This is a genomic window from Chryseobacterium carnipullorum (assembly GCF_900142785.1).
Classification (GTDB): Bacteria; Bacteroidota; Bacteroidia; order Flavobacteriales; family Weeksellaceae; genus Chryseobacterium; species Chryseobacterium carnipullorum.
Genome location: NZ_FRCD01000001.1, coordinates 172,711 through 288,053 on the forward strand (window position 1 = coordinate 172,711; position 115,343 = coordinate 288,053).

General features: G+C 37.7%; 107 protein-coding genes and 4 tRNA genes (2 of these 111 only partly in view). 70 read left to right on the plus strand and 41 right to left on the minus strand.

All coding sequences use genetic code 11. The annotated features are described in order from the left end of the window. From BUC06_RS00785 to BUC06_RS00810, 6 genes are all read left to right on the plus strand, one after another. A protein-coding gene (locus tag BUC06_RS00785; RefSeq protein ID WP_073328445.1) for a thymidine kinase crosses the window boundary here: on the plus strand, positions 1–436 show its 3' portion. Its footprint begins 155 nt before the window's first position; 436 of the gene's 591 nt are visible here — the last part of the coding sequence; the start codon falls outside the window, past its left edge; the stop codon is at positions 434–436. 307 nt (positions 437–743) lie between these two features. Continuing rightward, on the plus strand, positions 744–3,191 hold the full coding sequence (locus tag BUC06_RS00790; RefSeq protein WP_073328447.1) for a bifunctional UDP-N-acetylmuramoyl-tripeptide:D-alanyl-D-alanine ligase/alanine racemase: 2,448 nt from the start codon (positions 744–746) through the stop codon (positions 3,189–3,191). Positions 3,192–3,193: 2 nt separating this feature from the next. Further along, positions 3,194–5,350, plus strand: a complete 2,157-nt coding sequence (locus BUC06_RS00795; protein WP_073328450.1) for a patatin-like phospholipase family protein — start codon at positions 3,194–3,196, stop codon at positions 5,348–5,350. 4 nt (positions 5,351–5,354) lie between these two features. Then, complete coding sequence (gene ybeY, locus BUC06_RS00800) at positions 5,355–5,777, plus strand: rRNA maturation RNase YbeY (RefSeq protein ID WP_073328452.1); 423 nt, start codon at positions 5,355–5,357, stop codon at positions 5,775–5,777. Positions 5,778–5,924: 147 nt separating this feature from the next. Beyond that, positions 5,925–7,787: a tRNA uridine-5-carboxymethylaminomethyl(34) synthesis enzyme MnmG gene (mnmG, locus tag BUC06_RS00805; protein WP_073328454.1), complete on the plus strand. Its 1,863-nt coding sequence runs from the start codon at positions 5,925–5,927 to the stop codon at positions 7,785–7,787. A gap of 114 nt (positions 7,788–7,901) precedes the next feature. Continuing rightward, positions 7,902–8,723 (plus strand): class I SAM-dependent methyltransferase, encoded by an 822-nt coding sequence (locus BUC06_RS00810; RefSeq protein WP_073328457.1) that lies wholly within the window; start codon positions 7,902–7,904, stop codon positions 8,721–8,723. Between the two features lie 553 nt (positions 8,724–9,276). Here BUC06_RS00810 and BUC06_RS00815 read toward each other — a convergent pair. Then, positions 9,277–10,467 (minus strand): phosphoglycerate kinase, encoded by a 1,191-nt coding sequence (locus tag BUC06_RS00815; RefSeq protein WP_073328459.1) that lies wholly within the window; start codon positions 10,465–10,467, stop codon positions 9,277–9,279. A gap of 554 nt (positions 10,468–11,021) precedes the next feature. Between BUC06_RS00815 and rpiB the strand changes: the two genes are divergently transcribed. The 9 genes from rpiB to tsaB all read left to right on the plus strand — a co-directional run bounded on the left by rpiB (position 11,022) and on the right by tsaB (position 19,785). Then, positions 11,022–11,456 carry a ribose 5-phosphate isomerase B gene (rpiB, locus tag BUC06_RS00820; RefSeq protein WP_073328462.1) on the plus strand — a complete coding sequence of 145 codons (435 nt, stop codon included), beginning with the start codon at positions 11,022–11,024 and terminating at the stop codon, positions 11,454–11,456. Positions 11,457–11,708: 252 nt separating this feature from the next. Beyond that, positions 11,709–12,518: a hypothetical protein gene (locus BUC06_RS00825; protein ID WP_139263248.1), complete on the plus strand. Its 810-nt coding sequence runs from the start codon at positions 11,709–11,711 to the stop codon at positions 12,516–12,518. A 7-nt stretch (positions 12,519–12,525) separates the two neighbouring features. Further along, complete coding sequence (gene rnr, locus BUC06_RS00830) at positions 12,526–14,679, plus strand: ribonuclease R (RefSeq protein ID WP_073328468.1); 2,154 nt, start codon at positions 12,526–12,528, stop codon at positions 14,677–14,679. A 15-nt stretch (positions 14,680–14,694) separates the two neighbouring features. Further along, on the plus strand, positions 14,695–16,098 hold the full coding sequence (locus tag BUC06_RS00835; protein WP_073328470.1) for a pyridoxal phosphate-dependent decarboxylase family protein: 1,404 nt from the start codon (positions 14,695–14,697) through the stop codon (positions 16,096–16,098). Positions 16,099–16,122: 24 nt separating this feature from the next. Next, complete coding sequence (locus BUC06_RS00840; RefSeq protein ID WP_073328473.1) at positions 16,123–16,809, plus strand: LysE family translocator; 687 nt, start codon at positions 16,123–16,125, stop codon at positions 16,807–16,809. Next, positions 16,806–17,735 (plus strand): S66 peptidase family protein, encoded by a 930-nt coding sequence (locus BUC06_RS00845; RefSeq protein WP_073328476.1) that lies wholly within the window; start codon positions 16,806–16,808, stop codon positions 17,733–17,735. Before BUC06_RS00840 ends, BUC06_RS00845 begins: the two co-directional genes overlap by 4 nt. A gap of 52 nt (positions 17,736–17,787) precedes the next feature. Then, positions 17,788–18,159, plus strand: coding sequence for a YraN family protein (locus BUC06_RS00850; protein WP_073328478.1), 372 nt, complete (start codon positions 17,788–17,790; stop codon positions 18,157–18,159). Between the two features lie 40 nt (positions 18,160–18,199). Next, positions 18,200–19,018: an SDR family NAD(P)-dependent oxidoreductase gene (locus tag BUC06_RS00855; RefSeq protein WP_455423367.1), complete on the plus strand. Its 819-nt coding sequence runs from the start codon at positions 18,200–18,202 to the stop codon at positions 19,016–19,018. Between the two features lie 86 nt (positions 19,019–19,104). Continuing rightward, positions 19,105–19,785: a tRNA (adenosine(37)-N6)-threonylcarbamoyltransferase complex dimerization subunit type 1 TsaB gene (tsaB, locus tag BUC06_RS00860; protein WP_073328483.1), complete on the plus strand. Its 681-nt coding sequence runs from the start codon at positions 19,105–19,107 to the stop codon at positions 19,783–19,785. A 17-nt stretch (positions 19,786–19,802) separates the two neighbouring features. Here tsaB and porW read toward each other — a convergent pair whose 3' ends face one another. The 4 genes from porW to BUC06_RS00880 all read right to left on the minus strand — a co-directional run bounded on the left by porW (position 19,803) and on the right by BUC06_RS00880 (position 24,280). Then, positions 19,803–22,373 (minus strand): type IX secretion system periplasmic lipoprotein PorW/SprE, encoded by a 2,571-nt coding sequence (gene porW / locus BUC06_RS00865; protein WP_073328486.1) that lies wholly within the window; start codon positions 22,371–22,373, stop codon positions 19,803–19,805. 85 nt (positions 22,374–22,458) lie between these two features. After that, the gene (locus BUC06_RS00870) at positions 22,459–23,013 is read right to left on the minus strand and encodes a Maf family protein (protein WP_073328488.1); all 555 of its coding nucleotides are present in this window, start codon (positions 23,011–23,013) and stop codon (positions 22,459–22,461) included. Positions 23,014–23,022: 9 nt separating this feature from the next. Beyond that, positions 23,023–23,541 (minus strand): KdsC family phosphatase, encoded by a 519-nt coding sequence (locus BUC06_RS00875; RefSeq protein WP_073328491.1) that lies wholly within the window; start codon positions 23,539–23,541, stop codon positions 23,023–23,025. Then, entirely contained in the window at positions 23,531–24,280 is a 750-nt protein-coding gene (locus BUC06_RS00880) for a Rossmann-like and DUF2520 domain-containing protein (protein WP_073328494.1), read from the minus strand. The genes BUC06_RS00875 and BUC06_RS00880 overlap by 11 nt, the downstream gene beginning before the upstream one ends. A 189-nt stretch (positions 24,281–24,469) precedes the next feature. Here BUC06_RS00880 and BUC06_RS00885 point away from each other — a divergent pair, with 189 nt between their 5' ends. The 6 genes from BUC06_RS00885 to lepA all read left to right on the plus strand — a co-directional run bounded on the left by BUC06_RS00885 (position 24,470) and on the right by lepA (position 30,167). Further along, positions 24,470–25,021: an RNA polymerase sigma factor gene (locus BUC06_RS00885; RefSeq protein WP_073328497.1), complete on the plus strand. Its 552-nt coding sequence runs from the start codon at positions 24,470–24,472 to the stop codon at positions 25,019–25,021. Positions 25,022–25,039: 18 nt separating this feature from the next. Beyond that, complete coding sequence (locus tag BUC06_RS00890) at positions 25,040–25,573, plus strand: hypothetical protein (protein WP_073328499.1); 534 nt, start codon at positions 25,040–25,042, stop codon at positions 25,571–25,573. Positions 25,574–25,578: 5 nt separating this feature from the next. Continuing rightward, positions 25,579–26,100, plus strand: a complete 522-nt coding sequence (locus tag BUC06_RS00895) for a hypothetical protein (protein ID WP_073328502.1) — start codon at positions 25,579–25,581, stop codon at positions 26,098–26,100. 97 nt (positions 26,101–26,197) lie between these two features. Further along, positions 26,198–27,214 (plus strand): hypothetical protein, encoded by a 1,017-nt coding sequence (locus tag BUC06_RS00900; protein WP_073328504.1) that lies wholly within the window; start codon positions 26,198–26,200, stop codon positions 27,212–27,214. An 80-nt stretch (positions 27,215–27,294) separates the two neighbouring features. Continuing rightward, the gene (locus BUC06_RS00905; RefSeq protein ID WP_139263250.1) at positions 27,295–28,299 is read left to right on the plus strand and encodes a hypothetical protein; all 1,005 of its coding nucleotides are present in this window, start codon (positions 27,295–27,297) and stop codon (positions 28,297–28,299) included. 71 nt (positions 28,300–28,370) lie between these two features. After that, a complete protein-coding gene (lepA, locus tag BUC06_RS00910; protein WP_073328509.1) occupies positions 28,371–30,167 on the plus strand; it encodes a translation elongation factor 4 in 1,797 nt (598 codons plus the stop codon). A gap of 41 nt (positions 30,168–30,208) precedes the next feature. Here lepA and BUC06_RS00915 read toward each other — a convergent pair whose 3' ends face one another. Further along, a complete protein-coding gene (locus BUC06_RS00915) occupies positions 30,209–30,418 on the minus strand; it encodes a hypothetical protein (RefSeq protein ID WP_034724485.1) in 210 nt (69 codons plus the stop codon). A gap of 98 nt (positions 30,419–30,516) precedes the next feature. Then, positions 30,517–31,149 carry a DUF1579 domain-containing protein gene (locus BUC06_RS00920; protein WP_073328512.1) on the minus strand — a complete coding sequence of 211 codons (633 nt, stop codon included), beginning with the start codon at positions 31,147–31,149 and terminating at the stop codon, positions 30,517–30,519. A gap of 121 nt (positions 31,150–31,270) precedes the next feature. On the opposite strand from BUC06_RS00920, the gene BUC06_RS00925 reads away from it, so the two are divergent. The 20 genes from BUC06_RS00925 (at position 31,271) to BUC06_RS01025 (ending at position 45,506) form a co-directional block, all read left to right on the plus strand. After that, positions 31,271–31,948 (plus strand): NUDIX hydrolase, encoded by a 678-nt coding sequence (locus BUC06_RS00925; RefSeq protein ID WP_073328514.1) that lies wholly within the window; start codon positions 31,271–31,273, stop codon positions 31,946–31,948. A gap of 267 nt (positions 31,949–32,215) precedes the next feature. Further along, a complete protein-coding gene (locus BUC06_RS00930) occupies positions 32,216–32,758 on the plus strand; it encodes an NADAR family protein (protein WP_073328517.1) in 543 nt (180 codons plus the stop codon). A gap of 29 nt (positions 32,759–32,787) precedes the next feature. Further along, on the plus strand, positions 32,788–33,336 hold the full coding sequence (locus tag BUC06_RS00935; protein ID WP_073328520.1) for a prolyl hydroxylase family protein: 549 nt from the start codon (positions 32,788–32,790) through the stop codon (positions 33,334–33,336). Positions 33,337–33,406: 70 nt separating this feature from the next. Continuing rightward, positions 33,407–33,742: a hypothetical protein gene (locus tag BUC06_RS00940; protein ID WP_073328522.1), complete on the plus strand. Its 336-nt coding sequence runs from the start codon at positions 33,407–33,409 to the stop codon at positions 33,740–33,742. Between the two features lie 3 nt (positions 33,743–33,745). Next, positions 33,746–34,597 (plus strand): hypothetical protein, encoded by an 852-nt coding sequence (locus BUC06_RS00945; RefSeq protein WP_073328525.1) that lies wholly within the window; start codon positions 33,746–33,748, stop codon positions 34,595–34,597. A 3-nt stretch (positions 34,598–34,600) separates the two neighbouring features. Further along, on the plus strand, positions 34,601–35,671 hold the full coding sequence (locus BUC06_RS00950; RefSeq protein WP_073328527.1) for an adenylosuccinate synthetase: 1,071 nt from the start codon (positions 34,601–34,603) through the stop codon (positions 35,669–35,671). Between the two features lie 52 nt (positions 35,672–35,723). Beyond that, positions 35,724–36,320 (plus strand): DUF4291 domain-containing protein, encoded by a 597-nt coding sequence (locus BUC06_RS00955; RefSeq protein WP_073329101.1) that lies wholly within the window; start codon positions 35,724–35,726, stop codon positions 36,318–36,320. A 12-nt stretch (positions 36,321–36,332) separates the two neighbouring features. Continuing rightward, on the plus strand, positions 36,333–36,749 hold the full coding sequence (locus tag BUC06_RS00960; protein WP_073328530.1) for an ADP-ribosylation/crystallin J1: 417 nt from the start codon (positions 36,333–36,335) through the stop codon (positions 36,747–36,749). After that, a complete protein-coding gene (locus BUC06_RS00965) occupies positions 36,746–37,219 on the plus strand; it encodes a macro domain-containing protein (RefSeq protein WP_073328531.1) in 474 nt (157 codons plus the stop codon). Before BUC06_RS00960 ends, BUC06_RS00965 begins: the two co-directional genes overlap by 4 nt. Before the next feature lie 17 nt (positions 37,220–37,236). Continuing rightward, a complete protein-coding gene (locus BUC06_RS00970) occupies positions 37,237–38,049 on the plus strand; it encodes a TIGR02452 family protein (RefSeq protein WP_073328534.1) in 813 nt (270 codons plus the stop codon). Next, positions 38,049–38,690, plus strand: a complete 642-nt coding sequence (locus BUC06_RS00975) for a DUF4291 domain-containing protein (RefSeq protein WP_073328537.1) — start codon at positions 38,049–38,051, stop codon at positions 38,688–38,690. Before BUC06_RS00970 ends, BUC06_RS00975 begins: the two co-directional genes overlap by 1 nt. A 6-nt stretch (positions 38,691–38,696) precedes the next feature. Beyond that, a complete protein-coding gene (locus BUC06_RS00980) occupies positions 38,697–39,203 on the plus strand; it encodes an O-acetyl-ADP-ribose deacetylase (RefSeq protein ID WP_073328539.1) in 507 nt (168 codons plus the stop codon). 4 nt (positions 39,204–39,207) lie between these two features. Beyond that, positions 39,208–39,894: an SIR2 family NAD-dependent protein deacylase gene (locus BUC06_RS00985; RefSeq protein ID WP_073328542.1), complete on the plus strand. Its 687-nt coding sequence runs from the start codon at positions 39,208–39,210 to the stop codon at positions 39,892–39,894. Next, positions 39,894–40,835 (plus strand): ADP-ribosylglycohydrolase family protein, encoded by a 942-nt coding sequence (locus tag BUC06_RS00990; RefSeq protein ID WP_073328545.1) that lies wholly within the window; start codon positions 39,894–39,896, stop codon positions 40,833–40,835. The genes BUC06_RS00985 and BUC06_RS00990 overlap by 1 nt, the downstream gene beginning before the upstream one ends. Beyond that, positions 40,832–41,359, plus strand: coding sequence for a hypothetical protein (locus BUC06_RS00995; RefSeq protein WP_073328547.1), 528 nt, complete (start codon positions 40,832–40,834; stop codon positions 41,357–41,359). Before BUC06_RS00990 ends, BUC06_RS00995 begins: the two co-directional genes overlap by 4 nt. A 2-nt stretch (positions 41,360–41,361) precedes the next feature. Continuing rightward, positions 41,362–41,904 (plus strand): RNA 2'-phosphotransferase, encoded by a 543-nt coding sequence (locus BUC06_RS01000; protein ID WP_073328550.1) that lies wholly within the window; start codon positions 41,362–41,364, stop codon positions 41,902–41,904. Between the two features lies 1 nt (position 41,905). Next, a complete protein-coding gene (locus BUC06_RS01005; protein ID WP_073329104.1) occupies positions 41,906–42,664 on the plus strand; it encodes a metallophosphoesterase in 759 nt (252 codons plus the stop codon). A 294-nt stretch (positions 42,665–42,958) separates the two neighbouring features. Then, positions 42,959–44,683, plus strand: coding sequence for a M14 family metallopeptidase (locus BUC06_RS01015; protein ID WP_073328555.1), 1,725 nt, complete (start codon positions 42,959–42,961; stop codon positions 44,681–44,683). Between the two features lie 141 nt (positions 44,684–44,824). Continuing rightward, positions 44,825–45,106, plus strand: coding sequence for a hypothetical protein (locus BUC06_RS01020; protein ID WP_073328557.1), 282 nt, complete (start codon positions 44,825–44,827; stop codon positions 45,104–45,106). Then, positions 45,096–45,506, plus strand: a complete 411-nt coding sequence (locus tag BUC06_RS01025; RefSeq protein ID WP_073328560.1) for a hypothetical protein — start codon at positions 45,096–45,098, stop codon at positions 45,504–45,506. The genes BUC06_RS01020 and BUC06_RS01025 overlap by 11 nt, the downstream gene beginning before the upstream one ends. Before the next feature lie 33 nt (positions 45,507–45,539). Here the strand turns inward: BUC06_RS01025 and BUC06_RS01030 are convergent, their stop codons facing one another. Next, positions 45,540–46,421, minus strand: coding sequence for a cupin-like domain-containing protein (locus tag BUC06_RS01030; protein WP_073328563.1), 882 nt, complete (start codon positions 46,419–46,421; stop codon positions 45,540–45,542). A 496-nt stretch (positions 46,422–46,917) separates the two neighbouring features. On the opposite strand from BUC06_RS01030, the gene BUC06_RS01035 reads away from it, so the two are divergent. Then, positions 46,918–49,593: a carboxypeptidase-like regulatory domain-containing protein gene (locus BUC06_RS01035; protein ID WP_073328565.1), complete on the plus strand. Its 2,676-nt coding sequence runs from the start codon at positions 46,918–46,920 to the stop codon at positions 49,591–49,593. 74 nt (positions 49,594–49,667) lie between these two features. Here the strand turns inward: BUC06_RS01035 and BUC06_RS01040 are convergent, their stop codons facing one another. After that, positions 49,668–50,165 (minus strand): DinB family protein, encoded by a 498-nt coding sequence (locus tag BUC06_RS01040; RefSeq protein ID WP_073328568.1) that lies wholly within the window; start codon positions 50,163–50,165, stop codon positions 49,668–49,670. 244 nt (positions 50,166–50,409) lie between these two features. Between BUC06_RS01040 and BUC06_RS01045 the strand changes: the two genes are divergently transcribed. From BUC06_RS01045 to BUC06_RS01080, 8 genes are all read left to right on the plus strand, one after another. After that, positions 50,410–51,327: a GLPGLI family protein gene (locus BUC06_RS01045; RefSeq protein WP_073328570.1), complete on the plus strand. Its 918-nt coding sequence runs from the start codon at positions 50,410–50,412 to the stop codon at positions 51,325–51,327. Between the two features lie 143 nt (positions 51,328–51,470). Next, positions 51,471–51,716, plus strand: coding sequence for a FeoA family protein (locus tag BUC06_RS01050; RefSeq protein ID WP_073328573.1), 246 nt, complete (start codon positions 51,471–51,473; stop codon positions 51,714–51,716). Further along, positions 51,716–53,749, plus strand: a complete 2,034-nt coding sequence (gene feoB, locus BUC06_RS01055; protein WP_073328575.1) for a ferrous iron transport protein B — start codon at positions 51,716–51,718, stop codon at positions 53,747–53,749. Before BUC06_RS01050 ends, feoB begins: the two co-directional genes overlap by 1 nt. A 220-nt stretch (positions 53,750–53,969) precedes the next feature. Further along, on the plus strand, positions 53,970–54,998 hold the full coding sequence (locus BUC06_RS01060) for a DUF4421 family protein (RefSeq protein ID WP_139263252.1): 1,029 nt from the start codon (positions 53,970–53,972) through the stop codon (positions 54,996–54,998). 63 nt (positions 54,999–55,061) lie between these two features. Continuing rightward, positions 55,062–56,444, plus strand: coding sequence for a phosphoglucosamine mutase (gene glmM, locus BUC06_RS01065; RefSeq protein ID WP_073328581.1), 1,383 nt, complete (start codon positions 55,062–55,064; stop codon positions 56,442–56,444). Between the two features lie 53 nt (positions 56,445–56,497). Beyond that, positions 56,498–57,094, plus strand: coding sequence for a Crp/Fnr family transcriptional regulator (locus tag BUC06_RS01070; RefSeq protein WP_073328583.1), 597 nt, complete (start codon positions 56,498–56,500; stop codon positions 57,092–57,094). Positions 57,095–57,251: 157 nt separating this feature from the next. Beyond that, positions 57,252–58,223, plus strand: a complete 972-nt coding sequence (locus BUC06_RS01075; RefSeq protein ID WP_073328585.1) for a quinone oxidoreductase family protein — start codon at positions 57,252–57,254, stop codon at positions 58,221–58,223. 208 nt (positions 58,224–58,431) lie between these two features. Next, the gene (locus tag BUC06_RS01080; RefSeq protein ID WP_073329105.1) at positions 58,432–59,814 is read left to right on the plus strand and encodes a tetratricopeptide repeat protein; all 1,383 of its coding nucleotides are present in this window, start codon (positions 58,432–58,434) and stop codon (positions 59,812–59,814) included. Positions 59,815–59,948: 134 nt separating this feature from the next. Here BUC06_RS01080 and BUC06_RS01085 read toward each other — a convergent pair whose 3' ends face one another. From BUC06_RS01085 to BUC06_RS01095, 3 genes are read right to left on the minus strand one after another with little or no spacing between them, the layout of a single operon-like run. After that, positions 59,949–60,839 carry a DMT family transporter gene (locus tag BUC06_RS01085; RefSeq protein WP_073328588.1) on the minus strand — a complete coding sequence of 297 codons (891 nt, stop codon included), beginning with the start codon at positions 60,837–60,839 and terminating at the stop codon, positions 59,949–59,951. After that, a complete protein-coding gene (gene aat, locus BUC06_RS01090; RefSeq protein ID WP_073328590.1) occupies positions 60,826–61,479 on the minus strand; it encodes a leucyl/phenylalanyl-tRNA--protein transferase in 654 nt (217 codons plus the stop codon). Before aat ends, BUC06_RS01085 begins: the two co-directional genes overlap by 14 nt. Positions 61,480–61,538: 59 nt before the next feature. Continuing rightward, positions 61,539–61,916: a DUF3127 domain-containing protein gene (locus tag BUC06_RS01095; RefSeq protein WP_034739828.1), complete on the minus strand. Its 378-nt coding sequence runs from the start codon at positions 61,914–61,916 to the stop codon at positions 61,539–61,541. Between the two features lie 172 nt (positions 61,917–62,088). On the opposite strand from BUC06_RS01095, the gene BUC06_RS01100 reads away from it, so the two are divergent. From BUC06_RS01100 to BUC06_RS01110, 3 genes are all read left to right on the plus strand, one after another. Further along, positions 62,089–62,170 (plus strand) — tRNA-Leu (locus BUC06_RS01100). 4 nt (positions 62,171–62,174) lie between these two features. Further along, positions 62,175–62,250 (plus strand) — tRNA-Gly (locus BUC06_RS01105). Between the two features lie 5 nt (positions 62,251–62,255). After that, positions 62,256–62,339, plus strand: a tRNA-Leu gene (locus tag BUC06_RS01110). 410 nt (positions 62,340–62,749) lie between these two features. On the opposite strand, the gene BUC06_RS23320 is transcribed toward BUC06_RS01110, so the two are convergent. Beyond that, the gene (locus BUC06_RS23320) at positions 62,750–68,248 is read right to left on the minus strand and encodes a T9SS type A sorting domain-containing protein (protein ID WP_083563882.1); all 5,499 of its coding nucleotides are present in this window, start codon (positions 68,246–68,248) and stop codon (positions 62,750–62,752) included. 737 nt (positions 68,249–68,985) lie between these two features. Between BUC06_RS23320 and BUC06_RS01120 the strand changes: the two genes are divergently transcribed. The 4 genes from BUC06_RS01120 to BUC06_RS01135 all read left to right on the plus strand — a co-directional run bounded on the left by BUC06_RS01120 (position 68,986) and on the right by BUC06_RS01135 (position 71,549). After that, positions 68,986–69,067: transfer RNA gene (locus BUC06_RS01120), tRNA-Leu, on the plus strand. A gap of 159 nt (positions 69,068–69,226) precedes the next feature. Continuing rightward, on the plus strand, positions 69,227–69,592 hold the full coding sequence (locus BUC06_RS01125; protein WP_073328593.1) for a hypothetical protein: 366 nt from the start codon (positions 69,227–69,229) through the stop codon (positions 69,590–69,592). Positions 69,593–69,632: 40 nt separating this feature from the next. Further along, entirely contained in the window at positions 69,633–71,048 is a 1,416-nt protein-coding gene (locus tag BUC06_RS01130) for an aminotransferase-like domain-containing protein (protein WP_073328596.1), read from the plus strand. A 15-nt stretch (positions 71,049–71,063) separates the two neighbouring features. Then, positions 71,064–71,549: a GNAT family N-acetyltransferase gene (locus tag BUC06_RS01135; protein ID WP_073328598.1), complete on the plus strand. Its 486-nt coding sequence runs from the start codon at positions 71,064–71,066 to the stop codon at positions 71,547–71,549. 78 nt (positions 71,550–71,627) lie between these two features. On the opposite strand, the gene BUC06_RS01140 is transcribed toward BUC06_RS01135, so the two are convergent. The 6 genes from BUC06_RS01140 to BUC06_RS01165 form a co-directional block, all read right to left on the minus strand. Next, positions 71,628–73,481, minus strand: a complete 1,854-nt coding sequence (locus tag BUC06_RS01140) for a LamG-like jellyroll fold domain-containing protein (protein ID WP_073328601.1) — start codon at positions 73,479–73,481, stop codon at positions 71,628–71,630. A gap of 249 nt (positions 73,482–73,730) precedes the next feature. Continuing rightward, on the minus strand, positions 73,731–74,399 hold the full coding sequence (locus tag BUC06_RS01145) for an HAD-IA family hydrolase (RefSeq protein ID WP_073328604.1): 669 nt from the start codon (positions 74,397–74,399) through the stop codon (positions 73,731–73,733). Positions 74,400–74,405: 6 nt separating this feature from the next. Continuing rightward, a complete protein-coding gene (locus tag BUC06_RS01150; protein WP_073328607.1) occupies positions 74,406–75,560 on the minus strand; it encodes a TIGR03364 family FAD-dependent oxidoreductase in 1,155 nt (384 codons plus the stop codon). Positions 75,561–75,562: 2 nt separating this feature from the next. Then, entirely contained in the window at positions 75,563–76,870 is a 1,308-nt protein-coding gene (locus BUC06_RS01155) for a DUF5690 family protein (RefSeq protein WP_073328609.1), read from the minus strand. A gap of 10 nt (positions 76,871–76,880) precedes the next feature. Next, a complete protein-coding gene (locus BUC06_RS01160) occupies positions 76,881–79,706 on the minus strand; it encodes a TonB-dependent receptor (protein ID WP_073328612.1) in 2,826 nt (941 codons plus the stop codon). A 606-nt stretch (positions 79,707–80,312) separates the two neighbouring features. Then, on the minus strand, positions 80,313–80,882 hold the full coding sequence (locus BUC06_RS01165; RefSeq protein ID WP_083563885.1) for a helix-turn-helix domain-containing protein: 570 nt from the start codon (positions 80,880–80,882) through the stop codon (positions 80,313–80,315). 153 nt (positions 80,883–81,035) lie between these two features. Between BUC06_RS01165 and BUC06_RS01170 the strand changes: the two genes are divergently transcribed. The 10 genes from BUC06_RS01170 (at position 81,036) to BUC06_RS01215 (ending at position 90,702) form a co-directional block, all read left to right on the plus strand. Further along, complete coding sequence (locus BUC06_RS01170; RefSeq protein WP_073328616.1) at positions 81,036–81,743, plus strand: response regulator transcription factor; 708 nt, start codon at positions 81,036–81,038, stop codon at positions 81,741–81,743. A 3-nt stretch (positions 81,744–81,746) separates the two neighbouring features. Beyond that, the gene (locus BUC06_RS01175) at positions 81,747–83,147 is read left to right on the plus strand and encodes a HAMP domain-containing sensor histidine kinase (protein ID WP_073328618.1); all 1,401 of its coding nucleotides are present in this window, start codon (positions 81,747–81,749) and stop codon (positions 83,145–83,147) included. 393 nt (positions 83,148–83,540) lie between these two features. After that, on the plus strand, positions 83,541–84,035 hold the full coding sequence (locus tag BUC06_RS01180) for a hypothetical protein (protein WP_073328621.1): 495 nt from the start codon (positions 83,541–83,543) through the stop codon (positions 84,033–84,035). Positions 84,036–84,068: 33 nt separating this feature from the next. Next, positions 84,069–84,896, plus strand: a complete 828-nt coding sequence (locus BUC06_RS01185; protein WP_073328623.1) for a YoaK family protein — start codon at positions 84,069–84,071, stop codon at positions 84,894–84,896. A gap of 441 nt (positions 84,897–85,337) precedes the next feature. After that, positions 85,338–87,134: a DNA mismatch repair endonuclease MutL gene (gene mutL, locus BUC06_RS01190; protein ID WP_073328626.1), complete on the plus strand. Its 1,797-nt coding sequence runs from the start codon at positions 85,338–85,340 to the stop codon at positions 87,132–87,134. Positions 87,135–87,136: 2 nt separating this feature from the next. Beyond that, on the plus strand, positions 87,137–87,865 hold the full coding sequence (locus BUC06_RS01195; RefSeq protein WP_073328628.1) for a rhomboid family intramembrane serine protease: 729 nt from the start codon (positions 87,137–87,139) through the stop codon (positions 87,863–87,865). Positions 87,866–87,871: 6 nt separating this feature from the next. Continuing rightward, entirely contained in the window at positions 87,872–88,861 is a 990-nt protein-coding gene (locus BUC06_RS01200) for an endonuclease/exonuclease/phosphatase family protein (RefSeq protein ID WP_073328631.1), read from the plus strand. A gap of 78 nt (positions 88,862–88,939) precedes the next feature. After that, positions 88,940–89,914: an endonuclease/exonuclease/phosphatase family protein gene (locus tag BUC06_RS01205; protein WP_073328633.1), complete on the plus strand. Its 975-nt coding sequence runs from the start codon at positions 88,940–88,942 to the stop codon at positions 89,912–89,914. A gap of 4 nt (positions 89,915–89,918) precedes the next feature. Further along, a complete protein-coding gene (locus tag BUC06_RS01210; protein WP_073328636.1) occupies positions 89,919–90,281 on the plus strand; it encodes a hypothetical protein in 363 nt (120 codons plus the stop codon). A 40-nt stretch (positions 90,282–90,321) separates the two neighbouring features. Then, positions 90,322–90,702: a hypothetical protein gene (locus BUC06_RS01215; RefSeq protein ID WP_073328638.1), complete on the plus strand. Its 381-nt coding sequence runs from the start codon at positions 90,322–90,324 to the stop codon at positions 90,700–90,702. A 116-nt stretch (positions 90,703–90,818) separates the two neighbouring features. On the opposite strand, the gene BUC06_RS01220 is transcribed toward BUC06_RS01215, so the two are convergent. The 17 genes from BUC06_RS01220 to mraZ all read right to left on the minus strand — a co-directional run bounded on the left by BUC06_RS01220 (position 90,819) and on the right by mraZ (position 110,771). Then, the gene (locus BUC06_RS01220; RefSeq protein ID WP_073328641.1) at positions 90,819–92,333 is read right to left on the minus strand and encodes a GH3 auxin-responsive promoter family protein; all 1,515 of its coding nucleotides are present in this window, start codon (positions 92,331–92,333) and stop codon (positions 90,819–90,821) included. Positions 92,334–92,438: 105 nt separating this feature from the next. Next, positions 92,439–92,849 (minus strand): BrxA/BrxB family bacilliredoxin, encoded by a 411-nt coding sequence (locus BUC06_RS01225; RefSeq protein ID WP_073328644.1) that lies wholly within the window; start codon positions 92,847–92,849, stop codon positions 92,439–92,441. A gap of 394 nt (positions 92,850–93,243) precedes the next feature. After that, complete coding sequence (locus tag BUC06_RS01230; RefSeq protein ID WP_073328646.1) at positions 93,244–93,690, minus strand: GatB/YqeY domain-containing protein; 447 nt, start codon at positions 93,688–93,690, stop codon at positions 93,244–93,246. A 90-nt stretch (positions 93,691–93,780) separates the two neighbouring features. Further along, on the minus strand, positions 93,781–95,703 hold the full coding sequence (gene ftsZ, locus BUC06_RS01235) for a cell division protein FtsZ (protein WP_073328648.1): 1,923 nt from the start codon (positions 95,701–95,703) through the stop codon (positions 93,781–93,783). Positions 95,704–95,824: 121 nt separating this feature from the next. Next, positions 95,825–97,210: a cell division protein FtsA gene (gene ftsA / locus BUC06_RS01240; RefSeq protein WP_073328650.1), complete on the minus strand. Its 1,386-nt coding sequence runs from the start codon at positions 97,208–97,210 to the stop codon at positions 95,825–95,827. 114 nt (positions 97,211–97,324) lie between these two features. Further along, positions 97,325–98,290 carry a cell division protein FtsQ/DivIB gene (locus tag BUC06_RS01245; RefSeq protein ID WP_073328652.1) on the minus strand — a complete coding sequence of 322 codons (966 nt, stop codon included), beginning with the start codon at positions 98,288–98,290 and terminating at the stop codon, positions 97,325–97,327. An 84-nt stretch (positions 98,291–98,374) separates the two neighbouring features. Then, the gene (murC, locus tag BUC06_RS01250) at positions 98,375–99,748 is read right to left on the minus strand and encodes a UDP-N-acetylmuramate--L-alanine ligase (protein WP_073328655.1); all 1,374 of its coding nucleotides are present in this window, start codon (positions 99,746–99,748) and stop codon (positions 98,375–98,377) included. Positions 99,749–99,809: 61 nt separating this feature from the next. Continuing rightward, the gene (murG, locus tag BUC06_RS01255) at positions 99,810–100,919 is read right to left on the minus strand and encodes an undecaprenyldiphospho-muramoylpentapeptide beta-N-acetylglucosaminyltransferase (RefSeq protein ID WP_073328657.1); all 1,110 of its coding nucleotides are present in this window, start codon (positions 100,917–100,919) and stop codon (positions 99,810–99,812) included. Between the two features lie 67 nt (positions 100,920–100,986). Beyond that, entirely contained in the window at positions 100,987–102,225 is a 1,239-nt protein-coding gene (locus BUC06_RS01260) for an FtsW/RodA/SpoVE family cell cycle protein (RefSeq protein ID WP_073328660.1), read from the minus strand. A gap of 70 nt (positions 102,226–102,295) precedes the next feature. After that, the gene (murD, locus tag BUC06_RS01265; RefSeq protein WP_073328662.1) at positions 102,296–103,621 is read right to left on the minus strand and encodes a UDP-N-acetylmuramoyl-L-alanine--D-glutamate ligase; all 1,326 of its coding nucleotides are present in this window, start codon (positions 103,619–103,621) and stop codon (positions 102,296–102,298) included. 84 nt (positions 103,622–103,705) lie between these two features. Then, positions 103,706–104,947, minus strand: coding sequence for a phospho-N-acetylmuramoyl-pentapeptide-transferase (mraY, locus tag BUC06_RS01270; RefSeq protein WP_073328665.1), 1,242 nt, complete (start codon positions 104,945–104,947; stop codon positions 103,706–103,708). Between the two features lie 40 nt (positions 104,948–104,987). Continuing rightward, on the minus strand, positions 104,988–105,368 hold the full coding sequence (locus tag BUC06_RS01275; protein ID WP_228423597.1) for a four helix bundle protein: 381 nt from the start codon (positions 105,366–105,368) through the stop codon (positions 104,988–104,990). A 47-nt stretch (positions 105,369–105,415) separates the two neighbouring features. Continuing rightward, on the minus strand, positions 105,416–106,876 hold the full coding sequence (locus tag BUC06_RS01280; RefSeq protein WP_073328667.1) for a UDP-N-acetylmuramoyl-L-alanyl-D-glutamate--2,6-diaminopimelate ligase: 1,461 nt from the start codon (positions 106,874–106,876) through the stop codon (positions 105,416–105,418). Between the two features lie 65 nt (positions 106,877–106,941). After that, complete coding sequence (locus BUC06_RS01285; RefSeq protein ID WP_073328670.1) at positions 106,942–108,933, minus strand: penicillin-binding transpeptidase domain-containing protein; 1,992 nt, start codon at positions 108,931–108,933, stop codon at positions 106,942–106,944. Next, entirely contained in the window at positions 108,917–109,282 is a 366-nt protein-coding gene (locus tag BUC06_RS01290) for an FtsL-like putative cell division protein (protein WP_034701184.1), read from the minus strand. The genes BUC06_RS01285 and BUC06_RS01290 overlap by 17 nt, the downstream gene beginning before the upstream one ends. Positions 109,283–109,375: 93 nt before the next feature. Beyond that, positions 109,376–110,269, minus strand: a complete 894-nt coding sequence (rsmH, locus tag BUC06_RS01295) for a 16S rRNA (cytosine(1402)-N(4))-methyltransferase RsmH (RefSeq protein WP_073328672.1) — start codon at positions 110,267–110,269, stop codon at positions 109,376–109,378. A gap of 43 nt (positions 110,270–110,312) precedes the next feature. Continuing rightward, positions 110,313–110,771 (minus strand): division/cell wall cluster transcriptional repressor MraZ, encoded by a 459-nt coding sequence (gene mraZ / locus BUC06_RS01300; protein ID WP_073328675.1) that lies wholly within the window; start codon positions 110,769–110,771, stop codon positions 110,313–110,315. A 272-nt stretch (positions 110,772–111,043) separates the two neighbouring features. Between mraZ and BUC06_RS01305 the strand changes: the two genes are divergently transcribed. The 3 genes from BUC06_RS01305 (at position 111,044) to BUC06_RS01315 (ending at position 112,934) form a co-directional block, all read left to right on the plus strand. Next, positions 111,044–111,805 (plus strand): alpha/beta fold hydrolase, encoded by a 762-nt coding sequence (locus tag BUC06_RS01305; RefSeq protein ID WP_073328678.1) that lies wholly within the window; start codon positions 111,044–111,046, stop codon positions 111,803–111,805. A 65-nt stretch (positions 111,806–111,870) separates the two neighbouring features. Next, on the plus strand, positions 111,871–112,494 hold the full coding sequence (gene yihA / locus BUC06_RS01310; protein WP_073328680.1) for a ribosome biogenesis GTP-binding protein YihA/YsxC: 624 nt from the start codon (positions 111,871–111,873) through the stop codon (positions 112,492–112,494). After that, positions 112,494–112,934, plus strand: coding sequence for a GNAT family N-acetyltransferase (locus BUC06_RS01315; protein WP_073328683.1), 441 nt, complete (start codon positions 112,494–112,496; stop codon positions 112,932–112,934). Before yihA ends, BUC06_RS01315 begins: the two co-directional genes overlap by 1 nt. A gap of 65 nt (positions 112,935–112,999) precedes the next feature. Here BUC06_RS01315 and BUC06_RS01320 read toward each other — a convergent pair whose 3' ends face one another. The 5 genes in view from BUC06_RS01320 to BUC06_RS01340 are tightly spaced (at most 44 nt apart) and all read right to left on the minus strand, a layout consistent with a single transcriptional unit that may run on beyond the window. After that, the gene (locus BUC06_RS01320; RefSeq protein ID WP_073328685.1) at positions 113,000–113,383 is read right to left on the minus strand and encodes a DUF6232 family protein; all 384 of its coding nucleotides are present in this window, start codon (positions 113,381–113,383) and stop codon (positions 113,000–113,002) included. A gap of 13 nt (positions 113,384–113,396) precedes the next feature. After that, positions 113,397–113,693, minus strand: a complete 297-nt coding sequence (locus BUC06_RS01325) for a hypothetical protein (protein WP_073328688.1) — start codon at positions 113,691–113,693, stop codon at positions 113,397–113,399. Between the two features lie 44 nt (positions 113,694–113,737). Continuing rightward, a complete protein-coding gene (locus BUC06_RS01330) occupies positions 113,738–114,805 on the minus strand; it encodes a type I restriction endonuclease (RefSeq protein ID WP_073328691.1) in 1,068 nt (355 codons plus the stop codon). A gap of 11 nt (positions 114,806–114,816) precedes the next feature. Beyond that, positions 114,817–115,149 (minus strand): YegP family protein, encoded by a 333-nt coding sequence (locus BUC06_RS01335; RefSeq protein WP_073329113.1) that lies wholly within the window; start codon positions 115,147–115,149, stop codon positions 114,817–114,819. Between the two features lie 9 nt (positions 115,150–115,158). Beyond that, positions 115,159–115,343, minus strand: partial view of a hypothetical protein gene (locus BUC06_RS01340; protein WP_073328693.1) — the 3' portion only. 22 nt of this gene lie beyond the right edge of the window; 185 of the gene's 207 nt are visible here — the last part of the coding sequence; its start codon lies beyond the right edge, outside the window — the gene reads right to left on this strand; the stop codon is at positions 115,159–115,161.

Genomic DNA, 115,343 nt, shown 5'->3' on the forward strand with positions numbered 1-115,343 from the left:
GGATACACGATATTCTGACGAGGACGTTGTTTCTCATAATCAGAATAAAATACGGAGTACAGCAGTAGATAATCCCAATGAAATTCTTTTGCTGGCTTCTAACTGTGATGTGGTAGGAATAGATGAAGCACAATTCTTTGATGAAAGCATTGTAGATATCGCCAACCAGCTTGCCAACAGCGGTACGAGAGTCGTTGTGGCAGGACTTGATATGGATTTCCTGGGACGTCCCTTCGGTCCGATGCCTAACTTAATGGCTACCGCAGAATATGTAACGAAAGTGCATGCTATTTGCAAGAGAACGGGTAATCTCGCGAACTACTCTCTGAGAACTTCCCAGGGAAATGACCTCGTAGAGCTAGGTGAAACAGAAAGTTACGAAGCAGTAAGCCGACGTGTTTTTATTGACGAAGTACTTTTAAGAAAAAATAAATAATAAGGCCGTTAAATAGCGGTTGATAATAGCAAAGACGCAGAATTATTTCTAATACACGACCATTTTAAGATCCCAGAAAATCAACCGTTTTTCGCAGGCAGGGATTTTATCTTCGATAAGATCACTTACACCTTAAGAAGGTATCTGTTATTAATTATTTTACGTCTTTACGATTGTCCAAAAAAATAAATTAACTTGTAAAGGTAAATAACAAAATTTTGAAAATAAATATGATTTAAAAACATCATATTTATTTTTTTCAAAAAGTTTACCATTATAAGCTCAAAATAAAGCAGAAGGGGTATCAATGAACTATACAGTAAAACAAATTGCAGAGATCACCAATGCACAAATCATTGGAGACAAAGATTTAGTGGTCAGAAATATAGCGTTCGACAGCAGAATTATCTATTCAACAAAAAATACGGCATTTGTAGCGATCAATACGCATAAAAATTCCGGTGAAAAATTTATTGAATCGGCAATAGACCGTGGTATCGGCGTGATCATTTCTGAGCATCAGTATCCGCAGTTTGAAAATATTACATGGATTATTGTTGACAATTCGGTAGACTTTCTTCAGAAACTGTCCCGATACCATTTCGAGAATGCTCATATTAAAACTATAGGAATTACCGGAAGTAACGGAAAAACCATTTTAAAAGAATGGCTTTATCAATGTCTGTGGAATGAGTTTCCGACTGTAAAAAGTCCGAAGAGCTTTAATTCCCAGATAGGTCTTCCGCTTTCTCTGCTACAAATTAACAGCTCACACGAACTTGGCATTTTTGAAGTAGGAATTTCAAAGCCTCACGAGATGGAAAAACTGGAAAATATTTTTCATCCCCAGATCGGGCTGCTTACCCATATCGGAAATGCCCATGCGGCCAATTTTACATCTGAAGAGGAACTTATTGATGAAAAGATCATGCTTTTTAGAGGTTCTGAAGTCATTATTTACAATGGCGACAATGAATTGGTTGACAAAAAGATACACAAATTATATTCAAGCAAAAAATTAATTTCTTACGGGCTTAAAAAGAATAATCAGGTGTTCACTAAAGAACCAGTTTCTAAGGATGAAAAAATTACGGTGGTTTATTTTGACGAAGAAATCTCCTTCCCTGTTCATCAGAGGGATGAAGCTACGTTGACGAATGCTTTGGCTTTGATCACTGTTTTAAAGGAAGTCAATATTGATAATCAAAAGATCGTCGAAAAACTCAATTCTTTAAAGGCTGTCGAAATGCGACTGGAAGCTATTGAAGGAATTAAAAATAATATCATCATCAATGATTCTTTTAATCTTGATCTGGACTCACTGAAAACAGCACTTCAGTTTTTGAATGAATATAACAAATCTAAAAAATCTTTGGTTTTAACAGATATTGTAGGCGTTAATTCCAATTCTCAAGAACTTTATGAAGAAGTTTCAGAGCTTGTGAATGATCAGAAGTTTGATTCTGTATTTCTCATTGGTGATGAAATATCGAAGTTCAGTGATTTATTTAAATCTAAAACTTTTACTTTCTTAGACACCAAGGAATTAATTGACAGTAAACATCTTACCGAAATTGAAAACCAGATCATCCTATTAAAAGGAGCGAGAAAATTTGAGATTGAAAAACTTAAAGATATCCTTGAACTCAGAAAACATGATACTGTTCTGGAGATCAATCTGAATGCTATTCTACATAATATCAACTATCACAAATCCCTGCTGAAACCGGGAACAAAAATGATGGCCATGGTAAAAGCAAATGCTTATGGATTGGGCAGCTATGAAATCTCCGAATTTCTGCAGCACCATCATATTGATTATCTGGGTGTTGCTTATGCCGATGAAGGCATAGAGCTCCGCAAAAAAGGGATTACCACTCCTATAATTGTGATGAATCCCGAACAGCACAGCTACGAAGCGATCATTGAATATAACCTGGAACCTGAGATCTACAGTTTCAGAGTATTGGAATTGTTTTATGATGCTGTACAGAAATCAGGCTACGATAAAAAATACCCTATTCATATCAAGCTGGAGACCGGAATGCACCGTCTTGGTTTTAAAGATTTTGAACTGGATGAGTTAAGTGAGACTTTAAGCCATAAAAATGTAAAGGTTCAAAGCATGTTTAGCCATTTATCATCTTCTGATATGCCTGAAGAAAGGGAATTTACCCTCAGACAGTTTGAAGTTTTTGAAAAGAATTCCAGTTATCTAATTGAGAAGCTGGGTTACACTCCTCTTCGGCATATCCTTAATTCTTCGGGAATCACAAGTTATACAGACCATCAGTATGACATGGTAAGAATAGGAATCGGAATGATTGGTGAATCACCATGTAGTGAAATACAGAAACAACTTCAGTCTGTAGTAAGTTTTAAAACCGTAATTTCACAGATATCAACTGTTGATACAGGAGAATCTGTAGGTTACAGCCGAAAATATAAAGCTGATCATTCCGCCAGGATTGCTACTATTCCTGTGGGTTATGCAGATGGAATCCCAAGACTGATTGGCAACCAGATAGGCAATGTAGGGGTCAGTAAAATCCTTACTCCAATTGTAGGAAATATTTGTATGGATATGATGATGATCAATGTAGATCAAATCCCCAATGTAAAAGAAGGTGATACGGTCACCATCTTTAATGCAAAACCAAGTTTAAAAGAATTCGCAGGCTACTGCAAAACAATAACCTATGAAGTGTTAACGTCCATATCACCCCGGGTGAAACGGATTTATATAAAAGACTAGTTATGAGAAAACTCCTGATCCTTCTCTTCGTATTTCAACTCCTGATGATCCATTCACAAGTGAAAAAGGATCTGGTCATACCAAAAAATCCAAGAATAGGCCTTTCCCTCGCCGGTGGCGGAGCTAAAGGTTTTTCCCATGTAGGAGTGCTGAAAGTATTAGATTCATTGGGAGTAAAAGTAGATTATATTTCCGGGACCAGTATGGGTGCCATTGTAGGAGGCTTGTACGCTTCAGGATATTCCGGAAAAGAAATAGAGAAGATCATATTGGATACGGATTTCTATTCTTTGATCATGGATCCGAAATCCAGACAGGAATCTTCTTTTTTTAATAAATCCGTTGATAAATATCTTTTATCCATTCCATTAAAAAACGGGAAAATATCTCTTCCCTCCTCTATAAGTTCCGGACAAAGAAATGTCTACCTTCTCAAAGAACTTTTCAAAAATGTTTCCAATATTGATGATTTTTCCAAACTGCCGATTCCTTTTATGTGCGTCGCCACCAATCTGGAAAGCGGCAATATGGAGATCTTTGAAAAAGGTGATCTTGTACAGTCTATTATGGCCAGTTCGGCCTTCCCTTCTCTGATGGATCCGGTAAAGATTGGGGACAGTATCTATATAGACGGAGCAATGACCGTCAATTATCCTTCAAAGCCTTTAAAGGACAAAGGAATCGATATCGTGATTGGGGTGGACCTAAATCAGGATTTATCCACAAGAGACGATTTAAACAACATTATATCCATTCTTAATCAGGTTATTGATTTCGGAATTAAAAGGGATACCAGAAAGCAATATAAGTATACAGACATCAATATCAAACCGAATCTTAAGGGCATGACCGCTACCAGCTACGATGATAAGAAGAAAATTCTTGACAGTGGCTATGTGGAGGGCATGAAATACACTGATATCCTCGACCAGCTTCCGAAACGATCATTTGACCGCCTTAGAGAGCGCGTAAATCCCATCTATTCCAATGTATATAAGATTGACAGTATTTCCTTAGATGGAGGCAAAATATATGGCAAAAACTACGTTCTGGGTAAAATGGGGCTCCGTCTTCCTTCTATGCAGACGTATGGCAGTATCAATAAGAAAATTGATAAACTCGTAGCAACCAATAATTACAGATTTATCAACTATGACATCATCCCTGAAAATGACGCCAATTATCTTAAACTCTACGTTACAGAAGATGAAGCCCGTCACTTTTTGAAAGTAGGACTGCATTATGATGAAGTTTTTAAAACAGGACTTCTTCTGAATTATTCGGGGAAACGTCTTTTATTCAAAAATTCAAATCTATCTTTAGATGTCGTTGTAGGTGATAAACCGAGATATTATCTGAATTATTTTATTGACAATGGATATATCCCTGGATTTGGGATCTACTCTTCCGGAATGAGTTTTGACCTGAAAAATGTAGATAATAATATAGCAGATAAATGGGAATGGTTCAGAAATGAAGCCTATATCCAGTCTGTATGGAAGGATAAATTTGCTGTTGGAGGCGGGATCAGCCATGATTACTTTGGTGCCGAAATAAACGGGGAACATGAGAGGTACATGCGTTTTCTAAACCCTTATGTATTCTTAAAAAGCGATACTCAAAATGAGAAGGACTTCCCTTCCAGAGGTATTTACATCGGTGCAGAAGGTAAAGTAATCGATCTTTTGAAGTCTGAAGTAGACAAAAGAATTATCCAGGTAAAAGCAGATATCAGGATCAATATTCCACTTTCCAAGCAGTTCTCCTACCGTCTTAATCTTTACGGAGGAATTACGATTGGCGATAATCTTCCTGAATTCTACCAATACAGACTGGGTGGCATTTTTGAACAGAATCTCATCAATTTCAAGAGTTTTGGAGGTTTCTATTTTGCACAGCTAAAATCTAATAATGTTGTTCTTATCTCCAACGACCTTCAGTTTAAATTTAATAAAAGCTATTTCTTAAGCGGTAACTTTAGCTTTGCCAATCTTTCGGATGACATCAATTTTGAAGATGCAGTTAAAGTAAACTATAGCTCAGTAGGGCTTACCGCAGGCTATAAATCGCCTTTCGGGCAGATTAAAATCAATTTTAGCCACTCACTTAAAAACAATCAAAAAGGCATATTCAGTGTTATTTTAGGACACTGGTTTTAATACAATGATACAATTCTTTTACGAAAACTTACAGGAATCTGTCAGTACAGATTATCAAAAATGGCTGGAAGATATTATACTTTCAGAAGGGAAAAAAATAGGCGAAATCAATTATATTTTCTGCGATGACGAATATCTGCTTAAGATCAATCAGGATTATCTACAGCATGATTATTATACCGATATCATCACTTTCGATTATGTAAAAGGCAAAACAATAAGCGGAGAGATTTTCGTATCTTTGCAGCGGATTTCGGACAACGCTTCTACTCTATCCAGAGATTATGAAGAAGAACTAAAAAGGGTCTTGGCTCATGGCATTCTTCACCTCTCAGGATATAAGGATAAGACAGAAGAAGAAGAGAAAGAAATGCGGAGAATGGAAGATCTTTACCTGGCTAAATTCAGAGATTTAAATCCTGGATAAATTAAAGAATCACTTAAAGGATAATCCGTAAAGTGCTAAAAGCTAGATATAATTACAACTCACTTAGAGTGCATTCTCTAAAAATGTTTCACGTGAAACATTCATAGAAAATATTAAAATTTAAAGCTTTAAATAAGCAATATAAAAATGATTTCAGATACATATGACGTAATCGTAGTAGGTGCCGGACACGCAGGTTGCGAAGCTGCAGCAGCGGCCGCTAACCTGGGTTCAAAGACCCTACTTGTTACAATGAATATGCAGACCATCGGACAGATGAGCTGCAACCCAGCCATGGGAGGAATCGCAAAAGGACAGATCGTAAGAGAGATTGATGCTATGGGAGGATACTCCGGAATTATAGCAGACAAATCAGCGATTCAGTTCAAAATGCTGAACCTTTCCAAGGGTCCTGCGATGTGGTCTCCAAGAACTCAAAATGACAGAATGCTTTTTGCTGAAGAGTGGAGATTGGCATTAGAAAATACACCCAATCTTGATTTCTTTCAGGATATGGTGAAACAGCTGATTGTAGAAAATAATAAGGTAACCGGAGTTATTACTTCTTTGGGAATTGAGATAAAAAGTAAATCTGTTGTTTTAACCAATGGAACATTTCTTAATGGATTAATTCATGTTGGAGATAAACAATTAGGCGGAGGAAGAATGGGTGAACCCAGAGCATTCGGAATTACCGAACAATTGGTAAGTTTAGGTTTCGAGGCCGGAAGAATGAAAACAGGAACTCCTCCCCGGGTAGACGGAAGAAGTCTGGATTATTCCAAAATGGAAGAACAGAAAGGAGATGAAAATCCTCAGAAGTTCAGCTATACGGACACTCCGAAATTAACAAAACAGTTAAGCTGTCATATTGTTTATACCAATGAAACGGTACACGATATTTTACGCGAAGGTTTCGACAGAAGCCCAATGTTTAATGGAACAATTCAAAGTTTAGGACCAAGGTATTGTCCGAGTATTGAAGACAAGATCAACCGTTTTGCAGAAAGAACAAGACATCAGCTTTTCGTAGAACCGGAAGGATGGAGAACGGTTGAGATCTATGTCAACGGATTCAGTTCTTCTCTTCCTGAAGATGTACAGATCAAAGCTATGAAACATATTCCTGGTTTTGAAAATGTAAAAGTATTCCGTCCCGGATATGCTATTGAGTATGATTACTTCCCTCCTACCCAATTAAAACATACCTTAGAAACCAAACTGATCGACAATTTATATTTTGCTGGCCAGATCAACGGAACCACAGGATATGAAGAAGCCGCAGGACAAGGCTTAATGGCCGGAATCAATGCACACAACAAAGTACACGGTAAAGAAGATTTTATCCTTAACAGAGATGAAGCGTACATCGGTGTATTAATTGACGACCTGATTACAAAAGGAACAGAGGAGCCTTACAGAATGTTTACTTCGCGTGCAGAATACAGATTATTACTCAGACAAGATAACGCAGATATCCGATTAACGGAAAAAGCGTATCATTTAGGTCTGGCAAAAGAAGAACGTTTAAGAAAAGTAGAAACGAAAGTATCTAAGAGTCAGGAACTTGAAACCTTTTTACGAGAAACTTCTTTAAAGCCGGGTATCATCAATCCTATTCTGGAAACTATTGAAAGTAACCCTGTAGATCAGGCCTACAGAGCTTCACAATTCCTTACACGACCTAATATTACTTTAGACAAGCTTGACGCAATAGATTCTATCAGAGAATTCTCTTCTCAGTATGACGAAGAAGTAAGAGAGCAAGCTGAAATTAATATAAAGTATAAAGGATATATTGAAAAGGAAAAAGAAAATGTAGCTAAGCTGAATCGTTTGGAAAACATAAAAATTCCGGAAGATTTTGATTATGAAAGCATTTCTAGCCTTTCTTTGGAAGCAAAACAGAAAATGTCCAATGTAAGACCTAAAACCATTGCACAGGCAGGCAGGATCAGTGGAGTTTCTCCAGCCGATATAAACGTTTTACTGGTGTATTTAGGACGTTAAATCAAAAATGTTTCACGTGAAACATTTGTAAATTAAAAGCAAAAATTAAGGTATTTATGACCGTTAGAATGATTTCATAATTACCTTAATTTTAAATTATCAAGATATTAATTCATGAGAATAAAGGATCATTTTCTTTCACAGGAAATATTTGAAATAAAAGAGACAGAAACGAAAGGGGTATTCAAGACCTCCCCTATTCCATCCAACATTTCCAAATATTACGAAAGCGAAGATTATATTTCCCACCACCAGGATTCTGGAAGCTTCAAAGAAAAGCTGTACAAGTTCCTGCAATCATTTAATCTGCAATACAAAAAAAATATCATTGCAGACAGAATAAAGAAAGGATCAAAAGTTCTTGATTATGGATGCGGAGCTGGAGAATTTGTCAAATATATAGAAGAAGATTTTGAAACCTTTGGTTTTGAGCCTGATGCCGATGCCAGAAAAGCGGCATTGAATAAAATATCAAAAGCAACGGTACTGGACAACATTCAGACAATTCCGGATCAGAGCTTAGATGCAATCACCTTATGGCATGTTTTCGAACACATAGAAAATCAGGATGAGATCCTAAATTTATTTCACGGGAAATTAAAAGATAAAGGACTGCTCATTATTGCAGTTCCCAACCCTACTTCCTATGATGCAAAACATTACAAAGAATATTGGGCAGCCTATGATGTACCAAGACATATTTATCATTTCTCTAAAAATGGTATGGAAAATTTAATTTCCGAGAAGCCGGACTGGAAAATGAGAAAAATTAAACCTTTGGTCCTGGATTCGTTTTACATCTCAATGTTGAGCGAAAAATACAAAAAATCACCTCTTTTTTGGCTAAAAGCAGTCCTCTACGGAACGATTTCTAACGTAAAGGCTCTTTTTTCGAACGAATTTTCAAGTTTGATATACATTATCGAAAAAAGATAGAAAATCGATTTTTGAGCCATTTCTGAAGGCCGATTTTCATGGATTTCGACAAAAAAAATGAAAACCCGGAGATTTTTCCGGGTTTCTTTATTGGATTGATGTATATAACAAATAAAAAAATAAATTTCAAAACTCCCCTACTCCACTCTTTTAACGAATTATAAAATCTAAAAAGACAAAGTGTAGTAATTTATAACAAATTGTCTATTTCCAAAAAATATCACTTTAAAAAAAAATGAAAATAAATTGGAGCGATTGAAATAATTTCAAAATCCTGAACCGATGTCAAAAAATTTGACCACGTGAAAAAAAAAAATAATTTTCTAAAAATGTTTGCAAATAACATATTTACTTAAAAAATAAATTTTCAATAAAATGGCAGATATCCACATCTTTTTAACAAAATAGAAAATTTAACCGTGATTTTCTAAAATGAAACCCGATTCACTCTAAATTAAAAAATAAAGCTTAAAATCAGAAACTGAAAAAAAATATTCAAAAAATAAAAAAGACCGTCAAGCATGACGGTCTCCTATATATAAAAAATAAAATTCTATTTATTGATCGCAGCAACTCCAGGAAGTTCCAAACCTTCCAGACTTTCAAGCATTGCTCCACCACCTGTTGAAACATAACTTACTTTTTCTCCGTAACCAAATTGCTTCACAAAAGCAACACTGTCACCTCCACCTACAAGAGAGAATGCTCCCAATTTTGTAGCTTCAGCAATACTGTCACCAAGAGCAATAGTTCCTGCCGCAAAGTTTGACATCTCAAAAACTCCGATCGGACCATTCCAAAGAATTGTTCTTGAATTTAACAATACATCATTGAACTGATCTCTGGATTTCGGACCGGCATCAAGCCCCATCCATCCTTCAGGAATTGCATAGATATCAGCCTCTTTTCTTTCAGCATCATTATTGAAATCTTCCGCTATAATAACATCCGAAGGAAGATATACTTTTACCTGGTTTTCTTTTGCTTTTCCTAAAATCTCAAGAGCCAAAGGTAGCTTGTCCTCTTCTACCAAAGACTTTCCGATTTTGCCACCCAAAGCCTTAATAAAAGTAAAGGCCATTCCTCCACCAATGATCAGATTATCTATCGCCGGAAGTATATTTTCTATAATGGTAATTTTAGTTGAAACCTTAGATCCACCTAAAATTGCAGTTACTGGTCGCTCTCCTTTTCTTAATACTTTATCGATCGCCTGAAGCTCTTTTGCCATTAGTAAACCGAAAAATTTAGTTGATTCAAAATATTGAGCAATCACCGCTGTTGAAGCATGAGCTCTGTGAGCAGTTCCAAATGCATCATTCACGAAAGCATCACCCAGTTTTGAAAGTTGCTCAGCAAAAGCGGCATCCCCTTTTTCTTCCTCATTGTGGAAACGAAGGTTTTCCAACAACAGGATCTCGCCAGGTTGAAGCTCAGCAGCGGCCTTTTCAGCCTTTTCTCCGATACATTCATCCACAAACTTCACTTCCTGTCCAAGAACGCTGGAAACTTCATCTACGATATGTTTAAGAGAGAATTCATCTTTCACTTCACCCTTTGGTCTTCCAAGATGCGTCATTAAGATCACAGAACCTCCGTCATTAAGAATTTTTTCTACGGTAGGCTTTACAGCCGTTATTCTCGTATTATCGGTCACTTTTAGCTGGTCATCCTGCGGAACATTGAAGTCCACTCTTACCAGGGCCTTCTTGTCTTTAAAATTGAAATCATTGATTGTTTTCATAAATATCGTTGAATTTTCGTTTCACAAATGTAAGCTTTTAAACTTTTTCAACAGATCCCCTGAATTAAAACTTTTCCGAAACTTTCCCCCAACCCAATCACCCACTAATCAACAATTTTTTTCTCTTTAAAGAAAAGAATAATGTAGTTGTTGTTGAGTATTGTTAGTTTCGGGGATAAGTTTTATCAAAATAATTGATAACAAATAATTTTTATTCAATTCATATTTAATTCACATTGTAATCTCTTGTAAATCTGTCTTTTCACAGACTTATCAACAGATGTGAATAACTTCCTCACAAAACCATTCTTAGTAATTTAATTATGGAAAAAGTTCGGATTAAGTGAAGAAAACAATTTGAAAGTTGTGACTAAAATTTCCAAATACATTTCCCATTACGAAATAAATTCTTCTTTAAAAATAGAAAGTTGGAAAAAGTTTTCCACAGTTATTCACATACCTTTTCACAAATTACCCCCGAACAACTAACAGACTTTGTTATTATTCTTACCTTTGTCATGAAATAAAATCTAAAAAGACTTAATACAGGTATTATGAAAAGAAAAATAGCAATTGCTGCAGACCATGCAGGCTATGAGTATAAGGAGATTGTTAAGAACTTTCTGTCTGAAAAGTTTGATGTTCAGGATTTTGGAACGTTCTCCACAAACAGTGTGGATTATCCGGACTTTGTACATCCTGCTGCAACCTCTGTTGAAAACGGGGAAAATGAACTGGGAATTTTGATCTGCGGAAGCGGAAACGGGGTTCAGATTACAGCGAACAAACACCAGAAGATCAGATGTGCGCTTTGCTGGATGCCGGAGATTGCAGTACTGGCAAGACAGCATAATGATGCAAATATGATCTCTATGCCTGCGAGATTTATATCTAAAGAAGTAGCCATAGAAATTGCAGATAAATTTCTTTCTACAGACTTTGAAGGTGGAAGACACCAGAACAGGGTTGATAAAATTGCTGTTTGCTAAATATATAAAGGCCTGTAAATCAAATTGCAGGCCTTATTTATTTTTTATTTTGTACATTTGCATCAGCTGATAGAAAATTACCAGTCTATTATTTCCATACAAAACCTTACCTGTTTAAAAGATATTAATCAAAGGTTTTTCTCTCCTCTTCTCCATATTTGTAGTAATTTTATACAAACTAAAGTTTCCATTATAAGTAAATTTGGAAGGAAAATTGATGCAGTTGAATTAATAAGAACCCTATAAAACTGAATGAAGATCAAAGTATCTGCCGTATTATTTTTTATAATAAGTTGTTTCCACGCTCAGGAAATGAAGGATACAGATGGCGATGGAATTTGGGATAAGGATGATGCCTGTCCAACGGTTGCAGGGAAATCTGAGCTGAATGGATGTCCAAAAGATGATTGCACAGAGAATAGTAAGCTTCAAAAAAGGAATGTAGAAGATTTTGTTTCACAACAAAAAGAAATCAATTATCTGGCGTTGCAGAAACATTTTCTACAGATTTTAAAAAAGATAAATTTTGATTCAGAAATACTATTATTTTTAAATTCAAATGTATCGGAAGGTGAAGGTCCTTCAAAGTGCCCAACATTAGATTTTTCAGAATATCAGGAATATTCTACAAGTAATTTCATATGGAATGAAAGTATGCTGAATGATTTATCCAGGACATTAGATCAAACTATTTTTCCAGTGTCATATAATTCCTGGTGGTGGGGAAATGGAGGATTCTATACAGAAAATAGTAAAGAGTTTATATTTTTATCCAAAAGCCAGATAAATTATATCAATAAATTGCCATTATTTTCAGATGTAAAACACGGAAGAATCAGATATATTAGAGTCAAAAATAAAAAACTGGAAGGACTGTCTAAAGATTTTAATCAAATTATCTTTCGTCAAGATAGAACAATTGTCAATGGATCATTTGAAACAGAAATTGAATTAACGATTAACACAAAAATAGAATTTCATGCTTACATTTTTAAGTATGATTTTGATAAAAAAGATTGGCTTTTAACATCAGATAAAAGTCAAATAATAACAATTAAATAATATTAAAATGCCAAGAAAAGGTAAATATATAAGCCATAAAAACGAACAGAAACTCATGGAAATCGGAAGATTGATCCTGCGTTTCATGAATACCAATTCGTCCAAGATCTATAATTATAAGCAGATCGCAGACGGAATAGATTATAAAAATCCGCGTCAGAGAGAACTCGTGATCCAGTCTCTTCATAAACTTCAGGGTTCTGAGAAGATCAAAGAAGTAGAGAAAGGAAAATTCATCGTTAATCTAAAGATTGCAGGAACATTAACCGGAGTCATTGATTTTAACCAGTCCGGTAACGCCTACGTAAAAGTAGAAGGCGTGGAAGATGATGTCTTTATCCACTCCAAAAATGTGAAAGATGCGCTTCAGGGCGACAAAGTTCTCATTATCACCTATCATTTTAAAGGGAAGAAACTGGAAGGTTCGGTACTGGAAGTTCTGGAAAGAAACAGAACTGAATTTGTAGGAACATTCCAGCTGGTGGCCCACAAAGACTTTGGATTTGTGGTGTGTGATAAAAAATCGATCAATACCGATATTTTCATTTCAAAAGCAAACTTCGGTGGAGCCGAAAACGGCGATAAAGTAGTCGTAAAAATGACAGAATGGAGACCGGGAGATAAAAATCCTCAGGGAGAAATTATCCAGGTTTTGGGTGCTCCGGGCGAGCATGAAACTGAGATCCACTCTATCCTTGCGGAGTACGGTCTTCCGTATGAATTCCCGCAGGAAGTTGAGCTCGATGCTGATAAAATTGACAGAAGAATTACCGATGAAGAAGCTGCAAAGCGTTGGGATATGCGTGATATCTGTACCTTCACCATTGACCCTAAAGATGCAAAAGATTTTGATGATGCGCTTTCCATAAGAAAAATGGAAAACGGAAACTGGGAGATCGGGGTGCATATCGCGGACGTTTCTCACTACGTAGTTCCGGGAACGATGCTGGATGATGAAGCCTATAAAAGAGCAACGTCGGTATACCTTGTAGACCGTGTGGTTCCAATGCTTCCGGAAGTTTTAAGTAACGATGTATGTTCTCTCCGCCCGAACGAAGATAAATATACTTTCTCTGCCGTTTTTGAACTGAATGACAAAGCAGAAATTCAGAAACAATGGTTTGGAAGAACCGTGATTCATTCAGACCGAAGATTTACGTATGAAGAAGCTCAGGAACGTATAGAAACTGGGCAGGGAGATCTTGCTGAAGAAATCAATACGTTGGATAGACTTGCGAAAATCATGCGTGATGAAAGAGTAAGAAATGGAGCGATCACTTTCGACAGAAGTGAAGTAAGATTCAATCTGGATGAAAATAACTCGCCGATTGGAGTATACTTTAAGATCAGTAAAGATTCCAATCACCTGATCGAAGAATTCATGCTTTTAGCCAATAAAAAAGTGTCTGAATTTGTATCATTGACCAGTAAAGGAACAGTAAGCAATAATACCTTTATTTACAGGGTTCACGACGATCCAAATCCTGCGAAACTGGAAGCATTAAGAGATTTTGTTTCTACTTTCGGATATAAAATGAACCTTGACAATACCAAGAAAGTAGCTGAATCATTGAACAAGCTTCTTTTTGACGTCAAAGGAAAAGGAGAAGAAAATATGATCGAAACGCTCGCTATGAGAAGTATGAGCAAAGCCGTATATTCTACAGAACCTATCGGACACTACGGTTTAGGTTTTGAATACTACAGCCACTTCACCTCTCCTATCCGTCGTTATCCCGACCTTTTGGCCCACCGTCTTTTACAGCATTATCTTGATGGAGGTAAATCTCCAAGCAAACAGGAGCTTGAAGACAAAGCAAAACACTGCAGTGCAATGGAAAGACTGGCTGCTGATGCGGAACGAGACTCTATTAAGTTCATGCAGGTGAAATTTATGGAAAAACACCTTGGAGAAACCTTTACCGGAGTTATTTCAGGTGTTGCAGAATTCGGTTTCTGGGTAGAAATACCTGAAAACGGTGCTGAAGGCTTGATCAAATTAAGAGATCTTGTGGATGATTCCTATTCTTACGATGCGAAAACCCATGCAGTGTATGGTCATAAAACCGGAAAAAGACATCAGTTAGGGGATCAGGTCCAGATCAAAGTAGTAAAGGCCAACCTTATTCAGAAACAGTTGGACTTTAAGATTGTTGATTAATTTCATAGAGAGCTTATGAAAAGAGTACTTGAAATAGATAAGGAAGAATTTTCAGAAATTTTAGAGAAAACATTTTCAGAAATTGTCCATTTTTTTAATTCTCTGGATGAAATATCTACCCAGCCAAATGTAAAACTGGAACATCAAAAACTTTCTTACGAAGGATGGGGATCAAAAAAAGTTTTAGAATATTTCCAACAAGCAGTAAAACCAATTATTTCTGGTTCCAGTGGACCTAAATATTGGGGCTTTGTTACCGGTGGGGCAACGCCAGCAGCTTTAATTGGAGATTTTTTGGCAACTATTTATGATCAAAATACACAGAGAATTAATCAGGGAGGAGATATTTCTGCCCTTTTGGAAGTAGAAACTGTTAAGATGTTGCTGGATTTCTTTAGCCTGCCGGATTCTTTTGAAGGAGGTTTTGTGACAGGCGCTACTATGTCAAACTTTACATGCCTTGCTACAGCCAGACAATGGGCAGGGCATCAAATAAATAAAAACTATGCATTAGAAGGTGTTTCTACTGATGATTTTGTCATACTTTCCGCAGAACCTCATTCTTCAGTTGTCAAATGCCTGAGCATGTTAGGGATAGGGAGTAATAATATTGTTTCTGTTAGGAAAAAAGATGAGACAAGAGAGGCAGTTGATGTTGAAGATTTAGAACAAAAACTAGAATTATATAAGGCCAAGCAAATCATTATTTCAACCAGTGGAGGAACCGTAAATACGGTTGATTTTGATGATATGAAATCTATCAGCAGACTAAAAGAAAAATATAATTTCTGGTGGCATATCGATGCTGCTTTCGGTGGGTTTGCTAATATTCTGGATGAATACAAACATTTATTAGATGGTTGGGAAAATGCAGACAGTATTGCAGTAGATTGCCATAAATGGATGAACGTGCCATATGAAAATGCGGTTTATTTTATTAGAAAAGAACATAGTGTTTTGCAGATGCAGGTTTTTCAAAACTCCAATGCAGCCTATTTAGGAAACCCGGAAGATAATTTTTCCTATGGTAATTTTACGCCTGAGAATTCCAGGAGATTCAGAGCTTTGCCTACATGGTTTACCCTAAAAGCGTATGGAAAAGAAGGCTATCAAAATATAGTGAGAAATAATATACAGAATGCTCAAAAATTTTCAGTATTTGTAGAAAATCACCCTGCATTACAATTATTGTCAGAAACAAGATTAAATTGTGTATGTTTTTCATTGAAAGAAAATCCCGAGAAAAGTTCTAAATTATTGGATATCATTAATGAAAATGAGAAAATTTTTATGACTCCTACAAAGCTTAATAATAAAGCGGGAATCAGGGCTGCATTTGTAAATTGGAGAACAAGCGATAAAGATTTAGACGTCGCTTTTACAGAAATACAATTTGCGCTTGATAAAATGGATATTTAATACTATTATTCTTAAATTTAGAGCATGTTTGAACTTGTACTTTCTGCCGTTGTCTTAGGATTTATGCTGAGCCTGGTTTTTATAGGACCAATTTTTTTCCTGTTAATTGAAACCAGTTTTTCCAGAGGACCAAGACATGCCCTGGCATTGGATCTCGGAGTTATTACAGCAGATATATTATGCATTGTTGCTGCGTATTATGCCAGTGCAGATATTGTTACTTTAATAGATAAGCATCCCGGATTTTACAGGATTACTTCTATTCTTATATTTGTATACGGGATCGTGATGCTGGTGACCAAAACCAAAATGCATATGCCTGGTGAAGAAAGGATCATTGGCCAAAACTATTTTAAAACCTTTTTCAATGGTTTTTTCTTCAATCTTTTGAATGTGGGAGTGATTCTCTTCTGGCTGGTGACGGTGATTTCCGTAAGAAACCAGTACCCAGATACCAGCAGTTTTATTCTTTATGTGGGGATTGTCATTGGCACCTATCTGTGCATTGACCTGGCCAAAATATTCTTAGCAAAACAATTTCACGATAAACTTACCCAGAAACTCGCCAACAAGATCAGAAGGATTGTAGGCGGGATTCTTATTGTGTTCAGTTTCTTTATATTTCTGCAGAGCTTTAAAAAATTCAATCAGTTCGACAGACGTTTAGAAGAAGCTGAGAAAAAAGAAATCAAGTACCAAAAAACAGAATGAAAAAAATAATCTTTCCAAAAGTTCTTAAAAAAGGAGCAAAAATAGCTGTTATCTCCCCTGCCGGAGCTGTAGATCCGTCTCAGCTTGAAAAGGGCATAGAAATGATCAAAAACAGAGGTTTTGAACCTATATTGGGCGAACATCTGTACACTAAATTTTCAAACGGATATAATTATGCCGGGACAGAACAGGAAAGATTAAAAGACATCAACTGGGCTTTAAATGATCAAGATATTTCAGCAGTCTGGGCTTCCAGAGGAGGTTACGGATGTCAGCATCTGGTTCAGCATCTCAAACTGAAAAACTTTACAGAAAACCCTAAATGGTATATCGGATACTCTGATAATACGGTGATACAAAGCTATTTACTGAAGAAAGGTTTTGCCACTATTCACGGACAAACTATCAAAACATCAAGTTTTGGAGTAACAGATGAAAGCTATGACCTGATCTTTGATGTTTTAAAAGGTAAAAGTCTTAAATATGCTTTAAAATCTCATCAATTGAATACAACCGGAACTATTGAAGGTGAATTGGTTGGAGGTAATTTAGCTCTTATCTATGCCCTTTTAGGAACTAAATATTCTTTCGATTTTAAGGACAAGATCTTATTCATTGAGGATATCGGGGAAAATTTCTATGCCCTGGACCGAATGATTATGAGCCTCGAATTAGCCGGAGTTTTTACTAAAATAAAAGGACTGATCATTGGTGGAATGACCAATATGGGCGATGAAAAGGAGAATAAAAGTTATGAAGAAAGTTTTGATGAATTTGCTTATAAATTAATTTCAGACAGAATTTCAAAGTATAATTTCCCGACTGTTTTCGGATTTCCCAACGGCCATATTAAAGATAACAGACCTTTGATTATTGGTGGAAAAGTAACAGTCAAAGTTGAGGATAAAGTAAAAATTGAGTTTTAATTGATGCCAATATCCTTTATTTAATCTGCTCTCAAATATTAAAACTAACGTGATGGCAACTCATAATGATTTCGGTAAAATAGCAGAAGATCTTGCCGCAGAATATCTGCAGAAGAATGGTTATAAGGTGGTTAAGAGAAATTTTCGGTTTCAAAAGGCGGAGATTGATATCATTGCTGAAAAAGAAAACCTGATCATCATCGTTGAAGTAAAAGCGCGTTCTACAGATGCTTTTATATTGCCTCAGGAGGCGGTGACCAAAGCAAAAATCAGATCTGTTGTGTCAGCGGCCAACCACTATCTTGAAGAGTTTAACAGGAACAATGAAGTAAGGTTTGATATTATTTCTGTTCTTCCTGACGAAAGAAAGAACCTGATTATTGAACATATAACCGATGCTTTTGAAGCTTTAGACGCCAACTGATTATAATAGTTTAACAATCTGATCATATACTATTCTAACAATGGTCAAATCCACGATCTGTCATTGTTACATTGATAAAGTGATACATTGCTACATTAATAAAGAAATTATGAAAACAATACTCATTACCGGAGCCACTTCCGGAATAGGAAAATCTACGGCAGAGCTTCTTGCCAGACAGGGAAACAGAATCATCATCTGTGGAAGGAGAAACGAAGTTTTAGAATCAATAAAAACTGAGCTTTCTCAATTTACCGAAATATTTAGTTTATTATTTGATGTAAGAAATCTTGCAGAAGTTGAAAATGCCATCAATTCACTTCCTGAACAATGGAAAAATATTGATGTTTTAATCAATAACGCAGGGAATGCACACGGTTTGGAACCTCTTTCTTCCGGAAAGACAGATGATTGGGATTCCATGATCGATGGTAATGTAAAAGGCTTATTATACGTTTCTAAAATGGTTATCCCTTCCATGAAAGAGAGAAACGCAGGTCATATCGTAAACATTAGTTCAGTGGCAGCAAGACAAACGTATGCCAATGGTGTGGTTTACTGTGCAACTAAAAAAGCAGTTGATGTGATTTCTGAAGGAATGCGTCTGGAACTTACCGAATTTGGAATTAAGGTGACCAATATCCAGCCGGGAGCAGTAGAAACAGATTTCTCTCTGGTAAGATTCAAAGGAGACAGTGAAAGGGCAGCTACGGTATATGCCGGATACGAAGCCTTAAAAGCAGAAGATATTGCGGATGCTATTGCCTATTGTGTAAACGCTCCTAAGCATGTCATGGTTTCAGATATGACGATTTATCCAAGCGCACAAAGCGAGCCCAGAACCATCTACCGGAAATAGTCTCAAAATAAAGGCATAAATTTGCATAATATTCAAAAGCAATTTTGCCTTTTTGCAATTTGCCAATTAGCTTAAAAATTAGAGAGATGAAAATTCTATACCTGGAAACCTCTTCCAAAAACTGTTCTGTAGCTATTTCAGACGACGAAAAGCTCCTATGTTTGTGCGAAGAAGTCTCCGAAAACTACAAACAGTCTGAAAGTCTTCACACCTATGTAGAATGGGCACTGGAAGGCGCAGGTCTGACCATGCAGGATATTGAGGCCGTTTCCTTGGGCAAAGGTCCGGGTTCTTATACCGGATTAAGAATAGGGGCAGCCTCCGCAAAAGGTTTCTGCTACGGACTGAAAATTCCGCTTATGGCAGTAAATTCTTTGGAAACGATGATAGAGCCTTTTTTAGGCAAAAACTACGATTATGTGGTGCCATTGATCGACGCAAGGAGAATGGAGGTTTATACGGCTGTTTATGACGGCGAGACGGGTAAGGAGCTTTCACAGACCGAAGCGAAAATTTTAGATGAGACTTCTTTTGAAGAATTTAAAGATAAAAAAGTGATTTTTGTAGGCGATGGTGCCAGGAAAGCTAAAGACATTCTCAATCTGCCCGATGCAGACTTTAAAGATGATGTCTACCCTTCTGCACAGTACCTTATCAAACGGACACTGGAAAAGACAGACCAAAAGGATTTTGAAGATATAGCCTACTTTGAACCCTTTTATCTCAAAGATTTTCACGGAGTAAAGAAAAAGAAAAGCGAAGATTAGATCTTCGCTTTTTTTATTTATTTTGGCATTGATGGTACACCATCAGGAATTTTTTCTTTATCCTTTTTCAGTCTTTGTTTAGGATTTTTTGGCTCAGCAGTTCCCGTACCTTGAAGCGACTGTAAAAGCTGACTGTTGTTTTTATCAATTCCGGCAGGAACCTGAGGGATATTATTATCCTGGTTTTGTACTGGTTGTACAGGTGTTCCCGGTTGCTGCGGAAGAGAATTTCCTTTATTATCAGTGGCCTGGAAAGAAAGCTCACTCTTCAGATAGTTCAGCATTTCTTTGGCTTTAACACCTTCAGGAGTCTTGGCATAATTGAGAGCAATCTGCTCAAGCTGCAGGATCATCACCTCTTTTCCACTGGTTTTACCCGTATTAAAAGCATTCAGCAGATGAAATTTCGGAATCAGGGCATCTTTTGGAAACTTTTTTATCGTTTGATCTATCACATCTCTGCTTTCTGCAAACTTTTCAGATTCATAAAGGGCATAGGCCTTTTTGTATTCATTTTCAACCTCTTCGGAAGATTTTACAAATGAAATATTTTTAGGGTTTCTTGCAAATTCAGCATAGGAAGTGTAAGGATAATCACTTAGAAGAATCTGCTTCGCTCTTTCTGACGCCTGGGGATTCTTCAGATAATTCATAGCAAAGATCTCATAAAGCGCCTGCAACATTACCTTTTCCTCCGGTTTTACGTCTACAAGGTCATATAAGGTCTTGGTGGCTAGCGGAGTATTCGTAAAATAATTCTGATACATTACTCCCAAACCTAAAGAAGCAGTATCCCTGTCTTTTTTCAGCTGACCCAGTTTTTCCTGATCTGTTGGGATCTGTTCGATATAGTAAGTAGGTTCAAAACGTCTTGGATTGGGTGCTGATGTCACTCCCAGAGCCTCATTTTTCATATCTTCAATAGACGCCATCTTCTTGGAATAACGCCAGTTATCCGCTAATGCTCTTTCTCCCCAGATCTGCTTAAACGAGGAAGTTCCTTTGCTTATCGTCCCGGTATTGCTGAAATAAAAACCTTTTGTAGTGACTCCAAAATCTTCAAAAGAATTGGTATTATTCGCAAATATAGAATTCGCATTGTAGTCTCCGCCATCAAATCCTTTGCTCCTTTCTGCACGTCTTCTTTCCAGCTCTTCTTTTTCCTCTTTAGCTTTCAGTTTTGCAATATATTTTGTGAAAAAGTCAGTTTTCTGTGGGTCGCTCATCTTCGCCAAAGAAAGAATACTGTCATTCTTTTTGATCAGATAATAGTTTTTGGAGATCTTCTTGATGTATTCAGACTGGTCCTTCAAAAGGATCTTGGAAGGCTCATAGGTCATTACCGTAAGTGCTGAATCATAGTAAGTTCCGGCACCGATATAGTCGTTTTTTTCAAGATAGCTCTTCCCTATTTCGTAGTAGGTTAAACCTCTTACCTGCGGATCAGATACTTTTTCGAACAAAGATTTTTTAAAGAAATCCTGAGCTTCATCTTTCTTCCCTGCTTTATTGGCCATTAAACCTAAAGCATAGTAAAATTCATTCTTTCTGGAACCGTACGTTCCTTTTTTACTAATGCCTTCAAGGTAATTCTTAGCCCCGTTGTAATCCCCTTTTCCATTGAATGTCTTCGCAATAGCAATCTGGGATTTTACTTCAAATTCGAAATCATTAGCGTACTTATAGGCCTGCGTAAAGCTTTCTCTGGCTTTATCATTGTTACCCATATTTTCATACACCTGCCCTTTCAGATAGGATATTCTGCTCTTTAATTTTCGGTCAGAATTCAGTTCAAAAGCTCTGTCAAGCTCAGCAGCTGCTTCCTCCTTTTTTCCTGAATCCAAAAGAGCTTCAGAATAATAGATGCTCAGCAGTTTAGCATAACTTTTATTAATGTCTTCCCCTTGCAGTTTGGCAAAAGTTTCATTGGCTTTATGATAATCTTTGATCTGTGCATAAGCCACTCCCTGATATATTCTCGCCAACGGAAGTCTTTTATCCTCCTTCATGTGCGTGAAAACATAATTCAGGGCGTCCAGAGCCTGCACCGCCTTATTCTGATAAATTCTGGACTGTACCAGGATCATATAGGCATCGAAGATCTTTTTATTCTTTTCTTCACCGTTTCTGATCACAGAATACTTGGTGATGGCTTTCTGAGCCTTTGCTTCAGCAATTTCCAAAGTGGTTGCCCCTTTATTCTGAAGATCATCAGGCTTACTGGGATCCTCTCCATTGGACCCGGGCATTCCTGGTGGCATTCCCGGAGCTCCTCTTCCTGAAGATGGTCTGTTCACTTCCGCCATCTTCATAGAGTTTTCGGCAAATGCAGCAGATTGTCCGAGATCACTGCCAAGCGGCTGATCCTCATAGGTAAGAATAGGAATATAAGGAGCATAGAAATTATCCTTATGTCCTTTGTCTCTGCTCGTAAATTCACTGTTCAATGCATCTTTAGCATTAAAAAGGGTATTATAATAGGTGTTAAATCCTTTCATGAATTTTGATCGCTGTTCCGGCTTTTTTGTCTTGGTGACACAGGAAGCAACGAGACACATGATTAAAAGGAATAATATATTTTTTTTCATTATTCAATATAACTCTCTTATCTGCTTTTTATTATAAGCAGTTGATGATTTTGTAAAAATAATAAAATTTTATAATGAATAATATTTATATTTCATTCAAAATTTTGTAAACCAGGTGGGTAGGAAGTCCCATGATCGTATAAAAACTTCCGCTCATCTTTCTGATTTTTGCCATTCCCAGCCACTCCTGAATGCCATAGCTACCCGCTTTGTCGAAAGGTTTGTAATTTTGAATGTAATACGTTATCTCCTCATCTGTAATTTCATCCAACTCTACATCTGCCACATCAGTTTCTGTATAGGTTTTATCAACGGTTTTTATACTGATTCCCGTGTAGACCTGATGCGTTTTTCCGGAAAGCATGCGGAGCATCTGTCTGGCCTCGTTTTCATCTTTAGGTTTTCCAAGGATTTGTCCTTCTGCCGCTACCACGGTATCAGCCGTCAGTAAAACTTCTTCAGCAATGAGTGTTCTGAATGCTTTTGCTTTTAATTCAGACAGATAGGCTGCAGCCTCTTCTATTGTTATCGTTTCAGGAATAATCTCTTCACAATCTATTTTTACAACCTCAAAATCAAAACCTAAGCTGGTAAGCAGCTCTTTTCTTCTGGGTGACTGGGACGCTAAAAGTAATTTCATGCTTTGAATTTATACAGATTGGGTATTATCATCATGCCAGTTTCCCTGAACTTTCATCACCTGCTCGATCACGTCCCGTACTGCACCACTTCCCCCTTTTTTGGTCGAAATGTAATCGGATATCCCTTTTACTTCAGGAACGGCATTTTCGGGGCATGCCGCAATGGCAGAATTTTCCATGATATGGATATCCGGCAGATCATCTCCCATCGTCAGAATCTCTTCATTTTTAAGATTGTACTTCTTCTTGAAGTCTTCAAAATCAGCCATCTTATTGTGTGATTTTGCATAATAGTCACTGATTCCAAGATAATTGATTCTGTGTTTTACCATATCATCGTTTCCGCCGGTAATGACCCCTATTAAATACTTGTTTTTTAAGGCTTTTACTACTGCATATCCGTCCAGGACATTCATGACCCTGCACATATTTCCGCCAGACATCAGATAAACGCTTCCATCGGTAAAAACACCGTCCACATCAAATACAAATGCCTTAATATCTTTTAATTTCTCTTTATAACTCATACATTTTTTGAATAGAATGATTCATTGTCTTGTAAATCTTAAGACTTTCGTCTTTTAATAGCTGCTCGTGTAATTCCAGAACTCTCACATCATTTCTTACTGCCGGTCCCGTTTGTGCCTCCTTAGGTTCAATTTCATGAATCTTTTTCACCGTTTCATCAATGAGCGGCAAAAAATAATCAAACGGAATTTCTTGCGAATCAGAAACTTCTTTGGCTCTTGCGAAAAGGTGATTCACAAAATTACAGGCAAAAACGGCTGTAAGATGAATGTATTTTCTCTTTTCATGGCTGCTCTCCATTACGTTATCAGAAATTTGGGAAGCAAGGTCAAAAAGAAGTTGTTGGTCCTTTTCATTTTCTGTTTCAATAAAAAATGGAATCTTTTTATACTCCAGTTCTTTTGATTTTGAAAAAGTCTGCAAAGGATAAAAACTTGATTTTCTGTAGGGTCCTGATAAGACTTCTTTAGGCAAAGATCCTGAAGTGTGGGCAACAAGACAGTCTTTTTTAGTAATCATTTTAGAAACATTTTCCACCGAATTGTCACTGACGCAGATGATGTAAAGGTCTGCCTCTTCAAGGTGCTCCGTAGAATAAGGAACTTTCAGCTCTTCAGAAATTTTCTCCAGTTCGACAGCGTTCCTCCCAAAAATCTGCATTAATGGAGTGTTCTTCAGACTAAAAGCTTTTGCCATATGGTAGGCCACATTTCCTGAACCTATAATTACAATTTGCATCTAACAAATATAAGATTTTAAAGGAAGATGGAAACATTAGGGTAGAAGTTTGTCATGAATCTTCCTTTCAGCCGTTGCTTATTGCTTAGCGCGTAACGATCTGATATTATTTTAAATATTTGGACTGAAAATTGAATAAGTAATTTAACTTTCAGCTATTTTTGTCATCCAAAACAGTGAAAGCATCTTATGAAGATTAAGGACGCGGAAATTATTTCGTTGATGCAAAATCCACGGACCCTGGAAAAAGGGGTACGGGCCTTGATGGATGCTTATCAAAGCAGATTGTACTGGCATATCAGAAGGATTATTGTGGATGGAGACCTTGCCCAGGATACCCTGCAGGAGACTTTTATCAAAGCCTATCAGAATTTTCACCAGTTCAAAAATGATAGCCAGCTGTACACCTGGCTTTACAGGATCGCTACCAACGAAGCGCTGCAGCAGGTCAATAAGATGAAGAAAATGCAGAAAACGGATGAAGATCCGGAGTATTATATGCAGAATCTGGTGGCCGACAATACAGAAGGAGATGCAGAAGAAATACAGCTGCTGCTCCAGAACGCCATACAAAGCCTGCCCGAAAAGCAGAAACTGGTATTTATGATGCGGTATTATGATGATTTGCCTTACGAAGAGATATCAAAAATTGTGGATATGTCTGTAGGGACTTTAAAAACAAATTACCATTATGCCAAACAGAAAATAGAAGAGTATATAAAAGAAAATTACGAGAGATAATTTTTTGACCCAACAAAGATGAAAGAGTTCGACATAGAAAAACTAGAACGAAAAAATATTTACAAGGTTCCGGATGATTTATTTGCCAATATCCAGAGCAATGTAATGAACGAAGTGAAAGCGAATAAGAAAGCACCGGTTTTTAAACTCAACTGGATGTATGCTGCTGCGGCATCACTGGCTTTACTGTTCGGAATTACTTATGTTTTTAATTCTGATAACGATTCTGCTAAGGATAGGTTGAATTCAAGAACATATGCGGTTAATGAAAAACAGCCGAAAACAGAAAGCGAGCGTGCTTATGAAACGCTGGAGGCCGATTTAACTTCTGTTGAAAATAACAATCAAAAAGTTAGCAACCAGAGCAGTAAAACAGTTTCCTATGCTTCAAAAACAGAAAATGAGAAGGCAGCTGCGCCCCAACCGGTAAAAGCGGCCACTAAAAAAGAAGAAACTAAAATGAATGAATACCTGGATTCCTTTTCTAATTCTGAAATATCAGAACTGGCAAGCAACTCAACCCAGGACGTTTATTTAGATCTATATAATTAAGAAAGATGAAAAAGATATTATTTACGCTTTTTATTATGTATGGTTTTGGTCTGAATGCACAAAATGCCCAGACTTCAGACTATGACTGGAAAAAGATGGATCCTAAACAAAGAAAGGAGGTAATAAACAATCTTTCTCCGGAAGAAAGAAAAGAGCTTCTCAAGAAATTCAGAAATAATATGGTGCTGGAAAATTTAGAAATAGATGCCAGCGATAAAACAGAATTTACACAGCTGTATAATGAGTATCTTGAGAACCAGAAACAAATAAAAGGCCAGTTTAATCCTAATTTCAATCCTGAAACTTTATCTGATGATGAAGCGAAGGCAAAGCTTCAGCAAAGTTTTGAAGTAGGGCAGAAGCTGCTGGATAACCGAAAAAAATACGCTGATAAAATGCAGCAGGTGATTCCTTGTCAAAAAGTATTGAAACTATTCCAGTCTGAGGGAATGATGAGAGATAAAATGAATGAAAGAAAACCTCACAGCGGACACGATACGACAACAAGGCCCAAACAGAACCCATAATAGTTTATTTTTTTAATGTTGGACGGCTCTTACAAATTTTTTTTGTGAGAGCCGTTTAGTATGTATGAATTGCTATTTTTGCGCAAAAAAATATCTAATGAGAAAACTGATGCAGCTGGCATTTATTTTTGTGGCTATTATCGCTTTTGCACAGACAAAAGAAGTCATAAAATTCAGAGGGAACATTTTGAATTATAGTGAAAACCCTTATGCTTTTTTCAAAGTAATCGATCAGAGAGAGGATAAGCAGATCGGAACACTGCCTTTTGGCGACCAAAAGGAAATGAAGGAAATTGTTTTTCCTTCTACACCGGATGCTGATTTTAGTGCCTGGTATTTAAAAAGCAATCAACCGGGTAAATTAACTGATTTTGTTTTGGTTTTAAAAAAACTGAAACTTTCAACAGGAGAATCTGATGGTAAGAAGAAAGAAGGAAAGATGGATTTTTCTGCTCAGACCTTTGCTAAAACCGGAGACAAATATCAATTTTTATATAAAAAGGATACCGTGTTTACCTTTTATGATCAGGAAGTTTCCGAACTGATGGTGAAAAATATTCCGACCATTTTTTCCGTATTCATCAAAAAATCATATTCATTGAATCCTACCGGAAATTTAGTTTCATTAAATGATCTGGCAGATTACAACAGTCTTGTAAAAAACAATTATCCTGCTTTGAAAGAAACCCCGTTAAAAGATGGAATCTATCTGGATTATCTTTCTTTCTTCAACCAAACCCCTGAAAAGGGAGACTACGCGCTTGAAATTAATAATAAAGGAGACGTTACAAAAGCTGTGAAAGAGGAAAACGGAAAAAAGACTAAGATTCCTGCTTACAAAATGTTTGCATACGTAGAGAAAGGGAAGGCCCATAAATCAACGTTCTCCGGATTTATGGATCTTGATAAAGATGAAAACGGGTTTTATCTTTTAGCCAACCGCGGCCACCTTTTTCCTGTACAATCCAACAGTGCTTACGGAATGTTCGGCCTTATTGGGGGAGTTGCAGGAGTCATTGAGCAGGGAGCAAGACAGAAGAAAATGAAGAGTGGAGACGCGGGAAAAGTATACATTGACCCATTGACCGGAGAATATGACTTTTCTGAAGAATAAAAATATATTGAATGCAATGGGGATCTAAAGAGAGATGGATTGTTTCTATTTTTATCTGTACAACGTATAAAAAAAACAAAATGAAAAAAATCATAATCTTCCTCTTACTTTCAGAGGTTTTATCTGGCCAAAAAACGGAAATAATTGAACTTAATCAGAATATTAAAGATAAAAAAGGCCTTACCAAATCTTTAACTCTCATAGATAACAGGAATGACAAAACCATTGGAACTATTACCGGTAAGAAAGGTACATCAGACATAAAGTTTGCTGATGAAGATTTAAAAAATCATGTGGAAACCTGGTTTGCTGATGATAATAAGGTAAAAGGAAATAATGATATCACCATGCTTTTAGAAGAAGTGAAGATCAGTAGCTTTCAAAATACGGGGCTGGCAAAAGTAAAAATTAAAGTAAGCAGCTTCATCAATAGAAGCGGCAAATATTTCTTTATCAACCGATACTACAATACGTTAAGTTTTAATTCGAAACTTACACCCAATATCCCCAGAGAAGTTTCTTCATCTATTTCAGATGTCCTGTCTTCTTTTATTAATGAATCTTATTCCCATACTGTTTTAAGTACACCTATTCTTGAATCTGAACTCAAGGATTATGAAACCATACTGGAGAAAAACATGAAATTTATTACGTCTCCTGAACTTGTGAATGGAGTGTATAAAGATTTCAAATCTTTTTCAGAGCAAAAACCACAAAAAGAATATTACATAGGAAAGAATAAAAAAGGGAAAGTAATCGGGGTGAAAGATCAAAATGATCTTCTTGTTTTAACTGAAGAAATGTACGGATATGTTGAAGACGGGAAAGCATACCGATCCACACCTGTTGGTTTTTTAGAAATAAATAAAGATGATAAGGGATATTATATTGTTTCTTCCAGACTTGAACTATATCCGAAAAACAACAACTCAGGAGCTATGATTGGAGCTATGACAGGAGGAATAGCAGGTGGGCTAATCGGAGCAGCAATTGATTCCGGATCAAAAACGGATAGAAATGCGAACACGACTTTATCCCATGTTTATATAGACTCTTTAACAGGCGCTTACATCTTTGAAAAATAAATTGTACCCTGAAAATTAAAGAGAGGAATTGTCTCGCTTTTTTTTATCTTTGCAAATTACAAAGTTCTTAAATGAAAAACATACGAAATTTTTGCATAATCGCTCATATTGACCACGGTAAAAGTACTCTGGCAGACCGTCTTTTGGAGTATACCAATACAGTTACTCAAAGAGAACTGCAGTCTCAGACCCTGGATGATATGGATTTGGAGAAAGAACGTGGGATCACCATTAAGTCTCACGCCATCCAGATGGATTATGAATATAAAGGAGAAAAATATATCTTAAATCTTATCGATACACCGGGACACGTAGACTTTTCTTACGAAGTTTCCCGTTCTATCGCAGCCTGTGAAGGAGCACTTCTTATTGTAGACGCTGCACAGAGTATCCAGGCACAGACCATCAGTAACCTTTATTTAGCATTAGAAAACGATTTGGAAATTATTCCAATTCTGAATAAAATAGATCTTCCGTCTGCCAACCCTGAAGAAGTGACCGACGAAATTATGGGACTTTTGGGTTGCAAGTATGAAGATGTTCTTAGAGTTTCCGGAAAAACAGGAGAGGGAGTGCATGATTTGCTTGAGCAGATCGTGAATAGAATTCCACCTCCGGTTGGAGATCCTGATGCCCCATTACAGGCTTTAATCTTTGACTCTGTTTACAACCCGTTCAGAGGAATTGAAGCCTATTTTAAAGTCGTCAACGGAAGTATTTCTAAAAACGAAAAAATTAAATTCTTCGCGACCGGAAAAGAATACGGTGCTGACGAAGTAGGAACATTAAAATTAAAGCAGGTTCCTAAGAAATCCATTCACTGTGGAGATGTAGGATACATTATTTCAGGAATCAAAGATGCAAGAGAAGTAAAAGTAGGAGATACCATCACCTCTTTTGTGAATCCTGCTTCCGCTGCCATTGATGGTTTTGAAGAAGTAAAGCCAATGGTTTTTGCCGGAATTTATCCTATAGAATCAGAAGACTTTGAAGAATTAAGATTCTCACTTGAAAAATTAAGATTAAATGATGCTTCCCTGGTTTTCGAACCGGAAAGTTCAGCTGCTTTAGGTTTCGGATTCCGTTGCGGATTCTTGGGAATGCTTCACATGGAAATCGTTCAGGAGCGTCTTGACAGAGAATTTAATATGGACGTTATTACTACGGTACCCAACGTTTCGTACCATGGATATTCTAAAAAGGATCCTGAAACAGCAATTCTGATCAACAACCCATCAGAAATGATTGATCCCAATCTTTTAGATAGAGTTGAAGAACCATACATTAAAGCGTCTATTATTACTAAATCTGATTTTGTTGGTGCTGTAATGACCCTTTGTATTGAAAAAAGAGGAGAGATCGTTAACCAGAGTTATTTAACGGCAGACAGAGTAGAATTAACATTCAATATGCCTTTGGCAGAAGTTGTTTTTGACTTCTATGACCGTCTGAAATCTATTTCTAAGGGATATGCATCTTTCGATTATTCTCCAATAGGAATGCGTTCTTCCAAATTGGTTAAAATGGATATTCTGATCAATGGAGATATGGTAGATGCCCTTTCTTCACTGATTCACGACAGTAATGCCTATTATATCGGTAAAAAGATGTGTGAGAAACTTCGTGAGCTGATTCCTAGACAGCAGTTTGATATTGCTGTTCAGGCCGCTTTGGGAGCGAAAGTTATTGCCAGAGAAACCATTAAAGCTTTAAGAAAAGATGTTACCGCAAAATGTTACGGTGGAGATATCTCCAGAAAACGTAAGCTTCTTGAAAAGCAGAAAGAGGGTAAAAAGAAAATGAAGCAGATTGGTAGAGTAGAAGTACCGCAATCCGCATTCATGGCAGTATTAAAACTAAACGATTAATATAAAAAAGACCGGTAAGAAATTACCGGTCTTTTATTTTTTTAGAAAGTTCGCTGCTTCTCCGTCAGATTGGCCTGGATTACCAAAGCACCGAGTCCCAGAATGACTTCAGCGATGCCTAATGTTCTTATCAGATTGATCCCGCATACGAGACATTCAGGTTCCGGGAAAGGCTTTTTCCCTACGACAATGATCAATACTCCTCCTATGATAATAATGACCACGATAAAGGCTCTTAATAATGTTTTCATGATGGTATAAATTTTTATTTTCTATACCAAAGTTGAGCATATCTCTCATGATATTCTTAAGGAAAATCACTGTTTCGTACCGGAGGTTTCTCCCGTTTTTATTTCTTTCTGGTGAATTTTATTTCCATGGACTTATATTCCTTTCCCGTTTTGGAATCAGGACCGTACATTTCCATCGTGTGATTATTGTCATCGGTAAATACATACACTTCTCTGAAATTACATTCTTTATCAGGTCTTGCAGGATCAGCCATTGTACCTTTGAACTCAAGAGATTTTTTTGCTGCGTTCCATTCACCCTCTGCATGCATAATGCCTGTTCCCATATTGTCTATCCAGATGCTAACAAATTTTTTCCTGGCATTGTCGTAGCCCATCAGACTCATGCCTTCAAAAGGCATTCCCATAAAATTTCCTTTATAATTGCTTTGTTGATAGCGTCCTCCGAAGATCATTTTATTCGTACATTCAGAAGGATTGGTAACCGGTTTTCCTCCGGCTTCCATCCACATCGTTGATGTACCCGCCCAGTTTCCGTCATATTTTGCCAGCATTTTGTGCAGATCTCCGGGGGTGGCGTATTCCATCCAGGCTTTCGTGGCAACGGCAGAATCTACAGGTTTCCAATCTGCAGAATCAGTTTTGGATAAACTTTTTTCTGTGGCAGACTTTCCTTTCTCACAAGCCGAGAAAACAAAAGCAATTGAGAATAATAACAATAGATTTTTCATAATTAGTTAATTTTAAGTGGGTTAATGTGAAATAAAGTTAGTTAATTTTATTATTCGGTTAATTGTTTTTTTGATGTCATTTATAAAACGTATTTTTGTGTATTCATAACGCAAATTAATTATGCAGGCTATAAAAGTTGCAGTAGACGCAGTCATTTTCGGATATTTTGATAAGCAGGACCTTCAGCTCCTTTTAATCAAAAGAAAGATCGAACCATTTAAAGGAGGCTGGGCGCTTCCCGGAGGCCTTGTTCTGGATGATGAAAACCTGGATGATGCAGTCAAAAGAGAACTGCATGAAGAAGCAGGCATAAAACCTGATTTTTTAGAGCAACTTTACACTTTTGGTAACATAGGCCGGGATCCAAGGAACAGAGTGGTTTCTGTAGCTTATCTGGGCCTTGTGAACCCTTCTTATCATGAACTCTTTGCAGACTCAGATGCCGAAGACGCCCAATGGTTCAGTGTGAATAAACTTCCCACCCTTGCATTTGATCATAAAACCATCATTGATATGGCGTTAAAAAGACTTCGTACCAAAATACAGTACCAGCCGATCGGCTTTAATCTTCTCAATGAAGAATTCCCTTTTTCAGACCTAGAAAACCTTTACAGGACTATTGTCGGGCGCGAGATAGACCGCAGAAATTTCCGTAAAAAGATCATGAGCTACGAACTGCTTACTGAAACCAACAATGTAAAAAAAGAAGGGAGCGGAAGACCTGGAAAACTTTTTACATTCAACCAGGAGAAGTATGAAGAACTTGAAAAAGAAGGATTCTATTTCGAGATCAAATAACTTCCCATTCCATGACATATTCTGTATAAATTTACATCAAAAATCTCTTGTTTTCCTGTTTAAATCAATTGAACTAAAATTTTAGTTCAATGTATATTTGTGCTATTTGTGAAAATATTAGTATCATTTGTGTTTCAAATTGGATTTGAAATATTTATTTTTTTTTATTTGATAATCAGTAGTTTAGTTATTTAGTGTTAAAATAACGCAAATATATTTTGGCGGTATAATGAGATTTTTTTACATTTGTGTAATAATAACACAATCATGAAATGCACCCTACAATATATTATTGAAAGATTTCAGGAAAAAGAAAAACTGGATTTTCTATTTTTCTGGGGACATACCGTGAAAGATCAGATCACCAAATCATGTTTCAGCCAATGGTTTCCCATTCAATTTGAAGAAAATGGAATCCTCTATAAAACCGCTGAACATTATATGATGGCGGGAAAAGCAAAATTGTTTAACGATCAGGAAATTTTAGAAAAGATTGTAAAGGCTGAAACACCGGATCAGGCTAAAAGTCTTGGAAGAAAAGTCAAAAATTTTGATCCGAAACTCTGGGACGAACATAAATATGAAATAGTAAAAAATGCCAATCTTCTGAAGTTCTCCCAAAATTCAAAATTTAAAGATTTTCTCTTGTCTACAGATAATAAGATCCTGATTGAAGCAAGTCCTTATGACAGGATTTGGGGAATCGGAATGCTGGAAACGGATTCCAGAGCGAAAGACCCCGCTCTATGGAATGGAGAAAATATGCTCGGTTTTGCTTTAATGGAAGTAAGGGACGAATTAAGAAGATAAACACAATCACTAAACACAAAATAAAAATTATGGAAAAAACAGAACTGCACCCACAGATATTTCTCATTGAAGATTTTTTGACTGCTGAGGCCTGTGATAAATATATTGCAATGGCTGAAGGAAAAGTATTTGAAGAAGCTCAGATCAATGTACATGGACGCCAAATGATGAGTAAAGGCATCAGGAATAACGACAGACTAATGATTTTTGATCATGATTTAGCAGAAGATCTTTTCAGAATAGCGGAACAATTTCTCCCTCAGGAACACGAAAATTATAAGCTTCTGAATTTCAATGAAATGTTCAGAGTTTATAAATATACGCCCGGACAGAGGTTCAAAATACACAGAGACGGAAGCTATATCCGCAACGAACATGAAAAAAGTTTCTACACTTTCATGGTTTATCTGAATGATGACTTCGAAGGAGGAGAAACAGAATTTGAAAACTTGTTTACAGTCGCTCCGAAAAAAGGATCTGCACTGGTTTTCTATCATCCGCTAAGACATGAAGGGAAAATCCTGATCAGCGGTAAAAAGTATGTTTTGAGAACCGATGTCATGTATTCCAACAAATAAAATTCTTTAAAAGAAGAAGCATTGTTATGCCCTTTTTATTTAGCGTAAAAACAACACAAAAAAGATAAAAATGGAAGACGACTTAAAACCAAGATTCATCCAGTCATTACAGAGAAACAATGACCAGATCAGAGAAGACCGTGCACGAACCATCGGAGCAGATTCCGAATTGATTTACAGGCGCAGGGTGGAAGACATTGACCTTAAGATCAAGAGACTGGAAAGAGAACAGGAAGCCCTCATTGACATCAGCCCTTTAGACAGGAACAGCCTCACATTTGCAGACTTTCAGCCCGAGGCATTTGTTCAGAAAGATATAGAATATTCATTAACCCTCAGAAATTTAAATATTCAGTTAGAAGTCGCAGTGAAGAGATTTGAATATTTATTCGGTAAAACATTTTAAATTATGGGAAGTACAAGATACGATATGGACGCTCGTTTCGACAGAGCAAGAAAAGAAGGATACGGATCTAAATCCGCAGGTGAAATTTTCACTCAGAATGCAAAAAGAATGGCTCATGAATCTATGAACCCAAAAGGTATTTCTTTCAGAGAGTCGAGAGATTCATCCGTACACCCGAACTCTGTTCCCATCATCTTAGGATTGGATGTGACCGGCAGTATGGGACATATTCCCCACGAACTTATTAAAGAAGGATTGCCTAAATTAATGGGTGGAATTATTCAGGGCGGTGTTCCGGATCCCGCACTTTTATTCTTAGGAATCGGAGATCATGAATGTGATGCTTATCCTCTTCAGGTCGGGCAGTTTGAGTCAGGAGATGAAGAGCTGGATATGTGGCTGACCCGTACTTATATTGAATCCGGCGGTGGCGGAAATGCAGGAGAAAGTTATCTTCTCGCGTGGTATTTTGCCGCTTTTCACACCAGAACGGATGCTTTTGAGAAGAGAAATCAGAAAGGACTTTTGTTTACCGTAGGTGATGAACCTTGTCTGAAAACGCTTCCGGCATCAGCAATCAGAGAAATAATGGGAGCCGGACAGCATACTTTTACGCACTTTGACCTCTTGGAAGAAGCCCGAAAAAAGTATGAAGTGTATCACATCAATGTTGTCCATTCAGACCAGGCCATGAGAGCAAATGGCGGCTGGAAAGAATTGTTAGGGCAAAACTGTTTATCCATAGAAGATCACAGGGAAATTCCCAATGTAATTAAAGGAATTATCTGCGATACCTATAAAAATAAAACCTTCCTGTCAGGAGATAAAAACGGATTTGATATTCAAATGTTTTAAGTCATGAAAAAAGCACAAATAGTAATAGGCTTGGGTTTTGGAGATGAAGGAAAGGGAATCACGACAGATTTCCTGGCGCAGCAAAACCCGGATTCTTTGGTTATCAGATTTTCCGGAGGCCAGCAGGCCGCGCATACTGTAATGATTGATGGTAAAAAGCATATTCATTCCAGCTTTGCAAGCGGGGCACTTCGGGGACTACCGTCCTATTTTTCGGAACATTGCACGATTCATCCTGTGTTTTTACTGAACGAAAGGAAGGAATTAATGGAGAAAAATGGAAATACTGAACTGCATATTCATCCGCTGGCGAAAGTCACCACTCCGTTTGATGTCTGGCAAAACAGAACCAATACAAAGAATCTGGAGCACGGAACCTGTGGAAAAGGAATTGGAGCGACCATGAAAAGACATGAAAGCCCATACAAACTATTTGCTGCAGATTTGATAGCCCCAAGAGCGATGCTGATCGAAAAATTAAAAGGAATTGCTTATTACTATGGCTTTATAGACGAAGATCAGGTAAATGAAGCTCTGCATGATTTCTTGAATGCGGTAGACGGGATCGATTGGAAAATAGAGGGTTATACCTATCTGAATTCATTTGAGAATCTCATATTTGAAGGGAGTCAGGGAATTTTGCTGGATATGGATCACGGGGTATTTCCCAATGTAACCTATGCCCATACCACTTCAAAAAATGCTTATGAGATCTGTCAACTTTTGAAAATCGAGGATATCGAAATATATTATGTGACCAGAATATATTCTACACGTCATGGAAGCGGATGGATGAGCAATGAAAAGGAATTGGTGCTGAAAAATAATAAAGAGGAAACCTGTATTTTTAATGAATATCAGAAAGAGTTTCGATTTGGAGAACTGGACTATGACTTACTCAACTATGCCCTCCTTTTGGATGGCGCTTATGGAACAGCAACCCAAAAGAATCTTGTCGTTACGTGTCTGGATCAGACCGATGAGCAATTTAAAAAAGAGAATATAAAAACAGAATTTGACCAGATCTATGGATCCTATTCTCCGTTTTCAAAAGACTTTAAACCAATTTTTTAAACCAAATAATGGTTTTATATTTAATGGCAGAACGGAGCCGAATACCAGTAGAATGATGAAAGAATTTGAAATAAGAGCAGATTACAACAGAGATACGATCGTGATATACCAGTCATACAATGAGCAGATTGCAAAATCTGCCGTGATGAATCAGAAGTTTTCTGCTCCTTTTTCATTCAAAAGGATGACGTGGATCAAACCTTCTTTTCTCTGGATGATGGAAAGAAGTAATTACGGACAAAAATCCGGACAGGAATGTACGCTGGCCATCCATATTAAACGAGAAGCATGGGAAAAAGTACTAGGCAAAGCCATTTTAACTTCTCCTGAAAAAAGGGTGTATCCCGATCCCGGAATCTGGGAAAAAGACTTTGAGAATGCTGAGGTTTATGTACAGTGGGATCCGGAAAGGAATATTAAAGGGAATAAACTGGAGTACCGTTCCATTCAGGTAGGCATTAGCCGGTATCTGATTGAAGAATTTAATAATGAATGGATCGTTAAAATTGAAGATTATACACCTTTGGTCAAAAAGATCTTACATTTTACCAAATCGGGAGCATATGATAAAGCAAAAAAACTGTTACCAATTGAAAAATTGTATCCATTGTCCACTGAACTGGCTCATAAAATAGGAGCAATTATTTAAAAACAAAAAACTATGAAAACAATACCTCTTTACAGACCGGTTGGAGAAAAAGAAATGATCCTGATTGCAGAGAATGGATATAAAAAATTTCCACCAAGACTGGAATGGCAGCCTATGTTTTATCCGGTACTGGACGAAAGCTATGCTTCGGAAATTGCTGAAAAATGGAATACGAAGGATGAAGCCGGAAATTTTCTTGGTTTTGTTACACAGTTCAAGGTGCTGGAAGAAGCGGTTAGTCAATATGAGACCCAGAATGTGGGGGCAAAAAATCATAATGAATTTTGGGTTCCTTCTGAAGAACTAGAGGTATTTAATAAGGCAATAGTGGGGAATATTGAGGTGATAAAAGTTTTTGTTGGAAACGATTTTAAAGAATCAACAGATGCTGAAATTAATAACCTTATTGTCAAACTACAAAAAGGATGAAAAAAATAAACTATTTAAAAGGAGATGCCACCAATCCTCAGACAGAAGGAAATAAGATCATCACCCATATCTGTAACGATATTGGAGGTTGGGGAAAAGGATTTGTGATGGCGATTTCTAAAAGATGGAAGCAGCCTGAGGCAGAATACAGAGAATGGTTTAAAAGTGGAGAAAGTTTCAGTCTCGGAGAGATTCAGATCATAAAGGTTGAAGAAGAGACTTGGGTTTGCAATATGATCGGTCAGCATAGGACAATAACAAGTTCAAAAGGAATTTCGCCAATAAGATATGAGGCCGTAGAAAAGTGTCTTGAAAAATTAGCTTTTGATGCTTTAAAACTCAATGCTGAGATACACATGCCGAGAATAGGCTGCGGTTTGGCAGGAGGAAAATGGGAAGAGATTGAACCGATCATTGTAAAAACATTGCTCAGACATGATGTCTCAGTATATGTTTATGACTTTGAATAAAAAAAAGAAAATTAATCATGACCAATAAAGGAATGGCGAAAGACACCTTAGAGATCTTAGCCAAAACATACTATATAAATGAAGAAAACGAAAAAATAACGATAGAAAAAGAACTTGAAATCTGTAAAAAAGAAACCGTTTTATTTTCGTCAGAACAACTTGCTGAAATCGCAAAAAGTGAACTTCCGGAAGTCAATTTTGAAACAAAATTCGAAGTCTGGAATTGCAGTTCTTTAAAAGCAATTTTACAACTAGCGGCGGAAGAAAATCAGGAAAAACTGATGTGTCTGAATTTTGCATCAGCGAAGAACCCTGGTGGCGGATTTATCAATGGCGCCGAAGCACAGGAAGAAAGTCTGGCCAGAACGTCTGCTTTATATGAAACTCAACTTCAGGCACAAGATTATTATAAGATTCACAGAGCAATGGAATCCTGTTTTTATACCGATATGATGATTTACAGTCCTAAAGTTCCCGTTTTCAGAAAGGATAAAGGAGAATTACTACCAAAACCTGTTTTGTGTAATTTTATCACTTCTCCTGCAGTCAATGCCGGAGTGGTAAAGCGACAGGAACCGGAAAGAGCAGATGAAATTTTTGGAGCTATGGACGTACGAACAGATAAAATGTTGGCCTTATCTTTAAAACAGGGAAATGAAACCTTGATTTTAGGGGCGTGGGGGTGCGGCGTTTTTAAAAACGACCCACAAGAAATTGCAGATTTATTCAAAAAATACCTGCACGGAAAATATAAAAATAAATTTAAAAGAGTGGTTTTTGCAATTTTAACCAAGAAAAAGGAATTGCTGGAAGTATTCGAAGAAATATAATGAAACTTAAACTAAAAAAATATAAAGAACAACTACAGGATTGGCCTCAGGAGGGATATCACCTCATGGCCCAATACGATAATGACAGAATTATTGTATATCAGTCCTATCGAAAAAATATAGGTGAATTTGCCGTTAAAAATCAATATTTTGGAGGTGAATTCAGTTTGGACAGAATGACTTGGATCAAGCCTAATTTTCTTTGGATGATGTACAGAAACGGATGGGGAACAAAAGAAGGGCAGGAATATGTTCTAGCCATTCATTTGAAAATGTCTGCTTTCAAAAAATATGTAGAGAATGCAGTTTATTCTTCCTACAATGATAGTTTGGGAATTTCCCGGGAAGCATGGCAGGCTGAGGTAAAAGCATCTTCTGTGAGATTGCAATGGGATCCGGATCATGATCCTTTTGGGAACAAGCTGGAGAGAAGGGCAATACAAATTGGGTTGCGAAATGAATTCACCCGTTCTTTTGCTCATGAAGATGTCCTCTTAATTGAAAATATTTCAGATTTTGTGAAAGAACAATACGAGTTTGTTTTAAGGGATGATTTGGATAACCTGATCATTCCTCAGGAAAGACCACTGTTGTTCAATGATAAAAGTTTAAATAAAAAGTTAAGATTATATCAGAACTAATTTGCCATGAATATTGAACTGATAAAAGGAGACATCACAAAAATCTCCGCAGACGCTATTGTCAATGCCGCGAATTCATCATTGCTCGGCGGCGGCGGAGTAGATGGAGCTATTCATCGTGCAGGAGGAAAGCAGATTCTCGAAGAATGTATCCAGATCAGGAACAGACAGGGAAAATGCAATACCGGGGAAGCTGTGGCCACTTCAGCAGGAAATCTTCCGGCGAAGTATGTAATTCACACGGTAGGACCTGTTTGGAACGGAGAAGAAGATAAAAGCTCAAAGCTTTTGGAAGACTGTTATAGAAATTCCTTGCAACTGGCGGAAAGTTTGGGTATTAAAACCATTGCTTTTCCAAATATCAGTACGGGAATTTATCAATTTCCAAAAGAACTGGCCGGAAAAATTGCCGTAGAAACAGTAAAGAATTTTCAGGCAGAAACCATTGAGAAAGTTATTTTTGTGTGCTTTGATGATGACAATGAAAAGATTTACAAAAAATTATTAGATTAAAACAATGAAAAAACTAATCATATTAAGCGGTGCAGGAATCAGCGCTGAAAGCGGAATAAAAACATTCAGAGACGGAGATGGTCTCTGGGAAAATCATAATATAACAGACGTAGCAAGTCCGGAAGGATGGAGAAAAGACCGGGAACTGGTGCTGGAATTTTACAATCAGAGAAGAAGACAGCTTCATGAAGTTGAACCTAACGAAGCCCATCGATTAGTCGCAGAACTCGAAAAATATTTTGATGTTCAGATCATTACCCAAAATATAGATGACCTGCATGAAAGAGCCGGATCTACAAATATCATTCATATTCATGGGGAGCTATTCAAGTCTTGCTCATGCAACAATAAAAACCTGATCTATGAAGAGAAAGGAGATATAAAGATTGGAGACAAAGCGGAAGATGGAGCCCAGTTAAGACCTTTTATCGTATGGTTTGGGGAAGATGTTCCTTTGTATAAGACTGCTCAGGAGAAGGTAAAAGAAGCAGATATTATGGTCGTCATCGGAACTTCTCTGCAGGTATATCCTGCGGCAGGATTGATCCATGACATCAAAGATGACTGTTTGCTGGTGGTCATCAACCCTAATGAAACAGGATTCGGATATGGACAAAGAGCGGTAGTGATGAAAGAATCAGCAACTCAGGGAATGAAATTGCTGTTTGATAAATTGGTTAATCTTGCCTGATGGAAAATGTAGTAAAAGCCGGAATTTTTGGAGTATGCATCGGGGATGCGCTGGGAGTTCCGGTGGAATTTAAGAAAAGAGAAGATTTAAAGAGATTCCCAGTTACAGGTTATCTGGAATTCATGTCCTGGAACCAGCCCAAAGGAACTTGGAGCGATGACAGCTCATTAACGCTTTGTATTGCTGATGTACTTACAAAAGGGTATGACTTAGAAAAGATCGGACAAAGCTTTGTAAAATGGAATAAATATGGACACTGGACCGCTCACGGAAGGCTTTTTGATATAGGAGGAACCACAAGACATTCGATTGCACGATTGATCAAAGGTGAAAGCGCCAGATTTTCAGGAAATATTTTTGAAGAAGATAATGGGAATGGCTCTTTAATGAGAACACTTCCCTTGGCCTTTTATCTTAAAGATGAAGTAGATATTGAAAAATTATATCAAACCGTAAAAGAGGTTTCAGCCATTACGCATGGACATTTCAGATCTGTTTTCGCCTGTTTCATATATGTTATTTTTACCATTGAACTGATTAAGGGAAAAAGTAGAAAAGAAGCTTATACGCATATGCAAAAGATAGCTTTGGAATACTCAGAAATTCAAGGCTTTAACCTTAAAGAGATAGAGCTGTTTCACAGAGTTTTAAAAAATGATATTTCAACTTATTCCGAAGAAGAAATTAAAAGTGGCGGCTATGTCCTCCACAGCCTCGAAGCCTCCCTTTGGTGTTTTCTCAACTCTGAAACCTATGCAGAAGCCGTGTTGAAAGCGGTGAATTTAGGAGAAGATACAGACACCACAGGAGCTATTACCGGAGGAATTGCAGGTATTTACTACGGATTTGAAAGTATTCCGGAAGAATGGGTCTCTGATTTGGTGAGGAAAGAGGATATTGAGGCTTTATGCGAAAAACTTTATAAAAAAATATACAATTGATTGAAATAAGAGATTTTAAAATAGACAAAGTCTGTAATGAAATTAAAATCGTTTTAAATGAACTTGCAGAAAAAGAATACGAAAACAACATCGGTAATAGACTATGGACAAAATATATTATAAAAAAATTTAAAGAACTAGGGCATAGTTATGGTTTTGATGTTTGTCCAGATGCAGATAATGGTAACTCGGAATGGCTTTATGATATGATCTGGTATAAGAATAAAGATGGATATCTAAAGGAAATTCCGTTTGTGATGGAATCAGAATGGAGCTACGGTTATGATTGTGTGCGTTACGATTTTGAAAAATTATTGCAGGCTGATGCCAGGTTAAAATTAATGATTTGCTGTCATAAAAATGGAGTAGCTGACATTAATTATTTTAAAGAGTACTTTTCTAAAGCTATTCAATGTTATCATAAGTCTTCAGCTTCAATATATTTATTTGCAATTTTACAAGATTGGGAGCCATTCAAATTTGAGTTTTATTACTATGATAATTTTTGCTTAAAAGAATTTTAACCATGAACGAAATAGAAAACAAAAGAATAAGCAAATTTCTAAGCCTTATTCTGAGACATCAACCCGAAATCATTGAGCTTAGACTGGATGAAAACGGTTGGGCAGAAGTGAATGAACTCATTACAAAATCTGCAAAAGGAAGAATGCACTTCAGTTTTGAAGACCTCGAGGAAGTGGTAGAAACCAATAATAAAAAACGGTTCGCATTCAATGAAGATAAAACCAAAATCAGAGCCAGTCAGGGACATTCCATTGCGATAGATCTGGCCCTGAAAGTCGCGCAGCCACCAGATTTTCTGTATCACGGAACAGCACAATCGAATATTTCTTCTATTCTGGACAACGGAATTGAAAAAAGAAGCCGCCAGCATGTTCATCTAAGCGCAGACAAAGAAACCGCCACGAAAGTAGGAATGCGCCACGGAAAACCCGTTATTCTGACCATCAGAACAAAGGAAATGCATGATGACGGAATCGCTTTTTATCTTTCAGCCAACGGTGTTTGGCTGACTGATTTTGTGGATGCAAAATATATTTCAAAATAAGATGGGCAGAACATTAGTAATCGGTGATATTCACGGAGGTTTTAAAGCCTTACAACAGGTTTTTCAAAGAGCACAAGTAGGAGAAAAGGATATCCTTATTTTTCTCGGAGATTACGTTGATGGCTGGAGCGAATCTGCTCAGGTCATCCAGTTTTTGATGGAACTTTCCCAAAAACAGGAATGCATTTTCATTAAAGGGAACCATGATGCCTGGTGTGAGGATTGGCTGAGCCTTGGAGACAAACCCGATGTCTGGCTTTTCAATGGTGGGAAAAGTACCGTTGAAAGTTACAACGATTATCCGCTGGAAGATCTGGATCTTCACCTTGAATTCTTTCAAAGGATGAAAAACTACCATGTAGATGCCGGAAACCGCTTGTTTATCCATGCAGGATATTCCTCTATGCATGGTCCTGAAAAAGAAGTCTATTCCACCAATTACCGCTGGGACAGAACCCTTTGGGAAACCGCAGTAGCAATGGATAAAAAATTAGAAAAAAATTCAGCACTTTATCCGAAAAGACTCCTTTTATACCATGAAATCTTTATCGGACATACACCAACATTAGATATAGGAATTAAGCATCCTGTTAATAAAGCGAACGTCTGGAATATCGATACCGGAGCAGCTTTTACAGGCGTTTTGTCAATGATGAATATCGATACCAAAGAATTCTGGCAAAGCGATCCGCTTCCTTCTTTATATCCGGACGAAAAAGGCAGAAATAACGATAGTGCAGGAAATAAAACCCTATTATAATAGATCAGAAATCTCCAACACACTCCAACCTTATAGGTTTCCAAAACCTATAAGGTTTTTATCGATAAAAAAACTCAATATAAATAGCTGTTTACCAAAGATTAAGCACATTCCCGGACAGTATATGATCCAATGAAAATCTCTGATTTTCTTGCGCCTTAAAACATAATTAAGATCAAAAGCCTTAGCGCCCTTGCGATAGTCCAACCCCATTACATATAGCTCAATAAATCCACAATTTCCCTTTCCCACCCAAATCAGATTAAGTAATTTTGAAGTTCAAAAACTGCTTCAATGAAACTGAAATACCTCTTAATATTCCTAAGCACATCCTTATTTTTAGCGCAAAAATCATTTCAGACTCCCTTTGAAAAAGGAAACGGAAACCAAACGGTGACCTACGATGAAATGAATGCCTATTATCAGGATCTGACTCAACACTTCAATACGATTCAATACCTTAAAAAAGGAGAAGACGATAATGGAAAACCCATTTACGTCGTTATTTACAATCCTTTTCCTGAAAAAAATCTGGAGAAACTAAGAAAAGATAAAGCAATTCTCTTTGTCAACAACGGAATTCACCCAGGAGAACCGGACGGAATAGACGCGACTATGATGCTCATGCGTGATTTGGCAACCGGGAAAATAAAAACTCCTCAGAACTTCGTCATTGCAGCCATTTCAGCGTACAACGTAAGCGGAATGCTGAACAGAGGTTCTTTTTCCAGAGCCAATCAAAACGGTCCCGAGCAGTATGGTTTCAGAGGAAATGCCAGAAACTATGACCTGAACAGGGATTTCATTAAAGCGGATTCAAAGAATGCCAGAAGTTTTCAGGAAATCTATCAATGGCTGCAACCGGATGTTTTTATAGACAATCATGTAAGCAACGGCGCTGATTATCAGTATACCTTCACCTATATCTCAACCTTTAAAGAACGTCTTGGAAAGGCCTTGGGAAACTACTTCTACAATGACTATCAGGCTAAAAACCTTGAAGCTATGAAGAAAGTGGGCTATGAAAGCACACCTTACGTCAATATTCACGGTGATATTCCAGATGAAGGATTTGCTGCTTTTGAAGACTCTCCGAGATATTCTACGGGGTATACCTCCCTGTTTAATTCACTGGGAACAGTTCCCGAAACACATATGCTGAAATCGTATGACAAAAGAGTTGATGCAACGTATCAATATATGCTGGTCAGCCTTCAGAATCTGGATAAAGATTATAAAAAGATCAAACAGCTCCGTCTTGACAATCTAAAGCAGTACAAATCGGGAATGCAGTACGGAATCCGTTGGAAAATAGATTCTACCCAATTTTCTACAATGGATTTCAAAGGCTATGAAGGAAGCTACAAGCCCAGTGATATTTCCGGGAAGCCAAGACTCTATTACGATAGAAATAAACCTTTTACAAAAAAGATAAAACTCTTTATGACGGCTGTCCCAACCGGATATATTACGATTCCTGAATACTATGTGGTTCCGCAATCCCAATACCGGGTAATTGAAGAAATGAAAAGGAATAAAATCCAAATGACAATCCTTAAGAAAGATAGCACGGCATTGGTAGAATCGTATAAAATCAAAGATTTTAAGACCGTTAAAAATCCTTACGAAGGACATTATCTTCATTATGATACCACTGTAGAAACAGCAAAAAGGAATATTACTTTTTCTGCCGGAGATTATATCATTCCAACACAGCAGCCTGGGGTAAAATACATCATTGAAACCCTTGAACCTGAAGCGTCAGATTCCTTTTTTAACTGGAATTTATTCGATGGTATTTTAGCACAGAAAGAATATTATTCTGCCTACATTTTTGAAGATACAGCTTCGGAACTTTTGAAGACGGACAAAAAATTAAAAGAAGCTTTTGAAGCCAGAAAATCATCAGATAAAAAGTTTGCCGATGACGGAACTGCCCAGCTGGACTGGATCTACAGGAATTCTCCTTATTTTGAAGAGAAAACATTCAGACAGTATCCGATATACAGAATCTTATGAAATTTCAAAATTGATTTAAATAATTGATAATCAGGAGTTAATTTTAAGGATTTTCACCTGCGCAGAAAGGGTGTTTTTCCTGATAAATATTGCCCGGTCTCTGACGAAATTTGCTTTATAAAACCAATAAAAATTATAGTTATGGCTACTAAAAAGCAATTTTTCGTGTCGTTGGAAGGAGTAGATCTTTCAGACGAGCAGTTGAAAAACATCGACAGAGGAATTCAGAATGTCGTTCTTTCTGAACTTTCAAAAATTGACAATACCCAGGCTTTTGCAGCGCACAGGGATTTCAAAGGACTCTTAAAACCGCTGAAAATTAAAGACTGGTTTCCGTGGGGGATGATCATCTTTAAACCCGGAATTGATATTCAAAAACAGGTGAAAGAAATTCAGTCTCAAATAAAAGGCTATGGAGCCTGATTTACAATCTTCAAAGAAGAAGTGTCCCAGTTATCTTGGGAAAGTTGGGGCACAGCTTTTTGGAGTAGTCGACAAAGACGGGAAGGTACAGTTCATCTCACCTCTCACCGTTACAGAAGATTTTCTGAATCTTAATAAAGACAAAAACAGCCTGGAGCAGAGATTTCGTTTTACGGGAAAATGTGTAGAAAAAGGCTGTGCACAGTGGAACGCTGAAGAGTCCAAATGTTCTTTGTCCAAAAAGGTGCAGCATTTGGATAGTCATAAAGAAACCGAACTGTTCTTTTGTCCGATAAGAACTCAGTGCAGATGGTTTTCTCAGGATGGAAAAGAGGCCTGTTTTTCGTGCAATGAGGTCACGAGGAATATGGAAGAACTTTTAACAGGGACTCGATCATAAAAAAAGACGCTTCACATTGAAACGTCTTTTTTTTTATTTGGGTAAGCCTTTTTTTAAAGCCATTTCTGCGGTTTTAACGGCTGCTTTTTCTTTCCAGTCCATATAGGTATTTTTAAAATTGGATTTCATAATATCGTCAAACTTACGCTGTACGGTAAGATTCCATAGAGAGTGTGCTTTCACAGCCCATGATTTGTCCCATGCTCTCAGAGAAATAGAGAAACTTCCGTCCAGATATTTCATCCAGTGCCACCATCCCGTAGGCATGAAAAGCGTGTCTCCGTGTTCAAGGAAACATTCAATACCTTCTACACCATTAAGGGCGGGATATTTTTCAAAATCAGGATTGTCGATGTCATAATCTTCCAGGGCATAGGTTGCGTAAGGAAGCCTGTACAATCTTTCTTTCCATTTATATTCAAATAACTTGACATGCTTTCTTCCGTTGAAGTGCGTATGGAAAATATGTGCCATATCAATATCGAAATGGAGAAAAGTAACCGAACTCTTCCCTCCAAAAAACATAGATGGATATTTATCCAGAAAACCTCCCATCAGTTCTTTGGGAGCGATAAAATCGTCCATTAATTTATTGGCGTGCTTTATCGGGTCAAAAAAGAAAATTCTCAGATCTGTAGGCTCTCTCTGGATGAGGTCTATATAATCTCCGAACTTCATTTTCGTCGTGGGCGTATTGATGGGAGCTGCAGGATCGGCTTTTTTGGAATCATAAAGAGGAACTTCTACATCACCTACCACTTCTTTTACATACTCCATGGTCCACTTCTGATAAGCAGGCCATTTTCTTGCCATATTTTTTATGACAACGGGCCTTCTTGGCTTTAGATATTTTTCCATGAACTCCTCCTGAGTAATATCATCTACAACATCTATAGGCTTTAAAATAATTCCCATTCTATAAATTTTATGTTACAAAATTATTAAATAAATAGATATGAATCAGTGTTTAAGTTTTTTTTAATCTATGATTCAAATCACTTTTAACTATTTAGACTAAGTAAGAATATGGAAATTGATCCTTTTCTGTAAAGTCTTTAGTTTTTCCCTGTTATAAGCCCATATTTTCATTGAAAATGATAAAAACTGATAACACAATGGGATTAGTTATGGGCTAAATTTAATGAATAGATTTTAAAGAATTTACATACCAAACGAATTTTTAAGATAAAAATGACAGACTGTTATTCAAAACAGGATAATATTGATTTTAAATGCATAACAGCTTCTTCAGCAATAAAATTTTAAAATAGCTCGACAAAATATTGGACCTGTAAAAATTATCACTAAGTTTATAGTGTTAAATACGTTTAACCTTTATCATTATAATACATCTTTATAAAAAGTGTAACAAAAAACACAAGCGACAAACTAATTAGGCAAATAATAAATTATGAAAGGAAAAATTTCTTTATTTCTGATACTTTTTTTTACCGTGCTCACTTTTGCACAAAAAACAGTGTCAGGGAAAATTACCGATGAAGATGGGTCCGCTATTCCCAGTGCCAGCGTTACTATAGAAGAACCGGGCAAAGATGCTATTTTGGCATATGGGATCACCAACTCCAAAGGAGAATACAAAGTTACATTCACTTCTTCAGAGGCTAATGTAGACATGAAAGTAAAGGCTTTCAACCAAAAATCTCAAACAAAACAGATCAGCAACAGCGATCAGACCATCAGTTTCAAAATGCAGTCTGAAGCGACAGAAATAAAGGAAGTTCAGCTGAAAACAAAGATGATCACTGCAAGAGGGGACACCATTGCGTATGATCTTAAAGCTTTTGCCAACGCAAGCGACAGAACCCTTGCCGATGTAATGAGAAAAATTCCGGGTATTGAAGTCAATAAAGACGGAACCATTCTTTACCAGGGTAATGCCATCAATAAATTTTATGTTAACGGGAAAGACCTTATGGAAGGCGGATATGGGACCATCAACAACTCGCTTCCAAAAGATGCCGTACAGAAAGTAGAAGTTCTGGAAAACCACCAGCCTGTAAAAATTCTTCAGGATAAAGTACCTTCTGACCAGGCAGCCATCAATATCAAGCTGAAAAATTCAGTGACAATGACCGGAAGAGGAGAAGTAGGAACCGGCTTTGGAGATCCGTGGCTGTGGAATGTTAAACTGACCCCTATGTTTTTTGGACAAAAAAGCCAGTGGGTGGTTAACTATAAAACCAACAATGTTGGAGAACAGGTAGAAAATGAAGGAAACATCCTGGCATTTGGAAGTCGATTTGAAGGAAGAAGAATTAATAGTTCCCAAAACGACTGGCTTAATGTGGAAAATGCCAGTACACCCAATCTTCCGGTAAAAAGATACCTGATGAATAACGTCCATTATCTGTCCGCCAACTATCTTACCAATATTGATAAAAAGAAAGAGTGGGAGCTTAAGGCCAATGCCAACTATACCAATAATGCCGTTGAAAGACAATCGTACAGCCAGACTGATTATTTTGAGGGAAGTTCCAATTATACAAACATTCTCAATAATTTTTATACAGATAAAGCAAAAGGTGAACTGATATTCACTAAGAATGCTAAAAAAGGATTCTTTAAAAATACTACCAGTTTCTCCCAGTTCTGGAATGCAGACAGAGGAATTGTAGACAGAACCGATGTTAAAGATGGCAGCCTGAGACACGCAAACGAAGCAACAGAGTCGCCTACCACCTCATTTCAAAACTCATTGAGTACCATTATTCCATGGAAAGAAAAAATGGTCAATTTGCTGTCATTTATAAGTTATCAGACAGACAGACAGAATCTGGATGTTTCTCCATCATCTTATTTAGGAATTCCTGGATTTACGCCTGTACCAAGTAATTTCGTTCGTCAGAACCTGAGACTTAAAACCTTCGAAGCCAACCACTCTGCCAACATCAGTTTTTCCAAAAAAGGTTGGACCCTTACGCCGGAAGTTGGATTTAATTTTAAAACAACAGATTTAGTTTCAGATTTATTCAATATCACAACAACAGGAGTATCTCCGAATGCATACAGCAATGATCTTACCTACACAACTGCAACACCTTATGGAAGCTTAGGAGTTAACTATAAGAATGAATCCTGGATGTTGTATGCCAACTTGCCTGTAAACTCTAATAATATTAAAGCAGATGACCCGCTGAGGAATGTATCAAAAACAGTAAATAAAGTTACTTTTGAACCCAATATTTTTGCGCAATATACCTTTGCTTCTTTCTGGAAAGCTTCGGTGAATGCTAATATCAATAATAATTTCGGGGAAATAAATACAGCGTATTCAGGATTTCTGATGACTTCGCCAAGTGGAATTAATGCGATGGATATCAATAATCCTATTCCGCAGAATAATAATAAATCTGCAGGCACAAGACTGGAATACAGAAATCCACTAAACAATTTATTCTTTAATGTGAATTATAGATTCTCTGATGCTAAAAGAAACCTGATTGCTAATCCTACGATCAATGGACCAGGATATAGCATCATGAAATATATAGAACAGGATAATCATGTTTTGAATAATGGATATTCAGCAGAAGTAGGAAAATATTTCCCGAAATTTAAAACAAATGCTTCACTTACTTACAGCAATAATACAGCAAAATCTGATGCGTTCTTAAATAATGAATCGTATACCAATAACAACAATAGCCAGTCCTATGGTATTAAATTCAATAATAGCTATTTTAGCTGGATGAGCATTGATTATAATGCGAGTATTTCAAGAACCAAGCAGAAAAGTACAGGGAGGGTAAATTCTAGTGCAACCAGAACAGGATTTACACATAATCTTGGAGCATTCTTCTACCCGGTGGAAAACCATACGATTGGATTCAACTGGGATCAGGTGAATACCAATGCAGTGGGTCAAAAATACCATAACGGATTCTACGACGTTTCATACCAATTTACATGGTCAAAAAAGAAGATTGATTTTGAGGTTAAATGGATGAATATCGCCAATAAAAAAGTATTCGAAACCTATGATATCAATACTACGAATATTACCTATACAAGATATCAGCTCCGTCCAAGCCAGGTCATGTTTACCGTAAAATTCAATTTCAAATAGAAGTAAAAAGAAATATAAAAACAAAAACCAATCTCGCAGAGGTTGGTTTTTGTTTGAGATATATGCTGTTGTTTCTAGAAACTCTGATGGTCTGCGGATGGACCATAACTTCCGGGAAGAGGAATGTCGTTCAGTCTGTAATACACGCCCAGCTGTGCCCGGTGATGAGTGATCTGGTTCAGAGCATGGCGGATGGAACCGTATTTTGTCCATTTTGCCACTTCGTGACCGTTGTTCTTGAGCGCCCAGGTATCATTAAGGTCTTCTTCTTTAGCATTTTCGAGAGCATATTGGGCAGATTTGAAATTTTCATCCAGCGTATTCAGGAGATCTTGTTTGGTAGACAGATGTTTAGGCTGAAAACCCCCGGTGGCAAAATCCAGTTCTGAAGTTTTCAGGATGGTGTCCGGCCATCCAAAGATTTCTGAAATATGAGTGGCAAGAGGCATTAGTTTCATGCTTTTCTCATGGGGAGCATAGTCGTTTTTACCTTCAGGATAAGCTTCAAAGAACTTTTTCGTCGTCTGGTACTCGGTTTCAAACTCGTCTCTAAATTGTGATAAAGTGTCCATAATATTTTGTTTTTTAAGTACTTAAAGATAAAGTTTTTGAATCGGAAAATGTTGTAAAGGAATCATAATTTTATAGAAGGATATTGAATAGTTAATAATTTTTAATAAGACCAAAAAGCAATTAGAATAAATTAGTTTTAGCAAAATATTGTTATTCAGGATTTTACAATGATTACAATAAATTTTTGAAAAAAAACTGTAACATATTTCAACAATTGGTAACTAATGAGTAAACATTATTACAATGAAAAAGCTATTTTCTATATTCTTTATCGCACTCTTTGCATTTGCATCGGCACAGGATTCTAAAGAATCAAAAGAAACAGCCAACCGTTTCTTTTATGAACTGACTTTTAAGCCGAAGAAAGATTCAACGAAGCTGGATAAAGTAGTGACTATTTTAGATATCACAGACAAGAACAGATCAATTTACCAGGACTATACAGTGATTGCTCAGGACTCTATTATGAAAATTGAAATGGAGGCCATTCAGAAGTCTGGGATGATGAAAGATCTATCAAAATCACTGAAAACACCCAAAATTTCAGCAAGGATATACAAATCATATCCAATCATGAAAGTTCAGTATGTAGATAAAATAGCAAACGGATTTACACCAAGTAATATTGGCTATAGCGAAGATTTGAAATTCAACTGGAATATTCTGAATGACAAACAAAAAATAGGAGAATACAACGCTCAAAAAGCGACTACTGAATTTGGAGGAAGAAAATGGACAGCATGGTTCAGTACAGATTTACCTTTTCAGGATGGACCCTATAAATTCTTCGGACTTCCAGGCTTGATCGTTAAAATTGAAGACGATCAGAAAAATTACTCTTGGGTTTTACAGGGAAACAAGAAAGTTAAAGACTATACAGAATACTCTTACATTGAAAACCTGATGCAGGCAAAAGGTGGAAAAGTAAATGAATTAACAAGAGAAAAGTTTGAAAAAACATTCAGTGATTTCAAAAAAGATCCTTTTGCATCGATAAGACCTATGATGACACAGGAAATGATGTCTAAGCCAATTCCCGGAATGGATGGTACGGTTGGAGATATGGTGAAGAAACAGGAAAAGCAGTATAAAGACTTCTACAATGCGAACGACAATCCAATAGAAATTTCTTCTCAAACTCCTGAGAAAAAGAAAAAATAAACATTCATATCAACTAAATTATATTTTTGAATCAACCCAGGTACAGCAATGTATTTGGGTTGATTTCTTTCATACCTGTTGTTATTTAGATTAAATTTAAATAGCGTATATTTGCCCGTACAAAAAAGCAGGTTTTGAAAGAGATGGACTTACATAAATTAAGCGGATTCCCTAAGAACAAAATGGGGAAGATTTTGGGTTATGACAATGATCACCTTAAAATGCCTAACAAGATCATAGAAATGGGACTTCTGCCGGAAACCATTTTCAGGATATTGTATCAGGCACCGTTCAATGGTCCGATGTATGTGGAATTTGGAGAAGAAAAAAGCCGCATCGCTCTAAGGGAAGAAGAGGGAAATTATATCATTGTTGAAGAATTGAATTAATGCAGGAAAATAAGAAAAAACAGGTCCTTTTAGTCGGGAATCCTAATGTAGGAAAGTCTACGGTTTTCAATGCACTGTGCAATAAAAAGCAGAAGACCGGAAATTACGCCGGAGTTACCGTAGCAAGCCATTCTGGAAATTACACCTATAAAAATGAAGAAGTGGAGGTCATTGACCTGCCGGGTTCATACAGTGTATATCCCAGTTCGGAAGATGAAGCTATTTTTTCCAAATTTCTTATTGAAGAGCAAAAAAATTATGCTGGAGTCGTTTATATTCTTGAAGCATTAAGTCTGAAAAGAGGGCTGCTTTTGTTTCAGCAGATACAGGATCTTGGTATTCCTATGATTTTGGTGGTCAACCAGATTGACCAGGCAGAAAGAAGAGGAATTACCATTGATATCCGGAAGTTTTCTGATGCTTTGGGCATTAAAATTATTCAAACCAACGCTAAAGAGCAGTTGGGAATAGACGAAATCAGAGAGGCTGTTCTGAACAATGGTTTTGTAAAAACCGACAAGACCTCTTTCGAAATACCCAACGAACATAAAGATTTTATCCATAAACTGGCTGCCCACAAAGGCATCGAAAATGAATATAAAGCCTGGATGAGCCTTTCTTTAGGCTCAGATGTGGTAAAAATAGCTTCAATAAAAGACATGATGAATGAGCCTGACTCCAAAAGTCTGGTTCCGAAAAGACTTCAGGTTCAGGAAACAGTAAGAAGATATCAGAATGTTGACAAAATATTAGCAGATGTTATCTCTAAAAAAGCTCAGTTTAAAGAACTTCTGACAGAAAAATTAGATAAGGTACTGGTTCATAAAGTCTGGGGCTACGTCGTTTTTATGATGATTCTGTTGGTTATTTTCCAAAGTGTTTTCTTCCTGGCCGAATATCCGATGAACTGGATTGATGATTTTTTCTCATGGCTGGCTGCATTTACCGGAGAACATCTTCCGGAAGGACCTATCAATTCATTGATTTCAAACGGTATTGTTCCCGGAATTGGAGGAATTGTAGTCTTTGCACCGCAGATTGGGATCTTATTATATTTCTTATATTTATTAGAAGATTCAGGGTATATGGCAAGGGTCGTATTCCTGATGGACAGACTGCTGCGTCCCTTTGGACTGAACGGGAAAAGTATTGTCCCGCTGGTATCCGGGACAGCCTGTGCTATTCCTGCTGTAATTTCCACTAGGAATATTGAGAACGTAAGAGAGAGATTGTTAACTATATTAGTGACACCTTTTATGACGTGTTCTGCAAGACTTCCGGTGTACAGTATCATTATCGGCTTAATTATTTCTGAAGGATCATTCCTTGGAATTAAATATAAAGCACTGGTGCTGATGGGAATGTACCTTTTAGGGTTCCTTGTAGCCCTGTTTTCAGCTGCGATTCTTAAAAGATTTATCAAAAATGAAGGCAAGACCTATCTTGTAATGGACCTTCCTGCTTATAAAAAACCACTTTTCGGATACGACCTTAAAATGGTTTTAGGTAAAGTATGGGAGTTCGTAACAGGAGCTGGTAAGATCATTTTTATAGTAAGTATCATCATCTGGTTCTTAAGTTATTTCGGACCAAAACAAAAGCCAGAGCAGTTTGTGGCAACGAATGTTGAACTTGATCACTCTTATCTGGCAAAAATGGGTAAAGGAATCGAACCTCTTATCGAGCCCCTTGGCTACGACTGGAAAATGGGAGTAGGAATTTTGACCAGTTTTGTGGCGAGAGAAGTTTTCGTAGGAACCATGTCTACCCTGTATAGTTTGGAAGATGATGCTCCCGAAGTAAAAGTGATTGATAAAATGAGAAGAGATGTAAAACCTGACGGAAGTAAAGTGTTCAGCTTTGCCACAGGTATTTCCGTACTCTTATTCTATGCATTTGCAATGCAGTGTGTTTCTACACTTGCAGTAGTCTACAGAGAAACCAAAAGCTGGAAATGGACCGGCTTTCAGGTAGCGATGATGACCGGTTTGGCATATTTTGTGTCGTTGATAGCTTATCAGATTTTAAAATAATGGAAACTTCATTACTATTTCAGTATGTTATTATTGCACTGATCGTTGCATTTGCCTGTTACTCTTTATTTAAAGTACTCAGAAAGAATTTTGCGCCGAAAAAATTCAGCTCTAAAAGAAGCGGTTGTGATAAAGACTGCGGATGCTCATGATGCTGTTTTAAGTTCATAATTGAAAAAATTGTAGTAATTTCATTTTCTGAAACTAAAACCATTTCGATTTGAGCCCGAAATCATTAGCTGTCTTTATATTTTCTATGGTAACAATTCTGGCTAAAGCCCAGATCGATACGACCAAAATCAAGTCTTATGCAGATCAGGTTATGGTCCGTGTAAACTTTGATACCAATATTGAAAATTATGTGTACACAGAAGGCCCTGAAGATAAACCATTAGAAACCATCCTTTCGATTAACAATAAAACTAGAGCTTCCTTTTCTATTGACTATAGAATTATAAGTGCCACAGTGTCGTTTACGCCCAGTTTTCTTCCGGGAAACAATGATGACGAACTGAAAGGCAACAGCGCCTATGCAGACCTAAGATTTCGTTTTTTCCCCAAAAGATTTATTCAGACCGTTTATTACAAAAATGTAAAAGGATTTTACATTGAAAACATGAAGGACCTGGATCCCGACTGGAGAGAAGGAAAAGACCCGTATCTTCAGTTTCCGGATTTGAGGATTCAAAGTTTTGGAGGATCTACGGCCTATGTCATGAAGAAAGATTTTTCCCTGAAAAGTATCTATACGCAAGGAGAATGGCAAAAAGAAAGCCGAGGGAGCTGGGTTCCTTTTTTAGATTATGATCTTTCGGTATTCAGAGATATTTTAAACGGACAGAAAAGTAAAGAAACCCAATATAGTTTCGGAGGCAATATGGGGTATTTTTACAATTGGGTGCTTGGGTCTAAAAAAAGGGTAAACATTGCTCCCAATGTGTCACTGGGGTTTGGCGGAATGTTTTCGAGCAGCTGGGATATTCGTAATGACGGTACGAAATTCAACAAAGAAAATACACAATATCTGATCTTTAAGTTTGCCACAGGTCTTCATATAGGATATAATACAGACCGGTTTATTTTCGGAGGAAAATTTAATGTCAACGCCTATGCCTATAACGAAAAGGACAATCAAAGTGTACAAAATAATAATTTATACGGACTGCTTTACATAGGCTACCGTTTTCCTCCTCCAAAGGTAATACAGAGGAACTATGACAAGATCCAGAAAAAGATCCCTATTTTATAACTTACAGGTCTTTTAAGTATCTTTGCTCAGATTAAAAAACAACTTAAAAAAAATAAAAACAGAATGTCGTTAATAAAATCTATTTCAGGGATCCGAGGGACAATCGGCGGAAAAGTAAATGATAACCTGACTCCTCTGGATGTGGTGAAATTTGCTTCCGCATTCGGAACCTGGCTTCAGAATACACAGAATAAAAAAGAATTAACCCTTGTCATAGGAAGAGATGCCAGAATTTCTGGCGAAATGGTTTCTTCCCTGGTGACGGCTACCCTTCAGGGGTTGGGAATTAATGTCGTAGACTTAGGACTTTCCACAACACCTACCGTAGAAATCATGGTTCCCGAACTTAATGCAGACGGAGGAATTATCCTTACCGCATCACACAACCCAAAACAGTGGAACGCGCTTAAGCTATTGAATGGCAAAGGAGAGTTCATCAGCGGAGAAGACGGGGCAAAAGTACTGGCTCTGGCTGAAAGTGAAGATTTCAACTACGCTGAAGTAGATGATCTTGGAAAATATGAAACAAGAGATGATGCTTTTGATATTCATATCCAGCAAATCCTTGACCTGCCAATGGTAGACGTTGAAGCCATTAAAGAGAAAAAATTCAAAATTGTTCTTGATGCCGTCAACTCTACAGGAGGAATCGCTATTCCGATGCTGTTGGATAAACTTGGTTGCGAGACCGTAAAATTATACTGCGAACCGAACGGACAGTTCCCGCACAATCCTGAACCTTTGAAAGAACATTTGGGAGATATCTGTGAGCTGGTAAAAAAAGAAAATGCTGATCTTGGAATCGTTGTAGATCCGGACGTAGACAGGCTGGCTTTGATTGATGAAAAAGGGGAAATGTTCGGGGAAGAATATACATTGGTTGCTGTTGCAGATTATTTATTGAAGCATAAAAAAGGAGCCGCAATCTCTAATCTTTCTTCAAGCCGTGCTTTGAGGGATGTTGCCAATAGCCACGGTTCTGAATACTTTGCAAGTGCTGTAGGGGAAGTGAATGTAGTGAATTTAATGAAAGAGAAAAATGCAGTGATCGGAGGAGAAGGAAACGGAGGAATTATCTATCCGGATCTGCACTACGGAAGAGACTCTTTAGTGGGTGCTGCTTTGTTTTTAACCCATCTGGCAAAAGAAAACAAAACCGTTTCCGAATTAAGAGCAGGTTATCCAAGCTACTTTATGGGAAAAAAGAAAATAGAGCTGACTCCGGAAATCAATGTAGATGAAATTTTATCCAAAATGGAAAAAGAATACCAGAACGAGCAGGTTTCTACCATTGATGGGGTGAAGATCGACTTTGAAAATAACTGGGTGCACCTTAGAAAATCCAATACAGAACCCATTATCAGAATCTATACAGAGGCTTATACACAAGAAGAAGCCGATAAACTCGGAGACGATATCATCGCTAAAATTAAAAGTTTAATTTAAAATAAAAGAAGAACGGAACAGAAATGCTCCGTTCTTTGTTCTTCTGCACAAAAATGTTTGAACATATCCAAAACAGGTTTCTCTTTCCCAAAGATAAATGGCGAAAATTCCTAAGGTGCTTTGAGCGCTTGGAAGTTTCTGCCAAAACATTGCTTTTAAAAGAAAATGAAGTCTCGGACAGCGCTTACTATATTGAAAAAGGAGTGGTAAGAGCGTGGTACAATAATGACGGAAAAGATGTGACCTTCCAGTTCTTTATGGAAAATACCATGTTCTCATCCCTTGAAAGTTTCAGGAAAGGCCTTCCCAGCATGGTCTCTTTTGAAACAATAGAGCCCTGCATTTTGTGGAAGATCAATAAATCTGATGCAGAAGCCGTTTTAGCAGAAGTCTATGAAGATCCTGAGCTGAGGAACCAGTTCATGGATTCCCTTTTTGAAAGGATATTTGATTATATGAAACATTTCTTTTCTTTCATAAAAGACACCCCGAAACAACGGTATATCAGCCTTGGCAAAGAACGCCCGGAAATTATCAGGAGAATTCCCCAGCACTATATTGCTTCCTATCTGGGAATTACCACGGTACATCTCAGCAGAATCAAAAGTGCCATTTTAAAAGAGGATTCTTTTAAAAACAAAGATTATTAGAGATTAAGAATTTCTTAAAGATCAATAAGATCAAACTTAATGAAGCTTAACAACTTAAAGAATCTTAATGGTTTAAATAATCAATCAGATAACTGATAACAAATGTTATTGCACCGCAGACCGCTCTCATCCTAATTTTGTATAAAAATTTAAAATAATGAAAGCAGCAGTCGTATTTGAAAAAGGAAGGGCTCCACAATATGCAGAGGTAACAGATCCGCAAACACCTCAGAACAACGAAGTACAGGTATCGGTTAAAGCCGCATCTATTAAAAACCTGGACAGAGCCATCGCAGGAGGAAATCACTATTCCGTCAGTAATGCAGTAGATCAACCTAAAATCATAGGAACGGATGGCGCCGGATATCTTGACAATGGCGAGAAAGTCTATTTTTTCAGTAAAAAAGGAACCACAGCCGAAAAAGTGAATGTTGAAAAAGGATTTGTCATTCCTGTACCGGAAGAACTCGATTTTGCTATTGCTGCTGCATTACCTAATGCTGTCATGGGATCTGCAATGGGGCTGAGGTTCAAAGGTGGAATGAAGCCGGGTGATACAGTTCTGATCAATGGAGCTACCGGAGTTACCGGAAGAATCGCGGTTCAGGTGGCCAGATTGTATGGCGCTAAAAATATTATAGTCACAGGAAGAAATGAAGAATCCCTAAAGTCACTTCTTGAGCTTGGTGCAGATGAAGTGGTTTCCCTGAAACTACAGGATGAAGATTTTAAAACAAAAATAAAAGATATTCACAGAGAAACCCCTGTTGATATTGTTTTGGACTATCTGTGGGGACATTCTGTTGAAATGATTCTCTGGGCTTTGAAAGGTGACGGGACATTTTCTCACAAAACCAGATTGGTTTCAGTGGGAGGAATGAGCGGAGATACCATTCAGCTGTCCTCACAAATTCTGAGAGGAACAGACATCCGGATTTCCGGATCAGGATTGGGAAGCTGGACGAAAGAAGAATTCAGGTTGCTGTTCACTGAAATCATTCCCGAAATGTTTCAGGCAGCCGGAGAAGGAAAAATAGCAATCGATACAGAAAAGGTTTCCATAAAAGAAATAGAATCGGTTTGGGAGACCGAAATTCCGGCCGGAAGAAGGCTCGTTATAACTATTTAACCACAATTTGCGTTATTTATCCACAATCTTTTTATCTGTTTTCTTTTTTTACTATCTTTATTATAGAAATTTATGAAAAACTAATTCAAAAAAAAGTTGCAACTTTGCATAAACATTTGAATGTCAGTTTCAGAAGTTATTATTAATTAATAAAGTTTGCCGAGGTTTGCAAGTATATTCAGACATCGGACCGACAAAGACGACACTATTGGAAGAGTATTTTGGAAATGAACTTGTGAAAAAGTTCGAGGAAATGATGGAAAACAATGATGAATTCTACTTCGATACCGAAGAATTGGAAGATATTATTGTTTATTATTTGGAGCTGGGAGATTTTAACTACGCAGACAATGCGGTTAACTATGGACTTAAGCTTCACCCGAATTCATTAGATATCAAGATCAAAAGACTTGAAATTCTTCTGGAATGGGAAGACTATAATACCGCAAAAGAACTTATCAATGAGCTGAAAGGCGCATCGATGGAGAATACAGACTTTTTAGTCTGCTATGCGAAGTATTATTCGAGCCTGGGAAACCCTAGAAAATCCATTGATATCTGTAAAAAAGCTTTAGAACTGAAAGAAGAAGAGAACTTCCTTCACAACTTTATTGCGGATGAATATGTGAATTTGGGAGATCCCTTTAACGCTCTTAAACACTACAGAAAAGCTCTGAAAGAAGATCCTACAGACGAGTATTCACTTGAAAACTGTATGATCTGCTTCAGCGATCTGAATAAGAGCGAGGAGGCTATTGCCTTTCTTAATGAATATTTAGATGAATTTGCTTACTCCGAAACCGCATGGTTTGAATATGGACAGTTTTACTTCAACAGAAAGAATTTTGAAGAAGCCATCAAAGGATATGACTACCTGTTGGCGATCAATTCAAATTCTGTAGGAGTATATGCCAACAAAGCAGCCTGTTACGAAGCTTTAGGACAATATCAGAAAGCCGTGACAGTCTATGAGGAAATGCTTGAGCTGGAATACACCAAAGCATTTACTTTTTACAAAATAGGATTGTGCTACAAAGCCCAGAAACAGTCTATTATGGCTCTTAATGCGTTCCAGAAATCATTGAGAGAAGACCCTCAGTTTTATCTTGCGATGATGGAGCAGTCTTACCTGTATGAAGAAATGGGAGGTATGAAAGAAGCGTTGCATTTTGCACAAGAAGCGACCCATCTGAATGATGACAACCTTGATTATCAGAAAAGGTTAGCATTTCTGTTCATCGATTCCGGTAAATTTGAGGAAAGCCTTAGCTGCCTGAAAAAGCTGGTAGATGCAGAACCTACGAGGTTCTATAACTGGTATGCCTATTCAGAAGTACTGATGCTTCTGGGAGAATATGAAGAGGCCGTGACCATTCTTGAGAGAGCATTAAAAGAACACGACAGGGCGGAACTCTATTATCAGTTAAGCAATTGCTATTTTAACCTTAAAAGAGCGGAAAAAGGGGCAGAATCTCTTCAGAAAGCATTAAGTATAGACCCATCCTTGGCTCCGGATATGCAGAAAAAGTATCCGTTCATCAAAGATGAGGTAAAAAAGGTCAAGGCAAAAGTAAAAAAGAAGAACTCTTAAGAAGTTGAAAGAAAGAAGTTTCTGAAAATCTGGATTTCCAACAGCTTACGATTCTTAAAAACTTAAATTAAAACAATTCAAATAAGTAAATCCTGCAGCAATGCAGGATTTTTAGTTGGTTTCAGTAAAATAATTTATTTCTTTACAACGCCGTTTTTAGACCTTAAAAAGATCAATCCGCCGATGATCACCCCTGCGCCTGCAAATTGTAAGATACTTAGTTTTTCGCCATCCAGAAAGCCCCAGATAATAGCAACAATAGGCATCAGCAGGGTTACTGTTGATGCAAAAAGAGGAGTGGAGACTTTAAGCAACCGGTAATTCAGGGTCATAGCCAGCCCTGTTCCGAAGATGGACAACAGGCCAACAAACATCAGCCCCATCATATGATCTTCATTAAAACTGAATGTTGAAAAAAATCCGGTAAATGCTAAAGAGATAAGGGAAGGGAAAAATAAGACAAAAGAGAATACAAACGCGGACAAAATAGTCGAAGAGACCTCCATCAGTTTAGACTTCACCGTTGTTGTACTTATGGCATAACATAGTGTGGCCAATAAAAGAAGTAATATCGGGATCAGTTTAAACTTTCCGCCCTCTCCGTCTCCACCGAATGCTAATAGGCAGACTCCCGCAAAGCTGATCATCGTTCCTACGATCTGTCTTTTGGTGGTTTCAAATTTCCAGATCAGAGCACCCACAATAATTACGAAAATAGGCATCATAGAATTGATAATTCCCGCAATACTGCTGCTGACCTCCGTTTCTGCGATCGGAAAAAGAAACATGGGAATGAAATTTCCCGTAAATGCAGCCAGGATAAGCCATTTTAAATGCTTTTTAGGAAACAGTTTATATTTCGAAATCGCGACCGGCATTAATACAATTCCTGCGATCAAAACTCTCAGTGCTCCGACCTGATAGGGGCTGAAATGTTCCAGCGATTTTTTGATCAAAATAAAAGATGATCCCCAGATAAGCGTTAATACAATCAGAAGAATCCATTTTTCTTTATCTGCGTTCATTATTTTTGTGTAAGATTTTTAAAAATTCTTTTTTAGGAATCATTTTTGCGCCCAGGCTTTCCAGATGCTCGGTATGAGATTGGCAGTCAATGAGATCTATGTTTTCTTTGTTGCTTTCTACAAAGTGTATAAAGCCCGCTTTAGAAGCGTTGCTCACCTTGGCAAACATACTTTCTCCACAGAAAACATTACCAATTTGAAGTCCGTAAAATCCGCCAACCAATTCGTTATCCTGCCATACTTCGATACTTTTGGCAAGGCCGTATTCGTGAAGTTTGATGAAAGATTCCATCAGTTCATCTGAAAGCCAGGTTCCTGTCTGTCCTTTTCTGCTCGTCTGCTGACAGTTTTGGATGACTTCCCTGAAATTTTTATTCTCAGAAAAGGTAAAAACAGATCTGTTCAGTATTTTTCGCATCGATTTTGAAACTTTCAGCTCTTCAGGAAATATGACAAACCTTGGATCAGGGCTCCACCACAGTATTTCCTCTCCCGGATTATACCAGGGAAAAATTCCCAGCTGGTAAGCAAACCAGATGCGTTCTACAGACAGATCGCCACCAAAAGCAATCAGGCCTTCGTGACCGTCATAAAGTTCAGGATCGGGAAATGAAATCTCGTTTTCGTCTAGTCGGACCATTTTTTGGAAAAAAAATCCCACTTGAGAAAGCAGGATTCATATTTGATCTTATTTTTTAATTAAAAAGGCAAATCATCGTCATCATCGCCAGCGAAAGGGTTTTCGTTGGAAACAGGAGATGCAGATTGAGAAGGAGACGCCTGAGTAGGCTCAGATCCGTTATCCATTACTTTTTCAATTTTCCATCCTGTGATAGAATTGAAATATTTAGTTTCACCTTGTGGAGAAACCCATTCTCTTCCTCTGATGTTGATTCCCACTTTTACATTTTCACCTTCTTTAAGGTTATCTAATAAACTGATCTTATCAGACAAAAATTCTATGTTTATCGGCTGTGGGTACTGTTCCTGGGTTAAAATAACCATTTCTCTTTTTTGAAAACCACTTGCAAATGTCTGAGCATCAAAAAGTTTCTTTACCGTTCCTTGTAATTCCATATTGTAATTATTAACGTTGTAAAAGTAAGAAAATGAAATGTAATAATAGGGTCGACAGAAAAAAAATCTATGAATTTTAATTTTTTTTCATGAAAAGTTTGGAGGTAAAGGAAAATGTCCTATATTTGCACTCACAAAAACGAAGCAAGCTCTTTAAAATAAACAAAAACCAGCGGATGTGGTGTAATTGGTAGCCACGCCAGACTTAGGATCTGGTGCCGTGAGGCGTGGGGGTTCGAGTCCCTTCATCCGCACTATGCGAAAATAGCTCAGCTGGTAGAGCACAACCTTGCCAAGGTTGGGGTCGCGGGTTCGAATCCCGTTTTTCGCTCCACACCTGCCCTGGTGGTGGAACTGGTAGACACGCAGGACTTAAAATCCTGTGTTCGTAAGAACGTGCGGGTTCAAGTCCCGCCCGGGGTACTAAAACCCTCTGTAACTTCGGTTAACAGAGGGTTTTTTGTTTTTAGGAGTGGTTATTTATTTCTCCTTCTTTCTTTATAATTGTTTTATTAATCGTCTTAAACCAGTCATCACATCCATTCATATTGCCACCTGTAGCAAAGTTATTAGATCAGGGCGGAGATAAATTCTATGTCTTCATTTAGCAGATAGTATGGATCATCAGCACTTGCTATGTTCTTTCATTCTATCTATCTTTTCTTTGTTCATTACCAAAGCGTGATAAAATATCCAATACCAATGTACTCCCATCCTTTACAATAAATAGATTTTTGTATGGATAATCTGTCTTTGCTTCATTTATTGACATATTAACACAAAGAATCCGTCTCACAAAAAAGTAAGACGGATTCTTAAGATAAATATTATTTTTATTTTTTGATAATTTTTACAACGAGCTCAGAATTATTTATTCTGATAATATAAGCGCCTGAAAGTAAATTGCTGAGATTGGTTTTGTTATTTTCAAATTTGCCTTCTTTCACAAGCTGACCGGACAAATTGTATATCTGATAATAATAATCTCTGCTGTCTTTAGCATCTATATAAACAATATCGGTTACAGGATTTGGGAAAACACTAAGCTTTTTTTGCTCAATTTTTTTCTTAATTTCTTTTTCTGTAAATACATTGCCGGCTCTGCTTATTGCATCTGACTGTACAGGAATTGTGACGTTATCCGGGTAAAAGCCTTCTTCTTTTTCATTTCTGGACAGAATCTTAACACATCGGCAAGGAGCTCCAAAATACTGACTGTTATCGCTATCTGCTAAATATAAATTATTATTAGCAGTACTGAAAGTCATAGAAATAGGCCTTCCCTGATAAGCAGTACGCAATGCAGCAGTCCATCTTTTTCCATTACCAAATTCTACTTTAGTTGGTATAGACGGGGCTGAAGAGAATATTATACTGCGGTTTCCTCTGATACCGGATGTTCCATAGTTGCCAATTTTATATGCTGGATTCTGGAAAGCGTATCCTAAAATGGTATTTCCATTTTTAATCGGAGTACCCAAATAATCATTTACCGCATTTTTTCCTGCAACAAAAACATTCTTTTTGTACCATAGAGAGCCGCCTAAACCAGTCTCCGAATCATTACTGGAATCGGCATCTGGTATTCTCCAGCCTTCCGGGCAAGGGTCGAATGGTGATTTGCTGGTTCCTTTACCCCAACGCTCAGGGAATTGACTAGCCTGATTGATTAACCAGTCTGTTCCCATTGTTCTAACCCCGTTATAAGGATTTAAAGTGCTAGGAATCATAAATACCAAAGGATTTTTAACAGAATATCCTAAAACTTTAGCAATTTTATCAGCAGTTTTATCGTTTCCTGATACATTGGCGCTATTGGCATAGGTATTATATGGAATGATATAATTACTTCCTGCATTTTCAAAAGTATCAGCGGTAAGCTCACTATAAGTAATACTTCCATCTGCGTTGGCTCTTCCCAGGAAAACACTTGTTTTGTTGTTGTTTACATTTTCGTGGAACACAGGGAAAGGATCTTTTCTGCCCCATTGGTAATGTAAGCCTGCCGAATTTTGAATTTGCGACAACTCGGCTTCTGTAGGAGCACCTTGAGTTTGTAAAGACGAAGGTAACACTTGCAACGCCCCTAAATCTCTATCCATAAGCTGGGCTTGCTTCACTGCATTACTGGATAATCCCTTCACATAATTTACAAAGTTTGGAGCAGCAGGATCACCCATATCAGTTGTATATAAGTAAGAACCTACTTCCGTATCAGTTATCCAAATATGCCAGCTCCAGTAAACAGGATTATCTATACTGCCATTATGAAGCGTTACTACTGCATTACCGCTTTGGTTTGGATTAATGAGAACCTTAATCTTAGAATTTGAAATAGCTGCTAATGATGCGGGAGAAGAGTTAAGCACTGAAATATTTTTAATCAATTGCGTATTATTACTCCAATGTACATTAGCTTTTAAGCTATTATAACTTACAGGATTCAGAATTTCCAGGTTATTCATATACTGATTTTGCATAGCAATAGCCTTTGAAACAGGAATTTCTATGGTCAATTCAGCAGTGCTTTTTACTCTTTGATAAGAGTTTGGCTGATTTAGATATTCTTTTCCATAGTTCTTTTGATCTGTAAAGAATTCTGTAGGGAAATTATAATCATTATCCTTATATAAAGGATCTTTTATACATCGGCACCCGGCAGCATCTGTAGTGTGCATTTCGTACATTGGGTTATATGAATATCTGCCAATAACATTCAAACTTGGATCTGGTGTATCATTAGTTGAATTGGGTTCATTTTCAGGAATAATCAATAAACCTCTTGCTGTATTAGAAGTACTACCGTTATTAGAGCCACCAAAGACTGTTCTAGCCATAGTAGCAGTCCACAATCTTGTTTGGTGCATGTCTCCGTAGGAGTCTTCATTAGGCATTTTCCATAATATTTTTCCGGTACCTGGAAACAGCCCTAAATTATCCCCACCAAAATTAGTCATATCTACTCCTATGTTAGAATAAACCTTAATTGATTTTAAATAGTTAGGATAGGATGGAAAATTATTATAATTGGGTTTTATAAATCCATAATAGGGATTTGCTCCAATTTTCAAAGTATTGCTTACACTATTAGTGGTGTAATAAATATCTGCATTATCGTTAGATTTTGGTCCAAAAGGAGATCGGTTTAATGGTATGCCACTGTAATATGCAAAAGTTGTAAGCATAGAAGGGATTCTCCAGCCATTTGGACATGGATCGTACTTTTCTTTGTTTCTATAAACATTTTTAGCCGTCGTTGTAGTTTCCGTTGAATTGTTTATATTTCCTTGTGCATTATCCGACCAAAAATTTACTCTTGCATTATTAGATGGATTTACACTTGTCCCATTAATATATCCAAACCAATTGTATCTGGAAGATGAGACGCCATCATAATGAAGCGCATCTGAATAGATCAAACTCAATGGATTTTTTATAGAAAGCGGCAAATTATTTGTTATAAATGCGTCAGCTTTGGGTACAGTTATCGCTATATCAGTAAGTATTTTGTAGTTAGCACCATTTTCCAGGCTAGCCTTTACATCTCTTACTTTTCCTATTGAACCTGATACTTCATAATAAGTATTCCCTCTCGTAATAAGTGGAGGAAAAGGGTCTTTTCTTCCCCATTGGTAAAGTAAACCTCCGTTTTTGTCATATTGATCTGTCCCTGTAATAGAAGCTCCTAAAGCCCCCAGGTTTCTGTCCATCCAGCCCCAATCTGAATCAGGGATTCTTTCTTGGGTGCCATTTTTGAGTAGTCTTGCCTCATCTCCATAACTTCTGTATTTTGAACCATTCGTAGGGTCATCAGTCACCCAAACGTGCCAGGACCATTGAACTTCTCCATTCACTTTAAATGCAATTACTGCGTTCCCTTCTAGAGATTTCTTAATAGGAATTTTAATTTTTGCATTTTCAGCTTCTCCTGTCATTTCAAGTGAATAATTTTCTCCTGATTTAATTAAACCTGGAGTATCTTCCCATAACACATCAGCAGTTATTGTACCTTGAGGTAATGAAGTCTTGTTTAGATACATCACATTATCCTGCCACATCTTATATGCTTTTTTAACTGGAATATAAAGCCCATCTACCTCATTTCCGGTATCATCTTTTCCTGTAAAGATGTAGGAATTTGGCGCTAGTTTCCAATCTTTAGCGGCTACAACTGTAATTGTTCCCTGTAAATTTACAGGGGCACATCCTCCGGTAACTGTAACGGTGTAATTATAAATTCCGGCTGTTGTAGCTGTTCCGCTGATAGTAACGGTTGTTCCGTTTACTGTAGCCGTAATACCAGCTGGAAGCCCTGTTACAGAAGTTCCTGTAGCTCCGTTAAAAGTATATGTTATTGGAGTGATAGCAGTATTTACCTCTACTGTCTGTGTATTATTACCTGATGTCAACACCAAATTAGCAGGAGGGTTCACGGTTACTGTCATCGTGTTTGTAGAAGCACATTGCCCTGCATTGGGCGTAAAGGTGTAGGTCGTCGTCGCCTGGTTATTAATGGCAGGCGACCAAGTTCCCGAAATTCCCTGGGTAGAAGTGCTGGGTAATGTCAATGCAGATCCTGCACAAATAGGTGAGATCGATGTAAATGTAGGAGTGATTGGATTCGTACATGCCGCATTTTCATAACAGATCTCCTGAACTGGGCTTATGTAAGCATGAACTTCGGCGTTGCTTGAACTGGTGACTCCTATAATTACATTTGCGTTTTCAAATTGTGAAAAACCCGTTACTATTTTGTAAGATAGAACCCCATTATGTATTTCTGTGGTAAGATTCGAAAATGACAGAGCATTGAAAAAAGCTCCATTTGAAAGATAGCGTTTTACAGTAGCATTATTTCCATTCCATTGGTTAACAGGAATGTATATGGTGTAATCCGCATTATTTCTATTGATACAAATTCCATTGGCCTTGTCTACACATTGTTCTTGCTTTGTGAGGTCGTTCCATTCACTTTGCGGAAGTGGTGCCAAGGTATTTGATACTGCCGCATTTTTAGGACTGCTCACTTCATAAGTCAAGGTCTGGTTGCTGAAATCCTGTGATGTTCCTTCTTTTATGTAATAATAATCCTGACCGTTTTTGTTAACTTTTGTCAAATTATTAACATTGTAATTGTATACATTCCACAAACCACCTGCTGCAAGATAAATCTTGAAGCTTACCGTAGTATCTCCATTCCATTCATTTACAGGAATCAAAGCTTCTGCAAAACTGTTGTGCAGACGGTTGAAGCACACATTGGCTTTATCAATGCATTGTTCTTGTTTTGTGTAATCATTCCAGTCGCTTTGCGGACGTGGTGCCAAAGTATTTGATACTGCCGCATTTTTAGGACTGCTCACTTCATAAGTCAAAGTCTGGCTGCTGAAATCCTGTGATGTTCCTTCTTTTATGTAATAATAATCCTGACCGTTTTTGTTAACTTTTGTCAAATTATTAACATTGTAATTGTATACATTCCACAAACCACCTGCTGCAAGATAAATCTTGAAGCTTACCGTAGTGTCTCCATTCCATTCATTTACAGGAATCAAAGCTTCTGCAAAACTATTGTGCAGACGGTTGAAGCACACATTGGCTTTATCAACACATTGCTCCTGTTTCGTGTAATCATTCCAGTCGCTTTGCGGAACTGCCGCCAGGGTATTTGATACTGCCGCATTTTTAGGACTGCTGACTTCATAAGTCAAGGTCTGGCTGCTGAAATCCTGGGATGTTCCTACTTTTAAGTAATAATATTCCTGACCGTTTTTTGTAACCTTGGCCAAATCATTAACATTGTAATTATACCCATTGAAAAGTCCACCGGTTGCAAGGTAAATCTTGAAGTTCACTTTAGTGTCTCCATTCCATTGATTCACAGGAATCAGGGCTTCTGCAAAACCGTTGTGCAGACGGTTGAAGCACACATTAGCTTTATCCACACATTGTTTTTGCTTCGTATAATCATTCCAGTCGCTTTGTGGAATTGCCGCTAATGTACTGGAGACTGCTGCATCCGAAGGACTGCTTACCTCATAGATTAAAGTCTGGTTGCTGAAATCCTGTGTTGTTCCTACTTTAACGTAATAATATTCCTGACCGTTTTTATTAACTTTTGTCAGATTATTCACATCATAGTTATACCCGTTAAAAAGGCCACCAGTTGTAAAATAAATCTTAAAGGAAACTGTTGAACCGTTCCATTGATTTACGGGAATTAAGGCTTCTGCAAAACTATTGTGCAGACGATTGAAACAGACATTGCTATTTTGGGCTAAAGAGGTTAGCCAAAATAAGATTAAAAAAAAGAATGATAATTTTTTTTTCATACTTGAAGTTTTTTAATAATTCCTACTCGTTGAAGGCTTTTCGGAAAACCGCCTTTTTGGGTGTCGGGATACTCTAAGTTACTTTCACCAAAAAATTCATACAACTGGGAAAAATCACGCTAAAAAGACAGTCCTTTATGAACACCGAATAGCTATCCCAGTAAGTTGCTTGAACACTTTAGAAATTGCAGGGGGAAATTTTGTGTGTAACAGGTCTGAATGAGGTTCCATTTGTATCAACTTTGTCAGTACTTGTAAAAGAACTAAGAGTAAATGCACCAATAATTGATAGTGTAATTAAGTTTTTTCTTATGGTTATTGTTTTAAATTAGACAACAAATGTAGGTCAATAATTCTTACGCGTAAAAAATATTATATTATGTTAATCCCTTTATTTTAGGAGGTTATGCCCTTATTCGTTGTTTGTTTTCAACAAAAAAATGAGAGTGTACTATAATTCTAAATTTGATATACACTCGCATAAAATTGATCTTTTGTTTTTATCGTAATTACTTCCATATTTTCGTCCAGGCAAACGTTTAATAATTTGTTTATTGTAAGAATTCCTCTTTGTGGTTATTTGGAATGAAAAACAAGATCTGATTAATGTCTTGTCCTGAAATTACGTTACATTATTTAACAGTAATTCTGTTTTTTTTGTTCTTATTTTAGAAGAAAATGTTTTATATTTGTAGCCTCAAAAGGAAGGAAGTTCTTTTAACAAAGAAAAAACAACCGCGGATGTGGTGTAATTGGTAGCCACGCCAGACTTAGGATCTGGTGCTGTGAGGCGTGGGGGTTCGAGTCCCTTCATCCGCACTCAGCAAAAAAACTCTCTGTGAAATATCACAGAGAGTTTTTTATTTTTATACCGTTTCTCTGTTAAATATAATATTCTGTACCCATAATAATACCAAGTTCTGTATCTGTATCCAGTCTCCAATACTCTATAATTTTGTCCAAGTAAAGCAGAACACTATGGAAACCTTACTACAATCCCGGGATCAGCTCGTGTATGCTGAAGTCTACATTTCAGATATGCTGTCCTTAAAAAATATTTTTCTACAGTCACAAACCCTTCAAAAGCTTAATCAGAATTTTGGAGTTCCTTTTCTTTTGGTTAAAAAAAAGGACACAATTTTAGCTTTTGCGACGCTGATTCTTACTGAAAACGGAGAAATTGCCTTTAAAATTTATGAAAGCAATCTTACGGAGTGGGAGAAAAAGAATTTTATCTTTCGTGCAGAGCATTATTTTAAGAAAAAGACAACCGCCAATTTCAGAAATCCGCAGCAACTGAAAAGCAGTATTTCCAGAATGGTCAGCTGGCTGAATGTTGGATAAAAATAATGGAAGTTGTACATTTACTTAAACCCGATTTCCTATGTCTAAAGACGTTCTGTATCTTAAAATAGCAAAATCCGTCACGGAACAGATCAAAAGCGATACCCTGCAGTTTGGGGACAGATTGCCCTCGCTTAGAAGTGCCCAGAAACTTTACAATGTCAGTCTGAATACCGTGAAGCAGGCCTACATGGAACTGGAAAGCCGTTCGTTGGTAGAGTCACGGCCGAAATACGGCTATTTTGTGAGCCAGAGTTCCCAGAGAAAGCTTGCCTTGCCCTCTGTTGCCCCTATGAAAGTAGCAGAAAGAGAAAATACAGCTGAGGTTCTTATCGATAAAGTATTCGGAACCATTGGTGGAACGGATGTTACCCAGTTCGCCTTGGGAATTCCTGGTAAAAGCTTTCTTCCATTAGCCAAATTGAAGAAATCTATGATCAATGTGATTAACAGAAAGAGTGACAGTGGAACAGATTATGAACCGGTACAGGGAAACGAATATCTGCGTCGCGAATCAGCCAAATGGGCGCTTGTGCTGGAAGGGAAGATTTCAGAAGACGATCTGGTGATCACCTCAGGAGCTATGAATGCTGTCTATACCTGTCTGATGGCAGTAACAAAACCCGGAGACTCTGTTGCGGTGGAAAGCCCTGTCTATTTCGGGGTACTTCAGGCCATCCAGCAATTGGGGCTGAAAGTGGTGGAAATTCCTACCCATCCTATTTATGGAGTTGATCTGGAAGCCCTGAAAAAAGTACTTCCTACACTTTCTGCGTGCTGTTTTGTGACCAATTTCAACAATCCTTTAGGTTTTCAGATGCCTGATGAGAACAAAAAAGAACTGGTAAAGCTGATTACGGAATATAATGTTCCTCTTATTGAAGACGATATTTACGGCAACCTTTATTTTGGAGCAGAAAGACCAAAACCATGTAAATTCTATGATGAGGCAGGACTTGTAATGTGGATCGGATCGGTTTCCAAGACATTGGCTCCCGGTTATCGGGTAGGATGGGTGGCTCCCGGAAAATTTAAAGAGCAGGTCATCCGGCAGAAACTGGTACAGACGGTGTGCAGCCCTTCTATCTATCCGGATGTGATTGCTGATTTTCTCGAACACGGCCGTTATGACCATCATTTGAGAACATTCAGAAAAAAATTATATGCGAATTATCTTCAGATCCAGAAGTCGGTGACAGAATATTTTCCAGATAATACCAAAATCTCAGAACCGAAAGGAGGCTTTATGCTGTGGCTGGAACTGGACAAAAAAATATGTACAGAGGATTTATTTGATGAAGCTATGAGCCAGAAAATAAATTTTGCCCCGGGAAGGATGTTTTCACAGTACAATCAGTACCAGAACTGTATGCGACTGAATTATGCTCTGGAATGGACAGACAGAGTAGAAAGTGATCTGGAGAAATTAGCCAAAATGGTAAAAAAAAGAATGTAATTAAACCTTATAGCAATGAATGAAATGAACAATGAAGTACAAATTGTCAACTATGAACCTCAATATAAAGAAGCTTTCAAGGCTTTGAATGAAGAATGGATCAAAACCTTTTTCGCGATGGAAGCAGGAGACTATAAACTGCTGGACAACCCTCAGGAATATATTGTAGATAAAGGAGGATATATCATCGTTGCCCTTTTAAATGGTGAAGCTGTGGGAACATGTGCGTTGGTGAAAATATCGGATGAACCCCTAAGGTTTGAACTGTCAAAGATGGCAGTAAGTCCTAAGGCACAGGGAAAGAAAATCGGATATCTTGTAGGACAGGCTCTGGTAGATAAAGCAAGAGCATTAAAAGCAGAAAGTATTTTTCTGGAAACAAATTCTGTACTGGTTCCTGCCATAAAACTGTACGAAAAACTGGGCTTTGATCATATGCCGGTTTCAGATTCAGCTTACGCCCGATGCAACACCCAAATGTTGTTGAAATTCAATGATTAAGCAAAAAAAAGATATTAGAACTCGGATAGGAATATCCTTGTTCTAATATCAAAAAATTAAATCTAATGCTTTACTGTTCTATTTCTTAATGAAAGTCTTCGTCAGCGACTTTTTGCTTCCGTTGATTTTTAGGAAATACGCGCCTGCAGGAAGGCTTTGAACATTGATCGTTTCGTTAAACGAACCATTGTAAGACTTTAAATTTCTTACTGAAATCAATGATCCTTTGGTATCAATAATTTCCATTTTAATTTCCTTATCATCAGACTGATACTGTATGCTTATGCTTTCTGAAGCAGGATTGGGATAAAGTCTGAAATCATCGGTTTTTGCTTGAATGTCTTTCACTCCCAAAGCTCCATTGATACATACCGGAATACGGTTTACCCCGTCGATTCCCCATGAAGGCTGTACCGGAATACACATCCAGTTCAGGACTGTAGGAAAATGATCCGTCTCTCTAGGCGTTGAGGTATAGTCATAAATCTTGAAAGTATTTGTCGTACCAGCAGCATAAGAAGGAGAACCTGTTACCGCCAGATTGTTAGCGTTAGGACTTGAATCCGTCAAGATATTACCTGATGTTTCACCACATTTCCAGTCTGCCAGCAGCTGAGCATAATAAGGATGTGAAGAAGTAATATCCTGATTCGCCCAGTTAACAATCACGTTAGCGGGAAGGGCAGATTTCCATATTCTGATATCTTTGTAAGAAGCGGCAAGATTGAGCCCATATACATTCGTTCCGTCCTGGTTGATAGTCAGTGGTAAGCCGGAATCGATATTTCCGATGGTATTCATTTTGGCAAAAGTCACCGGAACTCCATCTTCATAAAGCGTTACCAATCCGTCTCTGTCGAAACTTACCGCAATATGTTTCCATTTTCCTGTTTCTGCTTTTCCGCCGGTCAGATCAATTCTGTTGGTTCCGTCCCCGATATTCATTTTGAAGTTCTGCCCGGAACTGCCGGATATAACAAAACCTTTATTGTTTCCGCTTGCCCAGTTTTTATTACTGATCATCACTGGATCACTGGAGTAAGCAGCATTAGGTTTTACCCAGAATTCAATGGTAAAATCCTGCGATGCCCCAAAATTAAAAGGAGTCTGATTGGCAGGTTTTGCATATGTTCCTGCCGGAAAGCTAAGCTGATTGAAGGTTTTGTTGGATTCAAGAATTGTTTTACTGATCTGCTGAGGTGTAAATCCCGGATTGGAATAGATGTTAAAGATATTACGTTCAGAAAGATTTCCTCCACCGTGAGCACTTTGAACAGCCCCGTGATCTGTGGTCAAAACCACCAGCCAGTCTTCACTGGAGTAAGTCGGTCTGCTTTTCATCGCACTGACAATTTCACCAATATATGAATCGGTCGTCTGAATCGATGATACATACTGGGGAACCGTACCCGCGAATCCATAAGAATGTCCTGCATGGTCTACATCATCAAAATCCACGAAAAGAATATCCGGATTGTCATTCTGCATAGCATTCACAGCTGCATTTTTTACGGCCAGGTCAGAACCTAAATTGCTTTTTACATCGGCACTTTTCACAATTTTGTCATTAATGGGGGCCCAATTCGCCAGAGAGATCGTTCTTAAATTAGGATTGTAAGTTTCGGCTCTGGTAAGAAAATCAGGATAATTGATGTAGTTGGGACTGGTAAAATTGTTGTCCTGCACATTGTGTTTCGTGTGCCATACACCGGTAAGCATTGTACTCCAGCCATTTCCGCTCCATGTAGTGGCAGCGCAAAGACCATCAATAGAGTAAATGGATTGATTAACAAGGCTTTGGATGTTCGGGATATTGCTAGACATCATCACGTCCGCGCGACACCCGTCAATACCGATAAAAAGAACTTTTTTAGTCTGAGCTCCCAGGAAACAGCTCATAAGAACAGCCATTGAGAATAGTTTTGTTTTCATAGGGTAAAAGATTTTTAAAAGGAAAAGTTTACAAATAGTAATTTTATTTTTAATAATTGTAAAATTAATTTACTATTTGTAAAAATGTGTAAACTTAAAGTTAATAAATTGATAACTAAATATTTAAGGATTTTAAACACCAACAGCACAAATACCTTAACGAATTTCCACGAATCATAAAGTGGTGTTATTAATGTTTAATTTAAAAAAATGAGGCTGAAAAAAATAAGTATAATTTGAAAGAAGAGTTTAAAGTAAATCTTCAGCCTCAGAAATGGTATTAAAAATATAATCGGGATGGGCTTTTTCCAGTTCCGCTCTGCTTTGAGCTCCGGAAAGAACAGCAATGGTGAGCCCGCAGCCTGCATTTTTCCCTTCTTCAATATCAATCACAGAGTCCCCCGCCTTTAAAACTCTGCTGGCTTCAACGATATTGAATTTTTTCATCGCAAGGTTGATCATATCAGGGCTAGGGCGACTTTCGGAGACATCATCAGCCGTGATCAAAGCATCAAAATGGACATTTTCCTTCCACTGTAATTTGTCAAGTAGCTGCTGCGCAATTTCGGAGGTATAACCGGTATTCAGAACTACTTTTTTATTTTGAGATTTCATTTTTAAAAGAAAAGCTTCGGTCCCGTTAATAGGCTTTACTTCCAGTTTTTGATACGCTACTCTTAACTGTTCAGAAAAGTTTTCAAAAATAACGGGAGCATCTTCTTCGCTTCCGTTGATCTCCTTGAGCAGACTCGTGATCGCTTCCAGTTTTTCCATTCCTGCGCAGCTTGAAAGCACATTTTCTAAGGTCACATGATAGCCGTGATTATTCACAGCTTCAGTTAATGTTTTGTACACTACATTATCTTCGTCAATCGTTGTTCCGGCCATATCCAGAACCAGTAATTCTATATTCTTCATTGAAATTTATGCGTAAATTTTATCTATATTAAATTTTGAAAAGCCTCCGCTTCCCGTCATTCCTTTTCCTCCGATCCCAGTTACGATGTAGATATTCGGGGAAGGATTGTGCTCGAAAATATCTTTTGTTTTGCACTGGGAATAGATCCCGAACCATCTTCTTTGAATTTCATAAGTAGGAAGATCAATAATTTTTTTGGCTTCATGGATCATGAATTCGTCGATTTCCATATTCAGATCATATCCGAGATCATCTGCATTTTTAGCATCTGCATACTCATGAGAGTCTCCAAGAATGATTGAACCGTCAAGGGCCTGTTTAAATAAAATATGAATACCAAACTTCTTTTCAAAAGATTTCGGATCTTCAGATGCCTTGATTTTCTGATAGGAAGCACATTCGCTGAATGACTCATATCTTCTGATGGAAAGTCCCGTCAAAATGTTCCCCGGAAGCGAATAAATGCCCTGAGGTTTTGTTTGCAGCATCTGTAGTTTACTCACTTCTAAATCGCTTTCATCAAATACTTTAGGGTATAATGTCTTGAACTCATGCCCACCGCAGATAATGATTTTTGAAGCCGTAAATTCCGTTCCGCCTGCACTGATGGCGGAACAGTTCTGCCCGTTCTCACCCGTTTCAATAATGGTGGTATTGTAAAAGATCTGAAGTCCCAGTTTTTCCTGTAGGAGCTTATGAAGCTTGACGATCATATCAGCAGAATCTACCGAAAGTTCCTGTGGGAAAAAAAGTCCTCCTTTACAGTAATCCGAACGCAGCCCGTCAAATTTCTTGATGCAGTCGTTTTTGGATAAGAGAACGGATTCATAATCATTATTTCTGTTGATTTCATACAGTTCTTCAATCAGCTGAATTTCTTCATCATTCGATGCGATATATACGGAACCGTTTTTTCTTATGGTAAGATCTGCCTGGGAATGAAGTTCGTTATAGATGGCCAGACTTTCCCTTCCGTAGTTTTGCCATGTAAGATCCATTCCGGAGGGAACTACCTGTCCGAAATTTCTCACCGTTGCGCCCTGAGGAACAGAATTTCTTTCCAGTAAAGCGACCTTAAGACCTCTTTTTAGAGCATGATAGGCGTGGAATGTTCCCAGAATTCCACCTCCTACAACGATTAAATCAAATTTTGCTGTCATTGTTACTTTAGTTTATAAAATTTCGACGGATCGAAATTGATGAATTGATTAGAATTAGAATTCGGTTTTGCCTTTTTTTTGAATGCTAAAAAAGCAGTGACCGAAAGAATAAGAACGGCGGCTGTAATGATATAATTCAAATGAATATAAAAATTAAGCCACGAAGTCTGCGCAGAACCAAAGTTCTTATACAGCAGAATCAGAACACTTCCAAGATAACCGAAAGAGTCTACGGTATAAATCAGAAACCCAACATTTCCCTTGATATCAAAAGCGGCAATCATCCGGTCAAAATAGATTCCGTTGAAGGGAATATAGCAGATGTACATTCCGAAACCGGAGATCATCATCCACAGAAAAGGAGATAAAGAGCCGGTCTGAAATAAATACGTTGATAATCCGACCGTAAGAATGCCTCCAAAAAGGATGTAGTGATAATAGGCAAAAGCTTTTTTATTGTTTTTAACTTTTACCATAAAGCTTAAAATCAGAAGAACCATTATTGCGATGGGAATTTCAGTGAGGGTGAAAATGGAACTGTCAAAACTAAAATGCAGACCATCCCAGATCTCGCGGTTGAAATTATCCCTGAAATCCCTTAAAACCGTTAAACAGATATAAAGAAAAATAATACACACAACAGGAATAAAAAACTGACGAATCAGCTCTTTTCTTTCCGCACGAACTAATGGCTGTCTTTTGTTTTTAAGCAGAATATCCTCTTCAGTAGGTTTCGGAATCCTTTCCAGAAGAAAAGCGAAGATCATCAGAGGAATAATGAAAATCAATCCTGTGCAGAATGGCATCCAGAATTCTGAAACCGCAAAAGTATCCATTAAGAATTTCCCGGCAGATTTTGTAAATCCTGAAGAAACTACAAAACTTGAACACAGGAAAAGCCCGATGATCTCTGTGGTTTTTCGTCCTTCAATATAGGAGAATACAATTCCCCAGATCATTCCCAACGGAATACCGTTGATAAACATGAAAACGATGTTATAAGGAGCGGGAAAGGCAGCAAAACCCAGTAAGGCAAGCTCAGCCACTCCAATGAACGCCAGTAAATAGACGATTCTTTTTTCAGGTTTCAGTTCTGAAATAAATTTGATCCCTATGAATTTTGAAATAAAATAACCTACCGCCTGAGCGATGATGATCAGGATTTTATAATCAACCCCGAAATAGGCAAGTCCCTCAAAAGAAGCTACTGTAAACGGTTTTCGGAAGCCGTACATGCAGAAGTAGACACCGAAAGCGGCCAGGGCAGCCTTCAGTGTTACTAATGTTTTGGTATTGATGCTTTGAGCCATTGATGATGGTTTAGAAGTTCAGTTTTATTCCAAGATTACATCTTACGCCGTAATATTCTACCTGTTCGGGGCGATCTTCATTCTTTCCGAAATGATAGATGAGCGGTTTGTTCAGAATATTGTTAACATCCGCATACAGCATCAGGTGTTTAGTGAATTGATATGATCCTCCGAAATCTAAGCTGCTGTATTTTCCGTAATAAGAATCATTGATATCATCTTCCGCATATTCTACGGCATATTTTCCTTTGTAATTATAAGCCAGTCTTGCGTTGAACCCTTTTTTCTCAAAGAAAACCTGTACGTTGTACAATTGTTTAGCCTGATAAGGAAGGGCTACTTTTCTTCCGCTTGGTTTTTCCATTTCCGAAGTCATGAACGTGGCATTCAGCTGGGTTCCGAAATACTGAAGAAATCCGGGTAAAAAGTCGAATCTTCTGTTGATTCCTAGTTCAACACCGCCCAGCCATGCTGCATTTCCGTTATTCGGTGCGGTAAACTGTACACCCGTCATTCCATTGTAGTTCCCGATGAAAGAATCCTGGAAAATAGGGTCTGTAATGGATTTGTAGAAAACACCTCCGCTTACGATTCCTACATTGGAAAAATAATATTCTCCCATCAGGTCAAAATTCAGTGAATATGTTGGATTAAGTTTGGGGTTTCCGCCTTTGAATTCATTGTCAGCTTCGCTGTATGTTCCACCGGGTGTAATATCGCCGAAGTTGGGTCTTGAAAAAGTTCTGGTGGCAGCAAAACGAAGATTGGTTTTATCATTCAAAGCATATTTGATGTGTAGCATCGGAAGAACAGCCAGATATTTTTTGGTATGTTCAACAGGTGTCAGAACCTCCTCAACCACATTATATCCTTTTACTCTTGTATTGGTATTGGATAATCTGATTCCTCCTAAAACCGTGATCTTGTCACTCAATTTGTAGGTTCCCATTCCGTAAGCATCCGCATGTTTCTCAAAAACATCAAAGTTTCTTCCCAATGCTTTATTGTATTCCAACGCTTCGGAATCGGTAGGGTTGATCTTCAGATTTCCCTGATTCTGGATCCAGAACTGATCCATACCCGTTGTAGAAAGCACAGGTCCGAAAGTGTTTCCAATGTGAGTATTCATTTCACTTAAATATTTCGGCCCGTTCGCCTGTGTAGTGATGTAGGGAGCGTAATCAGACAGAAGGGGAGCCGTTCCTCCGTTCCAGTTATAGAAAATATCAGAGAATCTGGCATTTCTTTCCTTGTCTCTGTATTTGAATCCGTATTTTAAAGTCAGTTTATCTGATGCATTGATCTCATGATTGAATGCAGCGACGATCTTGTCCTTTTCCTCAACAAAAACTTTGTAGAATTCCAGGTCTGTAAATCTCATCTGCGAAGCATCCATTTTAAAGCCCGGATCGCTGTAGAATCCAAATAAAGCATCCGGGTTTTTATAATCTAATTTTCCTCCGTCTGCTTTCCAGTAAGCTCTCGGTCCGCTTCCGTGGTTGGAAATATAATCAGGATTAATGCCTACGCCGGATTGAGTGTATTTGATGACATAATAAGAATTGTTCTGCTTGTCAGGAATGTTTCCGTATTTGAAACGGTTGTCATAATACGATAAATCCCAATCGATTTTTCCCTTATTTAAAGTATGAACTCCACCTAAAGATACAGAAGTAAGTTCCGTAATCAGTAGGTTGTGGATGTTCTGAAGCTCTACTCTGGCTGTATTGTTCGCAGAACTGAATTTATCAAATCTGATTCTGTGTTTGTAATGCGTCTCATCATCCGAAAGCGTTCCGTACATTCCTTTTACATAAAAGGTGTTCTTGGGAGAAAGGACGTATTCGAAGGCGGCATTCACGCCCGTTGTTTTTCGGACTCCGTTGTAATCGCGGAGTTCCATTCTGAAAACCCCTTCGTCACCACTTCTTCTCGCTTCAAAATTATCGGTCGACCAGTTTCTGATAAAGTGAGCCACATTAAATAAATACCCGAATTTTTTATCTTTTGTTCTGCCTCCGTAAAGAAGTCCGAGATTATAAACGCCTTTGTCAGCTTTTGCATTGTAACCGCTTCCCAAAGTTGCTTTGAACTCTGTTTTCATGGGTGGTGTTTTTGTGATAAAATTCACGCCACCTCCGATTCCGTCTGCTTCCATATCAGGGGTAAAAGATTTGTTTACATGCACATAGGAGATCAGTTCTGTTGGGAAAAAATCAAATGCAGTGGCTCTGGAAGTGGTTTCTTCCTCTGCGGTCGGCAATCTGTTTCCGTTGATGGTTGTAGATGCCCAAAACGGCGGAAGCCCTCTTAAGGAAACAAATCTTCCTTCGCCCTGGTCTCTCTCAATGGAAACGCCCTGAACCCTCTGAACGGTTTCTGCTGCATTTCTGTCCGGAAGCTTTCCGATGCCGTCTGAGGCAATGACATTGGTGATATTGACTGCGTTTTTCTGAAGGTTTAAAGCTCTTGCTTCCGTATTTTTCAAAGTTCCGGTCACGACCACTTCGTCAATGCTTTTTCTCTGCTGAGATAGCTTTACAGAACCAACATCTACCGTTTCTCCGGATTTCATATCGATGCTGATCTCTGCTGTTTCGTAACCGATATAGCTTATCTGTAAATGATACTGGCCTTCTTTGATGTCATTAACCGTGAATTTTCCATCAATATCTGTAACGGTATTTTTTGATAAACCTTTTATTTTGACCGACGCACCGGGAAGGGGTTGGCTGTCGTCAAAAACAGTTCCTATAATGAGCTGCTTCTGCGCTGAAACAAAAATCGTGATGCAGACAAAAGCAAGGGTAAGTAATTTCTCTAATTGGGTCCTCATTTTTACATATATTAAATTTTCACTGCAAATCAAGCTAATAATTTTAATATATATAAATATTTTGTATTAAGTATTGTTTAACAAATTTGGGGAATTTGTTACTTATATTTTACTTAATTCACCTTTTTAAAAATAGAAGGAAAATATATAAATAGTTCATAAATCCCTTTATTACAGAGCGTTTTGTGCTAATCCGTGAAATGTTTCCTGAATGGCATTTTTAGATAGATAGAGTTCTGCCAGTTAACATAACGTTAATTTTAGCGGTAAACATAAAATCGAAAAGTTTACTATTTGTAAACTTTTTACCTGAATAAATAAGAAAAGCTTACGAAAATATGAGATTAAAAGCGGAAAGTTTTTACGTTTCTTATTAACACAAATTAGATAAGGATAAGAAAATAGATTATAAGACCTAAAAAGGCGTATTGGAATTTTTAACCATGTCAAGGTTCAAAACCTTGACATGGTTAACAGGGCTGCAAGAACCTAAGATAGTTCAGATTCCCAGACCGTTATTATTTAAAATAAGGCATCCTTAAATGTAAAACTTTGCGTTTAAAATAGGCCGTATTATATAGGAATTTGTAAAATATCAGTACTGTACTATGCAGTATAAAAGTAAAGAACAAGCATAATACAGCTTTCATCGCTGATACTTACCGGAACGTGTGGGAATTTTCCGTTAAAATAAAGGGAATCGCCTTCTTTTAAGATGATTTCTTCGTTGTCGATGATGTATTTCACTTCCCCTTTTAGAATGTATTTAAATTCCCAGGCATCGGTGATTACTTTTTCCCTTTTGGAATTTGGCTCAATGGTGAGTAATACCGCTTCAAAACCTAAAGAATGAAGGCTTTTGCTGAAAATATGCATATACTTAAATCCTTCAGCTTCCACTTCTTTTTCAATGACCTGCTGATTGTCTTTGGGAAGATAAATGAATTTGGCACTGGATTTTTTCTCAACACCTTCAAAGAAATAGCTGGCATCAATCTCCAGAGATTGTATCATATCCAGTAGCACAGGAAGTGAAGGAATGGTTCTTCCGTTCTCGATCCTGGACACAAGGCCGTTGCTTACATTGGCTTTGGAAGCCAGTTCGTTGATGGTTAAATTATTCTTTTTTCTGATATCCTTCAATCTTTTACCGATACCTATTAAAAAATCATTCATAGTGTTTGCAATTTAACCTCAATTATATTCCTTCATTTGAGAGATGAAAAGCAAAGTTAATATTATTCTATATAGCTTCCGCCAACTCCCAGATCAATTCACTGAAAATTGTTATTGAAATTTTTCCCTATTTTTGTGAAATTCCTTATTTCAATGAAAAAGATTATCCTCATCGAAGACGAAACCAGCGTTGTCTCTTTTATAAAGAAAGGACTTCAGGAAAGCGGGTACGAAGTTTCCGTAGCCTTTGATGGCCTTACCGGTGTACAGCTGGTTCAGGCCAACGATTTTGATCTTGTAGTTCTGGATATTATGCTTCCGGAAATGAATGGACTGGATGTCTGCAAAGAGATCAGGAAAACCAATCAGCATGTTCCGATCTTGTTTTTGACTGCACTGGGAACTTCTGAAAATATTGTCCTGGGGCTGGAAAGTGGAGGCGATGATTATCTCGTAAAGCCTTTTAAGTTTATCGAACTGGTGGCGAGAGTCAAATCTCTGCTGAGAAGAAGCAACGGGGTAAGTCCTCAGGAAATTGCTGAGCCGGAACCGGATAATGAACATGTCTTCCAGTTTTCTGATCTGATCGTTAATGATTACACAAAGAAAGTAACCCGGGGCGGTGATGAGATTTCACTGACTTCCACAGAATACAAACTTCTATTGTATTTCCTGAATAATCCTGAAAAAGTAATTTCCAGAGCTGAAATTCTGGATGCTGTCTGGGGGGTCAATTATGAACTCGGAACCAATGTCGTTGATGTATATGTGAATTACCTAAGAAAAAAATTAGATCATCAGGATGATAATAAACTGATTCATACTGTAATAGGAATGGGATACGTATTGAAAAAAAACTAAGCAATGTTTAATAAAGTTGTCACCAATCAGACCAAAACGATGATCCTTCTTATGCTGGTGTTTACTGCCATCATTCTGCTTTTTAGTGGATTGGTCTATTTTTCTATTGTCAACTTTTCGCATCAGAGGTTTTATGAACTGCTGAAAATCCGCACAACCACCATCGTTCAGATTGAGAAAAGTAAAGATCACCTCGATCTTCCTGAAAACTACATCCTCAACAGTCTGAATGATGAAGAGCTTCCCATGGAGAGAGATTATGTTTTTGCGGTGCCCACAGATTCCAATTTCAAAAAAATTTCACAGGAAGTTCATATTCCGGATTATTTTTTCAAAAGTATCGTCAGAAAAGGAGAAGCGAACTATAATGATAAAGAGTTTTACTATATCGGACAGACTTTTAAATATGACGATAAAGAATATATCGCCATCGCTTCTGCCAAGAATCATTATGTAATCTATTATCTGGGATTTTTAAAGAGAACACTGATCACTTGTATTGTCCTTTCTCTGTTCTTCAGCATGATCTTTTCTTTTTATCTGTCTAAAACTTTATTCAGACCCATATTAAAAATTACAGGCAAAGTAAAGGAGATCAGTTCAGAAAATCTTCACCTGAGACTGGAAGCCCAGCCTGACAATAAGGAATTGAATGAGCTGGTAGATACTTTCAACGGAATGCTGAACCGTATAGAAACTTCATTCGAAACCCAGAACCATCTGATCGGAAATGTTTCCCATGAATTGAGAACGCCTTTGACATCCATTATGGGTGAGGCTGACGTAGCACTTTCCATCAACAGAACGGCAGACGAATATAAAGATACCTTACAAATCATCCTGGACGAAGCTGAAAAGCTGGATAAAAAAATCAAAGCACTACTCATGATCGCTGAGACCGGTTTCGACGGTAAAATTCAGAAAATGGACAAAGTAAGGATCGATCAGCTGCTTTGGGACGTGATAGAAACCCTCAGAAAAATTGATTCCAGAAACAATATCTATCTGGATATCAGTATGCTTCCTGAGAATCCTAAAAAACTGAAAGTATATGGTAATGAGCAGCTTCTGCATCTTGCAGTGGCCAATATCATCAGCAATGGGTGCAAATATTCCAATTTCCAGCAGGTGAAAGTTTCCCTCGGTGCCACAGATACCGATGTCTATATCATTATAAAAGACTTCGGGATCGGGATTCCGGAAGTCGAGATGAACAAAATCTACGATCCTTTTTTCCGGGCTTCTAATACCAAAAATTACGAAGGCTATGGAATCGGACTTCCGCTGGCCAGAAATATCGTAAGAATGCACCGTGGCGAACTTATCGTAAGTTCCAATGAAAATCAGGGAACAACCGTACAGATGCGTTTTCCTAATTTCTACAGTGCGAGACCGGAAAGTTGAGGCTTAGACTGAGGTAGGGGGAACGAAGGGTTTGAGAGCTGGAGTGTTTTAGGGTTTCGGAGTTTTGGTCGATTGAAGGTGATTGAGTTCCTATCTGACGTCTAGCATCTTTATTCTTTGCTCTTGTTTCTTATAACTTAAATTCACCATTCACTTGCGAAGCAAAATTCACCATTCAAGTTCTTAATCTCAGCCTTATGCTTAAAGTCTCATGTCTGAAATCTGAGATCTTAGGTCTTCTTATTTTCCTTTATGTTAACGGGCATTAACAATATTCTAATCTCATTCTAATCTCTTTAATCACATTTTAATTCTATTCCAAAGGGCTTCTAATCTTGCCGCTTTAGTTTTGTATTATCAAAATACGATAACACAAATCTAAATCTAAAAGATATGACTAAAACAATTTTAATCGCCACGGATTACTCTCTTGAGTCACTGAATATATTAAAAAAAGTACTGAAAGAGAAAGAAGCTTCGGAAGAACAAAATCAGTATAACATTCTTTTGGTTTCAGGATATGAGCCCGGAGATTCCATCAGAGATCTTCTTTTCAATACAAAAAATACCATTTTCAATAAGATCAGACCACAGGAGTTCTGTGATGCCTATGGAATCATCAGGAATAAATATCCTCACTTAATCAATAAGATCATCTGCGATATTTTCACAGGAAGTTTTCAGAGAACTTTCAACAATTATGTGAAAGCAGAGAATATAGAGGAAGCTTACTATTCTCCGGCTATCAAGAGTAAGGGCAAAGGAAAATTTGACATTGCGCCTTATATCAAAAAATGTAAGGATCTGCAGGTTCATGAAATCAAAGTGGAAATACCGGAGAGACTTCCGGAAAGAGGAAGATTAGCGGAGGTCTTTGTTGAGGTCTAGAAATGAATAAACACAATACTAAAAAATAAAAAAATGTTAAGAAATTATAGTAACAGCCGAACATTGGGAGACAATATCAGATTGGGGACGCTGACTGCATTCACTGCAGGGACTATAAATATTGCTTCCCTGTTAATATTTCTCTCTTTTACCTCCAACGTAACAGGACACTACGCCATATTGGCGGCAGAGATTAGCAAAGGAAACTGGACCCAGGTAGCGGTAGTGGGAGCATGGATTTTTCTCTTCTTCTTCGGAAGCTTTGTGTCTAATTTCATTGTGATCAACTTCAATAAGAGAAGCAAGTATTTCGCACATTCTATGCCTATTGTTCTGGAAATTATGTGTTTGTTATTTGTTGGAATCTATGGACAGTTTTATTATCAGAAAACATTGGAAGAAACAGAATATCTGGTGGCGCTGATGCTTTTTGCAACCGGACTTCAAAACGGCCTTACGGCAAGTATCTCCAATTTCTCGGTAAAGACCACCCACCTTACGGGTACCACTACCGACCTTGGAATTCTGTTTTCTATGTTTACGAAAAAGAAATACAGAAAGAGCGGGGAACTGATCGCAAGAGCAAAACTGCTGATGAGTATCATGGTAGCCTACGTTTTAGGAGCGGTATTCTCAGGACTTACCTACTATTATCTTGAATTCAGGGTATTTTATGTCATCAGTGTATGTCTTTTAATTGTCATCGGATATGATGCTTATAAAATTCATATGAGACACTTTAACACCAAATACCGCTACAGCAGGATTTATAAAAAGCCTACTCTATTAGCGTATTTGTATGATAAGGTCCACGGAATTCCTAAAAGAAAAGAAAAAAGAACGCTTGTTTTTGATGAATAAGCGAAGAGATAAATATCAGTATTATTTTTGTGTAAACTAGCTGTGAACACTCCTTTTCGATGGTAGAGAAGGAGTGTTCTTTTTCAGTTAAAAGAAAGTTATTTTAACGCAAAGGTTGATATTAAAGCGTTTTATTTCTAAGTCTGGAAAGGAGAAATCAATCGAAAATTGATTCGATGAAGCGTACGGATAAAACGGTCGCTTAGTCAGTGTCGAAGCCACAGCTCTTTTGCCCTCCTTAATACTAAAGCAATTCATCATTAAACTTTGCATTAAAAAAAGACAAATTTCTTTTCAATATTTTTTTCCTTTGTCGGGGATAAAAACAGAACAGGACAGCACATTGTGATTAAAATGTTGATAATTAAATTTTAATTCACGGTTTTATTGTTTTAATTCCCGTTTCCATTGACTATTTTTGTAAGTTGATTACAACGTTTTATGTCAGATATTATTCAGCTTTTACCGGATCATGTAGCGAACCAAATTGCGGCAGGAGAAGTGGTGCAGAGACCTGCGTCCATTGTGAAAGAACTTTTGGAAAATGCTATTGATGCCGAAGCGTCTAAGATAGAATTGATTATCAGAGACGCCGGAAAAAACCTGATCCAGGTGGTAGACGACGGCAAAGGAATGTCTGAAACGGATGCAAGAATGGCGTTTGAAAGACATGCTACCTCAAAGATCAAAGGGACGGAAGATATCTTTAAGATCTCTACCAAAGGATTCAGAGGTGAAGCACTGGCTTCTATCGCTGCGGTTTCTCAGGTTGAACTGAGAACGAAGCAGAATGATGCCAAGATCGGAACCAATATCTACATTGAAGGCGGGGTATTTCAGTTTCAGGATCCCATACAGACTGTAGAAGGTTCTAATTTTCTGGTGAAGAATCTTTTCTATAATGTTCCGGCCAGAAGGAAATTTCTTAAAAATAATAATGTTGAATTCAGACATGTTATTGACGAATTCCAGCGTGTTGCGTTGGCGCATGAAAATCTGGAGTTTTCTCTTTTTCATGATGATGAAGCGGTTTTCAGATTAAGAAAAGGAAGCCAGATGCAGCGTATTGTAGATGTTTTTGGACGTAAACTGCAGCCGCAGCTGATTCCTATCAAAGAAGATATTATCTGGTGTAAACTTCATGGGTTTGTTGCCAAACCGGAAGGGGCCAAAAAATCGAGAGGAGAGCAGTTTCTTTTTGTCAACGGAAGGTATTTCAGAAGCCCGTATTTCAATAAAGCGGTTCAGGAAGCTTTTGAAGGACTGCTTCAGCCGGGGTATGTTCCTACATTTTTCCTTTATCTGGAAATGGATCCGGAAAAAATAGACGTGAATATCCATCCTCAGAAAACAGAGGTGAAGTTTGAAGATGAACATCTGATCTTTGCCCTGCTTCGTTCCACCATTAAAAGATCTCTGGGTATTTATAACGTTTCCCCGAGCCTTGATTTTGATAAAGATCCTGAAATGGATGCGATGATGAATAAACCTTTTCCAAGCAAGGGAAACAGTGGTGGCGGGATGCTCAAAATGCCTGAAATTATTGTAGACAAAGACTACAATCCATTTATTGAAGAAAGAAATGTACGTCCGGAGGAGATCCAGAATCTTACGGAAATGTACCATCAGAACATTACCGCAGAGCCTTCAAAGATCAATTTATTTGAAGACGAAGATTTCGATGAAGATCTGATGAGGTTGCCGAACGGCTACTGGCTGTTCAATAAGGGAGATGTGACCCTGATGCTTGATTTGGGAAGAATGCACCGATTGGTCGTTGCGGAAAACAACAAAACGTCAAGGAAAAGTAATCTCAATATCAACCCAAACAGCCATTCGTTGCTGTTTTCTCTGGAGTACCATATGAACGAAATAGAGAAGAATAAATACAATTCTTTCAAAAAATTTCTTCCGGAACTCGGGTTTGACATGAAAATTGCACATGAAAGCGTGCTGAGAATAGATGCACTGCCCGAAGGATTGAAGGAAACCCAGGCGATGAAGTTCCTAGAGAATCTTTTTGAGATCCTTGAATATAAGAGTGAAGAGGAATTTATGCAGTATTATCTGAATCAGTGGAACAAAATGCACTCGAAATCAAGGTTTGATTTTATTTATAAAAAAGATGCGGAACAGGTCATTAAAGATTTTACAGCTTTAGGCTTCCCGGAATTTTTACCGGATGGCAAAAGATGTTTTTATGAAGTTCCGTTTAATGATTTTAAAAACAAGTTTTAAAAATGTTTAACAATATACCGCCCATCACCAGGAATATTATCATTATCAATATCATCGTATTCATTGGGACTTATTTTCTTGGAAATCAGGTAATCGGTTATCTTGCCGGATTTTACCCATTTTCTCCGTTTTTCCATTCATGGCAGATCATTACACATATGTTTATGCATGGAAGCATTATGCATATTTTGTTTAATATGCTGACATTGTACAGTTTCGGACCTATTCTTGAACAAGCTTTGGGAGAGAAGAAATATCTGATTCTTTATTTTCTAAGTGGATTGGGAGCTTTCTTTCTTTTTAATTTATGGAATTTTGTTGAAGCTCAGCAGCTTACGGGTGAGTTGCAGCAGCTTGGATTCAATGTCAATGCCTATTTATCCGGAGCCAGCGTTGGATTTACCGGAGATGCGGCTTCTGTTCTTAAACAAAAAGAGTTGCTGGAAAGCTTTAAAGCAATTGTAACAACGCCTATGGTAGGTGCTTCCGGAGCTATTTTCGGAGTTGTAGCGGCTTTTGCCACTCTTTACCCGGATTCAAAAATCATGATGATGTTTATCCCGGTTCCTATAAAAGTAAAATACCTGATGCCTATCGTGATTGTTGTTTCTGTATACCTGGGTGTTTCCGGAAACGGAGGAGGTATTGCACATCTTGCTCACGTAGGAGGAGCATTGGTTGGCTTTATTCTTGCAAGGATCTGGAGAAAACATCTGTATAGATTCAATTAAAATTCTGTGAAAGTTTTCCGTCTTATCATACTGATCCTGCATGTGGGTATTTTATTCCTGCTGCTGGGTACTTTAATGAATGCTTATGTACCACCCAAAATATTTCCGTGGTTCAATCTGCTTTCTTTGGGGTTTCCCATCCTTATTATTTTATATGCACTATTGACGCTTTTCTGGCTTTTCAGCTGGAAAAAGAGAACTTTTGCATTTATGCTGGCAGGGCTGATCTTCATGAACCCTGTACAACGGTGGGTGAATTTTTCATCCGATAAAAAAGAGACAGCGAATCTTAAAATAGTATCCTTCAATGTCAAAGCGGGATTGATGGGACCTACGGATATTGAAAAATACCTGAACAGGGCTGATGCAGATGTAGTGATGCTGCAGGAAGCAGGTAGTAAGATTTCGTTAAAGGGAATGACCGGAATAGGAGACAATGGCGTTTTAAAACTCTTTTCAAAACATAAAGTTGTAGAATCAAAGGAGTTGATCAAGAGTGATTTTTATACGAATAATGCCTATGCATCTCAAACGGATATTGAAATTAAAGGAAAGGTATATCGTTTTATCAATGTGTATCTGGAACCTTTTAAATTCGAAAAAGGTATGGTTAAAATAGATGGGGTTAAAGAAGAGGATGAGCAAAAACTGAAAAATATTGTGAGAAGACTTATTCCTGTCTTCAAAAAGCATCAGGATCAGGTGGATACGATCAAAGAGGCAATTGAAAATTCTCCTTATCCTGTAATTATTGCCGGAGATCTTAATTCTGTTCCGAATTCTTATGAATACTATCACTTAGGAGATGGACTGGATGATGCCTTTGTAAAAGCAGGGAAAGGCAGTGCTACAAGCTTTCACGACTATAAATTTCCGATCAGAATTGATTATATTTTTACATCAAAAACAGTACAACCTTTGACCTATACCGTAGACCGAAGTGTAAAGCTTTCAGATCATTATCCTGTAATTGCAACTTTTTCACTAAATCATTAACAATCATAATATTAGTTAAAGCTTTGGCGCTTGGTAGGATTTTTGATTGAAGAAGGACATACCCTAGATTGTTTTTTCATGAAGCCGAGCCAGTTGTTATTATTTGTTCATATTGTTGTTGCCGTGTTGCTATTGTGCACATTGGGAAATGCATGGATTCCGCCCAATTTTATGGGCTCACTTAATCTTCTTTCTCTGTGTTTTCCCTATCTGTTTATCGTATATTTTCTCTTAACGCTCGTTTGGGTGATCAAAAGAAAGAAAATAGCCATTGCTTTCGCCTTTGGACTGCTTCTTTTTTACAATCCGGTAAGAAGATGGGTCAATTTTTCCCCAAAAACGGAAAGCTTAAAATCGATAAGAGATATTAAAGTGCTTACATTTAATGTAAAATACGGAGATTTCGGTTGGGAAAAAGTGAAAAAATATATTCAGGATCAGGATGCTGATATTATTTTGGTTCAGGAAAAAGACACGAACAGAGCGATCAGAAAGGATATGGTAAAATACCCTTCTGTTATTCTCAAGACAAAGCATAAGATTGTAAGACAGGAAAAGCTGATAGAAGAACAGGCAAGAGGTAATTCTTTCTATGCCGATATAGATATCAACGGAAAAATCATTAGAGTAGTCAATGTATATTTAGAGCCTTTCAGGTTGCACAAGTCAATGCTTAAATTTGACGGTTTTGCCAAGGAAGGCGGAAAAATTGCCAATCTGCTTTCTCATATGACGCCTACGTTTCAGGCTCATGAAGATCAGATCAGGAAAATCAGAAAAGTAATTGATTTTTCACCTTATCCGGTGATTCTGGCGGGTGATTTTAATTCTGTCCCTAATTCCTATGAATATTATAATCTTGGGAGAGATCTTCAGGACGCATTTCTTACCGTAGGAAACGGAGCTTCTACCAGTTTCCATGACTATAAGGTACCTTTGAGAATTGATTATATCTTTACGTCAAAATCTATCATTCCTTTAAGCTATAAAGTTGACCACTCTGTAAAATTATCGGATCACTATCCTGTAATTGCAGAATTTCTGCTAAATTAGTTCCATGAAAAATTTATTGTCTGCAGTTTTTATGATATCCCTTGTAATGGTAGCCTGTTCAAAGAAAGAGACGCCTGGTTTTGCGGCTGATCAGGAAATGAAAATCCATTATGATACAGCAGCGGTTGATTCGTTTTCTGCGGGAGCCACGTCTGTAGATATTGTACGTCAGATCAGAATGTCTTCACAGAAGTACCAGGACTCCATCAAACAGGCTGAAAAACTTCAGAAAGAAGAACAGAAACTGAAGGAAGAGCTGGAAAAAGAAAATAAAAAGAAGCTGGAAGAGGAGAAGAAAAAGACAGAAACCGATAAGAAAAAGGCTACTCCTGAAACTTCGCCAGCGACTGGTACAAAGACCAATTAACCCTCACTCACATTAAAAAACATTTATAAAAATATAAAATATGAAAAAACAAATCTTAGCAGCAGCGGCAATAGCTTTACTTGCTGTATCGTGTACAAAATCTACTACTAAAACAGAACAGGTAGAAAGCGCTGACGGATCAGTAACCACCACTACGACCACCGTTTCTGAAACGCCTTCTCAAATGGTAGATTCTGCTAAAATAAACAAAGCTAAACAGGATGTGAAATCCAAAGTAGATGAAGCCGGAAATAAAATAGACAATGCCGCTCAGAAAACGAAAGAAGACCTTAATAAAGCAGGAAAAGACATCAAAGCCGGAGCAAAAGAAGTCGGACAGGATGTAAAAGAAGCCGCTGCAAAAGGGGCTGCAAAAGTAGAAGAAGGGGCAAAGAAACTGAAAGAGGATCTAAAGAAATAGTCCGTATAAAATACAGAAAACGCAGCCGGGATTACGGCTGCGTTTTTTTTATGCTCTTTTTTTTGAAGAATAAGATGGAGGTTAGAAGTTATATTGGAAAGCTATTCTTCAATTTTTTATCTGTTAAGTTCCAGTAATGGATCAATATATTCTCTGTCGTTGCTGAGTCTTGGTACTTTATTCTGCCCTCCTAGTTTTCCTTTACCCTCAAGCCATTGATAGAAAAGATCAGGTTTGGCAATATGAACGATTGGTCTTTTCAGGGTCAGATTATTGTATCTTTTCGCTTCATAATCTGAATTGATTGTTTTTAAGTGATGATCGAAGGCGTCTGTAAAACGTTCCAGATCATCCGGATGGTGGCTGAATTCAAAGATCCACTCGTGGGCACCGCCTTCATTCTCTTTCATGAAGACTGGCGCACCAGTAAAATCCGTAATACTTGCTCCGGTAACTTCACAGGCTTTTGAAAGGGCAGATTCTACATTGGTGATCATCAGCTCTTCCCCGAATGCATTGATATAATGTTTGGTTCTTCCCGTAATTTTAATTCTGAAAGGATTGGTAGAGGTAAAGACAACGGTGTCGCCGATCAGGTATCTCCACAGTCCGCCGTTGGTAGTGATCACCATTGCATAGTTTTTTCCTACTTCAACATCTTCCAGACTCACTACTTTCGGATTGGAAAAATGAAACTGATCCATTGGAATGAATTCATAGAAAATACCATAATCAAGCATCAAAAGCATTTCATCACTGTCCGACCTGTCCTGGATCCCGAAGAAGCCTTCAGAAGCATTGTAAATTTCGTAGTAATTGATCTTTTTACCGATGATCTGTCTGTATTGGTCCTTGTAGGCCTTGAAGCTGATTCCACCGTGAAAAAAGACCTCTAAATTGGGCCAGAGTTCTGAAATGCTTCCGCTTCCGGTTTCTTTTAAAACTCTTTGAAGAAGAACAAGCATCCAGCTGGGTACGCCAAGGATACTTCCCACATCTTCATTTTTCACTTCAGAGGTGATGGCTTTAAGCTTGCTTTCCCATTCAGACATCAGAGAAACTTTTTTGCTTGGGGTGGTGGTGATCTCTACCCAAAAAGGCAGGTTATCAATTAAAATAGCAGAAAGATCCCCGAATTTGGTGTTGAAATCTGCGTGGAGCTCTGAACTGCCTCCCAGACGTAGGTTTTTATTGGTGAACAGCTGATTTTCCGGATGATTATTGGCATAAATGGAAACCATATCCTTTCCTGCCTTCATATGGCAGTATTCAAGACTTTCCGTGGAAATAGGGATGAACTTGCTCTTTGCATTGGTCGTTCCGGATGATTTGGCAAAGTGTTTAATGTATCCTGGCCAGCTAACATCCTTGTGTCCCTGTCTTGCTCTTTCAATAAAAGGCTCAAAATCTTCATAGGTAACGATAGGAACCTTGTTTTTAAAGTCCTGATAGCTGGAAATTGAATTGAAACCATACGCTTTGCCGTACTCAGTATCCTCCGCATGAAACAGCTGAGAAAAGAGTATACCTTTCTGAGTTTCAATGGGATGATCCATGAAATTCTGAATCTGATCGATCCTTTGGCGGATAAACCAGTTGACGACAGTATTGAAAAGTGCCTTTGTTGCCATTCCAACAAATATAATAATATTTGGATTTTTACAGAATTTTTATCGTGTTAAATAAAAAAACCGTTACATATCATGTAACGGTTCAGTATTTAGCTTTATTGTTTCTTAGCAATACTCATCAAAAGCTGCCTGAAGATTGGCTGCAATAGCACCTGCAGGGTTTCCTTCAATGTGGTGTCTTTCAAGCATGTGAACCAATTCTCCGTCTTTGAAAAGCGCTACACAAGGAGAGCTTGGAGGGAATGGAGCAAGATGTTTTCTTGCTTCTGCTACAGCTTCTGTATCAAATCCTGCAAAAACAGTTGTTAAATGATCAGGTTTTTTATCTCCTGTCAAAGAATATACCACACCTGGTCTTGCTGCACCTGCCGCACATCCACATACTGAATTGATAACCAATAGAGTTGTTCCTGACTGCTTTAGAGCCTCCTCTACCTGTGCTGGAGATGTTAGATCTTCGAAACCTTTATCTGTAAGTTCTGCCTTCATTGGCATTACTAAATCTGTTGGATACATATATTTTGTTTTTTATCACTACAAAGTTAAGCAATTCTTCGCTTTTGTTCAATATATAAAAACTATCAATCGTTTAGTCAGATAAAATTAATACAATATTAATATTACAATAATATTGAAAAAAATATGAAGTAAAATTATGAATAACAAGAATTATTTATTAAATTTGAAATGATTCTGAAAAACAAACGACCATGAAAAAAACATTTACTGCTTTCCCTCGAGCGTTCCAATTATTTAATACGGCATGATGACGTAGTTGAATAACCACTTATTTAGTTTTGAATGATGATAAACTGAATTAATAATTATGAATATCCAAAAATGAATCCCGGAACGTGAACGCTCCGGGATTCTTTAATCAAATCGATATGCAAAGGTTGGATATCCTGTTTTATGAAAGAAGCTTTTTAGCCATCTCGGAAATACTTTTTCCGTCTGACTTTCCTGCTAATGCTTTTGAAGCAGCTCCCATTACCTTTCCTAGGTCTTTGGCAGACTCAGCTCCGGTTTGGGAAATAATATTCTTAATTTCTGTTTCCAGTTCTTCCGGGCTCAGTTGCTTAGGCAGAAACTGTTCAATTACTTTCGATTGTGCCTCTTCTACTTCTGCAAGGTCATTTCTTCCCTGGGCTGTAAACTGTTCGAAAGAGTCTTTACGCTGCTTGATCATTCTCTGAAGAATGGCAATTTCCTGTTCAACAGAAACTTCAGCACCTCTAGCTTCCGTTTTTAGATTTAAAATCTGAGCTTTTACAGCTCTCAGAGAATCCAGAGCAACTCTGTCTTTTTCTCTCATCGCTGTTTTAATCGCTTCGCTTATGGTATTTTCTAAACTCATGGTATATAATTTATCAATGTAAAAGTGTATCAATGTACCAATTTGAACAAGCAATTGTTACACTGTTAAATTGATACATTGTTACATTATTTAGTCAACATCTTTATTTAAAAATCTGTTTTCTCTTACCTGCATAGATCCATTGTTGTCAGACAGATAGGTGTTGATATTCTGGTCTGATGCGTTGTTTCCGTCGATAGAGATATTCTTTCTTTTGAAAGCCGGAACAGATTCGAATTCGCTGGTACTGTCAAAACTTTGGTAGCGTGAGTTGAATTCTTTTAATTTATTTCTTCTCTCCACAATTCTTTCCTGATCAACTGCTTTATTCACAAAAGTGAATTCTGATTCTGCAGATTTTGGCGTTTGAATTTCTGTTTTTTCTTCAAAAGCAGGCTTTGTTTCAGCTTTTGGTTCTTCATATCTTGTCTGGAAGATGGCTTCAGCTGCCTGAACAGGAATTTCAGTTACTGCACCGGCAGGAGCGGTAAACTCTGCTTTGGGTTGTCCGTAATCTGTTTTAGGCTCGTTGGATGAAGGCTGATTGTTGACAAAGAAACTGAACTCAACAGGTTTTTCGTTTGAGAAAGCATTCGTAGCCGGTGAAGATGGAGTATCGTCTTTTCTGGAATCAAAGTCAAATTTGAAAGATTCAATTTCCAGATCATTTGGATCTTCTCCTTCTTCATCATAAGAGAATAAGCTGTAAGACTCTTCTTCCTGTTCTTCTTCATTTCTCCAGTCACGAGAAGCGTTGTTAGGCGTATCTTGTTCTTTATCAAAGAATTTTATTTCTGTTTTAATCTGCTCTTCCTCAATAATCATTTTTTTTTCAGAAGACTTCATCCCGAATTGCGGAGCATCGCTGTCCTCATCATCCAGTCTGAATGTGTGCTTTCCGCCGAATTCACGGTTTGTTTCAGAAGTTGTTTCTCTTTCTTCTCTTGTTTTAAAAGGAGAGGTTTTTGGAGCATCAAAACTGTCATTCAGACTGATTCTGATCTTCTCAGTAGGACCCGCAAATCTTTTGCTGTCGTTTGAAAAACCTGTAGCGATGACAAGAACGCTTACAGAATCTCCCAATTCTTCATCAGCACCGACTCCGAAAATAATATCTGCGGTATTTCCTGCTTCTTTCTGGATGTGGTCCATAATAACCCCGATCTCATCCATGGTTACTTCTTCAGCACCACTTCTGATCAATAGAAGAACGTTTTTAGCACCGGTGATCTTGTTGTCATTCAACAACGGAGAATCCAGTGCCTTTTTAACTGCTTCTTCGGCTTTGTTTTCTCCAGAGGCAATTCCTGTAGACATCAGGGCTGTCCCAGAGTTCTGAAGTACAGATTTAGCATCTCTAAAGTCAATGTTTACATCAAAATAACCGGTAATAACTTCTGCCATTCCTTTGGCGGCATTGGTTAAAACTTCATCGGCTTTTGAGAATCCCTGTTTAAATCCAAGGTTTCCGAACTGCTGTCTCAGTTTATCGTTATTGATCACAATCAGTGAGTCAACATTATTTCTTAGTTTTTCAAGACCAATCTCGGCTTGTTCAAGTCTTCTTTTACCTTCAAAGCTGAAAGGAACGGTAACAATACCTACCGTCAGAATTCCCATATCTTTAGCTACCTTGGCAATGACCGGAGCTGCTCCGGTACCTGTACCACCGCCCATTCCGGCTGTGATGAATACCATCTTGGTATTCTGGCCCATGCACGCTTTGATGTCTTCGATGCTTTCAATAGCCGATTTTTCTCCTACTTCAGGATCTGCTCCTGCCCCCAATCCTTCAGTAATGGTGGTACCAAGCTGTACTTTATTGGCAACGGGGTTATTATCTAAAGTCTGGGCATCTGTATTACAGACCACGAAATCTACTCCGTAAATTCCTTTTTCGTACATGTGCTTCAATGCGTTGTTTCCACCGCCTCCTACACCGATTACTTTTATAATGGATGAATTTCCTTTTGGCAAATCAAATGAAAATCCTTGTGTATCTATATTTTCCATAACTATGCTTTTTATAATTGACGATTGATGAATGATAATTGATGAGTGATAAAGGGCTCGATGCAATAAGCGGTCTGCTTTTTATTTATCAATTATCAATAATCTTCTATCATTTATATTTTTACTCTACTTCTTCAAAGAATTTTTTTACTTTTTCCATAAGCGACTGCCCGAACGTGAGCTTCGCTCTTCTGTTTTCCTGCTGCTGGGTAACAACGGCCTGTTGCTCCTGAACTGTAGCTGTCGGCTGAATTGGCTGAATTGTTTCTGTCTGTACTTCAGCAGTTTCTGCTTTAGCAATTTCTTCTTCTACGAGCTCTTCAGCTTCAGCCCCCTGCTTTTTGTCCCGAATCTTTAAACTCTCCATCAGCAAGCCGATTGAAGTAGCAAATTCCGGGCCTTTCAGGTACTGGTTTTTATCGTTGGCAATATATTCATTGGCAAAACCAATTCTGCTGTCAAAACCTGTGGTATAATTGGCCAGCTGACGAAGGTGTTTCAAGTTGGATCCGCCTCCTGTAAGGACAATCCCTGCGATCAGCTTTTTCTTTTGCTCAAATGCTCCGTAGGCTTTTAATTCGGTGTTAACCATTTCCAGAATTTCTTCTACTCTGGCATTGATGATCTGTGCCAGGGTTTTAAGAGAAATTTCCTTGTCCGGTCTTCCGTGAAGTCCAGGAATGGTAACAAATGTACTGTCTTTTTCCAATTCCGGAACAGCAGAACCGAATTTTACTTTCAGTTGTTCTGCGTGTTTCTCAATGATGGAACATCCTTCTTTGATATCTTCCGTAATAATACCGCCTCCGTAAGGGATTACGCAGGTATGGCGAATGATATTGTCTTTGAAGATAGCAATATCTGTAGTACCGCCTCCTATATCTACAATAGCAACGCCGGCTTCTTTTTCTTCTTTGGTCAGTACGGCTTCTGAAGATGCCAGAGGTTCAAGCGTAAGGGCTTCCATTTCAAGGCCTGCTTCTCTTACACATCTTGCGATGTTTCGGATGCTGCCCATTTGACCTACTACCACGTGAAAATTGGCCTCTAAGCGTTTTCCATGCATTCCAACGGGCTCCTGTATTTCGCCCTCGGAATCCACTTTATACTCCTGGGGAAGGACATGGATGATTTCTTCTCCGGGAAGCATGACCAGTTTCTTTACCTGATCCTTGAGTGCTTCGATGTCGTCGTCTGTAATAAATTTGTCCGGATGCTCACGCATAATATAGTCGGAATGCTGGAGAGAACGGATGTGTTTTCCTGCAATACCTACCGTAACTTTACGGATGGGAACTCCTGCGCTGGATTGTGCTTCAGAAACGGCGGCCTTGATTGAATTAATGGTTTGTGAAATATTATTCACAATCCCTTTATGAACTCCAAGACTTTTGGCCTTCCCGACCCCGAGAATTTCTATCTTCCCGTGTGCATTCCTCCTTCCGACTATCGCGACAATTTTCGTTGTCCCGATGTCCAGACCTACTGAATACTCTTGATTTTCCATTTTATGTCGATTTGATTTTTTTCTACTTTTTCATGTCAGGGAACGTGTCCCGTTTTTTTAATCAAACTGGATGTTATCCAATTATATGCTAAATTGTCCCTTTGGGACTCTTTGTTATTCTATTTTTACTTTTGCTTTAGGCTTTGCAGCTGCGGGCTTTTTCTCTGTTTTTTTAGTTTCCTTTGGTTTGGCGGTCGTTTTTGGTTTTATTTTTTCCTTCGGTTTTACAGAAGGGGCTTTTGCTTTTTTAGTTTCTGCCATTTTAGGCATGGCTTCCGGTTTTTTGGCTACGGTCAGCAACGGGGCCTTTGCCAGTTCCAGATTTCCTGCTTTCAGAATACTGTCGTTTTCTTTGAAATAAGGATTTAAAGTCGTTACAATCTGGTTCTGGTATTTTACAGAGACCATGCTGTACTTTTGGGGGTCCTGGAATACCAGATATTTTTCTACAAAAGTTTTTAAACCTTTTACCTTAAACTCTATATTGTCTAGATCTCCTATTTCCACCTTATAATTTCCATCACTGGTCAGAAGATTATAATCGCCTTTGCTTTTTGAAATTCCTATAAAAAACTTTTTGCTGAAATCATCTTTATCAATTTTTTCAACCAGTTCTGCCAGCTTTTCATATTCATCCGGTTTTACATCTCCGGTTACCAGCATACATGGGTGAGAATAGGTCCTGGAAATAGGAAATTCAGTTCCTTTTTCATCCACATAAAAGTCTCTACCGTCTTTATTTAATCTGAATACAGGGACTCTCTGTTTGATATCCAGATAGAGTTTCCCGTTCAGGTTCAAATAGACATTGGCACTGTCTACCGCGGGAAGAGAATTAATTTTCTTTTCAAGTACGGGAATATTCAGGTCTCCCACTTTTCCGGAAGGGTTTTCTTTTTTTACAATTTCCCGGATATCTTTTTCATCAATGAAATAGACCGGAGTTTTTTCATTCATTTTTACAGAAATCTTATTGTCCGTAATCTTCTGGCCGCTGAATCTCTTCAATGAGAAACTCAGCAGTAATCCGAGGATGATCACTGTGACAGCAATTTTTAATATTCTGTATTTATTTTTCATAATTTTTGTACAATGTAAAAAGTACAGTGTACTATTGTATTTTAATTAGTTACTTTATTAAATGGTCTCTGTGCATTGTATTTTTTACCTTTTACTTTGTACAGAAGAATTTATCCACTCACAAATAGGATCATACAGGGTGTCAATATTTCCTGCGCCTACGGTAAGAAGGATGTCAAAATCTTTTTCTTTTATTTTTTCAAAAGCACCGGATAGTTCGGATTTCTCTTTTTTCTCTAAAGTCACCTTTTCTAATAACCAGTCAGACGTTATTCCTTCAAAATTTTCCTGAAGTTCTCTTGCAGGATAAATGTCGAGAAGGATAAGCTCATCCGATTGGCTCAGGCTTTCTGCAAATCCATCAGCAAAATCTCTTGTTCTGCTGAAAAGATGGGGCTGAAAGACCACCAAGAGTTTTTTATCAGGGTAAAATGTTCTGATAGAGCTCACAACCGCATTGATTTCTGTTGGGTGATGGGCATAGTCATCGATATAAATTTTACCGTTTGGATAAATATGTTTGGTATATCTTCTTTTAATTCCTTTAAAATTGGCAATAGCCTTTTTCAGTGTTTCAAAATCTACGCCTAAATTGTGAAGAATAGCCAAAGCTGCCGTTGCATTTTCTACATTATGGATTCCCGGAATTTCCCACACAAAATCTTTGACGGTTTCAGAAGGAGTATGGAAATCAAAATAGATTTTATCATGATCCATACGCAGGTTGTCTGAATAGTAATCTGCTTCTTCATTGACGGCATAGGTCTGATGTGCTCTGCCGATATCCAATCCTTTTCTTACGAATAACTGTTGGTCATTCGGAACAAGAGCTGCAAATTGCTTGAACCCTTCTTCAATATGGCTTTTATCGCCATAAATATCCAGATGGTCTGCATCGGTGGAAGTTACCACAGCCCAGTCCGGAGAAAGGCTCAGGAAGCTTCTGTCGTATTCATCTGCTTCTACTACGGAATATTCTGTTCCATTGTACAGGAAGTTTGATTTAAAATTTTCAGAAATCCCTCCCAAAAAGCATGAAAATGGAAGATCAGCCTCTTTGCAAAGGTGAGAAACCAATGTAGAAGTTGTTGTTTTCCCATGGGTTCCTGCGACGGCAATACAGTCTGTGTTTTCTGTAATAAGACCTAAAACCTTCGCCCTTTTTAAAACTTCAAACTGATTTTGATTGAAATAATCTAAAATTCCCAAAGTTTTAATGGCAGGCGTGTAGATGACCAGCGTATTTTCTTTTTGAAGTGTGGTTATTTTTTCGTCAATATGATCTTCAAAAACAATATCAATTCCTTCTTGCATCAGGAGGGTGGTAAGCTTGGTATTGGTTTTATCATACCCCAGCACTTTTTTGCCCGAAGCATGGAAATAACGTGCTAATGCACTCATTCCAATACCTCCGATTCCTACGAAGTAATAATTTTGATATGTGTCTAAAATGTTCATTCTTTTTGTATTAATGTATGATGTACAATGTATTGATGTATGTTTTTGTCGTTAATACATTCTACACTGTACTTTTTACAGTTTTAAATATCTCATCTACAATCTCTTTCGCCGCATTAGGTTTGGCAAAATATTCGAGGTTATGAGACATTTCATTTCTTAAACTTTCACTGCTGCAGATCTCTTCCAGTGTATTCCAGAATTTTTCCTGCATTTCAGAGTCTTTTACCATTCTGGCTGCATTTTTTTCAACCAGATTCATGGCATTTTTAGTCTGGTGATCTTCTGCCGCAAACGGAAAGGGTACCAGAAGAACAGGTTTCTTCGCTACTGCCAGCTCTGAAATGGCAATGGCCCCTGCTCTTGAAACAATGATGTCTGCTGCGGAGTAGGCCGTTTCCATGTCTTTGATGAATTCATGGATCTGGATGTTTCTGCTTTCAGAGTCTTTTGTTTCTTCTACGATGTCTTTATAATCAAGCTTTCCTGTCTGCCAGATCAGCTGATAATCATTTTTTACAAGTTCGTTTAGATGAGATCTCCACGCATTGTTTAATGTTCTGGAACCTAAAGAACCGCCTACGGAAAGAATGGTAAGTTTATCTTTACTTAATCCCATTTTTTCTTTTGCCTGTGCTGTTTCTGTCATTCCTGTGATGATATTCTCACGAATAGGGTTCCCCAGGAATTTTATTTTTTCAGCAGGAAAGCCTTCTACTTTCGGATAGGCTGTGAAAACTGCTTTTGCCTTTTTGCTCAAAATTTTATTGGTCACTCCGGCATGGGCATTCTGCTCCTGAATAAAGATAGGAATTCCCAGTTTGCTTGCTTCATACAAAGCGGGTCCGCTTGCAAAACCTCCTGTCCCTACTGCAAAATCCGGAGAGAAATTTCTAATAATCTTTTTCGATTTAGATAAACTTTTCAAAATTTTGAAAGGCAGTCCTAAATTCGACAGCATATTTCCTCTGTCGATTCCGGCAATATCAATTCCTTCAATTTTATAACCTGCCTGCGGAACTTTTTCCATTTCCATTTTTCCGTTGGCGCCAATGAACAAAAATTCGGTATCAGGAAATCTTTTTTTGATTTCGTCTGCAATGGCGATAGCCGGGAAGATATGTCCTCCTGTTCCGCCGCCTGATAATACTACTTTTAGTTTTTGGTTCATTTTCTTTTTATGTTGATATTTTGATAGGACTGCGTCCTATTTTGTTAAATCGTCCCGTTGGGACTCTTTAGGCGATATCATTAATTTCTGCTATACTCTGTTTTTTGCCCATTCCTTCTTCATCGTATATCTGTATCCTTGAGCTTATATTTAAAATAATTCCAAGCTGGAGGTAAGTGACCAGCATGGAGGTTCCTCCGTAACTTATCAATGGCAGTGGCTGTCCTGTTACCGGGATCAGATTGACCGCTACTGCAATATTCACCGCAAGCTGTATAAAGATCATCACCCCGAGACTGAGTACGAGGAGCGAGCCGAAAAAGGCGGGCATTTTACTGGCAATCATCACAATTCTGATCATCATAATAAGATAGAGACAGATCAGAAATGCAGCACCAATAAGCCCATATTCTTCTACAATCACTGCAAAAATAAAGTCGGAGGCGGATTGCGGAAGCATTTGTTTTAATGCACTTTTCCCAGGCCCCATTCCGGTAATTCCACCGTGAACAATGGCGGCTTTTGCCTGCATGACCTGGTAGTTTTTAGCTTTTACGCTTTCGTCATCTACATCCGTTGATTTTGCTTTGCTGGAGGTAAATGTTTCAATACGGCTCATCCATGTATGAACACGGTTGCCGCCTATCAGATTGGTGTTTAATGCGACAATCAGGAAGAAAACAATGGCTACAAAGGAGGAAGAGATAAATCCTGCGATGTATTTCCAGTGAAGCTGTCCTATGATCAGGACAATGACAGAAACCATCAGGATCATCAGGGCTGTTGAGCCATTATCCTTTGCTACCAAAACAAACACCAGCAGGATGGGCCCGAAGATGTACATAATGTTTTCAATAGGAAGTCTTTCCCGTGTTATTTTCTTGGTCAGATATCTGCAGAGATAAATGATCAGCATTAAAAAGGCAAATGAGGATGGCTGGAATGAGATGGGAGTTCCGGGAATTTTCAGCCATCTTGAAGCACTGGCTCCATCAATCGTCTGTCCCGTAAACATGGTGACTACAAGCAAGACAATCATTAAACCGAGCAGAATACTGCTGAGCTTTCCGATATACTCGTATTTGACCATTCCTACAACTCTCATGATGACCAAACCTAAGACCACAAAGAACATATGTTTGATAACGTGACCGGTAGTGGTCCCGTTATTAACAATATATTCCAGATTTGAACTTGCAGAATATACAGGGAAAATAGAGAAAATGGAGATCACTAGGATGACCATCCAAAGTACTTTATCGCCCTTTAGCAATTCAATTCTGTTATCTGTGTTCTGTTCGTCCATATTTTTTGTATTCACGTAAAATGTATGTTGTACAATGTACTTTTTACATCCGACATTTTACTTTTTACATTTACTTTAATACTTGCTCTTTAAACTGTTTTCCTCTGTCTTCATAGCTTTTGAACAGGTCAAAACTTGCGCAGCATGGGGATAGTAAAACGGTATCTCCGTTTTTGGCCAGTGACTTTGATATTTTCACGGCTTCTTCCATGCTTGAAGTATCATAAATGAATTCTTTTTTGTCTTTAAAGAAATCTATGATCTTCGAATTGTCTATTCCCAAGCAAACAATGGCTTTTACTTTTCTTTTCACGAGATCCTCAATCTCTGAATAGTCGTTTCCTTTATCTAATCCTCCTACGATCCAAACCGTTGGAGTTTTCATGCTTTCTAAGGCATAGTAGGTAGCGTTTACATTCGTTGCTTTGCTGTCGTTGATGTATTTTACACCATCGGTTTCTGTCACGAATTCGAGTCTGTGCTCTACCGCCTGGAATGTCATCAGAGAGTTTCTGATGCTTTCGTTGTTGATTTCCAGTATTTTACCTGCTATTGAAGCTGCTAAGCTATTGGCAATGTTGTGATTTCCAAGAAGAGAAAGCTTATCGATCTTCATGGAAAACTCATCTTTCATTTTTACGACGATCTGATCACCATCAATGAAACCACCTTCAGTCAATTTTTCTTTTGTAGAGAAGGGAATCATCTTCGCTTTTATTTCAAGCTTTTCAAGGATATTTTTGCTCATTTCATCATCTTTGTTGTAGATGAAGAAATTATCATTTTCCTGATTTTCAGCAATTCTGAATTTAGCTAAAGCATATTCTTCATAATTGTAATTGTACTGATCGAGATGATCCTGAGAAAGGTTCAACAACAGGGAAATGTAAGGTCTGAAGTTCTGAATATCATCCAGCTGGAAAGAACTTACTTCCAAAACATAATACTCATGATTCTCGTCAGCCACCTGTTTGGCAAAGCTGTATCCTATATTTCCTCCCAATCCTACATTCAGTCCGTCATTTTTCAGGATGTGGTAGATCAGGGAAGTTGTTGTTGTTTTTCCGTTGCTTCCTGTGATCGCGATGATTTTGGCATCGGTAAATTCTGAAGCAAATTCAATTTCAGAGGAAATTCTGATTCCTTTTTCATGAATTTTATGGATGATGTCTGCCTTTTTGGGAATTCCCGGGCTTTTCACGATCCATTCGGCCTCTAAAATTCTTTCTTCGTTGTGGTTTCCTTCTTCAAACTCAATTTCATTTTCGGCTAAAAACTGCTTATAGTTATCCTTAATAGCTCCCTTGTCTGAAAGAAAAACCTCCAGACCTTGTTTTTTCGCTAAATAGGCAGCTCCGCATCCGCTCTCTCCACCTCCTAAAACAACTATTTTCATATTTATTCTTTTGTAAAATGTATAATGTATAATGTATTAATGTAATTTGGTCTTGTTTTAATACTTGATACTTTACACAAAGTTTTATCTCATTTTTAATGTGATCAGGCATACAATAGCCAGCACTACACCGATGATGATCATTCTGTTCACGATTTTGCTTTCGTGAAAACCTCCTTTCTGATAGTGGTGGTGTAATGGGGACATTCTAAAAAATCTATTATTCTGAGCGTATTCCAGCCCGTATTTTCTTTTTCTGTATTTGAAAACAACGACCTGTAGCATTACCGATACGTTTTCAATCAGAAAGATTCCGCATAAAACAGGAATCAAAAGTTCTTTTCTTAGAATGATGGCTAAAACAGCAATCACTCCTCCAAGCATTAAACTTCCCGTATCGCCCATAAAAACCTGGGCTGGATAGGTATTGTACCAGAAGAAACCGATCACTGCACCTACCATGGCGACCGCAAAAATGGTGGTTTCCCCCATATTCGGAAGGAACATGATATTGAGGTAATCCGCAAAAATAATGTTCCCGGAAAGGTAGGCGAACAGCGCCAGGGTAAGCAGTATAATGGCACTGGTTCCTGCAGCGAGCCCATCGATTCCGTCTGTGATATTAGCTCCGTTTGAAACGGCTGTCACGATGAAAATAACGATTGGGATAAAGACAATCCATGCCCACTCATGGGCATCTTTATCATTCATCCAAAATAAAATTCCACTGTAATCGAACTCATTGTTTTTGGCAAACGGAACGGTAGAAACAGTGATCTTCTCTGTGGGCATGAAGTTCTGTTCTACATTGTTTCTGTTCACCACTTTTGCATCTGCATATTTTCTTTTAACCGTAATGTCAGGGTGGAAATACATTGTTACTCCGACAATTAGCCCTAATCCGACCTGGCCTACAATTTTAAATTTTCCGCTCAGCCCGTCTTTATTCTTCTTTATTTTCTTTAAATAATCATCTACGAAACCTATAGCGCCCATCCATATCATGGAAACCAGCAGCAGAACGATGTAGACATTGGTGATCCTTGTAAAGAGCAGCACCGGAATGATGGTGGCAATGATAATGATCAGTCCACCCATGGTAGGAGTTCCTTCTTTCTGCTTTTGTCCGTCTAATCCAAGATCACGCACCAGCTCACCCATTTGTTTTGCTCTCAGGTAATTGATAATCCTTTTTCCGTAAACCAGGGCAATGACAAGAGAAAACAGCACGGCTATTCCTGCACGGAAAGAAATGTATTTCAGCATTCCCAATCCCGGTATGTGGATTCCCTGACTGGTTAGATATTCGTATAGATAGTATAGCATGTCCTTTTTTTTAATTTAAAAATTTAATTTATTTAAAGATTTAAAGATGGGGTTTCTCCATATTTTCACTTAAATACTTAATAAAGTTTGAAATATTAGAAGAAACTTCCCGTGAAAGATTAATGATTTCCTCTGCTTTATTTTCATCTCCTAATTTTAATCTTTTACTTACAATCATCATACTTCTAACTTCGGCACAACTGCCTTTTGCAATTTTTAAATATTTAATAAATTGTCTGTTATTATTATATTCTGAGCCTTCAGCAATATTGTTGGATATTGAAAATCCGGCTCTTTTTATTTGGTTATTAAATTCAAATTCTTTTTCTAAATTTTCGCTTCTGATAAACTGATAAACTTTTTCAATAAGATCTAAACTCTTGATATAAACCGGAAAATTTTCAAAATTTTTAGCCATCATCAAATTTTTAAATCTTTAAATGAATTAAATTTTTCAATCTTACTTTTTTATTTACTCATTAACTTCCAAAGTTCGATGATCGTTTCTTTGTCGTCAAAGTGATGTTTCACACCATTCATGTCCTGATAGGTTTCATGTCCTTTTCCGGCTACTAAAACAATATCTTTTGGCTCTGCAAACTTGATCGCCATTTTGATGGCTTCTCTTCTGTCCGGAATTGAAGTGTATTTGCTGAAATTCTGAGATTCAACACCGGCTTCAATTTCTTTGATGATCTGTGCGGGATCTTCCGTTCTCGGATTGTCTGAAGTGATGATTGCCAGTGTAGATTTTCTGGTGGCAATATTTCCCATTTCAGGTCTTTTGGAGTGATCTCTATCTCCTCCGCATCCGAAAACTGTAATCAGTCTTTCGTTTTTGGTTCTGATATCATTGATGCTGTCCAGAATGTTTTCTAAAGCATCCGGAGTGTGTGCATAATCTACGATAAAGAATATTCCGCCATCAGATTTGAAGGTTTCAAATCTTCCTGAGACTCTTTTTAGCTTACTGATCGCCTGTAAAATTTCGTCCTGCTCAAAACCTAGTTCTGATGCAATTCCGAAAACCAGCAGTAGATTATAAACATTGAACCTTCCCGTTAATGTCGTCCAGAATTCTTTTCCGTTGAAATTCAACAGCATCCCGTTGAAGTCAATTTCTAAAGATTTTCCGTGGTAATCTGCCATCGTTTTCAGGGCATAAGATTTTTTCTTTGCCTTGGTATTCTGAAGCATGACCATTCCGTTTTTGTCATCCACATTTGTTATGGCTACGGCATTGTCTTCAAGTCCATCGAAAAATCTTTTTTTCGTTTTCAGATATTCATTGAATGTTTTATGATAATCCAGGTGATCGTGGGTAAGGTTAGTGAATCCTGCGATTTTAAAATGCAGACCTTCAATTCTGTTCTGCGCAATTCCATGGGAGCTTACTTCCATAAAAGCGAATTCACAACCTTTTTCAACCGCCTGGGCTAAAATTTTATTGATGGTAATCACATCCGGAGTGGTATGTGTAGCTGGAATAATTTCATCTGCAATTCTGATTTCCACTGTGGAAAGCAATGCTGAATCATAACCTAAATTTTGGAATACATCAAAAAGAAGGGTAGATACTGATGTTTTTCCATTGGTTCCGGTAACGCCTATCAATTTAAGTTTCTGAGATGGGTTTCCGTAAAAGTTGGATGCCAGATGTCCCAAAGTCTTAGATGAATCTTTCACCTTTATGTAGGTTACATTTCCATCCATTGTTTCAGGGAATTCTTCACAAACAACTGCTTTTGCACCTTTTTCAACAGATGATGCAATGTATGAATGTCCGTCTGCAACGGTTCCTCTCACTGCAACGTAGAGTGAGTTTTCCGTGATCTTTCTGCTGTCGAAAACCAATTCTGAAACCTCACGGGCATCGTCGCCGTGAATTTCTAAAACTGGGATTCTTTTTAATAATTCTGTTATTATCATTTTTTATCAATAGGATTTCATCCTATCCGTTATTAAATCGTCCCTTCGGGACTTGGTTTTCTATTTTAATTTTGCAGAGACAAATAAATTCTCTGGTTCTTGCTGATGATGGTGCCTTCCAGCGGGAATTGTTCTTTGATCCGGCCAACCCCTTTAAAATCGACTCTATATCCTAAGTTTTCCAGTTGGGGGATGATGTTCTTACCGATCATTCCGACTACGCTTGGCATTTGCTTATTATTGACGGCTATTTTTACATTAGGTTCAATCAATTTATTGAGGTTTACCTTTCTGTCTACAAGCATTTCTTTTTCAATATTCTGAGGTGTTTTCAGGAATGTTTTTCCTGCAATCTCTTTAAACACCGGTGCTGAAACGGTTCCTCCATAAAAGCTTTTCGCGGTATTGGGCTCACTGATCATCACATAACAGGTGTATTTTGGGTTATCAGCCGGATAGAATCCTGCGAAAGAAGCCCTGTACTTCATGGGACCAGGAAGCCAGTATTCAAATCTTGCCGTTCCAGTCTTTCCCGCCATTTTCAGGTTGGGGGTAAAGATGCTTCGTCCTGTTCCTTTTTCTACGGCTTTGGTCAGTGCGCTGGTCATCATTTTAATGGCTTTTTCTGAGGCCATTTTATTGACGATTACTTCCGGTTTTGCGCTGTACATCACTTTTCCGTCTTTCATGATCTTATCGATGAATAGAGGTTTAAGCATTTTACCGCCGTTAGCAACCCCGTTGTAGAAGGTTGTTAACTGTAATAGGTTGATGTTTGATGAGTATCCGTAAGAAATAGAAGCTAAGGTGGCTGCGTTCCATCTCTTGTTCTGTGGGGTTACGATCTTCGGTTTTGTAATTCCGGGAAGTTCGATATCCATTTTATCAAACAATTTCCATCTTTTCAGGTGGTCCAGAAAAATCTGTGGTTTTTCTGCGTAATATTTTGTGATGAGTTTTGCTGTTCCTACGTTACTTGATTTCGCCAAAACATCACTAATATCATACGTTCCTCCACCATGACCGTCTGAAATTCTTTGTTTGGCATAAGTCCAGACTCCGTTCCCAACATTTACGGTTGTATTTTCGTCAATAAAACCGTCGTCCATTGCTGCCAGGAGTGAAATGGTCTTAAAGGTAGACCCCGGCTCGATATTATCTTTTATGGCATAATTGTAAGAATCTTCGTAATCGCCATCTTCATTTTTTCTTAAATTAACCAATGCCCGAACCTTTCCTGTTTCCACTTCCATTACAATCACGGTTCCGTGTTTTGCTTCATAAGTGATGAGTTGCTTTTCTAGAGCAGAGTGTGCAATGTCCTGAATTCTAAGGTCTAAGGTGGTGTAGACATCTTCCCCGTCTACCGGTTCTTTTACTTTCCAGTAATCGATCGGTTTCCATTGTGAGGAGTTGATTCTTTGTTCCAATCTTTTTCCGTCGGTTCCGGTAAGATATTTTGAAAAAGCACCTTCAAGGCCGGCTCTAACTTCGCCATTATCCATACCAATGGTTCCGGCTCCGATCTCTGAAGTAGCGAGTTCCCGCTTATAATTTCGGTCTACGATAAAACCTCCTTTGTTTTTTCCTCTTTTAAAAATGGGAAAGTTTCTTATTCTGTCGTATTCGTCAAAATCAAGACCTTTAACTAAAGTATAGTACTGGTTTTTCTTTTTCTTCTGTTCGTCAAATTTCTTTCTGAATTCTCCTCTGGATTTTCCGAACATTTTGCTTAGAGAATCGGTCAGCGCACCAATGTTATTGCTGTAGATCGTATCCTTCATTGTTTTGAAATCAAGATAGATGTCATAGCGCATTACGGTAGTAGCCAGTATAGATCCGTCTGATGCGAAAAGGTTTCCACGGGCAGCCTTTAAAGTAGCTTCGCGATAGTTTTTATTAATGTAATCGTCTTTAATCTCTTGAACATTAGTGTTTTGCAAGACTACTATTCTGGTAAGAAATAGCACAAATACGCACAGGACTCCTACTGCGAAGAGGTAGCCCCACCTTAACGTTTTTTTACGTTTGCTATCGTATTCATTTTGTTTTTGCATCTGTACTGTCTAGTTTTATTAGCAGTTTATGAGGATGGTTTTCCAAAGTCATCAGTGAGTCCTTTGCTACTTCCTTCCCCAGTTGCGATTCCATTTTTACTTTGATCAGCTTACTCTGGGCGTAAGCATTTCTCGATTTGTATTCTTCTGTTTCTTCTTTTAAAGCATTGACAATTTTAATTTTCTTGTTGACGAGATGATTGCTATAGATCATCGCCATCATGAGAATGAACAACAATAAAAAATATTTGTAATGAGTTTTGATCTCATCACGGTTTAGAAAGTTTCCTTTTATAATGTCTATAAAAGTGAGCTTCTTCTGAGGGCGGTTTGTTGTTCTTTTTGCCAAAGTTATTTATGTCAATTTGTTTACAGTGAATTCACTTCTTTCGTCAATTGTTTATAAGTTTCAAATTCACGATTGGCTATTCACCATTCACTTCTACACTTTTATTCCTGTTCTCATCTTAGCACTTCTTGCTCTTGAATTTTCTTCAATCTCCTTATCATCGGGGATGATGGCTTTACTTTTAAGGAGTTCAAATACTTTCTTATAATTTCCGTAGATGTCTCTTTGCTGCTCTCCTTCGAACATTCCGTTTTTCAGGAATCTTTTGACCAATCGGTCTTCTAATGAATGGTAAGAAATCACAACAAGTCTTCCTTCCGGTTTTAAGACATTGTAAGCCTGAACCAGCATTTCTTTCAAGGCTTCAAGTTCCTGATTAACTTCTATTCTTATGGCCTGAAAAAGCTGGGCATAGAATTTATTCACTTTATGAGGCGGAAGGTAGCTGAAAAGCTTTTTCAGGTCCTCAGTAGTGTTGATGCTTTTTGTTTTTCTGTGATGAACAATATCTCTAGCAAGTTTTCTTGCTTCTCTCAATTCACCGTAGTAATAAAATATATCGGCAAGTTCCGTTTCTTCATATTCATTAATCACTTTTTTGGCATCAAGAGTCTGCATGACGTTCATTCTCATGTCCAGAGGTGCATTGTTTCTTGTGGAAAAGCCTCTTTCTGCTTCATCAAACTGGTGAGATGAAACACCAAGGTCTGCCAGTACACCGTCAACCTGAGAAATACCATACATCAGCATAGCATTTTCCAGAAATCTGAAATTCTGATTAACCAGCGTAAATCTGGGATCCTCAATGGTATTTTTAAGGGCATCCAGATCCTGGTCAAAACTGAAAAGTTTTCCTTTCTCTGAAAGCCTGCTTAGGATTTCTCTTGAGTGGCCTCCTCCTCCAAAAGTGCAGTCCACGTATATTCCGTCAGGATTCGTCACCAAATCATCAACGCTCTGCTTCAATAAAACGGGGTTGTGGTACATACTTAATTGTGTTTTTTACTTTGCTTTTTACAGCAAGCGCGGTTTATTCTTCATCTAAAGAGCCCATCACATCTTCAGCAAGGCTGGCAAAATCAGCTTCATTGGTAGAAATCACCTTTTCATAGGCTTCTTTGTCCCAAATTTCAAAAAGCTCTCCTGCGCTTGTAATAACAGTGTCTTTCTGAAGGTTTGCAAAATGAACCAGATCTTTTGAGATCTGAAGTCTTCCTGCATTGTCCAGCTCTACTGTTTTTACACCTGCCGTAAACATTCGAATGAAATCAGCATTCTTTTTAATGAATCTGTTTAGTTTATTTATTTTGCCCATCAGTTTGTCCCATGCATTCATGGGATAGACCTCGAGGCAAGGTTGGAACACAGATCTCTTGACTACAAATGCCTTATCGTCGAAGTTTTCCATCTGATTGATCAGGGAGGAGGGAACTTTTAACCGGCCTTTGTCGTCAATTTTACACTCATATGTTCCAATGAAACTTTTCATTTGGGACAAATTTATATAATAATTTCCAAAATTTCCCACTTTTTCCCACTTTTTGACTTAATGTTAATAAGTTTTATCAAAGATTGAATTTAAAAGGGGTAAGTGTTTGATATATTGCGGATTGTAAAAAGTGTTATTTAGGCCATAGCAAAGAGGTTTTGAAAAAAGTAAAGAAAAAGGATGATATTATATTATTTTTACTTTAAATTAGGGTAATCAAAAATTTTTTGAGGTTTAATTTGTATTTTTGCAGAGCTTTATTAAGGCATTTTATGATATTTAGTACAAAAAAAGAAAAGAAATATACTTTTATAGAGGCGGGAGAAGGACATCCATTGGTGCTGTTGCACGGTTTAATGGGTGGTTTGAGTAATTTCGATAAGATGGTAGATTTTTTTTCGGAAAGGGGGTTCAAGGTATATGTTCCTCAGTTGCCTATCTACGATCTGCCGGTACTCAATACTAATCTTACTACTCTAGCAAAGTATATTATCAAGTTTATCGAGAGTCATATGACTGAACCTGTCACCATCGTTGGAAATTCCATGGGTGGACATGTAGGATTGATCATGACTTTAGCAAGACCTGACCTGGTTAAGAATCTTGTTTTAACGGGGAGCTCGGGGTTGTATGAAAGAACTTTCGGAGATAGTTTTCCTAGAAAAAATGACCGTTCTTATATAAGGAAGAAGACAGAAGAGGTTTTCTATGATCCTGCTATTGCGACAGAAGCCCTTGTAGACGAGGTTTTTTCTGTAGTAAATGATAGGATGAAAGGAATAAAAACCGTCATGTTGGCAAGAAGCGCTATCAAACACAATATGTTGCATGACCTTCCTAAGATTACCACACCAACGTGTCTGATCTGGGGAAGACAGGATAACGTAACGCCTCCTGAAGTAGCTGAAGATATGAACAAGTTTATTCCAAATTCAGATCTTTTCTGGATCGAGAAATGCGGACATGCTGCGATGATGGAAAAGCCTGACGAATTCAATGAAATTCTGTACAGCTGGTTAAAAGATAAAGTTTAAAACAAATAATAATAAACCATTAAGAGCTTTTCTTAGTGGTTTGTTTTTCTAAAAAATAGTCAAAAATGGTTATAAAAACGGCAGAATTTGTAAAAAGTAGTGGGAAATGGCAGGAATGTCCTGAACCTACGATGCCTGAGTATGCTTTTATCGGAAGGTCGAATGTTGGAAAATCCTCATTGATCAATGCAATGATGAATCACAAGGACTTGGCAAAAACTTCAGGAACTCCAGGGAAAACTCAGCTGATCAATCATTTTTTAGTGAATGAAAACTGGTATCTGACGGATTTACCGGGTTATGGATATGCAAAGGTTTCAAAATCGATCAGAAAGGATTTTGAAAAACTGATCACCAATTATATTCTGAACAGAAGAAATCTGGTGAATCTTTTTGTTTTGGTGGATTCAAGACATACGCCACAAAAGATAGATCTGGAATTTATCCAGTGGTGCGGAGAAAGTGGAATTCCATTTTCGATTGTTTTCACTAAGGCAGATAAGCTGAAGCCTAATGTTACCCTTCAAAATGTAGAAAATTATAAAAATGAATTGCATAAAACGTGGGCTGACCTGCCTGAATTGTATGTGACTTCTGCGGAAAAGAAAACCGGGGGTGATGAGATCCTGAATTTCATCCAGACCACGAATGAATTTTTGAAAAATAATAGTGTAAGTTTTGAGGAATAATGATCTGGAAAATTAAAACCTTTGATGAGTTTACGGTTCCTGAGCTGTATGCCATTTTAAAGGCCCGGATTGATGTTTTTGTGATCGAACAGAACTGTCCTTATCCTGACCTTGATAATTACGACCAGAAAGGAATTCATATCTGGGCTGAAGAAGACGGGCAAATTCTTGCTTACTGTCGTGTGTTTGATAAAGGAGTCAAATATGAGGAAACTTCTTTCGGAAGAGTACTTACCACAGAGAAGGCGAGAGGAAAAAATATTGGCAGACAACTGATTAGATATGCCGTAGAAACGATCGAAAACCGTTTCCACACTTCTGAAATTAAGATTTCAGCACAGGATTATTTATTAAGATTTTATTCCGAATTCGGATTTATAGATACCGGGAAAAAATATCTGGAAGATGATATTCCCCACACGGAAATGATCAGAAAATAAAAAAGCGAAGAGAAATCTTCGCTTTTTCTATATATGATGAGTGTTTTAGTTTTTTTAGAATTTGTTTAACCTCTATGTATAATTGCTTGATTTAAGGCATTTACAATCTTTTGAATATAAATTTTATCTTTAGAAATAATACTATTGGCTTCTCCGGAATTTGTACTGATCCTTACTGCATATTCATTCTTTGTTAAAAATAGAATTACAGCACCTATTACTGCGAAGATCGTCCCAACGATTCTGGTATCACCTGAGAAAAGTAATAAAATACCTATAACGATCAGTATTAAAGGAAATCTTCTACTTTTAATGATTTCAAAAACATGTACAGAAGATATATTTCTCATTGCATAGGTCTTTGACTGGGTTACATATCGAGATTGTGTAACGATAACATTTATATCTTTATAAAATGTTGTTTCGCCTGTTGATTGTAAGTTTTCCATAGTCTTGAGTTATTTAGTTACAGCCGGAACAGTATGATCTGTCTACATATTGTTTACTGCTTCCTGTATAATAATAGCACCCTCCTCTTGAACCAACGTAGAGTTGATTTCCATTATAAGTACATCCTCTGTTCTGTGCATAGGATTTTGATCTTTTGGAGCTGGAGCTGCTTTTGTTCTTTTTAGATTTTTTCTTTTGTTTTTTAGATGATACTTCTGTTTTGGAAGCAGTATTATTTACTGTTGCTGTGAAGCTTGCCGGAAGGAGTAAACCTGTTGCCAAGAGGACTGTGAATAGTAGTTTTTTCATGACGTAATTGTTTTTATATAATAAAAGTTTTCATGGTTATGAGTTTAATAGTTCTCTAATGTTTTGAGTAGCTGTTCTCTGAAGTTGTATATTTCGTCAAGATTATTCAACTGTACTTTTTCGCCTGCTTCTTTACCGTTGTGGAATGTTTCCAAATATTTGTTGGTCGTATTAAAATGGAAACGACAGAGAGGCTTTCTGTTGTTATCATCCAATAAAACTCCGAAGTACGATAAAGTATCTCTGTGGGCAATTCTTTGGGATGGGACTTTCTCTCTCAAAATTGCTTTGACAATCTGGAAGGCTTCCAGTTCTTCTTCGGTGGTTACAATTTTGGAATCATTATTTTCATCAATAGGCTGAGTGGTTTTTATCCCTTCCTCCTGTTTTTCAATCTGTTCATTAATACTTAGAGCGGATTTCAGCCTGAAACTGATGGATTCATTGATAGAGGTTGTTAAAGCCTTTTTGGTGTATTCCTTAAAAGAAACCATTCGGCTTGCCGTTATAGACTTTTCGAAGAATCTACTGACCAATAATTTCACCATTTCATCGGAAGGGGTTTCAATTTCTTTTTCAAATTCTTTCCTGATCGCCTTGATGTACTTTAAGGCTTCGGCTGAATCTAAAATACTTTCAAGATTGTAATCCTTTTTGGTAAAACTTTCAAGGATTTTGATCGAGCTGTCTTTTAGGTCTTCAATATTGATGGTAAAAAAAGGCTTTTCATCCATAATATTGGGCTTTTCCAGGTCGGTATAGAAATTATAGACAATCCCGTTGGTCAACACACCAAACCGTGTTTTTGAAACATGATAATACCGGTGAAGCTGAGAATTGTGTGCATCAGCATTTTCTTTCCAGTGCTTGCATTCTATAATAAAAATGGGCTCGTCATTGTGCTTGATTACATAATCTACTTTTTCTCCCTTTTTGGTTCCGATGTCACAAATATGTTCCGGAATAACTTCCGTCGGATTAAAGATATCATACCCTAAAATCTGTATAAAAGGCATTACAAAAGCATTTTTTGTTGCTTCTTCCGTACTGATCTGGTCTTTCAGGCCGACTACTTTCTGGTGTAACTGTTCAAGTTTAATTTTGAGATCCATAGTATTGTTTTTTAAAGAGTTTCGTCAACGATTTCAGCGGTAGGAGCATTTGTTTTCACTGATGAAATCCCGACTTCCATGGAAGGTTTGGAACTGTAGTATTGGCTTTTACCAATGATTTCTCCGTTTCTTGCTTTTAATACAAAGTAATCCTTCTCGTTCTTGGCAACTCTTCTATCGTATCTCGAGTCCTCCTGAGAATTGATCTTTACAGATTCAATGCCTTTTAGACAAGATGCTTTCTGAACGTAGCCTTCGCTGGTTAAAATAATTTCGCCATTGCCGGCTTTTAAATTAAATTGATACTCGCTGTTGACTCTTTTTGTGATGACAAATTTTTCCATAACCATTACTTAGCTAGTGTGACATTCGTTTGAACATGTTTTACATCCATTGGATTGATAATATGTTTTCTTGGATTCTTTTACAGCATCTTTACAAGAAGAGTATTCTCCCAGATATTTTCTATTAGCAGGATCAGGGAGATATCTGCAATCTTCATGATGAACTTCATGATCTCCGTTACTTTGTGCCTTTT

Excerpts from the sequence above, each read along its gene's own strand:
- BUC06_RS00790 (WP_073328447.1), top strand. The coding sequence starts at position 744 with ATGAACTATACAGTAAAACAAATTGCAGAGATCACCAATGCACAAATC.
- BUC06_RS00795 (WP_073328450.1), top strand. The coding sequence starts at position 3,194 with ATGAGAAAACTCCTGATCCTTCTCTTCGTATTTCAACTCCTGATGATC.
- ybeY (WP_073328452.1), top strand. The coding sequence starts at position 5,355 with ATGATACAATTCTTTTACGAAAACTTACAGGAATCTGTCAGTACAGAT.
- mnmG (WP_073328454.1), top strand. The coding sequence starts at position 5,925 with ATGATTTCAGATACATATGACGTAATCGTAGTAGGTGCCGGACACGCA.
- BUC06_RS00810 (WP_073328457.1), top strand. The coding sequence starts at position 7,902 with ATGAGAATAAAGGATCATTTTCTTTCACAGGAAATATTTGAAATAAAA.
- BUC06_RS00815 (WP_073328459.1), bottom strand. The coding sequence starts at position 10,467 with ATGAAAACAATCAATGATTTCAATTTTAAAGACAAGAAGGCCCTGGTA.
- rpiB (WP_073328462.1), top strand. The coding sequence starts at position 11,022 with ATGAAAAGAAAAATAGCAATTGCTGCAGACCATGCAGGCTATGAGTAT.
- BUC06_RS00825 (WP_139263248.1), top strand. The coding sequence starts at position 11,709 with ATGAAGATCAAAGTATCTGCCGTATTATTTTTTATAATAAGTTGTTTC.
- rnr (WP_073328468.1), top strand. The coding sequence starts at position 12,526 with ATGCCAAGAAAAGGTAAATATATAAGCCATAAAAACGAACAGAAACTC.
- BUC06_RS00835 (WP_073328470.1), top strand. The coding sequence starts at position 14,695 with ATGAAAAGAGTACTTGAAATAGATAAGGAAGAATTTTCAGAAATTTTA.
- BUC06_RS00840 (WP_073328473.1), top strand. The coding sequence starts at position 16,123 with ATGTTTGAACTTGTACTTTCTGCCGTTGTCTTAGGATTTATGCTGAGC.
- BUC06_RS00845 (WP_073328476.1), top strand. The coding sequence starts at position 16,806 with ATGAAAAAAATAATCTTTCCAAAAGTTCTTAAAAAAGGAGCAAAAATA.
- BUC06_RS00850 (WP_073328478.1), top strand. The coding sequence starts at position 17,788 with ATGGCAACTCATAATGATTTCGGTAAAATAGCAGAAGATCTTGCCGCA.
- BUC06_RS00855 (WP_455423367.1), top strand. The coding sequence starts at position 18,200 with ATGGTCAAATCCACGATCTGTCATTGTTACATTGATAAAGTGATACAT.
- tsaB (WP_073328483.1), top strand. The coding sequence starts at position 19,105 with ATGAAAATTCTATACCTGGAAACCTCTTCCAAAAACTGTTCTGTAGCT.
- porW (WP_073328486.1), bottom strand. The coding sequence starts at position 22,373 with ATGAAAAAAAATATATTATTCCTTTTAATCATGTGTCTCGTTGCTTCC.
- BUC06_RS00870 (WP_073328488.1), bottom strand. The coding sequence starts at position 23,013 with ATGAAATTACTTTTAGCGTCCCAGTCACCCAGAAGAAAAGAGCTGCTT.
- BUC06_RS00875 (WP_073328491.1), bottom strand. The coding sequence starts at position 23,541 with ATGAGTTATAAAGAGAAATTAAAAGATATTAAGGCATTTGTATTTGAT.
- BUC06_RS00880 (WP_073328494.1), bottom strand. The coding sequence starts at position 24,280 with ATGCAAATTGTAATTATAGGTTCAGGAAATGTGGCCTACCATATGGCA.
- BUC06_RS00885 (WP_073328497.1), top strand. The coding sequence starts at position 24,470 with ATGAAGATTAAGGACGCGGAAATTATTTCGTTGATGCAAAATCCACGG.
- BUC06_RS00890 (WP_073328499.1), top strand. The coding sequence starts at position 25,040 with ATGAAAGAGTTCGACATAGAAAAACTAGAACGAAAAAATATTTACAAG.
- BUC06_RS00895 (WP_073328502.1), top strand. The coding sequence starts at position 25,579 with ATGAAAAAGATATTATTTACGCTTTTTATTATGTATGGTTTTGGTCTG.
- BUC06_RS00900 (WP_073328504.1), top strand. The coding sequence starts at position 26,198 with ATGAGAAAACTGATGCAGCTGGCATTTATTTTTGTGGCTATTATCGCT.
- BUC06_RS00905 (WP_139263250.1), top strand. The coding sequence starts at position 27,295 with ATGAAAAAAATCATAATCTTCCTCTTACTTTCAGAGGTTTTATCTGGC.
- lepA (WP_073328509.1), top strand. The coding sequence starts at position 28,371 with ATGAAAAACATACGAAATTTTTGCATAATCGCTCATATTGACCACGGT.
- BUC06_RS00915 (WP_034724485.1), bottom strand. The coding sequence starts at position 30,418 with ATGAAAACATTATTAAGAGCCTTTATCGTGGTCATTATTATCATAGGA.
- BUC06_RS00920 (WP_073328512.1), bottom strand. The coding sequence starts at position 31,149 with ATGAAAAATCTATTGTTATTATTCTCAATTGCTTTTGTTTTCTCGGCT.
- BUC06_RS00925 (WP_073328514.1), top strand. The coding sequence starts at position 31,271 with ATGCAGGCTATAAAAGTTGCAGTAGACGCAGTCATTTTCGGATATTTT.
- BUC06_RS00930 (WP_073328517.1), top strand. The coding sequence starts at position 32,216 with ATGAAATGCACCCTACAATATATTATTGAAAGATTTCAGGAAAAAGAA.
- BUC06_RS00935 (WP_073328520.1), top strand. The coding sequence starts at position 32,788 with ATGGAAAAAACAGAACTGCACCCACAGATATTTCTCATTGAAGATTTT.
- BUC06_RS00940 (WP_073328522.1), top strand. The coding sequence starts at position 33,407 with ATGGAAGACGACTTAAAACCAAGATTCATCCAGTCATTACAGAGAAAC.
- BUC06_RS00945 (WP_073328525.1), top strand. The coding sequence starts at position 33,746 with ATGGGAAGTACAAGATACGATATGGACGCTCGTTTCGACAGAGCAAGA.
- BUC06_RS00950 (WP_073328527.1), top strand. The coding sequence starts at position 34,601 with ATGAAAAAAGCACAAATAGTAATAGGCTTGGGTTTTGGAGATGAAGGA.
- BUC06_RS00955 (WP_073329101.1), top strand. The coding sequence starts at position 35,724 with ATGATGAAAGAATTTGAAATAAGAGCAGATTACAACAGAGATACGATC.
- BUC06_RS00960 (WP_073328530.1), top strand. The coding sequence starts at position 36,333 with ATGAAAACAATACCTCTTTACAGACCGGTTGGAGAAAAAGAAATGATC.
- BUC06_RS00965 (WP_073328531.1), top strand. The coding sequence starts at position 36,746 with ATGAAAAAAATAAACTATTTAAAAGGAGATGCCACCAATCCTCAGACA.
- BUC06_RS00970 (WP_073328534.1), top strand. The coding sequence starts at position 37,237 with ATGACCAATAAAGGAATGGCGAAAGACACCTTAGAGATCTTAGCCAAA.
- BUC06_RS00975 (WP_073328537.1), top strand. The coding sequence starts at position 38,049 with ATGAAACTTAAACTAAAAAAATATAAAGAACAACTACAGGATTGGCCT.
- BUC06_RS00980 (WP_073328539.1), top strand. The coding sequence starts at position 38,697 with ATGAATATTGAACTGATAAAAGGAGACATCACAAAAATCTCCGCAGAC.
- BUC06_RS00985 (WP_073328542.1), top strand. The coding sequence starts at position 39,208 with ATGAAAAAACTAATCATATTAAGCGGTGCAGGAATCAGCGCTGAAAGC.
- BUC06_RS00990 (WP_073328545.1), top strand. The coding sequence starts at position 39,894 with ATGGAAAATGTAGTAAAAGCCGGAATTTTTGGAGTATGCATCGGGGAT.
- BUC06_RS01000 (WP_073328550.1), top strand. The coding sequence starts at position 41,362 with ATGAACGAAATAGAAAACAAAAGAATAAGCAAATTTCTAAGCCTTATT.
- BUC06_RS01005 (WP_073329104.1), top strand. The coding sequence starts at position 41,906 with ATGGGCAGAACATTAGTAATCGGTGATATTCACGGAGGTTTTAAAGCC.
- BUC06_RS01015 (WP_073328555.1), top strand. The coding sequence starts at position 42,959 with ATGAAACTGAAATACCTCTTAATATTCCTAAGCACATCCTTATTTTTA.
- BUC06_RS01020 (WP_073328557.1), top strand. The coding sequence starts at position 44,825 with ATGGCTACTAAAAAGCAATTTTTCGTGTCGTTGGAAGGAGTAGATCTT.
- BUC06_RS01025 (WP_073328560.1), top strand. The coding sequence starts at position 45,096 with ATGGAGCCTGATTTACAATCTTCAAAGAAGAAGTGTCCCAGTTATCTT.
- BUC06_RS01030 (WP_073328563.1), bottom strand. The coding sequence starts at position 46,421 with ATGGGAATTATTTTAAAGCCTATAGATGTTGTAGATGATATTACTCAG.
- BUC06_RS01035 (WP_073328565.1), top strand. The coding sequence starts at position 46,918 with ATGAAAGGAAAAATTTCTTTATTTCTGATACTTTTTTTTACCGTGCTC.
- BUC06_RS01040 (WP_073328568.1), bottom strand. The coding sequence starts at position 50,165 with ATGGACACTTTATCACAATTTAGAGACGAGTTTGAAACCGAGTACCAG.
- BUC06_RS01045 (WP_073328570.1), top strand. The coding sequence starts at position 50,410 with ATGAAAAAGCTATTTTCTATATTCTTTATCGCACTCTTTGCATTTGCA.
- BUC06_RS01050 (WP_073328573.1), top strand. The coding sequence starts at position 51,471 with ATGGACTTACATAAATTAAGCGGATTCCCTAAGAACAAAATGGGGAAG.
- feoB (WP_073328575.1), top strand. The coding sequence starts at position 51,716 with ATGCAGGAAAATAAGAAAAAACAGGTCCTTTTAGTCGGGAATCCTAAT.
- glmM (WP_073328581.1), top strand. The coding sequence starts at position 55,062 with ATGTCGTTAATAAAATCTATTTCAGGGATCCGAGGGACAATCGGCGGA.
- BUC06_RS01070 (WP_073328583.1), top strand. The coding sequence starts at position 56,498 with ATGTTTGAACATATCCAAAACAGGTTTCTCTTTCCCAAAGATAAATGG.
- BUC06_RS01075 (WP_073328585.1), top strand. The coding sequence starts at position 57,252 with ATGAAAGCAGCAGTCGTATTTGAAAAAGGAAGGGCTCCACAATATGCA.
- BUC06_RS01085 (WP_073328588.1), bottom strand. The coding sequence starts at position 60,839 with ATGAACGCAGATAAAGAAAAATGGATTCTTCTGATTGTATTAACGCTT.
- aat (WP_073328590.1), bottom strand. The coding sequence starts at position 61,479 with ATGGTCCGACTAGACGAAAACGAGATTTCATTTCCCGATCCTGAACTT.
- BUC06_RS01095 (WP_034739828.1), bottom strand. The coding sequence starts at position 61,916 with ATGGAATTACAAGGAACGGTAAAGAAACTTTTTGATGCTCAGACATTT.
- BUC06_RS23320 (WP_083563882.1), bottom strand. The coding sequence starts at position 68,248 with ATGAAAAAAAAATTATCATTCTTTTTTTTAATCTTATTTTGGCTAACC.
- BUC06_RS01125 (WP_073328593.1), top strand. The coding sequence starts at position 69,227 with ATGGAAACCTTACTACAATCCCGGGATCAGCTCGTGTATGCTGAAGTC.
- BUC06_RS01130 (WP_073328596.1), top strand. The coding sequence starts at position 69,633 with ATGTCTAAAGACGTTCTGTATCTTAAAATAGCAAAATCCGTCACGGAA.
- BUC06_RS01135 (WP_073328598.1), top strand. The coding sequence starts at position 71,064 with ATGAATGAAATGAACAATGAAGTACAAATTGTCAACTATGAACCTCAA.
- BUC06_RS01140 (WP_073328601.1), bottom strand. The coding sequence starts at position 73,481 with ATGAAAACAAAACTATTCTCAATGGCTGTTCTTATGAGCTGTTTCCTG.
- BUC06_RS01145 (WP_073328604.1), bottom strand. The coding sequence starts at position 74,399 with ATGAAGAATATAGAATTACTGGTTCTGGATATGGCCGGAACAACGATT.
- BUC06_RS01150 (WP_073328607.1), bottom strand. The coding sequence starts at position 75,560 with ATGACAGCAAAATTTGATTTAATCGTTGTAGGAGGTGGAATTCTGGGA.
- BUC06_RS01155 (WP_073328609.1), bottom strand. The coding sequence starts at position 76,870 with ATGGCTCAAAGCATCAATACCAAAACATTAGTAACACTGAAGGCTGCC.
- BUC06_RS01160 (WP_073328612.1), bottom strand. The coding sequence starts at position 79,706 with ATGAGGACCCAATTAGAGAAATTACTTACCCTTGCTTTTGTCTGCATC.
- BUC06_RS01165 (WP_083563885.1), bottom strand. The coding sequence starts at position 80,882 with ATGAATGATTTTTTAATAGGTATCGGTAAAAGATTGAAGGATATCAGA.
- BUC06_RS01170 (WP_073328616.1), top strand. The coding sequence starts at position 81,036 with ATGAAAAAGATTATCCTCATCGAAGACGAAACCAGCGTTGTCTCTTTT.
- BUC06_RS01175 (WP_073328618.1), top strand. The coding sequence starts at position 81,747 with ATGTTTAATAAAGTTGTCACCAATCAGACCAAAACGATGATCCTTCTT.
- BUC06_RS01180 (WP_073328621.1), top strand. The coding sequence starts at position 83,541 with ATGACTAAAACAATTTTAATCGCCACGGATTACTCTCTTGAGTCACTG.
- BUC06_RS01185 (WP_073328623.1), top strand. The coding sequence starts at position 84,069 with ATGTTAAGAAATTATAGTAACAGCCGAACATTGGGAGACAATATCAGA.
- mutL (WP_073328626.1), top strand. The coding sequence starts at position 85,338 with ATGTCAGATATTATTCAGCTTTTACCGGATCATGTAGCGAACCAAATT.
- BUC06_RS01195 (WP_073328628.1), top strand. The coding sequence starts at position 87,137 with ATGTTTAACAATATACCGCCCATCACCAGGAATATTATCATTATCAAT.
- BUC06_RS01205 (WP_073328633.1), top strand. The coding sequence starts at position 88,940 with ATGAAGCCGAGCCAGTTGTTATTATTTGTTCATATTGTTGTTGCCGTG.
- BUC06_RS01210 (WP_073328636.1), top strand. The coding sequence starts at position 89,919 with ATGAAAAATTTATTGTCTGCAGTTTTTATGATATCCCTTGTAATGGTA.
- BUC06_RS01215 (WP_073328638.1), top strand. The coding sequence starts at position 90,322 with ATGAAAAAACAAATCTTAGCAGCAGCGGCAATAGCTTTACTTGCTGTA.
- BUC06_RS01220 (WP_073328641.1), bottom strand. The coding sequence starts at position 92,333 with ATGGCAACAAAGGCACTTTTCAATACTGTCGTCAACTGGTTTATCCGC.
- BUC06_RS01225 (WP_073328644.1), bottom strand. The coding sequence starts at position 92,849 with ATGTATCCAACAGATTTAGTAATGCCAATGAAGGCAGAACTTACAGAT.
- BUC06_RS01230 (WP_073328646.1), bottom strand. The coding sequence starts at position 93,690 with ATGAGTTTAGAAAATACCATAAGCGAAGCGATTAAAACAGCGATGAGA.
- ftsZ (WP_073328648.1), bottom strand. The coding sequence starts at position 95,703 with ATGGAAAATATAGATACACAAGGATTTTCATTTGATTTGCCAAAAGGA.
- ftsA (WP_073328650.1), bottom strand. The coding sequence starts at position 97,210 with ATGGAAAATCAAGAGTATTCAGTAGGTCTGGACATCGGGACAACGAAA.
- BUC06_RS01245 (WP_073328652.1), bottom strand. The coding sequence starts at position 98,290 with ATGAAAAATAAATACAGAATATTAAAAATTGCTGTCACAGTGATCATC.
- murC (WP_073328655.1), bottom strand. The coding sequence starts at position 99,748 with ATGAACATTTTAGACACATATCAAAATTATTACTTCGTAGGAATCGGA.
- murG (WP_073328657.1), bottom strand. The coding sequence starts at position 100,919 with ATGAACCAAAAACTAAAAGTAGTATTATCAGGCGGCGGAACAGGAGGA.
- BUC06_RS01260 (WP_073328660.1), bottom strand. The coding sequence starts at position 102,225 with ATGGACGAACAGAACACAGATAACAGAATTGAATTGCTAAAGGGCGAT.
- murD (WP_073328662.1), bottom strand. The coding sequence starts at position 103,621 with ATGAAAATAGTTGTTTTAGGAGGTGGAGAGAGCGGATGCGGAGCTGCC.
- mraY (WP_073328665.1), bottom strand. The coding sequence starts at position 104,947 with ATGCTATACTATCTATACGAATATCTAACCAGTCAGGGAATCCACATA.
- BUC06_RS01275 (WP_228423597.1), bottom strand. The coding sequence starts at position 105,368 with ATGATGGCTAAAAATTTTGAAAATTTTCCGGTTTATATCAAGAGTTTA.
- BUC06_RS01280 (WP_073328667.1), bottom strand. The coding sequence starts at position 106,876 with ATGATAATAACAGAATTATTAAAAAGAATCCCAGTTTTAGAAATTCAC.
- BUC06_RS01285 (WP_073328670.1), bottom strand. The coding sequence starts at position 108,933 with ATGCAAAAACAAAATGAATACGATAGCAAACGTAAAAAAACGTTAAGG.
- rsmH (WP_073328672.1), bottom strand. The coding sequence starts at position 110,269 with ATGTACCACAACCCCGTTTTATTGAAGCAGAGCGTTGATGATTTGGTG.
- mraZ (WP_073328675.1), bottom strand. The coding sequence starts at position 110,771 with ATGAAAAGTTTCATTGGAACATATGAGTGTAAAATTGACGACAAAGGC.
- BUC06_RS01305 (WP_073328678.1), top strand. The coding sequence starts at position 111,044 with ATGATATTTAGTACAAAAAAAGAAAAGAAATATACTTTTATAGAGGCG.
- yihA (WP_073328680.1), top strand. The coding sequence starts at position 111,871 with ATGGTTATAAAAACGGCAGAATTTGTAAAAAGTAGTGGGAAATGGCAG.
- BUC06_RS01315 (WP_073328683.1), top strand. The coding sequence starts at position 112,494 with ATGATCTGGAAAATTAAAACCTTTGATGAGTTTACGGTTCCTGAGCTG.
- BUC06_RS01320 (WP_073328685.1), bottom strand. The coding sequence starts at position 113,383 with ATGGAAAACTTACAATCAACAGGCGAAACAACATTTTATAAAGATATA.
- BUC06_RS01325 (WP_073328688.1), bottom strand. The coding sequence starts at position 113,693 with ATGAAAAAACTACTATTCACAGTCCTCTTGGCAACAGGTTTACTCCTT.
- BUC06_RS01330 (WP_073328691.1), bottom strand. The coding sequence starts at position 114,805 with ATGGATCTCAAAATTAAACTTGAACAGTTACACCAGAAAGTAGTCGGC.
- BUC06_RS01335 (WP_073329113.1), bottom strand. The coding sequence starts at position 115,149 with ATGGAAAAATTTGTCATCACAAAAAGAGTCAACAGCGAGTATCAATTT.